Below are 115343 nucleotides of genomic sequence, written 5' to 3' on the forward strand. Positions count from 1 at the left end.
CAGGATCTCGCGATAGGACGCCTCCGCCTCGAGCTGGCAGAGCACCCCGATCGAGCCCAGGGTCACCCGGTGGATGAGCAGGTAGGACGGTGGCAGGTTGAGCCGCCGGCTCAGCTGGTACGCCGGGCCCCGGGGATTGGTCAGCCTCGTCGCCTCCGACCGCAGCCAGCTCCGGGTGAACCGGAACCGCTCGGCCCCCACCGGCTCGATCATCGGCAGCAGGAAGTCGAGCAGCGCCTGGGCGTCGAGATCGTCGGTCGCCTTGACGAAACCCTCGTCGCGCAACCCGTCGACGACCGCCTGCGCCTGGCCGTCGAGGGCGAGCCGGACCAGTCGGCCGATCGGCTCCGGGTGGCCCTCGGGGAGCCGGGCCACCGCGCCGAAGTCGATGACGCCGAGCCGGCCGTCGGGCAGGATCCGGAAGTTGCCGGGGTGCGGGTCGGCGTGCAGAAGACCGGCCCGGCCGGGAGCCGAGAAGTGCAGGACGGCCATGAGCCGGCCCGCCTCGTCCCGCTCGGCCGGCGAGCCACCGGTGATCACATCGGCCAGCGGGGTGCCGTCCACCCACTCGGTGACCAGGACCCGCGGGGCGGAGGCGACCACCCGGGGCACGAAGATCTCCGGATCGTCCCGGTACGCCTCCGCGAACGCCCGCTGTGTCTCCGCCTCCATCTCGTAGTCGAGCTCCTCGGTGATCCGCTCACGAAGCTCGGCCAGCAGCGGTTTCACATCGATGCCCGGCTGGATGATTTTGAACATGCCGGCCAGGCGGGAAAGCTGCTTGAGGTCGGCGATCAGGGCGTCGCCAGCACCCGGGTACTGCACCTTCACGGCCACCGGCAGCAGCTTCGGCTTCGCGTTGCGCCGGGCCGGCGGCAGTTTCCACACGGCCCGGTGCACCTGCCCGATGCTGGCGGCGGCGGCCGGGCCGTCATCGAACTCGGCGAACAGGTCCCGCCAGTCCGGGCCGAGCTGCTCGGCCAGCGCCTTGTGCACGTTGGCCACCGGCATCGGCGGCGCGGCCTCCTGGAGCTTGGTCAGGGCCTGGCGATAGGGCCCAGCCATCTCCTCGGGCAGCGCGGCCTCGAACACCGACAGGGCCTGACCGAATTTCATCGCCCCGCCCTTGAGCTGCCCCAGCACGCTGAAGATTTGCTCGGCGGTGCGCTGTTGAATGTCGGCCGAGATGACGTCGGAGGCTATGCCGACGGCACGTTTGCCTAGACCGAGGGCGGCACGCCCGGCGAAACCGAGCGGAAGTGCGGCGAGCTTCGCCGTCCGGGAAGCGGCGCGGCGCGGTATGTCCGTCACCAGATCATTGTGACCGACGTCCGGTCCTCACCCCGCCCGCCCGAAGGTGGTTTGGTGGTTATGCGGTGAAGGTCCGGTGAAGGTTGGCCTCCGCCGACCCCTCTGGCAACCACATCGGGGGTGCGGCGGCCAGGTTCGGCGCCGGAACCGGCCGGCCGTGGAGATCTCCACGGCGGCGCCGAGGGTCTCCGGAGCGGCCCCGTCCAGGAAGGCGAGAGCCTCGGCGGTCGCGTAGGCCGTGGCGGCGAGCAGCGTGGTCACCGTGCACGGCTCGATCCCGTCCGGGGCGGCCGGGGGAGCGATCCCGGTCCAGCCGTCGTCCCGATCCTGGCGATGAAGGTCTACGCAGTTCAGACAGGGCGCGCCGGCGGCCGGCACGAGCGGCCCGATCACCCCGGCGCCGTCGCGCACCGTCACGGACAGATGCGGCTGACGGCGTGCCTGGTGCCCGGCCGCGACGAGGGCGGGCGGTTCGTCGTGGGCCAACTGGATGACGAGCGAAGCGGGCGTACGCCGGATCGGGTGCACTCCGGTGCCCGGCACGATCCGCTCCAGCGCCGCGCTGACGGCCTCGTGGCGGGGGCTGCCGACGTCGGACGCGAGCAGCGGGGCGCCGGTGATCTCGGTCGGCCCGACCACCCCGGCCAGGTCCGGGAACACGTGCCCCACCCCGGCCTGGGCCAGCGCGACCGCGATGGTCGAGCCCAGCCGGCCGCGGCCGGTGAGCACCACGCGGGCCTCCCGGCGGCGGCGCAGGATCTGAGCGGGCGACGGGCCGGACCGGTCGGCGCCCGGCCCGCGGGAACGGGCGGCGCGACCCAGCGCGAGAGCCGCGGCCTCGGCGGTGAGCTGGTCCCGGACGACCGACGGCAGGGCGGCGGGCAGCAACGAGGCGGCGGGCAGCACCAGGCCCGCCTCGTGCAGCAGGTCCAGCAGGGTGCGGGCGTCGGCCGGTGGGATGTCCAGCTCGGCGGCCCGGACCAGGACGAGCCGCTCGGCCCGGTCGCCGTCCAGCAGATCGAGGAGCCGGGCGGCCCGGGAATCGGGTAGCCGCAGCAGCACCGCGTGCGCGGGATCGAGCCCGAGTTGCAGCTCGCCCGCGGTGCGCCAGAAGCGGGACAGACCCGGAACCAGGGTGGGCCGGGGCAGCGGTGTCCGGTTCATGCATGACAGGGTGTCACTGCGAAGCTGCGCAGTGGTGATGTTATCCACAGGCCCGAGTGCCACGACTGCGGTTGTCCACAGGTTCGGGGCTAGTTATCCACAGGCCGGTCGGGTCCCAGTTGACTCAACGTGTCTGAGCGGACACGGTTACGGGCGATCGGTCACCGCTCCACCGGGGAGGTGGCCGTGGTGGCTCCTCCCCGGTGGTGGCGGCTCACGCCTTGGCCTTGCCCAGGATCCGGTTCATCGTCGTCCCGCAGACCGGGCACTTGCCCTTGGCCATGTTCATGCCGGTCTTGGAGACCTCCACGTTGCCCTGGAAGTCACGCTTCTCCTTGCACTTGACGCAGTAGCCGTTGTAGGTGGTTTCGGCCACGGTTCCTCCTCGTCGTATCGTCGGCCGCCCGGCCCGGTGCCTCTGTTCGCGGCGGCGGGCGCGAACCTCTCTGCGGCGCTGGACCGCGATGCGGCCACGCGGATGTGGCCACCCCTGTCCGGGTGGTCGTGTGCTCCCCATCCGGGGCGCTCACTTACCCAGGTCAAGACGGTTCCATGTCAGCGCAGCGTCGGCGGTGTCGCCGACGACGTGAGTGTGCCGGTCCTAAGTACCCTTTATAGCCTGTTTTGCCCAGACACGCCGACAATTCTCGTCGTAGAGGCATAAACCGGACAGGTGGGCCGGTTGGGTGATTGAGTCGACGATGGTCTAGGTTGACGGATGTCACCACTGTTGCCGGTGGGGAAATTTTTTTCGGGTATATGCGGGCGAAGTGCGCATTTTCCGTGACAGTCATTGTCCGTACTCTTGCGGTGACCCGGGTGCGGCGGATTAGCGTCTCAACGTGAACCCGAATCTGGGCCGCGCGAGCCGGTAATGGCCCGCGCGCGCAAGCCTGTCGTGGAAGTGCGGCGCAGTCAGCGCCGGCGACGGACGGTGTCCGCGTATCGCGACGGTGAGCGAGTCGTGGTACTCATCCCGGACCGCTTCTCCCGTGCGGAGGAGACGGAGTGGGTGGAGCGCATGCTCGCCCGGCTCGCCGCCCGCGAGGAACGCCTGCGGTGCACCGACGCCGAGTTGCTGGCCCGCGCCCGCCGCCTCACCAGCCGCTACCTGGCCGATCACGCCGACCGGGTGGTGCCGGCCAGCGTGCGCTGGGTGACCAACCAGAACGGGCGCTGGGGTTCCTGCACCCCCGACGACGCGACCATCCGCATCTCCCACCGCATCCAGGAGATGCCCGACTGGGTCATCGACTACGTGCTGCTGCACGAACTCGCCCACCTGGTCGTGCCCAGCCACAACGCCCGCTTCTGGGACCTGGTGAACCGCTTCCCCAAGGCCGAACGCGCCCGAGGCTATCTGGAAGGCGTCTCTGCGGCCGGCACGCTCGTGATGGCCGAATAACCCCTTCATCGGTACGCCTACGCGTCCCCTGGACGGGAGGTCCCGGCTCGCTGCCCACTCCCGGCCGCGGCGCGCCTGCGGCGTGACGGGCCGGTCCCGCCCGGTGAGATCGCTGTGGTGGGTCACCCTCAGCGCCCGACTCGCGCTGAGCCTCGTCTCCCCCGAGACAGCCGAGTGGTTCCCGGCTGGCTCTGAGACCGCTCTGGCAGGGTTCGGTGTTGCGGGTGGGAGCGGGGCGCCGGTCGGTAGGGTGACGGCGTGACGCGGCGGGTGGTTGTGGCGATGCTGGTTCCGGTTCCGTGGAGCCCGCCGGGTGTCGACCGGGTCGCCTGGCGGACCGCCATGGCCGAGGACGTGGTCGACCTGCTCGCCCGGCTGGCCCAGGCGGAGGCCGCGATCGCCGCGGCTCCCGGGGACCGGGACCTGGCCGAGGAGATCGCCTGGCCGGGGATGCGCATCTACGAGATCCCGGCGCCGACCGTGCTGCCGGTGCTGCGGGCGGCCGCGGAGGACGGTTTCGATCAGGCCGCGGTGATCGCCGCCGACGCCCCGGATGTGCCCGGGATGACGCTGGGCAAGCTGCTCCGCCCGCTCGACGGCAAAGCGGTCGCGGTGGCCGCGGGTGGTCCGGGTGGCGGCCTCTTCGGGGTGGCCACCAGCCTGCCCGCGCCCGAATGGCTGGCCGACCACGACCTGGATCAGGGGTCCGCCTCGGCGTTGCGGAAGACCGCGCCCGCCCCCGGCGAGGTCACCTCCACCCCGCAGTGGCGCCGCCTGCGCGGCCCGGCCGACCTGGCCACCCTCGACCCGGCCCTGGAGGGCTGGGAGAACACCCGCGCCCTGCTCGGCGGCTGAGATCACCACAATCAGGGCCGGCGGCTGAGGATCACCACGGTCCTGGGCCGGCGGCTGAGGATCGCCCTGGGCCGGGGCGCCTGGTCGGCGCCCCGGGCAGGTCAGTCCTCGGTCGGGCCGTCTTCGAGGCCCTCGAGTTCGCTGATGTCCCAGTCGTTGCGGCTGCGCGCGAAGGCGGCCGGGTCGGCGAAGTCGTCGTTGGTGGGCAGCAGGTCGGGGTGGTCCCAGAGGGCGTCCCGGCCGGGGATGCCGCGGTGCTCGGTGACGGCGGCCCACAGGGCGCCGGCCTCGCGCAGACGGCGTGGGCGCAACTCCAGGCCGACCAGGGCCGCGAAGGTCTGCTCGGCCGGCCCACCGGCGGCCCGGCGGCGGCGGAACGCCTCGCCCAGCGCGGCCACCGACGGCAGACGGTCCCCCGCGGCGGCGTCGACCACGTGGCCCACCCAGCCCTCGACCAGGGCGAGCGCGGTTTCCAGCCGGGCCAGCCCGGCCTTCTGCTGCGGGGTGTCCTCCGGAGTGAAGATGCCCTCCAGGGCCATCGCCTGCATCGACTCGGGATCGCTCGGGTCGACGCGGCTCATGGCCTCCTCGATGGCCTCCCGGTTGACCGTGATGCCGCTCGCGTACGTCTCCACGGCGCTGAGCACGTGTGCCCGCAGCCACGGGACGTGCCCGAACAGCCGCTGGTGGGCGGCTTCGCGCAGCGCCACGTACAGCCGGACCTGGTCCTCCGGGAGCTCGAGGCCGGACCCGTACGCCTTGATGTTGGACGGGACCAGCGCGGCCGTGCCGGCCGGACCGAGCGGAAGGCCGATGTCACCGGCCGAGAGGACTTCGGCCGCGAGCTGGCCGAAGGCCTGGCCGAGCTGGCCGCCGAAGAGCGCGCCGCCGAGCGTGGCGACCATCGACTGCATCGGGCCGAGCTGGGCGCGGGCCTCCTCGGGCACGAGGTCGCCCATGGCGCCGACCATCCGGCCGGCGATCGGCTCGCACAGCTTCTTCCAGACGTCGAGAGTGTTGTAGATCCACTCGTTGCGGTTCCACGCCACGGACTTGTGGATGCCGCTGGGAAGCGCACACACCGGGTCGAGCCAGAGATCGGCGAGGCGGAGCGCCTCTTCGACCTGGTGGCGCTCCAGCATGTTCACCGCTGGGTCACCGGACGCCGAGAGCTGGCTGGCGGCGACCTGTCGAGCCAGGTCCCAGTTGACCGGGCCACTGCCGGGCGCGGCGAACATCTGCTGCAGCTGCGCCATGAACTGCTGCATCTGCTGCGGGTCGGAGGGGTCGGGCGGCTGAGCGCCCGGCAGGGAGAAGCCGAACGGGATATCAGGCACGACCCCCACGGTACGCGCGAATACCCCGTAGCGGACCGAGGGCGGTGTCAGCTCAGAGAGAACTCAGAGAAGGTGGGTACGCTTCCGCGCATGAGACGTCGCGGTGTCACCGTCATCCTCGGCGCCCTGATCACCGCACTCCTGGCTGCCGGTGTCATGGTCGCACCGATGCCCTACGTGGTGCTCAAGCCCGGCCCCACGGTCGACACCCTCGGTTCGGACAACGGCACCGAGGTCATTCAGGTCACGAAGGGCGAGACCTCGAAGTCGGCCGGGCAGTTGCGCCTGACCACCGTCAACGTGCAGTCACAGGTGGAGCTGGTCCAGGCGATCCGCAGCTGGCTGAGCGATTCCGACGCGGTGGTGCCGCGTGAGCTGATCTACCCGCCGGACCAGAGCGAGAAGCAGGTCCAGGAGCAGAACGCGCAGGAGTGGAAGCAGTCGCAGAGCAGCGCCGAGACGGTGGCTCTGCGTGAGCTCGGTTACCCGGTGCAGGTCTACGTGGCCAAGGTCACCCCGGGCGGAGCGGCCGAGGGCGTGTTGCGGGCGGACGACGTGATCACCGCGGTCGAGGGCACCCCGATCACCGGCCGTGCCCAGGTGGCCGAGGTGGTCCGGAGCAAGCCGGCCGGGTCGACCCTGACCGTCGCCTACACCCGGGGTGGGCAGCCCGCCACGGCGCAGATCACCTCGCGCGCCGACGAGAAGGACGGCACGCCGCGGATCGGCATCGAGATCGACACCAAGCAGCCCAACCCGTACGAGATCGAGATCGACCTCGACAAGATCGGTGGACCGAGCGCCGGCCTGATGTTCACCCTCGGCATCATCGACAAGATGCGCCCCGAGGATCTGACCGGCGGCAAGGTGATCGCGGGCACCGGCACCATCGACGACAACGGCAACGTCGGTCCGATCGGTGGCATCCCGCAGAAGCTGGTCGGCGCGAAGAAGGCCGGCGCCGAGCTCTTCCTGGTCCCCCGGGGGAACTGTGCGGAGGCTCTGAAGAACGCCGTGCCCGGCCTGCCGATGGCCGAGGTGGCCACGGTGGACGACGCGCTCACCGCGCTACAGGCCTTCACCTCCGGCAACGCCCCGAAGCCGTGCTCGGCATCGTGATGCGTGTGCCGGGAGTGACGAGACAGTTCTGCCGCGTATCGAAGCTGGATGGGACATCGTAAGGTGAAGAACCGGCCAGAGGAAGTGTGGAGCCAACGTGGTCATGCGTAACAGTCCTCTACCGAGGATGAGCCGGCGCGGTCGCGTCACCGTCGGCGTCCTGGTCGGGGTCTTCATCCTATTCACGCTGCTCGGTTGGGGTATCGACGCGTACACCGACTATCTGTGGTTCTCCGAGGTTCAGAAGACGAGTGTCTTCTCCGGGGTGCTGCTGACCCGCCTCGTCCTGTTCGTGGCGGTCGGTGTGGTGATGACCCTGATCGTCGCCGGAAACCTCTACCTGGCGTACCGTCTGCGGCCGCTGCTGCGCCCGCACTCCGCCGAACAGGCCACCCTCGAGCGCTACCGGATGATCCTCGCCCCGCGCCTGGGCACGTGGATCGCGGTGACCGGTCTGGTCATCGGCTTCTTCGCGGGCCTCTCCGCGCAGAGCCGGTGGAGCGACTGGATGCTGTTCCGCAACGGCGAGCCGTTCGGCGTCCCGGACCCGCAGTTCAACGTCGACATCTCGTTCTACGTGTTCGAGTACCCGTGGTTGCGCTACCTGCTCGGGCTCGGCTTCACGGCCGTGGTGCTGTCCGTGCTCGGCGCGCTGGCGGTGCACTACATCTTCGGCGGTGTGCGCCTCCAGGGCGTCGGCGACCGGATGACCGTGGCGGCCCGCGCCCACCTGACCACCCTGGTCGCGGTCTTCGTGCTGCTCAAGGCGGTGGCCTACGTGCTGGACCGGCGGGCCCTGCTGCTGGAGAAGCACGTGTCGCCGGATCTCTACGGCGCCGGCTACACCGATGTCAACGCGCTGCTGCCGGCCAAGGAGATCCTCGCCTACATCTCCGTGGTGGTGGCGATCGCGATCATCGTCTTCTCCAACGCGGTGATGCGGAACCTGGTCTGGCCCGGTGTCTCGCTCGCCCTGCTGGCCATCTCGGCCGTGGCGATCGGCGGCATCTATCCGCTGGCGGTGCAGAACTTCCAGGTCAAGCCCAGCCTCTCGGACAAGGAGTCGCCCTACATCTTACGGTCGATCGAAGCGACCAGGGCGGCGTTCGGGCTGGAGAACACCGACGTCACGCAGTACGCGGCCCGCAGTGCCCGGCCACCGGAGACGCTGGCCGCCGACACCAGCGCGCAGAACGTCCGGCTGGTCGACCCGCAGCTCGTCTCCCAGGCGTTCACCCAGTCCCAGCAGCCCCGTGGCTTCTACGACTTCGGCGAGAAGCTGGACGTCGACCGTTACACGATCGACGGCAAGAGCCAGGACTACGTGGTCGGCGCCCGCGAGATCAACGACGACAAGCTCACCGCCCAGCAGCGCAACTGGATCAACCGGCACACCGTCTACACCCACGGCTACGGCCTGGTGGCGGCGCCGGCCAACCGGGTCTGCGGCACCGGCCTGCCGTACTTCGTGTCCGGCTTCCTCGGCGGCGGTGGGCAGGTCCAGACCGACTGCGCCGAAGCGACCGACCTGATCAAGGCGGAGCAGCCGCGGATCTACTACGGCGAGCAGTCCACCGAGTACGTGATCGTCGGCCAGGAGGACAAGACGAAGAACGTCGAGTTCGACCGGCCGCAGGAGCAGAACGCGAGCAGCGGTGACCTGCTCTACACGTACGAGGGCAAGGGCGGCGTCGAGATCGGGTCGTTCTTCCGGCGGATGGTGTTCGCGATCAAGAACACCGAGAGCAACTTCCTGCTCTCCGACGCGGTCAACGCCGATTCCCGGCTGATGTACACCCGGGAGCCCCGTGAGCGGGTCGCCAAGGTCGCGCCGTTCCTCACCATCGACGGCGACCCGTACCCGGCCGTCGTCAACGGGCGGATCACCTGGATCCTCGACGGCTACACGACCGCGAAGACCTACCCGTACGCCCAGAAGGTCAACCTGGCCACCGAGACGCGTGACGAGCTGACCGGCACCGGTTCCTTCGCACTGGCCAAGGACGACGTCAACTACATGCGCAACTCGGTCAAGGCGACCGTCGACGCGTACGACGGCACCGTGACGCTCTACGAGTTCGACGAGCAGGACCCGGTCCTCAAGGCGTGGAACAAGGCGTTCGGCGGCGACCTGATCGTCCCGAAGAGCCAGATCCCGGCGGCGCTCGCCGAGCACTTCCGCTACCCGGCCGACCTGTTCAAGGTGCAGCGCAACCTGCTCACCAAGTTCCACGTCACCGACGCGCGGACGTTCTTCTCCGGCGACGACTTCTGGCAGGTTCCGGACGCTCCGGACTCGCCGTCGAGCGGCAAGCAGCCGCCGTTCTACCTGAACGTCAAGCTGCCCGAGCAGCAGGAGACCCGGTTCCAGCTCACCTCCGGGGTCACCCCGGCCAACCGGGAGAACATGGCGGCCCTGATCTCCGGCTCCTACATCGACGGGCAACCCCGGCTCGAGGTTCTCGAGCTGCCCGACAACACGGTCGTTCCCGGTCCGGTCCAGGTGCATCAGCGGATGGTCAACAACTCCTCCGTCTCCCAGCAGTTGACCCTTCTCACCCGTGGTGGCCAGGCCACGGTCCTCTACGGAAACCTGATCTCGCTGCCGCTGGCCGACGACATCCTGTACGTCGAGCCCGTCTACGTGCGGGACAGCCAGGGCAACACGGCGCCACTGCTCCAGAAGGTGCTGATCTCCTACGGTGACGCCGGCAACTACGTCGTCCTCGAGGACAACCTCACCGAAGGTCTCGAAGCGCTCGCGGCCCTCGGTAAGGTCGGCGCGCCCAGCACCGGCGGCACCCCGACGACCCCGACGACACCGCCGACCACGAACCAGCCGCCCGGCCAGATAAGCGCCGAGCTGGCCCAGGCGGCCGCGGACGTCGACAAGGCCATCGAGGACCTGCGCGCCGCGAAGCAGGCCGGCGACTTCGTCAAGGAGGGCGAGGCGCTCAAGGCCCTCGACGAGGCGTTGGCCCGCTTCCAGGCGGCCAACAAGCCCGGTGCCGCGCCCAGCGTGTCGCCGAGCCCGTCCACGGCTGCCAGCCCGTCGGGTACATCGGGCGGGTGACGATCGTCTCCGGGGGCCGTTTTGCGGCCCCCGGAGCCGATGCGCTAGGGTTAAGAAACCGACGCGGGGTGGAGCAGCTCGGTAGCTCGCTGGGCTCATAACCCAGAGGTCGCAGGTTCAAATCCTGTCCCCGCTACGAATAGAAGGGGCCCGGTTCGCGGAAACGCGGACCGGGCCCCTTCTTCGTATTGGCCTCCTGGGGCCCGAGCCCCAGACCCCACGGTGCGGTGATCGCGCTGGGTGGGCGGTCCCGCCGGGCGACCTGTCGCCCGGCTCGTAGCGTGGCCACGACATCGTCTCTGTGCGCTCCCGTTCGGCCTGTAGCCACTTCTCGCCGGCGAATCCCAGGCCCTCGCGCGCCGGACTCGGCGGGACGCCGGGTACGTCTCCGGGCTGGGGTTGACCCCGGGCCATCGCGCACCGGACTCGGCGGGATGAGCGGGCTCGTAGACATCGGCGATGCGCTGGCCGGCCCCACGCGGGGAGGCTCAGTGGATGGGCGGGGTCGTGGATGTCGGCGATGCTCCGGCTGTCCCACGCGCGGGGCTTGGTCTGTGATCCGGCCGGCTATCGGCGGTGACCCTGCTGGTCGATTGATCCTCCGCCCGCTGCTCCAGGTCCAGCCCGTCCGCACCGATCAGCGCACGCACAATGACCTCCGCGGCCTCGTAACGGCAGCCTGGACCCACAGACGGCGCACCGTGCTACTCCAGCCCGTTCGCACCGGTGACTCTGCTGGTCGGTTGGCCCACGCCCATCCGCCGCACGCTCACCTTCCGGTCTGGTGGGCGCTCACGGTGCGTCGCCCGTGGGCCCGGGCTGCCGTCACGGCGATCCTGGGCGTGACTACCGTCACGGCCGCCGACCTCACCCCGTTCCGCCCCGGCGCCGGCAGGGTCACGGCGGTCGCGGTGGCCGGACTGGTGCTCGACCTCGTACCCCTGTTTTCCCTGCGTGGACGGCATCGCGCCGCCTGCGAGGGGGGTGGTGTGCGGGCCCCGTGGAGGACGAGCTAAGCTTTACCTACCGACGCGGGGTGGAGCAGCTCGGTAGCTCGCTGGGCTCATAACCCAGAGGTCGCAGGTTCAAATCCTGTCCCCGCTACCAACGGAAAACGCGGTTCGTCAGTAGACGGGCCGCGTTTTCCGTTTCTCCGGGGCTTGATCCGTTCGCTGTCCATTCCGGCGTGGCCCCGAAAGGCCAGAACGAGTGAATGCGTATTCGTTTCGTAGGTGTCCACCTGTCGGAAAGTCGCCACAGCGTCGTTCACTCTTCTTGATCGACATCGGCCGGTAACGTCGCCGTAACCCGCCAGCATCGTCGAAATCGCAGCTCAGAACGTTCCTGTGAGAATGCCGTGAGAGTGATCGCATTCGCGGCGCCACGCCTGGTCGGAGCGCCTCCAATGGGCGTAACCGATAGATCGGGCACTATGTCCTGGTCAGTTGGTATCCGATTAGTGGGCAAGAGGTGGCGACCACTTCGGATAGTTCGTAGGCTCGGGGCGACTCATGGGGGACAGAGACTTGCGGACACGAATCCACCGGCGACCCGTCTTCGGCCCGAGAAATGCGGATCCAAACGACAGAAGGGGGCACATAGACGATATCCCGGCGCAACGACTACCACCTGGTGGGCGGTAAGGGGCGCCCATGGAGTTTCACGTACTGGGACCGCTGGAAGCGGTCCTCGACGGTCAGCGCCTCGACATCGGCGGTAACCGTCAGCAGATCGTTCTGGCCAGCCTCGTTCTCGAAGCCGGAACGGTCATCTCCATCGACCGCCTGATGAAAGCGGTCTACGGCGAGGGCCTTCCGTCCAGCGCCCGGGTCCAGGTGCAGATCTGCGTCTCCGCGCTGCGCCGGCTGCTCGGCTCGCACGGCCATCCCAAGGCCATCGCCACCCGGAATCAGGGGTACGTGCTCGTGCCCACCGGGATCGACATCGACCTGCACCGTTACGAACGGCTCGTTCAGGAGGCCCGGACCGCCGGCAACGCCGGTCGCCGGGAGGAGTCGACGGCCCGCTACCGGGAGGCGCTGGGCCTGTGGCGCGGCCCGGCGCTGGACGGGCTCGACAGCGAGCCGCTGCGGATGGTCGCCGACCGGTTCGCCGAGCGGCGGCTCACCGTCAACGAGGACTGCATCGAGTACGACCTGGAGCTGGGCCGGCACCGCGAGGTGATCCCGGAGCTGGTCGGCCTGGTCGGCGCCCATCCCCTACGGGAGCGACTGCGCGGCCAGCTCATGCTGGCGCTCTACCGTTCCGGGCGGCAGGCCGAGGCGCTGGACGCCTATCGCGCGGCCCGCCGCACGCTGATCGACGAACTGGGCCTGGAGCCGAGCGAGTGGTTGCAGCAGCTGGAACGCTCCATCCTCACCTCGGACGCCGACCTCAGCGCGCCCGAGGCGGTCACCGTCGCCGCGCCGATCGCCGTACCGGGGCCGGACGTGCCGTCCCTGGGCATCGTGGCCGGCGAGCCGGAACCGATCCGGGCGCTCGCCGATCCGGCGCCTCCGGCCCGCCCCGGCCAGCCGGTCCCGTGCATGCTGCCCACCGACATCGCCGACTTCACCGGCCGCAGCCGGCAGATCGACGCGATCCAGTTGCAGCTCGCGATGGCCGCGGCGGACACCGGCCAGCTGGCCGTGCCGATCATCGTGGTGGCCGGCAAACCGGGCATCGGCAAGACGGCGCTGGGCGTCCACGTCTCGCACCGGCTGGCGCCCCGCTACCCCGACGGGCAGCTCTTCGCCGACCTGCACGGCCGCAGCTCCGACCGGGTCAGCCCGATGCAGATCCTGGAGCGGTTCCTGCGGACGCTCGGGGTGGCCGGCACCTCGATCCCGGACGGGCTGGAGGAGCGCGCGGAGATGTACCGCGGGCTGCTGTCCGACCGTCGCATGCTGGTCGTGCTCGACAACGTCGGATCCGAGGCCCAGGTGCTGCCGCTGCTGCCGGGCAATCCGCGTACCGCCGTGCTGATCACCACACGCAGCCGGCTCGGCGCCCTGCCCGGAGCCGTGCACGTGGACATCGACGTGCTGGAACCGCCGCAGTGCCTGGACCTGCTCGCCCGGATCGCCGGCGACGACCGGGTCCGGGCCGAGCGGGAGGCGTCCGAGGAGCTCATCGACCTCTGCGGACGGCTGCCGCTCGCCCTGCGCATCGCCGGGGCGCGGCTGTCGGCGCGTCCGCACTGGACGGTCGAGGACCTGGTCGACCGGCTGGAGAACGAGTCGCGGCGGCTCGACGAGCTGAACCACGGCGCCATGGGCGTACGGGTCAGCATCTCGATCACCTACGACAACATCAGCGAGCCGGCCCGGCGGCTGTTCCGCCTGCTCGCCGTCGTGGACTGCCCGGACTTCTCGGCCTGGGTCTGCGCCGCCCTGCTGGACGAGGCGCTGCCGGATGCCCACGACCTGCTCGACGAGCTGGTGGACGCGCAGCTCGTGGAGACCGTCGGCACCGAGCACAGCCGGCACCGGCAGTACCGGATGCACGACCTCATCCGGGTCTTCGCCCGGGAGCGCCTGGCCGCCGAGGAGCCGCTGGCCGAGCGGACCGCCGCGCTGCGGCGCGCGTTCGGCGGGATGCTGTTCCTCGCCGAGGAGGCGCACCGCAAGTTCTACGGGCAGGGCAATCCGTTGCACAGCCGGGCGGCGAGCTGGCAGCTTCCGCCGCGGGCCACCGACCGGATCCTGAGCGACCCGCTCGACTGGTTCGAACGGGAACGGCAGTGCATCGTGGCGGCGATCCGCCAGGCGGCCAAGGTGGGCGCCGCCGACTACTCCTGGGGTCTGACGATCACCGCGGTCATGCTGTTCGAGTCGCGGGACTATCTCAACGACTGGCGGGAGACCAACGAGATCGCTCTGGCCGCCGCGCAGCAGGCCGGAGACCGGTTCGGCCAGGCGGCGATCCGGTACTCGATGGGTTCCCTGGGTGTCGTGGAGAACCGGCTCGCCGACGCGCGCCGGTGCCTGGACGACGCCGTGGCGCTGTTCGAGGCACTCGGTGAGGAACACGGCGCGGCGGTGGCGAACCGGCACCTCGCCTATCTGGAGCGGATGGACGGCGAACTCGGTGAGGCATACCGCCGGTACGAGCAGGCGCTCACGGTCCTGCGCCGGGTCGACGACGTGACCGCGACCGCGTACGTCCTGCAGAACATGGCGCAGGTCGAGCTGGATCGTGGGGAGCCGGCGAAGGCCACCGCCCTGCTCGTCGAGTCGCTCGACGTCAGCCGCCGGGCCGGCAGCCGGCGGATCGAGGCGCAGGCGCTGTCCCGGCTCGGTCAGGCCCATCTCCAAGCCGATGACGTGCTCGAGGCGGTGACGGTCTTCAACGACGCGCTGGCCGCGACGCGGGATCTCGGCGATGTGATCGGCGAGTCGTACGTGCTGCTCGGATTAGGCGCCGCGCATCTGGCCGGCGGCGACCACGCGGCGGCCCGGGTGGCCCTGTCCACCGGCCGGGAGCGGGCGGCCACCAGCGGCATGCCGATCCTCGAGGCGAGATTCGAATACCGGTTCGGCGAACTGGAACTCGCGAGCGGGAACCGGGAGACGGCGATCACCCATCTGGAACGGGCCCGGGACATGTTCCGCGAGATGCGCGCCCCGGTGCTGGAGGAGAGCGTGCTGACCGTGCTCGCGCGGGTGAACGGGCGATGCAGCATCGGTTGATCCGTCCGTACAGGAAAGGGGAAAGGAATCCGACCGGATGCCTTTCCCCTTTTCGCGGGCGAGGCTGATTTCAGGTCCAGGGGTGGCTGAGCGTCGTCGGGGTGCTCTGGGTGGTGTCCGGCGTCGCCGTGTCGTCGGCCTGCGCGGCGCCGGCGCCGAGAACGGCGAAGGCGATTCCAGCGACGGCGGCCAGGGCGAAGCGGGCGAAAGAGCGCATGGGAAGGTCATCCTTCGGTAGGGGTTTTCCGACCCGGTGCATTCCGTGTCGACACCGAAGACGTTATGGACCACCCCTATCGACGAGTTATCAAATGGTTTGTCGGCGGCTTCTATCGGCGGCCGGTCCGGCGATAACGAAGAGAATGCGTGACGATAACGCGATAACCGAGGATGGCGCCAAGGGGCGGTGACGCCACGGAAACGACGGCAGGGTGAGGCCTCATGAGTATCTCCGCGCAAGCAGTGGACGTCGTCTACGGGCGGCCGGCAGCCGGTGTTCAGGTACGCCTTCAGCGGAGGATCTCGGATCTCGGCCGGGAACTCGAAGACTGGCTGACCGTCGACGAGACGGAGACGGACAGCGACGGCTGCATCAAGGACTGGACCGCGGAACGGTTCGGGCGGGGGCCGTACCAGATCGTCTTCGACAGCGACGCCTATTTCGCCATGCTGGGGCTGAGCACCGCCTACAAGGAGGTCTCGGTCGTCGTGCGGCTGGCCGACGAGTCCGACAGCTGCCGGATCCAGGTGCGGCTCGCGCCTTATTCGTACTCGATGGATTTTGGATTCCGGGGCTGAGAAGTCCCGTTTGCGGAAATCAGGGAGAGTCATGTCGGAACAGTTTCGGCGGGCGGTGGAGAAATACGTGCGGCCGGCCGCGCCGGTGACGAACGCGGAGCGCGCCTGGCCAGGGCGGACCATCACCTCGGCCCCACGGTGGCTCTCCACCGATCTGCGCGACGGCAACCAGTCGCTGGCCAACCCGATGAGCCCACAGCGCAAGCTGCGGATGTTCCGGCTGCTGACCTCGATGGGCTACCGGGAGATCGAGGTCGGGTTCCCGGTCGCGAGCCGGGACGACCACGACTTCCTGCGGCTGCTCATCGAGAAGGACCTGATCCCGGACGACGTCCGGATCTCCGTGCTGGTGCAGGCCCGGGACGAGCTGATCCGGCGGACCGTGGAGAGCCTGGAGGGCGCGCCGCGGGCCACCATCCACATCTACAACGCCACCTCGCCGCAGTTCCGCCGGGTGGTCTTCGGCATGGACCGGGCCGAGTGCAAGGAACTGGCGGTGCAGAGCACCCGGCTCATGCTCAAATACGCCGACCGCACCCTGGCCGGCTGCGACCTCGGCTTCCAGTACTCGCCGGAGCTGTTCAACGACACCGAGCTGGACTTCTCGCTGGAGGTCTGCGAGGCCGTGATGGACGTGTGGCAGCCCGGGCCGGGCCGCCCCATCATCCTCAACTTCCCGACCACGGTGGAACGGTCCACCCCCAACGTGTTCGCCGACCAGATCGAGTACATGGACCGCGGGCTGAGCCGCCGCGAGCACGTCTGCCTGTCGGTGCACCCGCACAACGACCGGGGCACCGGCGTGGCGTCCGCCGAGATGGCACTGCTGGCCGGGGCCCAGCGCATCGAGGGATGCCTGCTCGGCAACGGCGAGCGGGCCGGCAACGTCGACCTCGTGACGCTCGCGCTCAACCTGTTCAGCCAGGGCATCGACCCGGGCGTCGACTTCTCCGACATCAACGAGGTCCGGCGGGTCGTCGAGGAGTGCACCCGGATCCCGGTGCACCCGCGGCATCCGTACGCCGGTGACCTCGTCTACACCGCCTTCTCGGGGTCGCACCAGGACGCCATCAAGAAGGGCTTCGACGAGCGCAAGCGCACCGGGGCGACCGGCTGGGAGATCCCCTATCTGCCGATCGACCCGGGCGACGTGGGGCGCACCTACGAGACCGTCGTACGGATCAACAGCCAGTCCGGCAAGGGCGGGGTGGCGTACGTGATCAGCTCCCACCTCGGCCTCAACATGCCCCGGGACCTCCAGCTGGAGTTCGCCGCGCTGGTGCAGGCCCGCGCCGACGCCGAGGGCGGCCCGATCGGCGCCGACCGGATCGTCGAGCTGTTCACCCGCGAGTACGTCACCCGGCCGCTGCTGCCGGTGCCGCTGCCGCCGCCCGGGGTGTCGGTGGTGGTCCACATCGACGGCGCTGCCTTCGAGGTCGGCGCGGTCCGGACGGACGCGGTGGAACGGGTCAAGGAGCGCCTCGCGGCCTGGCGCATCGATCTGCGGGCCGTGCACCGGACCGGGACCGGCCTGGCGAACACCGGCGGGACCGGCGTCTACGCCGAGTTGCGGACCGGCGACCGGCCACTGTGGGGCGTCGCCGTCGACGACGACGTGGAGACCGCGATCCTGGCGGCGGTCCGCTCCGCCGCGGCCCGGCTCGGCCGCACCGCCGAGCGCCCGCGCAGCACCGCCCCACTCGCCAGAGCGAGCTGATAACCCCAGGTCACGGGCGATAAGTAGGAGATAACGCATCGACAAGGAGCACCCGTAGCGTTCGGGTCACAGGTCGATACCGCTAACAAGGGAAGATCATGGAACTGGTGGAACGGGACGCCGCGACGGCGGTGCTGGACGGCATGCTCGCCGCCGCCGTCGCCGGAAAGGGACGGGTCGCGATGGTCACGGGTTCCGTGGCCACCGGTAAGACCGAACTGCTGAACACGTTCGCCGAGCGGGTCCTGGACCTGAACGGCCTGGCCATCACCGCGGTCGGCTCGCGTGCCGAACGGAACCTGCCGCTCGGCGTCTTCGGGCAGCTGCTGATGGACGCCCCGCTGGTCGCCGAGGAGAGCCGGCGCGCCATGGACCTGCTGCACGAGGGTGCGCAGAGCATCCCGGCCGGGCCGGACGGCGCCGCCCGTCTCGACCCGCAGATCGTGCACGGGCTCTGCACCGTCCTGCTCGATCTGGCCCAGCGCTATCCGCTGGTCGTCGTCGTCGACGACCTGGACCACGCCGACCCGGCGTCCGTGCTCTGCCTGGCCTACCTGGCCCGGCGGGTTCGGTTCGCGCCGATGCTGGTGGTGTTCAGCCACTCCGGGCACGGGCGCCCGGACGAGCCTGCTCTCGAACTGGAGGCGCTGAGCCGGCCCCCGCAGGGCGCCCACCTCACGCTCGCCACGCTGACCGCGGAGGGCGTACGGCGGATGGCCTCCGGCGTGCTGGCCGACGACGACGCCGAGCGCACCGCGGTCCGCTGGCACCAGCTCAGCGGCGGCAACCCGCTGCTGGTCGCCGGCCTGATCGAGGACCACCGGCAGATCCTGGCCGAGGGCGGCGCCCCGGACGACGAGCCGGTCGCGGGCGGCCACTACGCCCGGGCGGTCGTCTCCTGCCTGCACCGCGCCGACCCGCGCCTGGCCCGGGTGGCCCGCGGCGCCGCCATCCTGCCCGGGGCCGCCTTCCTGGACCAGCTGATCGGTGTCGAGACGGCACAGATCGGCCAGGCCGTACGGGCGCTGACCGCCGCCGGCATCCTGCACCAGGGCGAGTTCCGGCACCCGGTGGCCCGCGACGCGGTGCTCGCCGAGATCGACGGCGAGGAGCGGTGCGAGCTGCACCGCCGGGCCGCGGTCCTGGCCCACCACGGCGGCGCGCCCAGCCGGGTGGTCGCCGACCAGCTCCTCGGCGCCGGACGGGCCGAGGAACGGTGGGCCGTCCCGGTGCTCGAGGACGCCGCCCGCTGGGCGCTGCGCGAGGGCCGGGTGGACGCCGCGATGCGCTACCTGCGGCTGGCCTGGCAGGCCTGCGGCGACGAGCAGCACCGCGCGAAGATCATGACGACCATGCTGCGGGCCGCCTGGCGGATCAACCCGGGCACCTCGACCGGCTACCTGCCCGAGCTGACCGCGGCCCTGCGCCGGGGCCACCTGCGCGGCGGCGACGCCCTGGCGCTGACCAAGGCGCTGCTGTGGGACGGCCGGTTCACCGACGCGCGGTCGGTGTTCGAGCACCTCAACGAGGCCGGCGACGACCTGGACCAGGAGGGCCTCACCGAGCTGGCCATCGCGCGGCCGCTGCTGCGCTCGACGTACCCGTCGTTCTTCGCCCTGCTGCGCCAGCCCGCCGAGCGGCCCCCGGCGGTGTCGACGGTCGCCTCCAGCCATCGGCTCGAGGCGGCGTCCGCCCTGGCCACGGTCCTCACCCGGGGCCCGTCCGAGAAGATCGCCACCGCGGTCGGCCGGATCCTGCACAACTCCCGGCTGGACGAGATGAGCCTCGACACCGTGGAGAGCGCGCTGCTGGCGCTCACCTACGGCGGCTGGTCCGACCAGGCGGCGTCCTGGTGCGACCTGTTCGTCGAGGAGGCCGTCACCCGGCGCGCGCCCAGCAGGCTGGCCCGCCTGTCGGCGATCCGTGCCGAGGTGTCGCTGCGGATGGGTGACCTGCCGGCCGCGGTACGCCATGCGCGGCTCGCCCTGGAGGTGATGCCGCCGACCAGCTGGGGTGTCGCGATCGGTTCCGTGGCGGCGCCCATGATGATCGCGGCCACCGCGATGGGCCGCTACGACCTGGTCCGTGAGCAGCTCGACCAGCCGGTGCCGGAGGAGATGTTCCAGACCCGGTACGGCCTGCACTATCTCCAGGCGCGCGGCCGGTACAGCATGGCGATCGGGCAGCTGCACCTGGCGCTGCGCGACTTCGAGTACTGCGGCGAGCTGGCCGGCCGGTGGCAGCTGGACACGCCCGGGCTGGTCCCGTGGCGGGTGGACGCCGCCGAGGCGCTGCTGCGGCTGGGCCGGCCGGACCGGGCGCACAAGCTCGTCGAGGAGCAACTGCACCGCTGCGGCAAGGAGAACCCGCGGGTGCAGGGCATGGCGATGCGCCTGTACGCGGCGGCCGGCGAACTGCGCCACCGCCCGATGTTCCTGCGCCAGGCCGTGGAGTTGCAGACCGTCGACGAGTACGAGCAGGCCCGCGCGCTGATCGACCTCACCGACGCGTTCCAGGCGCTGGGCGAGCCGCGGCGGTCCGGCATGATCGCCCAGCGGGCCCGCGCCCTGGTCGAGAAGCTCGAGGCCGAGCCGCTGCTGGCGGCGCTGAACCCGGAGCCGGGCGGCACGGACGACGCCAGGACGCAGGCGGTCGCGCCACCCACCCCGGCCACGACGCTGAGCGAGGCCGAGCGGCGGGTGGCCGTCCTGGCCGCGGACGGGTACACGAACCGGGAGATCTCCAAGAAGCTGTACATCACGATCAGCACCGTGGAGCAGCACCTGACCCGGATCTACCGGAAGCTCAACGTCACCCGCCGTACCGATCTGCCGGCGCACCTGGTGCGGGACCACGTCGTGACCGGCTGACGCCCGCCCGCACCGATGGGAAACGCCCGGCCGAACGGCCGGGCGTTCCTTCGTTCCGTGCTCAGGCGGCGGTGGCCAGAGCCGGTTCCAGGATCGTGACGGCGGTGACCAGCAGGCCGTTGCCGATCACCCAGCGGCCGGTGAAACCGGTCAGGTCGGCGCCGTGCAGGCGCGGCCCGGTGACGTCGAGCCGGGCGGTGAAGGTGGCCGTCGCCGGGTAGAAGGTGACGCGGGCGTCCTCGAAGTCGAGCCACCGGGCGGTCAGCGGGTACCACGCCTTGTAGACCGACTCCTTGGCGCTGAACAGCAGGCGGTCCCAGTGCACGCCGGGATGGTCGCGCCGCAGCGCCGCGAGGTGGTCGCGCTCCTCCGCCTGGGAGACCGCCTCCAGCACGCCGGGCGGGGCCGGCTCGTGCACCTCGGCGTCGATGCCGACGGTGGTGACGCGCGCGGCCGGCGCGACGACGGCGGCACGGTACCCCGGACAGTGGGTGATGCTGCCGACCAGTCCGTCGGGCCAGCGGGGCTCGCCGCGCGGGCCGGGCAGGATCGCCGACGGGTGGTGCCCGATCCGCCGCATCGCCTGGCGGGCGCACCAGCGGCCGGTGGTGAACTCGGCACGCCGCTTGTGCACGGCGGCGCTGATCAGCGACTCCTCCTCGGGGAACAGCGTCGCCTGGGGCGGGTCCGCGAAGGTGTCGACCGCGGTGACGGCACCGGGCAGGATGGTCTCGATCATGACGTCCCCGATACCGGTTCGGCGCACGCCGGCGGACGGGGCCCAACCTTCTCGACAATGGACATGAATCCACATTAAGGGCCGGTCCGGCGGCCTGGAACCGGAGCCGGGGTACCCTGCCGCCGGCTAGGGGCAGCGGATATAAAACACCGATAGATCCGGATTCGACACTGGGCGTTCCAACACCTCACGTGGGGAGTGACCCTCTTGATCCGTCGAACCTCTCGTATCGTGGCCGCCGCCGTGCTGCTGGCCGCCGGCCTGGTCGGCGTCGTCCAGCAGCCCGCCGCGGCGGCCTCCTGGCAGGCCGTTCCGGTGCCGCTCGGGGAATACCGCAAGATCGCCTCGGCGCGGATCCAGGTCTTCGGCCCGGACTCCGCGCTGATGTACGCCGGGACCGAGCCGCAGATCTGTTTCGAGTGCACCGTCCGGAACCAGATCTTCCAGTGGAACGGCACGGCCTGGACCGAGCTCGTGGTGCCGCCCCACGCGGCGGGCGGCACGCCGTCCTACGCCGGCGGTTCGCCGTCCGACCAGTGGAGCTTCGCGGCCACCGGCAACGACTACACCTTCTCCGCCTACCACTGGAACGGCTCGGCCTGGACCGAACGTTCCGCGCCCGGGGTGAGGTTCCAGACCGACGCCGTTCACGTCGTCGCACACGACGACGTGTGGGTCGCCGGGCGGGACCGGACCGGCGGAGGCTTCCACGCGGCGGCCGGGCACTGGGACGGCACCGCCTGGACGTTCGCCCGGCTGCCGGAGGCCAGCAGGACCAACAGCCCGGAGGCCGTCCGTAGGATCAGCGACACCGAGGTCTGGGTGGTCGGCACCGCCTACCCGGCCGTGAACACGTTCCGGATGAACGCCGCCCGCTTCGACGGGCAGACCTGGACCACCGTGCCGATGCCGGACGGCGCCGGCCGCGCCAGCGTGGTGAACGGTGCGCCCGGCGACCTGTGGATCACCGGCACCAAGCTGACCAGCGGTACCGGTCCGCTGTGCGGCATCACGCTGCGCTCGACCGGGGGCGGCTTCACCCGTACCGACATCTGTGGTGACCCGGCGAGCACCGACGGCGGCGTCTGGCGCACCGGCGTGGTGAAGTACGGCGCCGACTGGTACGCGGCCCTGCAACCGCGCTGGAGCAACGACAAGATCCCCGGCGGCGCGCTGCGGAAGTGGACCGGCTCGGCCTGGCAGAGCATCGCCGGGCCGTTCCCGACCACCACGAACGTGGAGGCCCTGGAGCCGATCCCGGGCGGCGGGCTGTGGATGGTCGCCGAGGGCCGTGACGCGGCCGGCAAGCTGTCCCTCACCGGCCCGCAGGTGTTCCGGGTGACCGGGGCGCTCGGCTGAGCACACGACGAGGGGCTCACCCCACGGGTGAGCCCCTCGTCGTGTCTAGCGGTCGAGGAGAGCCAGGTGGATGGCCCGGTCCAGGACCGTGGCCCGGTCGGCCGGCGCCACCGACGCGAGGATCTCGTCGGCCTGGCGCATCGCCGAACGGACCCGCAGGGAATGGGCCGAGCGCAGCAGGCCGGCGATCCGGGTCACCGCATCGTCCGCGCCCACGGTGATCAGTCCTGCCCGGCGAACGCGTACTCGAGCACCGCCATCGCGCTGCACAGCTTCATCCGCGCCTGCGACCACGCCACCGAGCGGGGCCCGTCCAGGACGGCTCCGGAGACCTCCTCACCCCGATGTGCCGGCAGATCGTGCAGGAAGAGCGCTCCCGGCGTACCGGAAAGGAATGTCTCGTCGATGTGGAAAGGCCGGAAGGTCTCCCGCCACGACGCGTCGGGTTTGCTCGTGCCGGTGGTCTGCCAGCGCGTGGTGTAGACGAAGTCGATGTCGGCCGGCACGGCCGACGCGTCGTGCGACTCGGTGACGAAGCCGCCGTTGCCGGACGCCCGGGCGGTGGTCTCCTTCAGCACGTCCTCGGGCAGCCCGTAGCCGTCCGGGGTGAGCAGGTGCAGCCGGGCGTCGGCGAAGTTGCTGAGCCCCTGGGCCAGCGCGGTCGCCGTGTTGTTGCCCTCACCCACGTAGAGCACCCGCACCCCGTCCAGCGAGCCGCGGTGCAGCAGGATCGTGGCCAGATCGCAGACACCCTGGGTCGGGTGCTCCTCGGCGGCCATCGCGTTGACCACCGGCAGGCCGCTCTCCGCGGACAGCTCCCGCATGTCGGCCAGCGGCCCGGCGGTACGGGTGACGATGCCGTCCAGCATCAGCCCGAACATGCGGGCCGTGTCGGCGATGGACTCGCCGGTGTTGGTCTGGAGATCGCCGGGACCGTAGCCGACCGCCCGGCCACCCAGCCGTTCGACGCCCACGGTGAACGCGGTCCGGGTCCGGGTGGAGGTACGGGTGAAGACCACACCGACGAGCAGCCCCCGCAGCGGATCGCGGTGTGCGGTGGGATCACGGTAGAACTCGACGGAACGGCGGGCCAGCGCGGCCAGCCGGTCCGGGGTGAGGTCGGCCAGGGAGAGCAGCCCGCGCGGGTCGCGCCGGGGCGGCAACCCGGTGAAGGCTTCGGACAGGGACATGGGTTCCTCCGTGTGCTGGTCAGTGGGCTTCGGAGTAGGAGCCCGCGGGCTCGAGCAGGCCGGCCGGCGCCGAGGGCCGGTCGAGTCCGCGTTCGGCGAGCCAGCCGGGGTCGTACAGGGTGCCGGCGTAGCGGTCGCCGAGGTCGGGGCTGATCGCCACGACCACCGAACCGGGGCGCAGCATCCCGGCGCGGGCGGCCACCCCGCTGAGCACCGCGCCGGTCGAGCCGCCGCCGAGCAGCCAGTGGCGGTCACGCAACCGCCGGCAGGCCTGTACGGCGTCGTGCTCGGAGACCATCACCAGGTCGGTGACGTGTTGCAGGGAGGCGATCGCGGGCGTACGGCTGGTGCCCAGCCCCGGGATGTGCCGGCGGCCCGGCGGCGTCCCGAACGTGGTCGACCCGATGATGTCGACCGCGAACACCTTCGTCTCCGGCCGGTGCCGGGCGAAGTACTGCGCGCAGCCGGTCAGCGTCCCGGTCGTGCCGGCGCCCACGAACACCGCGTCGACCTGCGGGAACTCCTTGAGGATCTCGGCCGCCGTGGTGTGGTAGTGCGCCATCGTGTTGATCGGGTTGGCGTACTGGTTGGGCCAGACCAGCGCCGGGTCGGCCCGGATCCGGTCCTGGAGGTACTTCAGGCGCATCGACAGGTAGCCACCGTTGGTGTCCCGCTTGTCGATCACGACGACGTGGGCCCCGTACGCCCGCATCAGCTCGATCGTGGCCGGGGCGGTGTTCATGTCGGTGACGCAGGTGAAGCGGTATCCCCGGGCGTTGGACACGATGCTCAGCGCGATGCCGAGGTTGCCGGAGGACGACTCGATGATCCGGCTGCCCGGCCGGAGCAGGCCACGCTGTTCCAGGTCGTCGACCATGGCGAGGGCCGGCTTGAACTTGATCGAGCCGGCCGGGTTCATCGCCTCGATCTTCAGATAGAGGCGGCTGTCCGGAAGGAAGCCGGACAGCTCGAGGAATACGTCGGGAAACTGTATGTCCAGCGCGGATTCGACGATCATGGTAGCTCCACAAGGGTCGGATGATGCGGATCAGAGCAGGTCGAGAAGCTGCCCGCCGCCGGTCTCCCGCGCGACGCCGGCGACGGCGTGGATCAGGGCGACGTCCAGGACCGCCATGCCGAACGGGTTGCTGATCACGTAGCCCCGGTCCGGCCGTCGCGCGGCCTGCCGGCCGATCAGCACCTCGCCCAGGCTGGGCGGGTCGCCCACGGCGTCCTCCTGGAGCAGGCGGCCCATGATCCGGCGCGGGTTCTCCCGGATCAGTTCCAGGTCGTCGACGAAGATCGCCTCGGCGGACCGGAAGGCGTCCTCGGTGAGGTCGTCGAGCGACACGTGCGCGATGAACTGGCCGGCGGTCAACCACCGGGCCGGGATGTAGGGGTCGTTGCTGGTGGTCACGGTGACCAGCACCGGGGCGGCGCCGGCGGCCCGTTCGGCGCTGTCCACCACCACGATCTCCAGCTCGGGGCGGCGCTCCCGGAGGTCGTCCCGGAACGCGGCAGCGCGTACCGGATCGAGGTCGTGGACGTAGGCGCGGCGCACCGCCGGGAACGCCGCCGTGATCGCGTCCAGATGCACCCGGGCCAGCGTGCCGGTGCCGATGAGGCTCACCTCGCCGAACGACTCCGGTCCCAGCTCGCGCAGGCTGACCACGGTGTAGGCGGCGGTGCGGACGGCGCTGAGCAGCCCGGCCTCGGCGACCACGGCCGGACGGGCCGTCTCCGGGTCGAAGGCGAAGCTGAGCCCACCGGCCCGCTCCAGGCCACGGGCCGGGTTGCTGACCGACGCGTTGATCAGCTTCATGCCGTACGACATCGCGCCGCCGGACGGCACGGCGCCCAGCATGGCGATCGCCCGGCTGTACGCGCCGGCACTGTTGGACCAGCTCAGATAGCCCTCGGCCGGCAGTTCGGTACGGCCGAGCGTGTGATCGCGCAGCGTCTGGGCGACCACCTCCGTCGCGTCCATCTTGGACAGGCAGACGGCGACGTCGGCACGGTTCAGGAAACGAATGCTTTCGCCTGGCATGTTCTCCTCACTCCATCTACGGCTGGTCGCCGGGGCAGACCAGACCGGGGCGAGCATCCGGCGGGCTTCGATACTTTGCCTATCTCCACCGCACCCCTGAGGGGGCCGGTACGCCTCTCCGGCGACCCCTATCTCCGCCGTCTGCTGTGGATTCGCAGGCGCGGGTGAATGAACCTCGCATCAAGGAAACCAACGGGGGCTGTACCCCGGCCTTGTGCCGGGTGCGGAGGTGGAATCGTGAGTGACCTTGAGTTTCGAGTCCTGGGACCGGTGGAGGTGTGGCGCGACGGACGTCGTGTCATGCTGCCGGGTTCCAAGATCACGACTGTTCTGGCCGCGCTGCTGCTGGCGCGCGGAAAGGTCGTGCCGCACGGCGAACTGAGTGCCCTGCTGTGGGGCTGGGATCCGCCGGCGACGGTGGACGCGCAGATCTACACGTACGTCTCCCGGCTGCGCAAGCGCCTCGACTTCCAGGTGAAGATCGTGCGCGAGCACGCCGGATACACCCTCGACATCGGCGACGCCGCCGTCGACCTGTTCGACTTCGAGGAACTCGCCGCGCGTGGCGCCGAACGGCTGGCCGACGGCCACCGGGCCGCCGGCGTCGACGACCTGCGCGAGGCGCTGTCGCTGTGGCGTGGCCCCGCACTCACCAACGTGGCCGAGCCGCTGTCCGAGCGGCATCTGCCCTGGCTGGACGAGGCCTACGCACTCACCTGCGAGCGCAAGGCCGCCGCCGAGCTGGACCTGGGCGCCAGCCTGGAGATCATCCCCGAGCTGACCGAGCTGGTGGCCCGCTACCCGCTGCGCGAACGGTTCCGGGCCCAGCTGGTCCTGGCCCTGCACCGGGCCGGCCGCCGCTCCGAGGCCCTGGTCGCCTACGACCGGGCCCGCCGGACCCTGGCCGACCAGCTCGGCGTGAACCCGGGCGAGGCGCTCACCCACGCCTACCAGGAGGTGCTGCTCAGCGACGTGTTCGACGAGCCCTCCTCGCTGGTGACGGCCGAACAGGTCCTCGACATGTTGCTCGAGGCCCGGCTGGTCGAGGAGGTCGCCGTCGACCGCGGCGCCAGCCAGTTCCGAATGCCCGGCCTCATTCACCTGCTGAAACACGTATAGGGCGGCTATAGCCCGGCACGGGACGCTGCGCACGACCTCAGCCACCACACGGAAGGAACCGCTTCGATGGCCGGGCAGAGCTGGAAGCCGTTGGACATCACGGCACAGGACATCGGGGCCGCGGCGACGACCGAGGCCCTCATCAACCACCTCGACGCGCTCGGCGCCGAGCTCGACGACCTCCTCGTACGGGAGAAGGCCCTGGTCTTCCGGGGTTTCGGAGTGCGGCCCGAGGAACTCGACGGCGTCTTCGACCGGCTGCTGCCGCGCCGGCTCGCGTACGTCAACGGCAACTCGCCGCGCACCAAGGTGGGATCGAACCTCTACACCTCCACCGAGTACCCGTCCGAGTTCACCATCTCCATGCACAACGAGATGTCGTACGCCACCAGCTGGCCCAGCCGGCTGGCGTTCTACTGCCAGATCGCCGCGGAGACCGGCGGCGCGACTCCGCTGGTGGACGCCGCGCTCTGGCTCGAGTCACTCGACCCCGAGGTGCGCGAGGCGTTCGCCGACGGGGTCCGCTACACCCAGAACCTGCACGGCGGCCAGGGCCTCGGCAAGAGCTGGCAGGACACGTTCGAGACCGCGGACCGGGCGGCGGTCGACGACTACCTGTCGACGGCCGGCGCCGAGTGGACCTGGCGTAGGGACGGCAGCCTGCACGTCGAGCAGCCGCGCCCGTCCACCACCAGGCACCCGGTGACCGGGACCGAGGTCTGGTTCAACCAGTCCGACCAGTGGCACCCGGCCGCCCTGGGCGACGACACCGCCAAGGCGCTCGCCCAGATCCTTCCGCCCGAGGAACTGCCGCAGTACGTGACGTTCGCCGACGGCAGCACCATCCCCGACGAGTACGTCATCCAGGTCCGTGACCGCGGACTGGAGAACGCGGTCGACGTCGACTGGCGGGCCGGCGACGTCATGGTCTTCGACAACCTGCTCGTCGCGCACGGCCGGCGCTCCTTCACCGGCAGCCGTCGCGTGCTCGTCGCGATGACCGACTGACCCACTTCCACCTTTTTCGAAACAGGAGTTCAGATGTCCGAGCAGAACACCGCCAGCCACCGCGTCGTCCGCAACGACGAGGAGCAGTACTCGATCTGGTGGAACGACCGTGACCTGCCCGCCGGCTGGACCGCCGAGGGCTTCACCGGCAGCCAGGACGAGTGCCTGGCACACATCGAGACGGTGTGGACCGACATGCGCCCGGCCAGCCTGCGCCGGCGCATGGCCGAGCAGGCCGCCGCCTGACATCCGATCCGTTCTGAGGAGACAGCACTGCCATGCCCGCAATCCTGAGCACCCAGGCCACCACGGCGCTCACGCCTGACCTCATCGGCTCCCAGGCAGTGCTGACGCCGGACGCCGTAGCCGTCATCGACGGCGTCCGGCGGCTCACCTACCGGGAACTGGACATCCGCTCCGCCCAACTCGCCGACCTCCTCCGGGAGCGGGGCGCGCGCCCGGGCACACACGTCGGTGTGCTGCTCGGCCGCGGCCTCGACCTGATCGTCGGGCTGCTCGGGGTCTGGCGCACCGGAGCCGCCTACCTGCCGCTCGACCCGAACCACCCGCAGGACCGCATCGACCGGATCATCACAGCCTCCGGCTGCGCGCTCGTGCTCTGCGACGCCGAAGGGACCGGCACGGTCACCGCGGCCGGCGCCCAGCCGCTCGACCAGGCCGCGCTCGCCGCCGACCTGGCCACCCGGCCGGTCACCGTGCCGCCGGTGACGATCAGCGCCGACGACGTCGCCTACGTCGAGCACACCTCCGGCTCGACCGGCGTCCCCAAGGGCGTCGTGGTCACCCACGGCGGCCTCGCCAACCTCCTCGACTGGGCGGTACGCGAGGTCGGCTTCAACTCCGGCGACCGGATGCTCCAGCGCACCTCGCTCGTCTACGACGCGCACGCCTTCGAGATCTTCACCCCGCTGGTGTGCGGCGGCACGCTCGTGCTCGCCCCCGCCACCGACACCGCCCCGGCGACCCTGCTGCGGGTCATCGCCGAGCACGCGGTCACCGTCATGCAGGTCGTCCCGTCGATCCTGCACACCCTGGTCGAGGAGGACGGCTGGGCGGGATGCTCCGCGCTACGGCTCGTCGTCTCCGGCGGCGAACAGCTGCACGCCGAACCGGTCCAGCGCCTGCTCGGCCTCGCCGACGTCGAGATCTGGAACGTCTACGGCCCCACCGAGACCACCATCAACTCGCTCGCCACCCGCGTCGACCCGGCCCAGCTGTCCGGGCCGATCCCGATCGGGCGGCCCCTTCCGCGTACCCGGGTGCAGGTCGTCGACGAGCGCGGCCGGGTCGTCGGCGTCGGCGTCCCCGGCGAGCTGCTGATCGGCGGCGCCGGGCTGGCCCGCGGCTACCTCGGCCGCCCGGACCTGACCGCCGAGAAGTTCGTGCCCGACCCGCTGGCCAAGGACGGCGGCCGGGTCTACCGGACCGGCGACGGCGTCCGCTGGCGCGCCGACGGGCAACTGGAGTACCTGGGCCGGCTCGACGACCAGGTCAAAGTCAACGGGGTACGCCTGGAGCCGGCCGAGATCGAGGCTGCCCTCGCCACCCACCCGGATGTCGTGGCCGCGGCCGTCACCACCTACCGGCTCGCCGACGGCGCCGCCCGGCTCGCCGGGTACATCGTGCCGCGTACCGGCGCCGGACCGGACCTGGACGCACTCCTGCGGGCCTACCTGCTGGACCGGCTGCCGCAGTCGCACGTGCCCGGCCGCTTCCTGCACCTCGACGCGCTGCCGCAGGTGGCCAGCGGCAAGGTCGACCGCCGCGCCCTGCCGCACCCCGACGACGCCGGGACCGATCAGGCGCCCACCGGGGCCGCGCCGTCCACCGCCTCCGAGCTGATCGTCCAGCGCGCCTGGCAGGAACTGCTCGGCGACCGGGAGCTGACCGTCGAGGACGACTTCTTCAAGCTCGGCGGCACCTCGCTGCAACTGACCAAACTGCTCTCCGACCTGCGTACGCGGACCGGAGCCGACCTCAACCTGCGCGCCCTGCTCTACGCGCCGACCCTGCGGGCCCAGGCCCGGCTGCTCGACGGCGCCCGGGCCGGATCGGTGATCACCCGCGCCGACCGTACCGGTGGTCTGCCGCTCTCCAGCGGTCAGCGCCGCCTGTGGTTCATGGACCGGCTCAACCCGGCCAGCCCCGAATGGATGGCCGGCCTGCTGTTCCGGCTGCCCGAAGGCGCCGGCCGCGACCTCGCCGAGCGGGCCCTGAACATCCTGGTGGCCCGGCACGAGTCGCTGCGCACCGAATACCGCGAGGTGAACGGCGAGCCGCTCCAGTTCATCCGCCCCGAGCTCACCGTCGAGGTCGGCGAGCAGCACACCACCCCGGCCGGCCTGCCGCAGCGGATCGCCGCCCTGCTCGGCCGCGGCATCGCCCTGGACGGGGCCGAGCCGCTGCTGCGCGCCGTGGTGCTCGACGTCTCCGACGGCCGCCGCCTGCTGGCCGTCGCCATGCACCACATCACCACCGACGGCTGGTCGGCGGCCGTGCTGGAGCGCGAGTTCACGCAGGTCACCGCCGCGCTGGCGGCCGGGCGCACGCCGGAGCTGCCGGAGCTCGACATCCAGTACGCCGACTTCGCCGCCTGGCAGCGCGACCGGCTCACCGACGAGGTCGTCGAGGCCGAGCTCGGCCACTGGGCGACCGTCCTCGACGGGCTGGCGCCGCTCACCCTGGTCACCGACCACCCGCGCCCGAAGATCCGCGACGGGAAGGGCTCGATCGTTCCGGTCACCGTGCCGCCGGCCCTGGTCCGCTCGCTGGACGACCTGGCGGCCGCCACCGGCGCCACCCGGTTCACCACGATCCTCGCCGTCTACGCGCTGGTCCTGGCCCGGTACAGCGGCCAGTGGGACATCCCGGTCGGCACCGTCGTCGCCGGCCGCGGCCGCGCCGAACTGGACGGCGTGGTCGGGTTCTTCCTCAACAACCTGGTGCTGCGCTGCCGGCTCGACCCGGAGTCGACGGTGACCGAGGCGGTGACCCGGCTCGCGGCCGTCACCCGGGACGCCTTCGCCCACCAGGAGCTGCCGTTCGACCTTCTGGTGGACCGGATCGTGCCCGAGCCCGACCTGTCCCGCACCCCGCTCTACCAGGCCGCCTTCGACCTGCACGGCGCCGACTTCAACGAGACCGTCGACGACGACCTGGACACCATCCGGCAGATGTGGCGGGTCACCCACACCGATCTGACGCTGCTGCTGCGCCCCTCCGCGGACGGTGGACTGGTCGGCGGCCTGGAATACGCCACCAGCCTGTACGGCGCGGAGACGGCGGGACGCATCGCCCGTACCCTCGAGAACGTCCTGACCGAGGCGGCCGCCGCGCCCGGCGCCCCGCTGTCCGCGCTCAGCGCCCTGACCGGGACCGACGCCGCCGACCTGGACCGCTGGAGCCACGGCGAGCCGGCGATCGACGGCGCTGTCGTGCCGGTCCGGCTGGTCGAGCAGGCCACCCGTACGCCGCGGGCGATCGCGGTTCGCGGCGACGGCTTCACCCTCACGTTCGGCGAACTGCTCACCCGGGCGGGGGCGGTGGCCCGCTCGCTGAGGGACGCCGGCGTGAGTCGCGGCGACCGGGTCGGCGTGCTGATCGAGCGCGGACCGTGGCTGCACGCCGGGCTCCTCGGCGTGTGGCTGGCCGGCGCGGCCTACGTGCCGGTCGACCCGGACTTCCCGGTGACCCGGGCGCAGTCCATGCTGGACGGTGCGGCCGCGCTGGTCACCGACGCGTCCCGGGCCGGGGTGTTCGACGGCCCGGTGACCGTGGTCGACAGCCTGGTGCCGACGGTGTTCACCCCGGTCGAGGTCGACCCGGACGAACTCGCCTACGTCATCTACACCTCCGGCTCGACCGGCCGCCCCAAGGGCGTCGCGGTCACCCACCGGGGCCTCGCCAACCACGTGAACTGGGCGGTCCGCGACCTCGCGCCGGCCGGCGCCGGTGGTGGCGCGGTCTTCTCGTCCGTCGCGTTCGACCTGGTCGTCCCGAACGTGTGGGCGCCGCTGCTGGCCGGCCGGCCGGTCCACCTGCTGCCGCAGGACCTGGACCTGGCCGAGCTGGGTTCGCGGCTCACCGCGGCCGGACCGTACGCCTTCCTCAAGCTGACCCCCGGCCACCTCGAGGTGCTCTCCCACCAGCTCACCCCGGAGCAGGTCACCGACCTGGCCGGTGTGATCGTGGTGGCCGGCGAGGCGCTGCCCGGCGCCCTGGCCGGCCGTTATTCTCCGTCCGGCCGGCTGGTCAACGAGTACGGCCCCACCGAGGCGAGCGTCGGCACCTGCATCCACCCGGTGCCCGCCGACCCCGGTACGGGTGTGGTGCCGATCGGCGCCCCGCTGCCCGGCATGGTGATGCGGGTCCTCGACGAGCGGTTCCTCCAGGTGCCGGTCGGCGGGGTCGGCGAGCTGTTCGTCGGCGGCACCGGCGTGGCCCGGGGCTATGTGGACCGTCCCGACCTGACCGCGTCCCGGTTCGTGCCGGACCCGTACGGCCCGGCCGGTTCCCGCATGTACCGCTCGGGTGACGTGGCCCGCTGGCGCGGCGACGGCGCCGTCGAGTTCCTCGGCCGTTCCGACGACCAGGTCAAGATCCGTGGCTACCGGGTGGAGATCGGCGAGATCGAGGCGGTGCTGCGCGAGCACGCCGGCGTGGCCGACGCCCGCATCCTGGTCGACGACCAGGGCGAGAGCACGCGGCTGGTGGCCTGCTGGGTGCCGGTCGGACCGGCCCCGGTCGCCGACGACATCCTGCGCGAGCACTGCGCCGGGATCCTGCCCGACTACATGGTGCCCAGCGGGTTCCTCGCCATCGACGCCATCCCGCTCAACGCGAACGGCAAGGTGGACCGGGCGGCACTGCCCGACCCGGCCCCGTCGGACGCGAACCGGGACGAGGAGCCGCTCTCGCCGGTCGCCGAGTACGTCCAGCAGCTCTGGCGGGAGAAGTGCGGGATCGCCGCCGGCCCCCGGGAGAGCTTCTTCCACGCCGGCGGCAACTCGATCATCGCGATCCGCCTGATCGCCGCCATCCAGGACGAGTTCGGCGTCACGCTGCCCGTCCGCGCCGTCTTCGAGGGCCCCACGATCGTCCAGATGGCGGAGCTCATCGAGAACCTGATCCGTGACGAGATCGACCAGATGTCCGACTCGGAGGTCGTCGCGGACCTCACCATGACCGAGGAGCCCCAGGCATGACCGCCCAGCAGTCCACCAGGAACGTCGCCGACCTCCGCGCGGAGCTGCTGCGCAAGCGGCTCGCCGGGCAGTCCGGTGCGGCCCGCCGGGACACGATTCCCCGCGCCGACCGCGACGGCGTGCTGCCGCTCAGCCACGGCCAGCAGCAGATGTGGTTCCTCAGCCGGCTGGACCCGAACAGCATCGAGTACCTGGTCCCGCTGATGATGCGGCTGCGCGGCCCGCTCGACGTGGACGTGCTGCGCCGTTCCTGGGAGCAGGTCTGCGCCCGGCACGAGGTGCTGCGTACCCGGATCGAGTTGCGCGGTGTCGAGCCGGTCCAGGTCATCGACGCGCCCCGCCCGGTCGCCCTGCCCGAGATCGACCTGACCGGCCGGCCCGACACCGAGGTCGAGGCGTTCATCCGCCGTGACCTCCAGGCGCCGTTCGACCTGGCCACCGACTGGCCGGTACGCGGCGCGCTGCTCCGCCTCGGCCAGGACCACCACGTGCTGGCCGTCGTCTTCCACCACGTCGCCTGTGACGCCTGGTCGACCCGGATGTTCGGCTCCGAGCTGAGCGTGGCCTACAACGCACTGTCCCGCGGCGAGTCGCCGTCCCTGCCCGAGCTGCCGGTGCAGTACGCCGACTTCGCCCAGTGGCAGGGCCGGGAACTGGCCGGCGAACGTGGCGAGCGGGAGCTCTCCTACTGGCGGGAGCGGCTGGCCGGACTGGAGCCGATCTCGCTGCCGATCGACCGGCCCCGCCCGCCGGTCCGTAGCCACGACGGCGCCGACGTGGTGTTCGACGTCCCGGCCGAGCTCGCCGACCGGGTCCGGGCGCGGGCCCGCGAGTTCGACACCACCGCCTTCACCGTGCTGCTCAGCGCGTACCAGGCGATGCTGTCCCGGTTCAGCGGCACCGACGACGTCGCGGTGGGAACGGTCGTCTCCGGGCGTGCCCACGCCGACCTCCAGCGCGTCTTCGGCTACTGCATCAACACGCTCGTCATGCGGGCCGACTGCGACGGCTCCTTCGCCGAGTTGCTGCGCCGGGGCCGGGCCACCGTGCTGGACGGGTTCGACCACCACGCCGTGCCGTTCGCCCGGCTGGTCGACGAGCTCCAGCCGGACCGCGACCAGTCCCGTACGCCGATCTTCCAGACCGCGTTCACCCTGCACGAGTACCGCATGGACGTGCTCCAGTTCGCCGGCCTGACCGCCGAGCCGTTCGGCGACGACGACGGCATCGCGAAGTACGACCTCACCCTCCAGATGCAGGAGCGCCCGGACGGCACGATCCACGGCCGCCTCCAGTACGCGACCGCGCTGTTCGACCCGGCCACCGCGTCCCGGCTGGCCGGCGCCTTCCAGCGGGTCCTGGCCGCGGCCGTGACCGATCCGGAGATCCGGCTGTCGGGCATCGAGATCCTCAGCCCGGCCGAGCGGGCCGCCGTGGTGGTCCCGCCGGTCCCCGGGCCTTTGAAAGAAGAGCTGGCGCACGAGTTCTTCGAGGCCCGTGCGGCGGAGAACCCGGAGGCGCTGGCGGTGGTGGCGGGGGAGTCCCGTCTCACCTATGGCGAGGTCAACGCCCGGGCCAACCGCCTGGCGTGGCTGCTCCGTGACGCCGGTGTGGGCCCGGAGGACCTGGTCGGTGTGCACCTGGAGCGTGGCGCCGACCTGATCCCCACCCTGCTCGGTGTGCTCAAGTCGGGCGCGGGTTACCTGCCGCTGGACCCGGCCAACCCGATGGAGCGCCTCGGCTACGTGGTGCGGGACGCCGGCGCGAAGATCGTCGTGACGTCCCCCGAGCTGGCACCCGGGTTGTCCGAAGTGTTCGACGGCCGCCTGATCACGCTCCCTGAGGACGGCTGGACGAACAATCCGCCCAGAAACGCGACGCCGGAGAACGTGATCTACACGATCTACACGTCGGGTTCGACCGGCCGCCCGAAGGGCTGCATGCTCACGCACGCGAATGTCGTGCGCCTGATGGAGGTGTGCCGCACCGAGCTGGGCATCGAGGCCGGCGACGTGTGGTCGCTGGTGCACTCGTTCGCGTTCGACTTCTCGGTGTTCGAGATGTGGGGCGCGCTGATGTACGGCGGCACGGTCGTCGTGGTCCCGCGTTCGATCGCGCGCTCGCCGGAGGACTTCCTCCAGCTCCTGGTGGACGAGAAGGTCACCTTCCTCTCGCAGACCCCGACCGCGTTCCGGTCGCTGACCGCGGTGGCGGACGGCCGTTTCGACGAGCTGTCGCTCAAGTCGGTGGTCTTCGGTGGCGAGAAGCTGGAGATCGCCGAGATCCAGCCGTGGGCCGGCAAGGTCGCGCTGGTCAACATGTACGGCATCACCGAGACCACGGTCCATGTGACGGTTCACGAGTTGACCGCGAAGGATCTGGCGAACCCGTCGGTGAGCCCGGCCGGTGTCGCCCTGCCGGACCTTGCGGTCTACCTGCTCGACCAGGCCGGTCAGCCGGTCCCGGTCGGGGTTCCCGGCGAGATCTACGTCGCCGGTCCCGGCGTTGCCCGGGGCTACCTGGGCCGTGCGTCGCTGACGGCGCAGCGGTTCGTGCCGGACCCGTTCGGCGAGCCCGGCACCCGCATGTACCGCAGTGGCGACCTGGCCCGCTGGACGACCGAGGGCAAGCTCGAATTCCTCGGCCGGGCCGACGACCAGGTCAAGATCCGCGGCTTCCGCATCGAACTCGGCGAGGTCTCCGCCGCACTCTCGGCCTGTGCGGGTGTCCGCGAGGCGGTCACCGTCCTGGTCGGCGACCGGCTGGTCGGCTACCTGGTCACCGAGGGCGACCTGGACCGGGCCGCCGTCCGCGAGGAACTGGCCCGCACCCTGCCCGACTACATGGTCCCGGCCGCCCTGGTCGAGATCGAGACCATCCCGCTCACCGCGAACGGCAAGCTGGACAAGCGGGCCCTGCCCGCCCCGGACGGCGCCCAGCTGCGGAGCGCGGGCGAGTACGTGGCACCCCGCACCCCCGCCGAGGAGGCCGTCGCCGCGGTCTGGCGTGCCGTGCTCGGCGCCGACCGGGTCGGGGTCACCGACAGCTTCTTCGAGCTGGGCGGCGACTCGATGCGGGCGGTGGCGCTGGTCGGCGCCCTGCGCGAGGCCGGCTACCAGGTCAGCGTCCGGGACGTGTTCGAGCACCGGACGGTGGCCCGGCTCGTCGAGTTCGCCGGTGAGACCAGTGCCGACGCCGTCTACCGGCCGGTGCGGCCGTTCGAGCTGATCGACGAGGCGGACCGGGCGCTGCTGCCGGACGGGATCGTCGACGCCTACCCGCTCGGCCAGAACCAGCTCGGCATGGTCATCGAGATGCTGGCCGACGACGGGCAGAACAACTACCACAACGTGTCGGCGTACTGGATCCACGACGACCAGCCGTTCCTGCCGGGCGCGTTCGCCGAGGCCGGGCGGATCGTGCTGGCCCGGCACGACGTCCTGCGCACCTCGATCGAGCTGACCGCGTACTCCCGGCCGATGCAGCTGGTGCACGCCCACGCCGAGATGACCACCGACGTCTGGGACTGCTCCGGGATGACCGCCGAGCAGGTGCGGACCGAGGTGCGGGAGTTCGGTGCCCGCGAGCGCGCCAATCCGTTCGACATGAGCGTCCCGGGCCTGATGCGGTTCCACGCGCACACCACCACCGGTCTCGGCGGCTGGTGGCTCTCGCTGGTCGAGTGCCACCCGATCCTCGAGGGCTGGAGCTACCACTCGCTGCTCATGGAGTTCGTCACCACGTACCTCACGCTGCGGGCCGGGAACAACCCGGAGGAGGTGCAGGCGCCGCCGATCCGGTTCGCCGACGCGATCGCCGGTGAGCTGGCCGCACTGGAGTCGGAGGACGACCGCGCCTACTGGCGGGACCTGGTCCGTTCGCACGCCCCGCTGAGCCTGCCGGCCGGCTGGGGTGACCCGGAGGCGCCGGCGGCCGCCCCGTACAAGACCGGTTTCTCCTGGCGTGACCTGGAGTCCGGGCTGCGCGCGCTGGCCGCCGCGACCGACACGTCGATGAAGGCCGTCATGCTCGCCGCCCACCTCAAGGTGATGAGCCAGCTCACCGAGGAGGAGTCGTTCCACAGCGGCCTGGTCTGCGATGTCCGGCCCGAGGTGACCGGCGCCGACCGGGTGTACGGCATGTTCCTCAACACCCTTCCCTTTCCGTACGCCCGTGGCGCCCGCACCTGGGGTGACCTGGTCCGGGACGTGTTCGCGGCCGAGGTGGACCTGTGGGGCCACCGCCGCTTCCCGCTGCCGGCCGTGCTGCGCGAGTGGCAGGGCAGCGGCCGGATCATGGACGTCTACTTCAACTACCAGGACTTCCGCCAGCTCGACACCGAGGTGGTCGACGCGGCCTCGGGCATGGACGACAGCCCGACCGAGTTCCCGCTGACCGTCGCGTCCCGGGCCGGCTACCTGATCCTGACCGCCAACCGCCGCCACCTGACGACCGCCGCCGCCGACAACCTGGCCGCCATGTACCGGGCCGTGCTCCAGAGCATGGCCGCCGAGGGCACCCGCGGTGACGCGCTGGCCGTCTACCTGTCGCCGGCCGAGCGGGCCGCGCTGGTGGCCCCGCCGGCCGTCCGAGCCGGGACCGATGTGCTGGCGCACGAGCTGTTCGAGGCCCGGGTGGCCGGGCGGCCGGATGCCGTCGCGGTGGTCGCGGGGGACATCGCGCTCACGTACGCCGAGGTCAACGCCCGGGCCAACCGTCTCGCGTGGCTGCTGCGCGACGCCGGGGTGGGCGCTGAGGACCTGGTCGGCGTGCACCTGGAACGCGGCGTGGACCTGGTCCCGACGCTGCTCGGTGTCCTCAAGTCGGGGGCCGGCTACCTGCCGCTGGACCCGGCCAACCCGCTGGAGCGCCTCGGCTACGTGCTGGCGGACGCGGGCGCGGAGATCGTCGTCACCTCGGCCGAGCTGGCGCCCGGACTGGCCGACGTGTTCGACGGCAAGCTGATCTTGGTGGGCGATGAGAACGAGGGCCGGACCGACAACCCGCCGCGGGTGTCCACTCCGGACGGCGTCATCTACACCATCTACACCTCCGGCTCGACCGGCCGGCCCAAGGGCGTGGTGCTCAGCCACCGCAACGTGACCCGGTTGCTGGACACCGCGCAGGAGCACTACTCCTTCGGCAGCTCCGACGTGTGGTCGTTGGCCCACTCGTACGCCTTCGACGTCTCGGTCTTCGAGATGTGGGGCGCCCTGGCCTTCGGCGGCCGCATCGTCGTCGTGCCCCGCTCGGTGGCCCGCTCGCCCGAGGACTTCCTCGACCTTCTGGTCGACCAGCGGGTCACCGTCCTGTCGCAGACGCCGACCGCGTTCCGGTCGATCGTGACGGCGGCCGGCGAGGGCGACGAGCGGATCGACCGCCTCGACCTGCGCGCGGTCATCTTCGCGGGCGAGAAGCTGGAGGTCGCCGAGCTCAAGCCGTGGGTGGACCGGGTCGGCCTGGATCGGGTCGCGCTGGTCAACATGTACGGGATCACCGAGACCACCGTGCACACCACGTACCACCGGCTCGACGAGCTGGACATCGCCGACCCCGGCATGAACCGGGTCGGCGACCCGCTCTCCGACCTCGGCGTCTACCTGCTCGACGCGTCCGGCCACCCGGTGCCGTTCGGTGTCTCCGGCGAGATCTACGTGTCCGGTCCCGGTGTGGCCCGCGGCTACCTGGGCCGCCCGTCGCTCACCGCGCAGCGGTTCGTGCCGGACCCCTACGGCCCGGCCGGCAGCCGCATGTACCGCAGCGGCGACCTGGCCCGCCGCCGCGCCGACGGCACCCTGGAGTTCCTCGGCCGCGCCGACGACCAGGTCAAGATCCGTGGTTTCCGGATCGAGCTGGGCGAGATCTCCGCCGCACTGTCGGCCTGCGACGGCGTCCGCGAGGCCGTCACCGTGCTGGTCGACGGCCGCCTGGTCGGCTACCTGGTCGGTCACGCCCCCGACCCGCGGGCCATCCGCGAGACCCTCGCCCGCACCCTGCCCGAGTACATGGTCCCGGCCGCGTTCGTCGAGATCGACACGATCCCGCTGACCAACAACGGCAAGCTCGACCGCCGCGCGCTTCCCGCGCCCGGCGAGCAGACCTACGACAACGACCGGTACGTCGCCCCGCGCACGCCCGACGAGGAGCGGATGGCGGCGATCTGGGCGCACGCTCTCAAGCTGGAGCGGGTCGGCGCCGAGGACGACTTCTTCGAGTTGGGCGGCGACTCGATCCGGGCGGTCAGCCTGGTCGGCGCGCTCCAGGCGGCCGGCTTCGCGGTCGGCGTGCTGGACGTCTTCGAGCACACCACGGTGGCGGCGCTGTGCGCGTCGGCGACCGGCGACACCGTTCGACCCACCCCGGTACGCGCGGTGGCCCCGTTCGAGCTCATCAGCGACGACGACCGGGCCCGGCTGCCGGAGGGCCTGGACGACGCCTACCCGCTGCTGCGCACGCAGACCGGCATGCTCGTCGAGACGCTCGCCTCCGGGGCGCGGGCCAACTACCACGACTTCACGTCGTTCCTGGTCCGCGACGACGCGCCGTTCGACGCCGGCCTGTTCCGCGAGGCGGTCACCCTGGTCGCCCGGCGGCACGACATCCTGCGTACGTCGGTCGACCTGACCGGCTACAGCGTGCCGATGCAGCTCGTGCACCGCGACGTCACCATCCCGGTGGCCTGCCACGACCTGCGCGACATCGACCCGGCCGAGCTGCGGGGGACGCTGGAGGCATTCGCGGCCGCCGAGCGGGGCGACCCGTTCGACCTGTCGACGCCGCTGCCGCTGCTGCGGATCAACGTGCACGTGCAGACCGGCGACTCGTGGCGGCTGTCGTTCACCAAGAGCCACGCGCTGCTGGAGGGCTGGAGCTACCACCAGCTGCTCAAGGAGCTGGTGGAGGCGCTGCGCGGGCTGCGCGACGGGACCGAGGTCGGCTACGAGGCGCCGCCGGTGCGGTTCGCCGACACGGTCGCGGCCGAGCTGACCTCGCTCGCCTCGGACGCCGACCGCGAGTTCTGGAACGGGCTGGTCGGCGAGTACGAGCCGCTGACCCTGCCGGAGGACTGGCACGGCGACCTGACCGTACCGGCCGAGCGGATCGACGGCGGGTTCTCCTTCTCGGACCTGGAGCCCGGCCTGCGTGAGCTGGCCGCCACGGCCGGCGTCCCGTTCAAGGCGGTGCTGCTCGGCGCCCACCTCAAGGTGCTGAGCCAGCTCACCGGCGCGGAAAGGTTCTTCACCGGCCTGGTCGGGCACGTCCGGCCCGAGGTTCAGGGCTCCGAGCGGCTGATCGGCATGTACATCACCACGCTGCCGCACCCGTCCGCCCGCGACGCCGCCACCTGGGGCGACCTGGTGCGCCGGGTGTTCGACGACGAGGCGGCCGCCTGGCCGCACCGGTCCTACCCGATGCCGGCGATCGCCTCGGCCGGGCAGCGCCTGATCGACACGTTCTTCAGCTACCTGGACTTCCACCTGCTCGACGACGGTGACGTGGTCGACGAGGGCAACGGCATCAACCGGACCGCCATGGAGTTCGGGCTGGCGGTGACCGCGATCGGCGGCGTCCTCGGCCTGCGCAGCAACACCCACCTGCTGTCCCGGGAGAACATCGAACGGATCGCCGGCATGTACCGGGCCGTCCTGGAGGGCATGGCCACCGACGGTACGAGCGGGGACGCGCGGGCCACCTACCTGCCGCCGGCCGAGCGGGCCGCCGTGGTGGTGCCGCCCGTCGCCGGGCCGTTCGAAGAAGGACTGGCGCACGAGTTCTTCGAGGCCCGTGCGGCGGAGAACCCGGAGGCGCTGGCGGTGGTGGCGGGGGAGTCCCGTCTCACCTATGGCGAGGTCAACGCCCGGGCCAACCGCCTGGCGTGGCTGCTCCGTGACGCCGGTGTGGGCCCGGAGGACCTGGTCGGTGTGCACCTGGAGCGTGGCGCCGACCTGATCCCCACCCTGCTCGGTGTGCTCAAGTCGGGCGCGGGTTACCTGCCGCTGGACCCGGCCAACCCGATGGAGCGCCTCGGCTACGTGGTGCGGGACGCCGGCGCGAAGATCGTCGTGACGACTCCCGACCTTGCGCCCGGGTTGTCCGAAGTGTTCAACGGCAAGCTGATCGTGCTGCCTTCCACAGGTCGCGAAGACAACCCGCCGACGGTCGCCACGCCGGACAACGTGATCTACACGATCTACACGTCGGGTTCGACCGGCCGCCCGAAGGGCTGCGTCCTCACCCACGCCAACGTCGTGCGCCTGATGGAGGTGTGCCGCACCGAGCTGGGCGTCCAGAGCGACGACGTCTGGTCGCTGGTGCACTCGTACGCCTTCGACTTCTCGGTGTTCGAGATGTGGGGCGCGCTGATGTACGGCGGCACCGTCGTGGTCGTCCCGAGGTCGGTGGCGCGTTCGCCGGAGGACTTCTTCCAGCTCCTGGTCGACGAGAAGGTCACCGTCCTCTCCCAGACCCCGACCGCCTTCCGCTCGCTGACCCCGTTCGCGGGAGACGAGCGCCTGTCGCTCAAGTCGGTCGTGTTCGGTGGCGAGAAGCTGGAGATCGCCGAGATCCAGCCGTGGGCCGGCAAGGTCGCGCTGGTCAACATGTACGGCATCACCGAGACCACGGTCCATGTGACGGTCCACGAGTTGACCGCGAAGGATCTGGCGAACCCGTCGGTGAGCCCGGCCGGTGTCGCCCTGCCGGACCTTGCGGTCTACCTGCTCGACCAGGCCGGTCAGCCGGTCCCGGTCGGGGTTCCCGGCGAGATCTACGTCGCCGGTCCCGGCGTTGCCCGGGGCTACCTGGGCCGTGCGTCGCTGACGGCGCAGCGGTTCGTGCCGGACCCGTTCGGCGAGCCCGGCACCCGCATGTACCGCAGTGGCGACCTGGCCCGCTGGACGACCGAGGGCAAGCTCGAATTCCTCGGCCGGGCCGACGACCAGGTCAAGATCCGCGGCTTCCGCATCGAACTCGGCGAGATCAGCGCGGCCCTGTCCGCCTGCGACGGCGTCCGTGAGGCGGTCACCGTTCTGGCCGACGGTCGCCTGGTCGGCTACCTGGTTCCGTCCGCCGGCCGCCTGGACACCCGGGCGATCCGCGAGACGATCGCCCGCACGCTGCCCGACTACATGGTCCCGGCCGCCCTGGTCGAGATCGAGACCATCCCGCTCACCGCGAACGGCAAGCTGGACAAGCGGGCCCTGCCCGCCCCGGACGGCGGTCAGCTCCCGGCCGCCACCGGGGTCGCCCCGCGCACCCCGCTGGAGCAGCAGCTCGCGCTGGTCTGGGCGCAGGTGCTGGACCTGCCGCAGGCCGGTGTCGAGGACTCGTTCTTCGACCTGGGCGGCGACTCGATCCGGGCGGTCAGCCTGGTCGGCGCGGTCCGGGCGGCCGGTCACGACATCTCGGTCACCGACGTGTTCGAACGGCGTACCGTCGCCGCGCTCGCCGAGCTGATCGGCAGCCGGACGGCGCCGGCCGAGCCGCACCGGGCCACCGTGCCGTTCGCGCTGATCAGCGAGGCGGACCGGCGGCTCGTGCCGGACGGGGTGGCGGACGCCTACCCGATGCTCCAGGCGCAGGCCGGCATGCTGTTCGAGCTGGAGGCCGGCGAGGTGGCGCACTACCACAGCACCGGCGGCTACAAAGTGATCGACGACGCGCCGTTCGATGTGGACGCGCTGCGGGCCGCGGTCCGTACCGTCTGCGCCCGGCACGAGGCGCTGCGGACGTCGTTCGACCTGTCCACCTACTCGATCCCGCTCCAGCTGGTGCACGAGCGGGCCGAACCGCCGGTCGGCGTGGTCGACCTGCGCGGCCTGGACGACGCGGCGCGCGACGCCGCGCTGAACGACTACGTCACCGGCGAGCAGTCCTGGCCGATCGACCCGGCCGCCGTCCCGCAGCTGCGGATCGGCGCCCTGGTCGCGGACGACGGCTGGTGGCTGGCGCTGTCCCGGTCCCACATGATCACCGAGGGCTGGAGTCAGCACGAGATGCTGATGGAGCTCGTCGACTGCTACCGGGCGCTGCGCGACGGCGCCACCCCGGCGCGGCCGGCCACCCTCGGGGTCCGGTTCGCCGACACGGTCGCCGCCGAGTTGGCCGCGCTGGAGTCCCCGGCGCACCGGGAGTTCTGGCAGGGCGTCGTCGACGACCGGATGCCGTTCCGTCTGCCCGCCTGGGGCGACGCGACCGGGCCGGACGAGGCCTACCAGATCACGGTTCCGGCCATGGACCTGGAAGGGCCGCTGCGTGGGCTCGCCATGAGCTCCCGGACGTCGGTGAAGAGCGTGCTGCTCGCCGCCCACCTCAAGGTGCTCAGCCAGCTCACCAACGAGCCGGCCTTCCATGCCGGGCTGGTCTGCGACACCCGGCTGGAGGTGCTCGGCGCGGACCGGGTGCACGGCATGTTCCTCAACACGCTGCCTTTCCCGTACGACCGGTCGGCCACCACCTGGCGGCAGCTGGTCCGCGCGGTGTTCGACGCCGAGGTGGCCATGTGGCCGCACCGCCGCTACCCGATGGCCGGGGTCTCCCGGCTGGCCGGCGGCACCGGGCGGCTCGTCGACGTCATCTTCAACTACCAGGACTTCCACAACCTGGACGGCGAGCGGATCGACCTGGCCGCGGGCTTCGGCACCGGCACCAACGAGTTCGGGCTGACCGTCACCACCTCCAACGGCGGTCTCACCCTCAAGACCCGTACGTCCGTGCTCTCCCGCGAGCACGCCGACCGCCTCGCCTCGATGTACCGCCAGGTGCTGGAGGCGATGGCCGCCGACCCGGAGGGTGACGCCGGCCGGGTGTTCCTGCCCGCCGACGACACCGCCCGGATCGCCGCCTGGGAGCCGGCCGCCGAGGGCACGGTCACCGATCGCCCGGTGCCGCTTGCCTTCGCCGGGCAGGCCGCCCGTACCCCGGAGGCGGTCGCGGTCCGCGGTGACGGTTTCGAGCTGTCGTTCGCCGAGCTGCTGGGCCGGGCCGGCGCGGTCGCCGCGCGGCTCCGGGACGCGGGCGTGTCCCGCGGTGATCGGGTGGGTGTGCTGGTGGACCGGGGTCCGTGGCTGCACGCCGCGATGCTCGGTACCTGGTTCGCCGGCGCGGCCTATGTGCCGGTCGACCCGGCGTTCCCGGCGGCCCGGATCACGTCGATGCTGGACGGCGCGGCCGCCCTGGTCACCGACGCCGACACCGTGTTCGACGGTCCGGTGGTCCGGGTCGAGGGTCTGGAGCCGGTGGCGTTCGAGCCGGTCGATGTCGACCTTGACGAGCTGGCCTACGTCATCTACACCTCCGGTTCGACCGGTAGGCCGAAGGGCGTCGCGGTCTCCCACCGCGGCCTCGCGAACCACGTCGGCTGGGCGGTGCGCGATCTGGCCGTCGCGGGTTCGAGGACCGGCGGGGGTACGGGCGGAGCCGTCTTCTCCTCGGTGGCCTTCGACCTGGTGGTGCCGAACGTGTGGGCGCCGCTGCTGGCCGGTCAGCCGGTCGAGATGCTCCCGCAGGACCTGGACCTGTCCGAGCTGGGCGCACGCCTGCACTCGGCCGGCCCGTTCGCGTTCCTCAAGCTCACCCCCGGCCACCTGGAGGTGCTCTCCCACCAGCTCACTCCGGAGCGGGTCACCGGCCTGGCCGGCGTGATCGTGGTGGCCGGTGAGGCGCTGCCCGGCACCCTGGCGGGCCGCTACTCCCCGTCCGGCCGGATCGTGAACGAGTACGGCCCCACCGAGGCGAGCGTCGGCACCTGCGTATTCCCGGTGCCGGCCGATCCCGGTGCGGGCGTGGTGCCGATCGGCGCTCCGCTGCCCGGCATGGTGATGCGGGTCCTCGACGAGCGCCTCAACCAGGTGCCGGTCGGCGCCCTGGGCGAGCTGTGCGTCGGCGGAACCGGTGTGGCCCGTGGCTATGTGGACCGTCCCGCCCTGACCGCCCAGAAGTTCGTCCCGGACCCGTACGGTCCGGCCGGCTCCCGGCTCTACCGCTCGGGTGACGTGGTCCGCTGGCGTGGTGACGGGGTGGTCGAGTACCTGGGCCGTTCCGACGACCAGGTCAAGATCCGTGGCTACCGGGTGGAGATCGGCGAGATCGAGGCGGTGCTGAACGAGCACCCCGCGGTCACCGAGGCCCGCGTCCTCCTCGCCGGGGGACGGCTCATCGCGTACCTCGTCGGGTCTTCCGAAGGGGTTGCCGCGTTCTGCGAGCAGCGCCTCCCGGAGTACATGGTCCCGGCCGGGTTCGTCGAGCTGGACGTCATGCCGCTGAACGCCAACGGCAAGGTCGACCGCCGGGCGCTGCCCGAGCCGCCGGCCGCCGGGCCGGAGACCGTCGACGACACCCCGATGACCGCCATCGAGTCGACCGTCGCCGAGGCGTTCCAGCGGGCGCTGGGCGCCGCCCCGATCGGCCGCGGCGACCGGTTCTTCGAGCGGGGCGGCGACTCGATCCGGGCCGTCGCGGTGGTAGGCGCGCTCCGCGGCCACGGCTTCGACCTGACCGTGCGGGACGTCTTCGCCCAGCGCACGGTCGCCGACCTGGCCGCCGTCCTGGCCGGCCGGGGAGCGGGCGTCGCGGCGCCGGCGGTCACCGAGCGGTACGCGCTGATCAGCGCCGCCGACCGGGCCCTGCTCCCGGCCGGAACCGTCGACGCCTACCCGCTGGGCGAGGTCCAGCTCGGCATGGTGGCCGAGTACTTCGCCAGCGGCGAGCGCCGGACCTACCACAACGTGGCCGCCCGGCGGATCACCGACGGCCGGCCGTTCGACGAGGCCGCGTTCCGCCGCGCCGTCGAGGTGATCACCGCCCGGCACGAGAACCTGCGGACGTCGGTGCACCTGACCGGCTACTCGGTGCCGATGCAGATCGTGCACGGGACCGCCGAGGTGCCGGTGCGGGTGGTGGACGCCCGCGGCGCCGACGAGCGGCTGCTCACCGCCGAGGTGGCGGCCGAGCGGGCGAACCCGATGGACTTCCGGTCCGCGCCGCTGATGCGGCTGGCCGCGCTGGTGGAGAACGACACCACCTGGTGGCTGCTGATCACCTGCTCGCACGTGATCACGGACGGCTGGAGCAGCGCCACCTTCGAGATGGAGCTGGCGAACGCGTACCGGGAGATCCGCGACACCGGCGCGCCCGCCGCCTACGAGCCGCCTGCCGTCCGCTACGCGGACGTCATCGCCGGAGAGCTGGCGTCGCTGCGTGATCCGGAGGACGCCGCGTTCTGGCAACGGGTGGTCGAGGAGCACGCGCGGTTCGACGTTCCGGCCGCGTGGGCGGTCACTCCGGGCGACGAGCCGGAGGCGTACGGGGTGAGCGTCCCGATCGACGACCTGGCAACCGATCTGCGGGCCCGCGCGGCCGAGGCCGGTGTCCCGTTCAAGACCCTGCTGCTCGCCGCCCACCTGGAGGTGCTCAGCCGCGTCACCGGCGCGGCGGCCTTCCACACCGGCGTGGTGTTCCACGGGCGGCCCGAGGCGGTCGGCGCCGAGCGGGTGCTCGGCATGCACCTCAACACGCTGCCGTTCCCGCACCGGGCCGGCGCCCGGACCTGGCGTGAGCTGCTCACCCGGGTCCTGGAGCAGGAGACCGAGGTCTGGGGGCACCGGCAGTACCCGCTGTCCCGCATCCAGCGGGATGCGGCCGTCGACGGCCGGCTGATCGACGTGCTCTTCAACTACATCGACTTCCACCAGGTCGACGGCGAGATCGTCGACCAGGGCGTGGCGGTCAACCAGCGGGCCAACGACTTCGGTCTGTCGGTGCACGCGTTCGGCGACCGCCGGATCGGCATCGCCACCGACGGCGTGCTGCTCGCCCCGCGGTACGCGGACCAACTCGCGGCGCAGTACCGGTCGGTTCTGACCGGGATCGCCGCCGGACTCGACGAGGAGGCGACAGTGCTTCACGATGGCGACCCGCTCGCACACGACCCGCTCGCACACGAGCTGTTCGAGGCCCGGGTGGCCGCGGACCCCGATGCTGTCGCGGTCGTGGCGGGCGATGACGAGCTCACGTACGCCGAGGTCAACGCCCGGGCCAACCGTCTCGCGTGGCTGCTGCGCGACGCCGGGGTGGGCCCGGAGGACCTGGTCGGTGTACACCTCGACCGCGGCCTGGACCTGGTCCCGACCCTGCTGGGCGTGCTCAAGTCCGGCGCCGGTTACCTGCCGCTCGACCCGGCCAACCCGGTCGAGCGCCTCGGCTACGTGCTGGCGGACGCGGGCGCGGACATCGTGGTCACCTCGGCCGAGCTGGCGCCCGGACTGGCCGACGTGTTCGACGGGAAGCTGATCATGCCGCCCACTGAGGGCCGGATCGACAACCCGCCGCGGGTGTCCACCCCGGACGGTGTCATCTACACCATCTACACCTCCGGTTCGACCGGCCGGCCCAAGGGCGTGGTGCTCAGCCACCGCAACGTGACCCGGCTGCTCGACACGGCGCAGGAGCACTACTCGTTCGACGAGAGCGACGTGTGGTCGATGGCCCACTCGTACGCCTTCGACGTCTCGGTGTTCGAGATGTGGGGCGCCCTGGCGTTCGGCGGCCGCCTGGTGGTCGTGCCGCGGGACGTGTCCCGCTCGCCGGAGGACTTCCTGAACCTCCTGGTCGACCAGCAGGTCACCGTCCTGTCGCAGACGCCGACCGCGTTCCGGTCGGTGGTCACCGCGGCGGCCGACGGCGACCGGCGGATCAAGCTGCTCAGCCTGCGCGCGGTCATTTTCGCCGGCGAGAAGCTGGAGGTCGCCGAGCTCAAGCCGTGGGTGGACCGGGTCGGCCTGGGCCGGGTGGCGCTGGTCAACATGTACGGGATCACCGAGACCACCGTGCACACCACGTACCACCGGCTCACCAAGCGCGACCTCGCGCCCGGCGCGGGAAATCCGATCGGCCGGCCCCTCTCCGACCTGGAGATGCACCTGCTGGACCCGGACGGCAACCCGGTTCCGCCGGGTGCCACCGGCGAGATCTACGTGTCCGGGCCCGGCGTGGCCCGCGGCTACCTGGGCCGCCCGTCGCTGACCGCGCAGCGGTTCGTGCCGGACCCCTACGGCCCGGCCGGCAGCCGCATGTACCGCAGCGGCGACCTCGCCCAGCAGCGCCCGGACGGCACCTTCGAGTTCTTCGGACGGGCCGACGACCAGGTGAAGATCCGCGGCTTCCGGATCGAGCTCGGCGAGATCAGCGCGGCGATCAGCGGCTGCGACGGGGTCCGCGAGGCGGTCACCGTGCTCGGCGCGGACGGCCGGCTGGTCGGCTACGTGGTGCCGGCCGAGGGGCAGAACCCGGACCCGCGGGCGATCCGGGAGACCATCTCCCGCACCCTGCCCGAGTACATGGTCCCGGCCGCGCTGGTCCCGATCGCCGCCATCCCGCTGACCACCAACGGCAAGCTGGACAAGCGGGCCCTGCCCGCGCCGGAGGCGAGCCAGTGGCGCAGCGGCGGCGAGTACGTCGCCCCGCGCACCCCGCTGGAGGCCTCGGTCTCGCAGATGTGGCAGTCGGTGCTCGGCATCGACCGGGCCGGCGTCACCGACAGCTTCTTCGACATCGGCGGCGACTCGATCCGGGCCGTGGTGCTCATCGGCACGCTGCGCGACCACGGGTACGACGTCGAGGTCAAGGACCTGATGCGGCACCCGGTCCTGGGGGAGCTGTCCGCGCTGCTGGCCCAGCGTGCGGGGGCCGCCGCTCCGGCCGCCCCGGTGCGGCCGTTCAGCCTGATCAGCGAGGACGACCGGGCGCTGCTGCCGGACGGCCTGGACGACGCGTACCCGCTGCTCCAGGCGCAGACCGGCATGCAGGTCGAGATGCTGGTCGGCGGGGAGCACCCGCCGTACCACGTGGTCACCAGCGTCCGGATCCGCGACGGCCGCCCGTTCGACGCGGAGCGGTTCCGGGCCGCCGCGGCCCTGCTCGCGCCCCGCCACGACGTGCTGCGCAGCACCGTCAGCCTGGACGGCTACTCGACGCCGATGCAGCTCGTGTACACCGAGGTGCCGGTGATCGTCCCCGTCGCGGACCTGAGCGGACTCGACGAGGCCGAGACCGCCGCGGAGATCGAGCTGTTCGTTGCCGACGCCGGCCGGCACCCGCTCGACCCGGCCGGGCCGCCGCTGCTGAAACTCGCCGTGCACCGGTTTGCGGACGGCAGCTGGCAGCTCACCGCCATCAACTCGCACGTGGTGCTGGACGGCTGGAGCCGGCGGACGCTGTTCGTCGAGCTGTTCGAGGCGTACCACAACCTGATCGAGGGCCGTCCGGTCGAATGGGCGCCGCCGGCGCTGCGGTTCGCCGACACGGTCGCCGCCGAGCTGGCCGCGCTGGCCTCCGAGCCGGAGCAGGAGTTCTGGCGCTCGCAGGTGGAGAACTGCCCGCGGTTCTCGCTCCCGGCCGGCTGGGGTGTCGCGGACGGCGAGCCGGGCGGCACGATCGTCGTGGACATCCCGTTCGCGGACCTTACGGACGGTCTGCGCACGGTCGCCGCGCGGGCCGGCGCCCCGATGAAGAGCACACTGCTGGCCGCACACCTCAACGTGCTCGGCGGGCTCACCCCGGAGTCGTCGTTCCTGTCCGGGCTCACCCACCACGTACGGCCGGAGTCCTCGGACGCCGACCGGGTGCACGGCATGTTCCTCAACGTGCTGCCGCTGCGCCACGACCGGGGTGCGCGCACCTGGCGGGACCTGGTGGCGGCCACCTTCGCCCGGGAGCGTGAGGTGTGGGAGCACCGGCACTTCCCGATGCCGCAGATCGAGCGCAGCCACGGCGACGGCGGCCGGATGATCGAGGCCTACTTCAGCTACCACGACTTCACCGGGCTGGGCTCCAGCCTGGACGGTGAGGTGGCGGTCGGCGACAGCCTCGGCCACAGCAGCAACGAGTTCGGGCTGTCCATCTCGACCGGCCCGGGACTGCTGCACCTGCGCTGCAACCTCCAGCTCCTGTCCCGCGAGCACGCCTCCCGGCTCGCCTCGATGTACCGCTCGGTGCTGGAGGCGATGGCCGCCGACCCGGAGGGTGACGCCACCCGGGTGTTCCTGCCGGTCGGTGAGGCCGAGACGGTCGCCGGCTGGGAGTCGGCGGCCGAGGGCGCGGTGACCGCCCGTCCGGTGCCGCTCGCCTTCGCCGGGCAGGCCGCCCGTACCCCGGAGGCGGTCGCGGTCCGCGGTGACGGTTTCGAGCTGTCGTTCGCCGAGCTGCTGGGCCGGGCCGGCGCGGTCGCCGCGCGGCTCCGGGACGCGGGCGTGTCCCGCGGTGATCGGGTGGGTGTGCTGGTGGACCGGGGTCCGTGGCTGCACGCCGCGATGCTCGGTACCTGGTTCGCCGGCGCGGCCTACGTGCCGGTCGACCCGGGCTTCCCGGCGGCTCGCGTGGAGTCGATGCTGGACGGCGCTGCCGCCCTGGTGACCGATTCCGATCGGTCTGTCGACGGTCCGACGGTCCGGGTCGAGGGCCTGGAGCCGGTGGCGTTCGAGCCGGTCGATGTCGACCCCGACGAGCTGGCCTACGTCATCTACACCTCCGGTTCGACCGGTAGGCCGAAGGGCGTCGCGGTCTCCCACCGCGGCCTCGCGAACCACGTCGGCTGGGCGGTCCGGGACCTCGCGGTGGCCGGCTCCCTGATCGGCGGCGGCACCGGTGGCGCGGTCTTCTCCTCGGTCGCGTTCGACCTGGTGGTGCCGAACGTGTGGGCGCCGCTGCTGGCCGGTCAGCCGGTCGAGATGCTCCCGCAGGACCTGGACCTGTCCGAGCTGGGCGCACGCCTGCACTCGGCCGGCCCGTTCGCGTTCCTCAAGCTCACCCCCGGCCACCTGGAGGTGCTCTCCCACCAGCTCACTCCCGAGCGGGTCACCGGCCTGGCCGGCGTGATCGTGGTGGCCGGTGAGGCGCTGCCCGGAACCCTGGCCGGTCGCTACTCCCCGTCCGGCCGGATCGTGAACGAGTACGGCCCCACCGAGGCCAGCGTCGGCACCTGCATCCACCGGGTGCCCGCCGATCCCGGCTCCGGCGTGGTGCCGATCGGCGCCCCGCTGCCCGGCATGGTGATGCGGGTCCTCGACGAGCGCCTCAACCGGGTCCCGGTCGGGGCGGTGGGCGAGCTGTTCGTCGGCGGCGAGGGCGTGGCCCGGGGCTACCTGGACCGTCCCACGCTGACCGCGTCCCGGTTCGTGCCGGACCCGTTCGGTCCGGCCGGCTCCCGGCTCTACCGCTCGGGTGACGTGGTCCGCTGGCGTGGTGACGGGGTGGTCGAGTACCTGGGCCGTTCCGACGACCAGGTCAAGATCCGTGGCTACCGGGTGGAGATCGGCGAGATCGAGGCGGTGCTGAACGAGCACCCCGCGGTCACCGAGGCCCGGGTGCTGCTGGTCGACGACCGGCTGACCGCGTACGTGGTCGGCTCCGCCGCCGGTCTGCGGGCGTTGTGCGACGAGCGGCTGCCCGACTACATGGTCCCGGCCGCGTTCGTCGAGCTGGACGTCATGCCGCTGAACGCCAACGGCAAGCTGGACCGGCGCGCCCTGCCCGAGCACACGTTGTCGATGGACGACTTCGAGCCGCCGGTCACCGAGACCGAGCGCGGCCTCGCCGAGGTCTTCACCGAGCTGCTCGGCGTCGAGCGGGTCGGCCGTGGCGACGGCTTCCTCGCGCTCGGCGGCCACTCCATCCTGGTGATCAAGGCGGTCGCGACCGCCCAGCGCCGGGGGCTCCCGCTGTCGCTGTTCATGATGTACCAGCACCGGACCCTGGCCGCGCTGGGCGAGGCGGTCGACGAGCAGATCGCGACCGAGGCCGCCGCCAAGGCCGCGCCGCAGGTGGCCGCGCCCGGCCTGGTGTCCCGCCAGGAGTGGCGCGACGCCATGGAACGGCACCACGTGCCGGGCCTGAGCGTGGCCGTCATCGCCGGCGGCGAACTGGTCGAGGTGGAGACGTTCGGCCAGGCCTCGGCGGGTGTCCCGGTCACCGGGCGGACACCGTTCCAGGCCGGCTCGCTGAGCAAGCACCTCACCGCGCTGGCCGTGCTGCGGCTGGTCGACGAGGGCCGGCTCGACCTCGACGAGGACGTGAACCGTTACCTGACCGGCTGGCAGGTCCCCGCCGGAGACGGTCCGGTCACGCTGCGGCAGCTGCTGGCGCACCGCTCCGGCCTGTCGTCCACCCCGGGCGGCGGCTTCCTCCCGGGCGGCCCGGTGCCCTCGCTGACCGAAATGCTCGACGGGGTCACCCGGATCGAGGCGGCCGGCGCCGGATTCCGCAAGGCCAACGTCCACTACGTGGTGGTGCAGCAGATCCTGGGCGACGTCACCGGGGAGCCGTTCGACGGGCTCATGCGCCGTCTGGTGCTGGACCCGCTGAACATGGTGGACAGCGGCTTCGGCCAGGACCACCCGGCCCGGTCGGCCGGCCCGGTCGCCCACGGCCACGACCGTGACGGGGAGCCGATCGAGGGCGGCTGGCGGGTCCGCCCGGACGCCGCCGCGGCCGGCCTCTGGTCCACGCCGGCCGACCTGGCCCGGGTGGCGATCGAGCTGCGACGGTCCGCACTGGGCCGCCCGCGGGCCCTGCTCCGGCGGGACACCGCGGCCCTGATGCTCACCCCCTACGAGGACAGCCTGTACGGGCTCGGCACGGTCGTCGACTCCAGCGCCGGGACCGAGTTCGGTCACGGCGGCACGCCGACCGGCTACCACGGGCTGTCGGTGATCGCGCTCAGGTCCGGTGACGGGCTCTGCGTGATGACCAACGGCGACGCGGGTGAGCAGGTCGTCAAGACCGTCGCCGCCCGGCTGCGCTCCCGATAGTCCACCGTCCACGGCCGGCCGGCTCGCCCATCGAGCCGGCCGGCCATTCCCATTTCCGGAGCTTGCCAATGACCGCGACCTCGCACATCACACCGGGCGCCGAGGCGCCGGCCCCGGTGCCGCCACTGCGCCGTAACCGGGACTTCCGGATGCTCTGGGTGGGCGCCGGCGCCTCGCTGCTCGGGACCCGGGTGGCGGTCGCCGCGTACCCCCTGATGATCCTGTGGGGTGGCGGCACGCCGGCCGACGCCGCGCTGGTGGCGTTCGCGACCCTGCTGCCGCAACTGCTGTTCGTGCTGCCGGCCGGCGCGCTCGTCGACCGGTGGAACCGCCGCCGGGCCATGCTGATCTGTGATGCCGTGGGGTTCTCCGGCATGGCGAGCCTGGTGGTGGCGCTGCTGTTCGGTGAGGTGTGGCTGCCGCACGTCATGCTGGTCGCCTTCCTGGACGGCACCGCCGTGATCGTCTACCGGCTGGCCGAGCGCGCCTCGGTACGCCACGTCGTGCACCCCACGCACCTGGGCGCCGCACTGTCCCAGAACGAGGCCCGCGGCCAGTCCACCGGCCTCATCGGGCAGCCCGCCGGAACCGCCCTGTACTCCTTGTCCCGGTGGCTGCCGTTCGCCTTCGCCACCGTCACCCACCTGGTCGCCTTCATGACGCTGCTGACCGTGCGCCGCGACCTCCAGGACGAGCGGGTCAAGCCACGGCGGATGCTGACCGCCGAGATCGCCGAGGGGTTCGCCTGGGTGTGGCGGCACCGGTTCATGCGGTCGGCGATCCTGCTGGTCGGCGGCAGCAACCTGGCGTTCCAGGTGATCAACCTGACCCTCGTGCTGATCATCCGGGAGGGCGGGCATCCGCCGTACATGGTCGGTCTGCTCGGTCTGCTCGGCGGCCTGGGCGGGCTGCTCGGCGCGCTGGGCGCCGCCCGGGTGATGCGGCGGGTGCCGGTCCAGGCCATCCTGATCGGCGTCCTGGGGCTGTGGGCCGTCCTGATCGCCCTGGTCGCCGTCACCACCCTTCCGGCCGGACTGGGCGCGCTGATGGGCGGCATGGCGGCGCTGGGCGCGCTGCTCAACGTGGCCGCCGCGACCTACCAGATCCGGGTCACCCCGGACGTCATGCAGGGCCGGGTGACTAGTGTGTTCGCGCTGATCGGATCGGGTCTGAACTCGGTCGGCGCGCTGCTCGGCGGGGTCCTGCTGAGCGCCGCCGGTACGTCCCGGGCCGCTCTGATCACGGCCGCCGGCATGGCTGTGCTGGCCCTCCTGGCGCTCTGTGTGCCGTCGATCCGCCGCCCACCCGTCGAGTGAGACAAACACATGTCAGTTTTCTTTGACAGGTGCCAGGCCCTCCTGTAAGTTTTTTCTTACACATGAAGTGCCCTGCTGATAGGGGTCCCCCTAGAACCCGTTTGATCACCCCGGACGGGGCCGGTCCGCCCGAAAAATCCACTTAGGATCACTTCGAGGCAAGCCGGGCCGGGGGTCCAGATCACGTCAGCAGGCCGCGAGAAGGGGATGGCCACATGAGCTACGGCAACGACCTCACCAGCGTGTTGGCAGTGGTGGGAATCGTCCTGGTCCTGGTCCTGATCATCACTCAGGTCGCCGCCACCTGGCGGGCCCGCATCGTCGCCCAGCGGGACGACGACCACTACCGCGAGCTCAGTCAGCGGTACGCCGAGCTGGTCCTCGAGCACGACGAGCTGCGGCGGCGGGTGGCCGGCGAACTCACCGGCGTACGCGAGTCGGTGGTCTCGATGGAGCAGATGATGCGCGAGCTGAAGTGAAACCCCTCCCCCCTCTCAGCTGATCCAGGAAGGACAGTCATGTCACGGAAGGCGTCGTCGACGACGGCGAAGGGTCCCCTGTTGGAGCGGATGGTGGGCTGGTCCGCCCGCCATCCCAAGAAGGTCATCGTGGGCTGGATCCTCCTGGTCGCCGTGGCGGTGCTGCTCGGCGACGCGGCGGGATCGGGCGCCAAGACCACCGACGCCGGTGAGGCCGGTCGCGCTCAGAGCATGATCCGCGAGCAGAAGGTCACCTCGTCGTACACCGAGAACGTGCTCATCGAGGCGCCGGGCCGGGACAAGCCGTTCCTCGGCAGCGCCGAGCTGGAGAGCACCGCCAAGGACCTGAGCGACCGGATCAGGGCGCTGCCCGGTGCCACCACCGAGATCGTGACGCCGCTCGACAACGAGCGGACGCGCGCTGTGCTGGTCTCCGAGGACGGGAAGTCCGGCCTGGTCAGCTTCACCATCCCGGGCCCCGGGGCGGAGGCGGACAAGCACTTCGCGAAGATCCGGACCGAGGTCGAGGCGGTCCAGGCCGCGCACCCGGACGCCCGCGTCGCGATGGCCGGTGACATCTCATTGACCTCCGCGGTCGACAAGGCCGCCGACGAGGACCTGGCCCAGGCCGAGCTGCTCTCCCTGCCGGTCACCCTGATCATCCTGGTGGTCGTCTTCGGCGCGCTGATCGCCGCCGCCGTCCCGCTGTTCCTCGCCGCCACCGCGGTGCTCGCCGGTCTCGGCGTCCTCGGCCTGGTCGGCACGGTCATCCCGGCCAACAGCACGGTGTCGTCGGTGGTGCTGCTGATCGGCATGGCGGTCGGCGTCGACTACTCGCTGTTCTACCTCCGCCGTGAGCGGGAGGAACGGGCCGCCGGTAAGGACGCGGCCGAAGCACTCAAGATCAGCGCCCGGACCTCGGGGCACGCCGTGGTCGTCTCCGGCATCACCGTGGTGCTGTCGCTGGCCGGCCTCTTCCTGGCCCAGATCGACACGTTCAACGGCATGGCCATCGGCACGATCATCGTGGTGAGCCTGGCGGTGCTCGGTTCGGTCACCGTGCTGCCGGCGATGCTCAGCCTGCTCGGCCGGCGGGTCGACGCGCTCCGGCTGCCGTTCCTCGGCCGTTCCAGGACCACGGCGACCACCTCCCGCGGCTGGTCGGCGATCGCCGGCGGCGTGACCCGCCACCCGGTCGTCTTCGGCGGCATCGCCCTGATCGCGCTGGTGGCGCTCGCCCTCCCGGCCTTCGGCATGAAGCTCAGCGAGCCCGGGCAGCTCGACTCGCTGCCGCGCAGCATCCCGGCGGTCGACGCCGGTGTCCGGCTCCAGCAGGCGTTCCCCGGCGGCGCCGACCCGGCGCAGGTGGTGGTCCGGGGCGCCGGCGCCACCACCGGCGCGGCCGACCAGGCCGTCGAGGAGCTGCGCCGGCAGGCGGCCACGAGCGACCTGCTCGGCGACCAGATCTCGGCCAACCCGGTCGGGGACGTGCTGAGCATCAAGGTCCCGCTCGCCGGCGGCGGCACCGACGACACCTCGGTCGAGGCGCTGCGCACCCTGCGCGAGGACGTGCTGCCGCAGGCGTTCGCGAACACCTCCGGCCTGGAGTACGCGGTGGGCGGCCGCACCGCCGGCCTGCACGACTTCGCCACGGTGCTGGAGACGCGGACGATCTGGGTGATCGGCTTCGTCCTGGTCCTGTCGTTCATCGTGCTGGTCGTCGCGTTCCGGGCGCCGCTGGTCGCCGCGGTGTCGATGGTGCTCAACCTGCTCGCGATCGGCGCGGCGATCGGCATCGTGGTCCTCGGCTTCCAGAACGGCAACCTCGCCGGGCTGCTCGGCTTCTCCTCCTTCGGCGGAGTCGTCAACTGGCTGCCACTGTTCATGTTCGTGATCCTCTTCGGACTGAGCATGGACTACCACGTCTTCATCCTGAGCCGGGTCCGGGAGCGCTGGGCCCGCGGCGAGTCCGCCAAGGACGCGGTCGTCCACGGCGTCGGCAGCAGCGCCGGCGTGGTGACCAGCGCGGCGGTCGTCATGATCGCGGTCTTCGCGATCTTCGCGACGCTCTCCGGCATCGAGTACAAGATGCTCGGCGTCGGCATGGCGGTCGCCATCCTGATCGACGCGACGATCGTCCGGGGCGTGCTGCTCCCCGCATCGCTGTCGCTGCTCGGAGACCGGGCCTGGGCCCTGCGCGGCCGGCCCGCCCCGGTCGCCGAGCCCGAGCCGACCACAGAGAACACGATCGAGCCCGGCGAGGACGTCAAGGTCCTCAGCCAGGTGGGCGCCACCGAGGAAGGAACCCGATGAAGATGACCAAGGCAGGCGTGAGCACGCTGGCGATCGCGATGTGCGCGCTGCTGGCGGCCGGGTGCGACCCGAACGCGAGCGGATCCGACCAGAGCGCCGGGAACACGTACGACATCAGCGACAAGGTGAGCACCATCTCGCTGGACGCCCGCGGCGGCAACGTCACCCTCACCGCCTCGGACACCTCCTCGGTGAAGGTCACCGAGGACCTGAACTACTCGGACACCAAGCCGGAGACCTCGCACAGCGTCGACGGCGACACGCTCAAGCTGGTCGACGAGGGCTGCGGCGGCGACAACTGCCACGTCAACTACAAGATCGAGCTGCCCAAGGGCACGGTCGTGCAGATCAAGACCGCGGGTGGCGACATCACCGGCAACGGCCTCGGCGCGAACGCCACGGTCGACACGTCGGGCGGTGACGTCAAGCTGGAGTACTCCACGGCGGCGACCCTGGTCGACGCGACGAGCGCGGGCGGCAACGTCACGATCAAGGTGCCGGCCGGGCCGTACGAGGTGGACGCCAAGACCGACGGCGGCAACCGCGAGGTGTCGGTGCAGGAGGTCCCCGGCTCGGCGAACAAGATCAAGGCGAAGTCCGGCGGCGGCAACGTCACCGTGACCAGCTGACCGGGCGAAACACAATAAATATAGATAGGCGAGGCACAGTGTGGTCCCGGACGGTCGTCGCCGTCCGGGACCCGGCCGTTCCGGCCACGAGCAGAGAGTCTGCACGCCATGACTGTTGCCAAGCACGTAGCGGCGCGTGACTGCTTCCGGGTGATAGCGCCTCGGCCCGCCGCACGGTTGACCCTCTTCTGTTTCCCGCACGCGGGTGGCGCCGCCAGCTCGTTCCATCAGCTGGCCACGCTGCTCCCGCCCGACATCGAGCTGGTCGCGGTGCAGTACCCGGGCCGGCAGGACCGGTACGGCGAGCCGATGCCCCGTACCCTCGCCGAGCTGGTCGACGAGATCACCGGCGCCATGCTGGAGCGCCTCGACCGCCCGGCCGCCTTCTTCGGCCACAGCATGGGCGCCACGGTCGCCTTCGAGACGGCCCGCCGCCTGCGCTCCCGGCGGCCGAACGCGCTGCGGCGCCTGTTCGCCTCCGCCCGCCGGGCCCCGCACCACGACAACAGCAAGGCCCTGACCTTCCCGGACGACGCGTCGGTGCTGCGCTACGTCGACTCGCTCGGCGGCGCGGGCGCCCAGCTGCTCGCCGACGCCGAGCTGCGGGAGCTGGCCATGCCGATCCTGCGCGGTGACTTCCGGCTGATCGCGGATTACCGGTACGCCCCGGGCGCCCCGCTGACCTGCCCGATCACCGCCATCGCCGGGGACATCGACGCGTCCTTCACGGTCGACCACGCCACCGAGTGGGCCCGGCACACGGTCGCCGGATGCGAGGTCCGCGCCGTCCAGGGCGGCCACTTCTACACCGAGACCGCGCCGGGCGCGCTGGCGCGGCTGATCACCGAGAAGCTCGCCGCGGAGGTTTCGGCATGAGTGTCAACCCGTTCGACGACACCGAGGCCCGGTTCCTGGTGCTCACCAATGAGCACGACCAGCACTCGCTGTGGCCGGCCACGGTCACCGTGCCGGCGGGCTGGAGCGTCGCGCTCGCCGAGTCCGCGCGCGAGGAGTGCGTCCGCTATGTGGAGCGCAACTGGACCGATCTGCGCCCGCGGGAGGCCTCGCCAATGAGCGAGCTCGCGAGCGAATCATCGAGCTCAGCATCCCTCGCATGCCGACACCGGAGCGAAGCGGAGGTGGCGGCATGAGCGCGGCCAAGCTTCCCGACGGCATCGAGTCGGCGCTGCCGCTCACCCCGCTCCAGGAGGGCCTTCTGCTGCACGCGGTCCAGGAGCAGGACGACGGGGCCGGGGTCGACGTCTACGCCACCCAGCTGCGGCTCGACCTCGACGGCGACCTCGACCCGGCCCGCCTGCGGTCGGCCGCCGACCGGCTGATCGCCCGGCACGGCGCGCTGCGCGCGGCCTTCCACCATCGTGGGCTCAAACGGCCGGTGCAGCTCATCCACCGCGAGGTGCCGGCGGCCTGGAGCGAGCACGACCTGACCGGTACGCCCACCGCGTCCCGCGAGGACGAGGCCGCCCGGATCGCCGGAGCCGAGCGGGCGGCCGGGTTCTCCCCGCACCGGCCGCCGCTGCTGCGGTTCGCCCTGCTCCGCCTCGCCCCCGGCCGCCACCGGCTGGTCCTCACCGTGCACCACCTGCTGTGGGACGGCTGGTCGGTGCCGGTGGCGCTGGGCGAGCTGTTCACCCTCTACGCCGGGCGGGACGCGACGCTGCCGCCGGCGCCCCAGTTCCGCGACTTCCTGGCCTGGCTGCGCGCCCGGCCCATCGAGCCCGCCGAACAGGCGTGGACCGGGGCGCTCGCCGGCCTCGAGACGCCTACCCGGTACGCGCCGCAGGCCGCCGAGCTGCCCGCGATCATGCAGCACGAGGTCCGTGCCGTGCTGCCCGCGGAGATCGCCGACCGCCTGGCCGAGCAGGGCCGCCGTTACGGCTGGACCCTGAGCACCGTGATCCAGTTCGGCTGGGGCGTGCTGCTGTCCCGGGTGCTGGACTCGGGCGACGTGGTGTTCGGCACCACCGTCTCCGGCCGCCCACCGCTGCTGCCCGGCAGCGACCGGATCGTCGGCCTGCTGCTGAACACGGTGCCGGTCCGCCTGCGCCCGGAGGCGGGGGAGACCGCCGCGAGCTGCCTGGCCCGGCTCCAGACCACCCAGGCGGAGCTGATCGAGCACCACCACACCCCGCTCGCCGCCATCCAGCGGGCCGCCGGGCATCCGGCGCTGTTCGACACGACGACGGTGTTCCAGAACTTCCCGCTCGACCACGAGGCGGTCACCGCGCCGCTGACCGCGGCCGGCGTACGCGTCACCGGCTACCGGATCGAGGACAGCACCCACTACCCGCTGCGCCTGGCGGTCACCGCGGGCGACGGGCTGGAGATGCGGCTCGGCCACCGCCCGGACGTGGTCCCGGCGGACGAGGCGGCGGCCCTGCTGGACCGGCTCGCCCGGCTGCTGACCGCGGTCGCCGCGAACCCGGACGTCGCCGTCGACGACCTCGATCCGCTCAGTGCCGGGGAGCGCGCCGACGTCCTGTACCGGTGGAACGACACCGCGGCGGAGGTGCCCGGCGGCACGCTGATCTCCCGGTTCGAGGAGCAGGCGGACCGGACCCCGGATGCCGTCGCCCTGCGTTTCGAGGGCGCGGCTCTCACGTACCGTGAACTGGATGAGCGGGCGAATCGCCTGGCCCGGCGGCTGATCGCCGAGGGCGCCGCGACCGGTCGCCTGGTCGGTGTCGCCCTGCCCCGCTCGTTCGACCTGGTCGTGGCGCTGTACGCGGTGCTCAAGACGGGCGCCGCCTACCTGCCGATCGACCCCGACTACCCGCCCGCCCGGATCGCCCAGATGATCGAGGACGGCGACCCGGTCTGTGTCCTGACCGAGGACACCACGTTCGACCTGACCGGGGTTCCCGCCCACCGGCTCACCACGGCCGAGCGGCGCCCCGCCGGCCCGGACGACACCGCGTACGTCATCTTCACCTCCGGATCGACCGGCCGCCCGAAGGGTGTGGCCGTCCCGCACCGCGGCATCGTCAACCGTCTCGTGTGGATGCAGGAGCGGTACGGTCTGCGCCCCGGCGAGCCGGTCGCGCAGAAGACGCCGGCCGGTTTCGACGTGTCGGTGTGGGAGTTCTTCTGGCCCTGCCTGGTCGGCGCGACCCTGGTCATCGCCCGTCCGGAGGGGCACCGCGACCCGGCCTACCTGGCCGCGCTGATCCGCGACGAGCGGATCACCACGGTGCACTTCGTGCCGTCGATGCTCGGCGAGTTCCTCCGGGAGCCGGCCGCCGCCGGCTGCACCGGGCTGCGCCGGGTGATCTGTAGCGGCGAGGCCCTGCCGGTCGACCTGGAACGCCGGTTCGCCGAGCTGCTGCCCGGGGTGGAGCTGCACAACCTGTACGGCCCCACCGAGGCGTCGGTCGACGTGACCGCCTGGGAGTGCCGTCCCGAAGCGGGCGCGGTGACCGTGCCGATCGGCTCGCCGATCACCAACATCCAGGTGTACGCCCTGGACCGCCGCCTGCGCCCGGTCCCGCCCGGTGTGGTCGGCGAGCTGTACCTGGCCGGGGTGGGCCTGGCGCACGGCTATCTGGGCCGGGCCGGGCTCACCGCGGAACGGTTCGTGGCCTGCCCGTACGGCCTGCCGGGCGAGCGCATGTACCGCACCGGCGACCTGGTCCGCTGGCGTCCCGACGGCGCCCTGGAGTACCTGGGCCGCAGCGACCACCAGGTCAAACTGCACGGGCAGCGGATCGAGCCGGGCGAGATCGAGGCCGCGTTCGCCGCCTGCCCGGACGTCTCGCAGTCGCTGGTGCTGGTCCGCGAGGACCGTCCCGGCGTGCAGCGGCTGGTGGCCTACGTGATCGGAGAGCCGGGAACCGCCCCGGATCCGGCCGGCCTGCTGGAGTCGGTGGCCGGAACGCTGCCCGCGCACATGGTCCCGGCCTCGCTGGTGCTGCTGGACGCGTTCCCGGTAACCCCGAACGGCAAGGTCGACCGCGACGCGCTGCCCGCCCCGGAGACGCCCGTCCTCGGGCGTACCGGGGGTGACGAGCCGCGGTCGGCGGCCGAGGCGGCGTTCGCCGACGCCTTCGCCGCGGTGCTGGGCCAGGAGCGGGCCGGCGTCTCGGACAGCTTCTTCGACCTGGGCGGCGACAGCATCCTCGCGATGCGGGTGGTGTCGCTGGCCCGGCAGGCCGGCTGGATCGTCACGGCCAAGGACGTGTTCCGGCTGCGTACGGCGGCCGCGCTGGCCGCGGTCGCCCGGCCCGCCGACGCGGTCATCGTGGAGAGCGCGGACGCCGCGATCGGCCGCGCGCCCCTGCCGCCGCTCGGGTCGTCGCTGGTGGCCCGGGGCGGTGAGTTCCGTGGCTTCCACCAGGCCGTCGTGGTCGAGACACCGGCCGGGCTGGACGACGCCACGCTCGCCGCCGCGCTGCGCGACGTCGTGCGTCACCACCCGGTGCTGCGGGCGCGTCTGCTGCCCGGGAACGACGGCTTCGAGATCCCGCCGCCCGGCGACGACGCGGAGATCCTGCTGCCCGCGCCGGGGGAGGAGACGTCGGCACACGACGCGGCCGAGTTCGCCGCCCGCCGTCTCGACCCCGTTCAAGGTCAAAACCTTCTGGGCGTACGGGTGAGCGCCGGCCGCCTCGTGCTCTGCGCGCATCACCTGGTCGTCGACGCCGTCTCCTGGCAGGTGCTGCTGCCCGACCTGGCCGCCGCGGCCGCCGCCCGCACCGGGGGCGGGTCACCCACCCTGGACCCGGTGCCGGTCTCCTACCGCACCTGGGCCGTCGGCCAGGCGGCCGGCGACGTGCGGAGCACCACCTACGGTGTGGCCGGCGACGCCCGGCACGACGAGATCACCGTGCCCGCCGACGTGGTCGAGCGGCTCGAACGGGTGGCGGAGAAGTTCCACGCCCGGCTCGACGACCTGCTGATCACCGCGCTGTCCCGGGCCCTGCCCGGACCCGGCGGGCCGATCGACGTGGAGGGGCACGGCCGCGACACGGACGCCGACCTGTCCCGTACGGTCGGCTGGCTGACCAGCGTGCGCCCGGTCCTCGCGGAGGGTGCGGGCGCCGACCGGCGGGCCGCCCTGATGCGGGTGAAGGAGCAGGTGCGGTCCGGCGCCGCCACCGGTCCGGCGGCGGTGCTGTTCAACTACCTCGGCGCCGTCGGCGGGGCTGTCCCCGGCGCGTGGCCGCTGGTCACCACCGAGGCACTGCCCTCCGGCACCGACCCGGGCATGCCGCTGGGCTACCGCACCGAGGTGCACGTCCAGGCGCGCCCGGGGGAGCGGGGGACCACCCTGCGCGCCCGGTGGATCACTGCGGCCGGGTACCGGGTGCCCGCCGAGCGGTGGCGCGACGAGCTGACCGGCCTGGCCGCACTGGCCGACCCGGCGGTACCGGGCGGGCGTACCCCCTCCGACCTGCCGCTGGCCGGGTTGTCCCAGGCGGAGGTCACGGCGCTGGAGTCCCGCGTACCGGATCTCGCCGACGTCCTCGCGCTGAGCCCGCTCCAGGAGGGTTTCCTGTTCCACGCCGCGGAGGCGCGCGACGGCGGCACCGACGTCTACACCACGCAGGTGCGGCTCGACCTCACCGGGAACGTGGACCCGGCCCGGATCCGGGCGGCCGGTCAGGCGCTGATCGACCGGCACTCGGCCCTGCGTACCGGCTTCCACCAGCTCGACAGCGGCGCCGCGGTCCAGGTCGTCCGGCCCGCCGGGGTGCTGCCGTGGCGGGAGACCGACCTCGGCGTGCTGCCCGCCGAGGAGCGGGAGGCCGCGGCCGACCGGCTGGCCGCCGCCGAGCGCGGCGGCTTCGACCCGGACTCGCCGCCGCTGCTGCGGCTGGCCCTGATGCGGCTCGGCCCGGACGCGTGGCGGCTGGCGGTCACCGGCCATCACATCGCGCTCGACGGCTGGTCGATGCCGATCCTGGTGGACGAGTTGCGCCGGTTGTGGACCGACCCGGAGGCGTACGCGCACACCGTCGCGCCCGCCCATCGCGCGCACGCCGAGTGGCTGTCCACCCGGGACACCGGCGTGGCCGAACGGGCCTGGGCCGGGAACCTGCACGGACTGCCCGGCCCGTTGCTCGTCGCCCCGGAGACCCCGGGCGCGGCGGTCACCGCTCAGCGGCAGACCATGCGGGAACTGCCCGGCACGGTCGTCCGCCGGCTGCTCGACACGGTCCACCCGCTGGGCGTCACGCTCAACACCGCGGTCGAGTTCGCCTGGGGTCTGGTGCTGGCCCGGATCACCGGCCGGGAGGACGTGGTGTTCGGCACCACAGTCTCCGGCCGCCCGGCCGACCTGCCCGGCGCCGACCGGATGATCGGCCTGTTCGTGAACACCGTGCCGGTGCGGGTGCGGCTCGACTCCGGACGGACCGTCGGGCAGGCGCTGACGGCGTTCCAGGACGAGCAGACCGAACTGCTCGACCACCAGCACCTCGGGCTGGGCCGGATCCACCGGCTGACCAACTGCACCCAGCTCTTCGACACCACGACGATGCTGGTCAACTACCCCTTCGACGTGGAGTCACTGGCCGATGAGGACGGCGCCGGCATCCGGGTCACCGGGCTCGGTCTGGACGACGCCACGCACTATCCGCTGCGCCTGGTCGCGGTGCCCGGCCCGGACGACGGGCTCACCGTACGTCTCGGCTACCGGCCCGATCTGGTCACGCTCGCCGAGACCGAGGCGCACCTGGACCGGATGATGCTGGCGCTGGAGACCCTGGCCGACGGCCTGGATCGGCCGGTGCGCGAGATCGACCTGCTCAGCGCGGCGGAGCGGGATACGGTCGTGGCGCAGTGGGGAGGCTACTGATCACGTGACAGAATTTGCTGACACCTGTCATGACTTGTTGACACCTCTCCGCGCGTGTGAAAGGCTCTCCATGCGCCGGAAATGAGGTTCACGCGGATGGATGTCACAGGGGATGACCTGCTGAAAATGCTGACGGCGCTGAGCAATCAGCACCGTCTCAGGATCGTGGGGCTGCTCTCCGTCGAGCGTGACTATGTCAGCCGGTTGGCGGGGCGCCTGGGCATGAGCCGGCCGCTCCTGCACATGCACCTCGCCCGGCTGGAGGCCGCGGGTCTCATCGAGGGGAGCCTCGAGCTGTCCGCGGATGGCAAGGCGATGAAGTTCTTCGAGGTCACACCGTTCGCGCTGCATCTGACACCGGAGTCGGTGGCGGAGGCGGTGAAGACGCTGAGTGACGACCGGCGCGGCGATGGCGACGAGAAGTGAAGGCGATGGTGAGTGCGTTGGGTTCCACGAGCGACGACTGGGTGGGCGTGCTGGCTGCCGCCGGGATCTTCGCGGTGCTCATCGTGATCGTGTGGCAGGTCGCCGCCACCTGGCGGGCGCGCCTGGCCGCGGCCCGGGAGAAGCAGTACCAGGAGCTCGCCGAGAAATGCGCCCGGCTGCTGGAGGAAAATGCCGAGTTGCAGCGGCGGACCGTCGCCGAGCTCCTGCAGGTGCGGGAGGCCACCTCGGCGATGGAGAAGATGATGCGCGAGGTCGGGTGACACCAGAAATATAGGCCTCATCGACACAGTGGAGCCCTGCGATTCCCCCGTATCCAGGGCTCCACTGTCGTGAGATGAGAGACCTATGCAGCTACCTTTGTCAGCCGGGCAGATGGGCATCTGGCTCGGGCACGAACTCGACCCGACCGGGCACGCCTACAACATCGCCGAGTTAACCGAGGTGGACGGCGAGCTGGACCAGGACGCCTTCGAACAGGCCTGGTCCCGCGTCCTGGAGGAGGCGCCCACCTTCAAGGCGATCGCGGTCCGCCGCGACGACCAGGGCGAACTCCGCCTGATCATCAACGACGCGCGTGCCGGGATCAGCCGCGTCGACCTGCGCGCCGCACCGGACCCGGAGGCCGCCGCCCGGCGGTTCGTCCAGGCGGACATGGACCAGCGGATCGACCTGGAGGCCGGGGGCCTGTTCACCTTCGCGCTGCTGCGGGTCGCCGACCGGCGCTTCCTGTACTACGCCCGCGGGCACCACATCGCCTGCGACGGCTACGCGGCCTCGCTGCTGTTCCGCAAGATCGGCGTCTACTACACCGAGATCGTGACCGGGGAACCGGTCGACGGCGCGCCGCCGGTCGCCGGGCCGCTCGCCGAGACGCTGGCCGCCGACATCGAATACCGCGAGGGCCCCGACTTCCAGGAGGACCTGCGGTTCTGGCGTGAGCACGCGGGCTCGGCCAGCCCGGTCAAGCTCAGCGACCACTGGGCCACCCGCGGTCCGGCCGCACCCGACCCGGGCGCCGTGCACCTGCGCCGTTCCGGCCACGTCACCCCGGGGCAGACCGGCGCCATCGCCGAGGTGGCCCGCGAACTGCGGACCCGCTGGCCGGTCCTGCTGATCGCCGCCACCGCGGCATTCCTGCACCGGTGCACCGGGCGTACCGACGTGGTCCTCGGCGTGCCGGTCACCGGCCGGACCAGCAAGCTGCTGCGGGCCACCCCGAACCTGTCCTCCAACGTCGTGCCGCTGCGCGTCGAGGTGAACCCGGGCGACACCCTGCGCGAGCTCGTACCCCGGGTCTCCGGCGAGCTGCGGCAGGCGCTGCGCCACCAGCGGTGCCGCTTCGAGGACTGGCAGCCGGAGCGCACCGCCGGCACCGGCTGGGGCACGGTCGTCAACGTGATGGCGTTCGACTACCAGGTGACGCTCGCCGGGATTCCCACGGTCACCCACAACCTCTCCCTCGGGCCGGTCGACGACCTGTCGCTCGGCTTCTACGACCGGGGTGACGGCAGCGGCTGGCGGCTCGACGTGGACGGCAACCCGGACCGCTGGTCGCGTGACGACCTCGCCACGGTCCAGGGTCTCTACCAGCGGTTCCTGCTGGCCGTGACGGCCCTGCCGGACGCCGCCGTGGGCCTGTTCGAGCTGACCACCGCGGACGAGCGGCGCCGGATGCTGATCGAGTGGAACGGGTCGCCGGCCGCCGCTCCGCGGGGCGACCTGGCCACCGCCTTCGCCCGCCAGGCGGCGCTCACCCCGGAGGCGGTCGCCGTGGCCGACGGGACCCGGGAGATCACGTACGCGCGGCTGGACGCCGCCGCCGACGCGCTCGCCACCCGGCTGGTGAACCGGGGGATCCGGGCCGAGGAGCCGGTGGCCATCCTGGCCGAGCGCTCGGCGCTGGTCGTGCTGACCACGCTGGCCATCATCAAGGCCGGCGGGGCCTACCTCCCGCTGCGGCCCACCGATCCGCCCGCCCGGCAGGAGGCGATGCTGGCCGACGCCGGGGTCCGCCTGCTGCTCACCGACGCGCCCGCCGGGCTCCCGGTCGAGGTGCTCTCCGTGTCGGCCGCCGACCTGGACGCGCCGGCCCCGGCCGTCACCCCGTCGCTGCCCGGCGACCCGGACCGGCTGGCCTACATCATGTACACCTCGGGATCCACCGGGCGACCCAAGGGCGTCGCCATCACCCACGGCAACGTGCTGGCCTTCGCGTCGCACGGGCGGTGGCGCGACGGCGACCACGAGCGGGTCCTGATGCACTCCTCGCACGCCTTCGACGCGTCGACGTACGAGATCTGGGTCCCCCTGCTCATCGGCGGCCGGATCGTGGTGGCCCCGCCCGGGCAGCTCACCACCGACGAGGTGGCCCGCCTGGTCCAGGCGCACGGCGTGACCGCGGCCTTCCTCACCACCTCGCTGTTCAACCTGATCGCCGGCACCCGGGCGGCGGCGTTCGCCGGGCTGCGCACGGTGCTCACCGGTGGCGAGGCGGCGTCCGGTGAGGCGATGCGGGCGGTCCGGGCGGCCTGCCCCGGCACGAGCCTGGTCAACGCGTACGGGCCGACCGAGACCACCACGTTCGCCACGCTCATGCCGGTGGACGAGGTCGACGGGGTGCCGCCGATCGGAACGCCGTTGGACGCCACGCGGGTGTACGTGCTCGGCCCGGACCTGCGCCCGGTGCCGGCCGGTGTCTCCGGCGAGCTCTACCTGGCCGGATGGGCGAACGCCCGCGGCTACCTGAACCGGCCGGCAGTCACCGCCGAGCGGTTCGTGGCCTCGCCGTTCGGCCCGCCCGGCTCGCGGCTGTACCGCACCGGCGACATCGTCCGCTGGCGTGAGGACGGCGTGATCGAGTACGTGGGCCGCGGCGACCAGCAGGTGAAGATCCGTGGCTTCCGGATCGAGCTGGGCGAGGTGGAGGCGGCGCTCACCCGGCTGCCGGAGATCTCGCAGGCGTACGCCACCGCCCAGGAGACCGCCCCGGGCGTGAAGCGGCTGGTGGCCTACGTGGTGGGCGCCGAGGGACACACCCCGGAGCCGGCCGCGGTCCGCGAGGGCCTGCGCGACACCATGCCGGACTTCATGATCCCCGCCGTCGTCATGGTCCTGCCGGCGCTGCCGCTCAACGCCAACGGGAAGGTGGACCGCAAGGCCCTGCCCGACCCCGAGGTCACCGTGACCGTGGGCCGGGAGGCGTCCGGCGCCGCCGAGCGGGCGCTGGCCACCGCCTTCGCCGAGGCGCTGTCGGTCACCCGGGTCGGCGCCTCCGACTCGTTCTTCGACCTGGGCGGCGACAGCATCCGGGCGATCCAGGTGGTCACCCGGTCGCGCAGCGCCGGCTGGCAGATCAGCGTGGGCGACGTGCTGACCCTGCACACGGTCGAGCGGATCGCCGAGAAGGCGGTGCCGGCCGGCCCGGAGACCGCCGCCGAGCCCTCCGCCGAGGATCTCCTCGCGCTGGACGATGACGACCTGGCGGCTCTGGTCTCGGCCCTCGCCGAGGACTGACCCCTCCTCCAGAGACGAAACGGCCCTCCGGGTTGCTCCCGGAGGGCCGTCGTCGTGTCGCTACGACCGATCAGCAGTTGGTGTAGCCGTTGCCCGGCTTGGTCCACTTGCAGGTGTCGATCGTCTTGTCGGCGCTGGTGCGCACGTAGGCGACGTCGCCGCCGTTGTTCCACACGTGCTTGGTCTTGCCCCAGTAGCGGGTGGACGAGGTGTTCGAGCCCTTACCGGTGCGGACGTAGACGTTCTTGCCCGCGCCCAGGTAGTAGTTCGCGGTGAACCGGTAGAGGTTCCCGGCGGCGTCCCGCACGATCCAGCCCTTGAGGTTGACGGTGCTCTTGGTCTTGTTCGTGAGGCGGAAGTACTCGCCGTTGATGCTCTTGTTGGTCTTCTTGTCCACGCCGGGAGCGTTGTACTGGATCCGGGTGAACTGGATCGAACCCACCGCGGGGCCGGCCGGGGTCGTCGCCGGCGGCTTGGTCGGCGTCGTGGTGGGCGGCGTCGTCGGCGGCGTCGTGGGCGGCGTCGTGGGCGGGGTGGTCGGCGGGGTGGTGGGCGGGGTGGTGGGCGGCGTCGTCGGCGGGGTGGTCGGCGGCGTCGTCACCACACCGGTGTCGTACACCGGTGCCGGCAACGGGTTGCCCGGCGGCACCCCGTTGCTGCTGCCACTGCCGGCCGGCTGGTTCTCCGAGTAGTTGGCGACGACGTAGTTGTCCTGGTCCGCCCAGTCCTTGTCGTCACCCTCGAGGAATGCCCGGTAGTACGAGACGCCGGACGGCTGGTCCGCGACCGAGCCCTCGAAGATGGCGTACTTCTGGTTGTTGATCGTCACCTCGACGGTCGGGCCGGAGGCCACCGTCGTCCAGCCGCCGGACGAGGAGTAACGCTGGACCCTCACCGGCAGGCCCGGCTGGGCCGGATCGGCGTTGACGTGGTAATTCACCGTGCTTCCGCTCGCGGTGACCGTCAGGTCGGCCTTGACCCGGACAGGGCCCTTGCGGATCTGCGAGTAGCCGTCCTCGGTGCCGACCATGAAGACGTGGCCGGAGTCCATGTCGCGGTTGATGCTCCAGCGGCCGCTGGAGTTCGCCGTCGTGGTGACGTAACCGCCGTTGACGTAGTCGGTCGCCGGCCTTTCGGCGAGCTGCGCCTGGGTCCAGTTGTAGCCCCACACGTACGCCCACTCGTAGAGGCGGACGGTGTCGCCCGGGTCCGCCGTGCCGCTCAACGTGGTCGGGCCGAAGCCGGTCCGCAGCGGAACGATTTCGAAGGTCGGCGCGGCCGCGGCCGACGCCGGGTTGACGCCGAACACCGCCGCGGTGGCGGCCAGCGCACCGGCGGCGACGCTGCCGAGAATCGTTTTCGGTCGTCTTTGCATGTCGTTAGAGATCCTCCGTGGTGAGGGCAGCACCCAGAGCGCCCGCTCCGGCATTGAACGTTGACGCTATCGATAATCGATGCGCATGGTTATCGTTCATCCCGCCTGGGCACCCTACCCGCTGGTGCTACCCGCATGTGGTCCCACAAGGCACGCAGTGATCAAAAGCGCAGGTAAACGGCCCGATGAACCGCTGTCGGTAAAGTGACGGAGGTACCGGCCACGGTGATATTGGGCGATTTCAGTCAGCCGCCCGATTTCGCCGATAACTGCCCGGTGCGCGAAACCCGCAGTTCTATGAATCGGATGACATGACTGACTTGACTGCTGATTGTGCACGGTGCGCTGCGCTCTGTTGTGTCGCCCCGGCCTTCGCCCGCTCCTCGGATTTCGCCATCGACAAGCCGGCCGGGCAGCCCTGCCGCAACCTGGGCGACGACTTCCGCTGCACCATTCACGAGCGCCTGGAACAGCGCGGCTTCCACGGCTGCGTGGTGTTCGACTGCTTCGGCGCGGGTCAGCGCATAACCCAGGAGACGTTCGGCGGGCGGGACTGGCGGTCCACCCCGGGAATCGCCGGGGACATGTTCGCGGTGCTGCCGGTGATGCGTCAGTTGCACGAATTGATGTGGTACCTCACCGAGGCGCTGGAACTGGCCGAGACGCGGAAGCTGCACCCCGAACTGCGAGCCGTTCTCGACGAGACCGATGCGATGGCGGGCCGGTCGCCGGCCGAATTGCGAGAAATGGACGTGGACGCGTACCGGGGAAAGGTTGTTCCGCTTCTGCGCAGAGCGAGTGAAATGGCCCGGGCGAGCCGTCGGGGGCCGGACCACAGCGGCGCCCGCCTGATCGGTCGCCGCATGCGCGGCGCCGATCTGCGTGGCGCCAGTTTCCGCGGCGCGCTTCTCATCGGCGCCGATCTACGCGACGCCGACCTGCGCCGGGCCGATTTCACCGGGGCCGACATGCGGGGTACGGATCTGCGCGGCGCGAATCTGAACGGGGCTCTCTTCCTGACCTCGTCACAGTTGCGAGCCGCAGTGACGGACGACGATCGACTCTAGGATGGGTGGATGCAGCAGGTGTCCGGCGTGGTGTGGGTTCTGACCGTCCTCGGCATCGTCGGTCTCCTGCTGTTCGACTTCTTCTTTCACGTCCGCAAGGCGCACGTGCCCCGGCTGCGTGAGGCCGCACTGTGGACCTCCGTCTACGTCTCCGTCGCCATTCTGTTCGGGGTCGGGGTGTGGGTGTTCGGCGGCTCCACGATGGGCGCCGAGTACTTCGCGGGATACGTCACCGAGGAGGCGCTCTCGGTCGACAACCTGTTCGTCTTCCTGCTGCTGCTGGGCAGTTTCAAGGTGCCCCGGGCGGACCAGCAGAAGGTGCTGCTCTTCGGGATCGTGGTCTCGCTGCTGGCCCGGACCGGGTTCATCCTGCTCGGCGCCGCGCTGATCAACTCGTTCGCCTGGATCTTCTACCTGTTCGGCCTGATCCTGCTGGTCACCGCCGGAAACCTGCTGAGGGAGAAGCACGACGGCGAGGGCGAGCCGCCGAACAACATCGTGATCCGGCTGGCCCGCCGGTTCCTGCACACCTCGGAGACGTACGACGGGGACAAGCTCTTCACCTACCAGGACGGCAAGCGGGTGCTCACCCCGATGCTGCTGGTCATGGTGGCGATCGGCGGCACCGACATTCTCTTCGCGCTGGACTCGATCCCGGCCATCTTCGGCCTCACCCAGAACGTCTACCTGGTCTTCACCGCCACCGCCTTCTCCCTGCTCGGGCTGCGGCAGCTGTACTTCCTGATCGACGGGCTGCTGGACCGGCTGGTCTACCTGTCCTACGGGCTGGCCGCGATCCTCGCGCTGATCGGCGTGAAACTGGTGCTGCACGCCCTGCACGAGAACAACGTGTCGTTCATCAACGGCGGCGAGCCGGTCGACGTGGTCGAGATCCCGACCGCCGTGTCGCTCGGCATCATCGTCGGCGTCCTGCTGATCACCGTGATCGCCTCGTTGCTCAGCCCCAAGGGCCGGGCCCGCACCTCGGTGGCCGCCGCCCGCCGGCACGCCACCGAGTTCCTCGACGTCGAGACCGATCCGGCCTACTGCGACGAGATCTACCACCGGCTGCTGGCCGAGGAGGAAAATCTCAAGCGGCTGCCGGAGCGGCACCAGGCCCGGGTCCGGGAACAGGCCGAACTCATGGACCTGCTCCAGCGGGCGCACCGGCAGCACGACGAGCGGGTCGCCGCGGGGCACTGCTTCGCCCCGTCAGCGACCTGAGCGGTAGTCCCCGTCGAGGTAGGCGGAGAGGTTCGTCTGCCCGCCGTCGGGAGCCTCCGAGACCAGGTTGGCCACCCGGGCCGCCAGGCTGGCCGCGCGCGACGCCAGATCCGGCTCGGCGCTGCGGGAGTCCCGCTCGGCCCGCATCGCCTCCTCCGCGCGGAGCGCGTCGGCCTCCCGGCCGGGGCGATCGGCGTACGCGCGGGGCGCGGAGACCGGGGCGTCGTCCAGGTGGACCGGCTCCGGCTCCGGCTCGGGAAGCTCCGGGGCGGGCACCGGCACCGAGCCGAGCACCGTCACGGTCTGCCCCTCGCCGCCCTGGAAGTTGCTGAACTCGGGGCCGATCGCCAGGCGGGACAGCATCCGCACCTGCGGCGCCGGGACGCCGATCAGGTTGGCGTTCTCCACCCGGAAGTGGGCGATGGTCTTCCGCAGCAGGTTGGCGAGCCGGTCCGCGTCGCCGACCGTCGCCAGGTCGCCGCCCGCGAAGATCAGCGCCGGATGGGTGCCGGCCGGGCCGACGCAGACGAGCTGGATCTGGGTGACCGTGGCGTTGCGGCCGCTCTCCCGGTTGCCGGGCTGCACACGCAGGTGCTGCGGCCAGAGCCAGAACAGCTCGCCACTACTCTGCGTTCCGTCGGCCAGGTGCACGTACCGCACCCGGCGATCCGTGACGATGACGTCGGTCTCCTCCGGAAGCGTCCACCGGGGCAGCGACGAGGCCTCGTCGAACGCGTACTCGGCGACGGCGCAGCGGCCGCGCCACAGCACCCGCTCACCGCTGTCGAGCGGTCCGAGGTCCGTGCCGGTGGCGGACAGGAAGTGCTGGTGGTACATGCTCGCCTTCCCCCGGTGGTCGCCGCGATCAGGATCTCGCGGCAACATCGATTACAACCGGCTACCGCCGGTGTTGCCAGTGGCCGGGCGTGAATCACACCCGATCTCGAGAATTCGACACAACACGGTGATCATTGGTGCACCTTCGGCCTCGCGGTAGTCACTTTCGGTTACCGAAAAGACCTTCCGGTGGCAGAGGAGAGGCTACCGCCGCGGAGTCCGGAACGGGTGCCGCTCCGGCCGCGAACCGGTCCAGATCCGTCTCCACCCGGCCCGGGAACCAGTCCCCCGCGGCGCGCCGGGACAGCTCGGCGACCGGCGGCGGGGTACGCCCGGCGACCACCACGAGATTGCCGAAGCGCCGCCCGCGCAGCACCCCGGCGTCGGCCACCAGGCAGGCCTCCGGCAGCGCGGCCCGGATCGTGGCCACCTGGCCGCGGGCGAACCGCAGCCGCGGGCCGTCGGCCACGTTGGCGACCAGCCGGCCGGCCGGGTCCAGGATCCGCGCCAGTTCGCCGGCGAACTCGGCCGAGGCGAGATGGGCGGGTGTGCGGGCGCCCGCGAAGACGTCCAGGACGATCAGGTCGTAGCCGGAGTCGCGCATCCCCTCCACGGCGGCCCGGGCGTCCGCGATCCGGACCCGGATGTTGGCCGAGGACGGCAGGGGCAGCGCCGAGCGGACCAGCTCGACCAGCGGCCCGTCGATCTCCACGACCCGCTGCGCCGAACCGGGCCGGGTGGCGGCCACGTAGCGCGGCAACGTCAGCGCGCCGCCGCCCAGGTGCAGCACCCGCAGCGGGCGGCCCGCCGGGGCCGCCAGATCGATCGCGGCCGCCATCCGCCGGATGTACTCGAACTGCAGGTGGGTGGGGTCGGCCAGGTCGACGTGCGACTGCGGGGCGCCGTCCAGCAGCAGGGTCCACGCGGTGTCCCGGTCCGGGTCGGGGACCAGTTCGGCGACCCCGGAGGCGACCGTCTCCACTCGCCGTCGCGACGCCCTGCGCTGTGCCATCGGGCAAGTATCCCGGTAGCAGGTGGGTAGCGCGGCGCGGGGAACCCACAGGTCCCATCGGAAACAACCGACCACTGACCTGTGAGCATCTCCGAGCAGACGTTGAGCCGTCGCGGCGTGGTGGGTGGGATGGCCGCGGCCGGCGCCGCGGCCGCCCTGCCCACCGGCACGGCTGCCGTCGCCGCCGTCGCCGCGGCGGCCCCGGCCGCGTTCCTGCCCGCCGACCCGCTGCTGCACCTGCTGCGCCGGGCCACCTTCGGGCCTAGCCCGTCCTCGATCGCCGAGATCCGGCGGCTGGGCGCCAAGGCGTGGCTGGACCGGCAGCTCGCCCCGTCCTCGATCGCCGACCCGGTGGCCGACGGCGTGCTCGCCCGTCTGCCGCTGGCGCGGCTGGGCATCGACGAGATCCGTGCCCGGGTCGCCGCCGGCTCCCTCAAGCAGTACAGCTGGGAGCCGATGTGGCAGCTCGGCTACGCGGCCCTGACCCGGGCCCTCTGGAGCGAGCGGCAGCTGCTCGAGGTGATGACCGACTTCTGGAGCAACCACCTCAACGTGACCTGCCCGTCCGGTGACGTCTGGGACAGCCGGACCGACTACGACACGATGATCCGGAAGCACGCCCTCGGGAGGTTCTCCGACCTGCTCAAGGCGTCGGCCCGGCACCCGGCGATGCTCACCTACCTGGACAACCGCTACTCCACCCGTGCCGCGCCCAACGAGAACTACGGGCGGGAGCTGCTGGAACTGCACACCGTGGGGCCGGCGTACACCGAGACCGACGTGAAGAACGCCGCCCGGATGCTCACCGGCCTGACCGTGGACCGGGTCACCGGCCGGTACCGGTACGACGCCGCCGAGCACGGGACCGGGGCCGTCCGGGTGCTCGGCTTCCAGCACGCCAACACCACCGCGGCCGGGGGCGAGGCGGCCGCGCTGGCCCTGCTCGACCACCTGGCGCTGCACCCGTCGACCGCCCGCCGGATCGTCACCAAGCTGTGCGTCCGTTTCGTCGCCGACGAGCCGCCCGCCTCGCTGATCACCACGTTGGTCAAGGTCTACCTCGACAACCGGTCGGCGATCGTCCCGGTGCTGCGGGCGCTGTTCGGGTCCGCCGAGTTCGCGGCGTCGATCGGGGCCAAGACCCGGACACCGTACGAGGATCTGGCGGCGACCGTGCGCATCCTCGGCTACGGCCCGGCCGCCGGCGGCACCAAGTTCCTGGAGAGCCTCTACGGGATGGCGCGCGACGCCGGTCAGGCGCCACTGGCCTGGGGGTTGCCGAACGGTTACCCGGACGTGGCCGCCGCCTGGGCCTCGCCGTCCGGGCTGCTGGTGCGGTGGAACTTCCACCTGTCGATCGCGGCCGGCTGGTGGCCGGAGACGCTGGTCCGGCCCGCGTCACTGCTCACCGGGACGGTGGGCGCGCTGCCGGCGACCTACGGCGCGCTGATCGAGAAGACCGCGGTCCGCCTGTGTGGAATCGCACCCACCGCGAAGCAGATCGCGGCGCTGGCCGAATTCTACGGAAAGACGCCGGCGTCGCCGCTCAAGGCGAACGACCCGGCGGCCGGCTGGATGTACCCGTACCTGATGGGGATGCTGCTCAACTCCCCGTCCTTCGCGTTGAGGTGAGCCTGTGACGACTTCCGTGTGTGGATGCGAGGACAACCGGCAGGCCGTGCTCTCCCGGCGGCGGCTGCTGGCGGCCGGCGCCGCGGTGGCCGCCGGAGTGGCCGGGGCCACCGTCGACACCGGCCTGGCGTTCGCGGCCGACCCGGCGTACGCCGGTGACGTGCTGGTCCTGATCTCGCTGCGGGGCGGTTTCGACGGGCTGTCCGCCGTGGTGCCGGCCGGCGACCCCGCCTACTACGCCGCCCGGCCGACCATCGGGGTGCCGAAGGCGCGGCTGATCGGTGGCGACGCGTTCTTCGGGCTGAACCCGGGGCTGGCGCCGTTGCTGCCGTACTGGACCGGCAAGCAGCTCGCCGCGGTGCACGCGGTCGGCCAGCCGGCGCCGAACCGGTCCCATTTCTCCGCCATGGAGGAGCTGGAGCGGGCGGCCCCCGGCACCTCGCTGCGGACCGGCTGGCTGAACCGGATGCTCGGCACGGTCGGCTCCGGCGACCCGTTCCAGGCGGTCGCGATGGGAACCGCCATGCCGGCCCGGGTGCTGGGCGGGCCGGCGCCGTACGTCGGGGTGACCGCGATCGACCGGATGGTGCTCACCGGGGAACAGGCCGACCGGCCGATCGCCGCCACCATGGCCAGGCTGTTCGAGGGCGCGCCCACCGAGCTCCGGGGCGCCGCCGGGCAGTTGACCGGCGGCCTGCAACAGGTCGCGAAACTGCGGGCCAAGGCGTACACGCCGGCCAACGGCGCGGTCTACCCGGCCAGCGACCTCGGCAACGCGCTGCGCGACGTGGCCCGGCTGGTCAAGACCAACAGCGGGCTGCGGACCGCGACGGTCGACTCCGGCGACTGGGACATGCACGAGAACCTCGGCGTCGCGGCGCCCGGCAAACGGATGTACGACCAGCTCGAGGCGTTCGCCACCGCGCTCGCCGCGTTCGCCGCCGACCTGGGCCCGGAGCACCTGCGCCGGGTCACCGTGATCACGATCAGCGAGTTCGGGCGCCGCGTGGCGCAGAACGGCTCGGGCGGCCTGGACCACGGCTACGGCAACGCCATGTTCGTGCTCGGCGGCAACGTCAAGGGCGGCAAGGTGTACGGCCGGTGGCCCGGGTTGACCGAGGCCCAGCTGCGTGACGGCGACCTGGCGGTGACCACCGACTACCGCGCGGTGATCGGCGAGATCCTGCGCTCCCGGTGCGGGGTGGCCGACCTGGGCGGCGTGTTCCCCGGCGTCGCCGCCGCGGGCCTGGGGATCGTCACCGCAAGGTGACGAACCCGACGATGTTCGGCAAAACCTCTATAAGCCCCATCAGGTGCGTTCCACACTGATCGCATGTTGAGCAACCTGCTTGCCGAGATCATCGGCGCGCAGCGGCGGCCGCCCGCCGCGGACCGGTCTCCGGCCGGGCCGCCGCTGCGGATCCGCCGCCACGCCGCGGCCGAGGGCGCGCCGTTCTGGCGGTGGGACTGCTCGGGCTGCGGCGAGTACGGCGGTGGCCGGCACCACGACGACGCCGTCATCCGGGCGCTGCGGCACTGCCGGGAACACCCGGAGCACCGCTCCTCTCTTGTCCCACCGGCCTGCTGCCGGCGGGAGCGCACCTACCTGCCGCTGCACCCGATGCTCTACGCGCTCGACGACGACCCGCCGCCGGAGCCGCTGGCGACCTGAGCGGTCCCGGCCGCCGGATGCCTCCCCGGCAGCGGCCGCTTCCGGGCGCCGAGGATCCCGGCCACCCTGCGGAACAGCGGATCGGCGACCACGCCGGCCAGATCCCGGCCCAGCGGGATGCGCCAGTTCGGGTACTCGTCGAAGGTGCCCGGCAGATTCGGCTGGCGGCGCTCCATCAGGACGTCGTGCAGCGAGGCGACGACGAAACGGCAGGGCGTACGGGCGAGGAACTCGTGCATGACCGCCACCACCTCCTCGGCCGGCGGCTCGGCCCCGTTCAACAGGCCCTCGGCGCGCAGCCGGTCCAGCAGCTGCCCCCGGTCCTCGCGCCAGGCCGCACGCTCCCGCTCGACCGGACCGGTCAGCTGGCCCAGCGCGGCGCGTACCTCGACCTGCTCGCCGGCCAGGAAGCCGGACGCGGTCGGCAGATCGTGGGTGGAGACACTGGCCAGCGCGTTACGCGGATATCCGGCCGAAGGACGGTAGCCGCCCACCTCGTCCCGGGTGAACCAGAGCACCGCCGAGCCCAGCATGTTGGTCCGCTCCAGCCCCTCGGTGACCACCGGCATGACCGTCCCGAGGTCCTCGCCGATCACCACGGCCCCGGCCCGGTACGCCTCCAGCGCCAGGATCCCCAGCATCGCCTCCGGGTCGTAGTGCACGTACGTCCCCTTGGCCGCCCCGAGTCCGGACGGCACCCACCACAGCCGCCAGAGCCCCGCCACGTGGTCGACCCGCAGCCCGCCCGCGTGCCGGAAGATCCGCCGCAGCATGTCCCGGTAGGCCGCGTACCCGGTCTCGACCAGCCGGTCCGGCCGCCACGCCACCCCGCCCCACTCCTGGCCGAGCTGGTTGAACGCGTCCGGCGGCGCCCCGGTCCGGGCCTCCATGGCCAGCACGTCCTGGAGCAGCCACCCGTCGGCGCCGCCCGGCTCGACCGCCACCGCGAGGTCGTGCACGATGCCGACCGGCATGCCGTGGTCCCGGGCCGCCTCCCCGGCCGTGTCGAACTGCTCCTCCAGCAGAGCCTGCAACCAGACGTGGAAGGCGATCCGGTCACCGCGGTACGCCAGCACCGCCGGCGCGTCGGGGCGGCGCAGCTCCTCCGGCCACTCCCGCCAGTCCGGCCCGTGCTCCTCGGCCAGCGCGCAGAACCGGGCGAAATCGGTGAGCCCCGGATCCCGGTCCAGGTCGACCGGCCCGGCCAGCGGCCAGAGCAGGTCCAGCGCCGCGAACTTGGCGGCCAGCACGGCGTCGTAGTCGATCAGACCGTCCGCCGGTGGCGCGGGCCGCAGCGCGTCCACCCGGGCCCGCAGCGCCGGATCGGCCCGCTGGTACTCGGCGGTGTCGGCCACCCGCAGATAGAGCGGGTTGGCGAAGCGCCGGCTCGACGGCGAGTACGGCGACGCCGGCACCGGCCGGGTCGGCGTGACCGCGTGCAGCGGGTTCAGCACCACCAGCCCGGCGCCGGCCGACCCGGCCACGAAGTCGCGCAGGTCACCGAGGTCGCCCATGCCCCACGAGCCGGCCGAGTGGAGCGTGTAGAGCTGCACCATCCAGCCCCAGGTGTCCGGCGGCTCGGGCAGCCGGGTGGGCACCACCACGAGGGTGACCTCCTGGCCGCCGCAGCGCAGCCGGTGCCAGCCCAGCGGCAGGTCACCGGGCAGCCGCCGGTCCACCGTCCGGACGCCACCGTCCTCCAGCCGGATCTCGGCCGGCCCGGGCAGCGCCCGCCCGGCGCCCTCGCGCAGCACGATCGTGCCGGGCAGCCGGTCAGCGGTGTCCCGGCGCCGGGCCGCGGCCAGCGACGAACGGACCGCCGCCGGTGTGCCCGCGTCGACGCCCAGCATGCCGAGCACGCCGATCAGCGACTCGGCGGCCACCTCGGTGCGTTTGCGCCGCCAGTTCTCGTACCACGTGGCCACCCCGTGTGCCTCGGCCAGCGCCACCAGATTCGCGTCCATCGTCCGTCCCCTTCGGTCGCAACCACCACTCCGTACACGATCCCTCACTCGTTGCGTACATCGGTCAGCATGGGGCACATGGCTGACATGACCTCAGTGATCAGGAAGTGGTTCACCGCGACATTGGCCGGCGTGACGATGGCGTTGCTGGTCCCGGCGGCGGCCTGGGCGTCGACCGGCACCGGCGAGATGGTGATCGAGGCGGCCCGCCGCGGCCGGCGCGGTGGCCTGGGCTTCCTCGGAGCGCTCTGCTGCCTGTCCGTGGTGGGGATCATCCTCATCGTGGTCCTGCTGATCTCCCGTAACCGCAGGCGCCGCTGAGTCAGACCCTCTGGAACAGCGCCGGCACCAGGTTCGGATCCCAGCCGGGCAGGGATGTGTGCGGCTCGCGCACCCGGTAGACGACGTTCCGCTGGGAGACCAGATCCCCGGTCCGGTAGGCGGTGAACGCCCGCCACACCGGCGCGGATTTCGACGCGATCGGGGTGGTGACCCGGGCCGTGACGGTGACCGCGTCGACCACCATGCCGGAGGAGCGGTATCCGTCGCCGGACGCCGGGTTCAGCACGAAGGTGTACGGCCGGCTGTCCTTCTCCAGGGTGAGCCGGAACACCTCGCGGCCGTCCAGTGACCAGGTCAGCGTGGCCGGGGTCCAGTCGACGGCGTACGTGTGGAAGTCGTCGCCGTCCACCCGGTCCGAGCCGAGCACCTCGACCTGGCCGGCCGGCGCCCGCCCGTCGGCGCCGAGCACCCCGAGGGGCCGCCGTGCGCCGTCCTCCCGGTTCACCAGGATCCGCGCCTCGGCCCGCCCGGACGCCTGCCCGAAGGTCTTCCGGGTGCGCAGCGCCGAGCCGAGCAGGAGGTTCCCGTCACCGTCCAGCCAGGGGGAGGATCGGTGGCCGCCGCCGGTGTCCCAGCGGCCGCCGTCGGGGGCGTCGCCGCGTTCGCCGGAGAAATCGTCGCGGAGCACCACGCGGTTCACCGTGTCGGCCATGGCTGCGGCAGGCGTCCCCGTCACCGCCGCCCCGGAGACGATCACCACGGCCGCGGCCAGCGCGCGCCGCAGGCTCCCGCTCAACATCGAACAACCCCCGCTCAGATCAGCAGAGTGCACTCTGCGGACCTGGGAGCGCTAACAGCAAGGGTTTCGCCGAGAAATTTACGATCTAGTCGTAGTCCGGCCCACGGGTCTCGTGCATCGCCAGTTCCTCCGCGCTCGCGCCGCCACCGGCGGCGCCCGCGTCGTAGGCGATGCTCTCCGCCTCGTCGTCCCAGCCGGAGCCACTGTCCGGCGCGACCAGGCGGCCCACCCGGCGCGGATCGTCGTCGTCCAGCTGGCCGTCGTCGTAGAGCGAGATCGGTGACCGCGGATCCGACGTCGGGCCCTGGCCCCACACGTCCCGGTCCAGGTCACGCCGCTCCGGATCGTCGAGCGTCTCGTGCAGCGGGTCACGGCGCGGCGGGTTGGCCGGCTCGGCCCCGAAGTCCGGCTCCTCCTGGCGCAGCCGACGGTCCAGCGACTCGCCCCGGCGCTGTTCCTCGGCGGTGTCGCCGAACCGGTTCGACCCACCCGGTCCGGTGCCGGCGAGCGCGGCCGGGTCCTGGCCGTCGCTCCACCGCGGGCTGTTCACCTCGTCGTACGCGGTCGAATCGTCATCGGCGGTGTCCGGCAGTCCGGAGGCCTCCGGATCGATGACCTCGGTCGGGTAGTCGTTGTCTCGCATGCACGATGACTACCCACGCCCACGGCGGCTCATGCCCCTTCGAGGCAAGCCCAGACGACCTTCCCGTCGGCCAGCGCCAGATGACCCCAGCGGGCCGAGACCGAGTCGATCAGCAGCAGGCCACGACCACCGTACGAGGTGACCGGCACCGGCCCGGTGAAGCGCGGCGGCACGGGGGAGCCGTCGCGCACCGCCACGCTCATCGTCGTGCCGTGCAGCGCCAGCAGGACCCGCATCGGCGTACCGGCGTGTGCCACCACGTTGTTGACCATCTCGGTCGCCACGATGCAGGCGTTGCCGGCCAGGCCGGGCCGCTCCCAGCGCCCGCACGCCTCGGTGATCATCTCGCGGGCGGACCGGGCCGCGCCCGCCACCGGATCCAGGTCCAGGCCGGCCCGGTGATCGACGGTCGGCGGGCCCAGGGCCGCGAAGGCGCCGGCCGGATCGGGCCAGACCGGCCATCCGGTGGCACGCCAGGCCGGTGCGTCGGCCGGATCGCAGAGCATCAGGTGGCTGCCCGGCCAGTCCCGGGTCTCCTCGCGGATCTCGCGCAGCACACCCACCGCGGCGGCTCGGGACACCCGCAGGTCCGCCACATCGACCACGAGTGCCTCGGGCTGGGTGGCGAGCACGGCGAGTAACGCCGCGCGGATCGGAGCGGCGGTGTCGTCGTCGAGCACTCCGGTGATCCGGACCAGCGGGTAGCCAAGATCACTGTCCACCCGGTGACGAATCTCGCTCGACATGATCGCTCCATTGTGCATAGCACGTCCCGTCCTCGCATTTCGGCGCGTGAGGATGCGGTGCCGCGGTTAGCCGCAAAGGGCGCTACGACGGGCATGTCCTAGGTGGTACCCCGGCCTGGGACGTGTATGCCGGAAAGAGCGGATCAGCTCCGGCGGGCCAGCGCGGTCAGCACGCTCTCGTGCAGCAGCCCGTTCGTACCGATCACCGAACTCTTGTCGGCGGTCGGCCGCCCGTCCAGGTCGGTGATCCGGCCGCCCGCCTCGGTCACGATCGGGATGAGCGCCGCCATGTCCCAGAGCGACAGCTCCGGCTCGGCCATCGCGTCCAGCGCGCCCTCGGCCAGCAGCATGTAGCCGTAGAAGTCACCGTAGGCGCGGCTGCGCCACACCCCGAGCAGGATGTCCATCAGCTGGTCCAGGCGGCCGATGTCGGCCCAGCCGTTCAGGCTCGCATAGCAGAAACTGGCGTCGGTCATCCGGCGCACCGAGGAGACGCTGATCCGGGTCGCCGAGTGCTGGTTCTTCCCGGCGAAGGCGCCCAGGCCGCGACCGGCCCACCAGCGCCGGCCCAGAGCCGGCGCGGACACCAGGCCGACGACCGGGGTGTCACCCTCCATCAGCGCGATCAGGGTGGCCCAGATCGGTACGCCGCGGACGAAGTTCTTCGTCCCGTCGATCGGGTCGATCACCCAGTACCGGCTGCCCGGTCCGGCGGCCGCGGCCGACCGGCCGAACTCCTCGCCCAGCACCCCGTCCCGTGGGCGCGCCCGGGCCAGCGTGGAGCGGATCGCCTTCTCCACGGCGGTGTCCGCGTCGGACACCGGGGTGAGATCCGGTTTCGACTCCACCCTCAGGTCGAGCGCGCGGAACCGGGCCATCGAGATGGTGTCGGCCGAGTCGGCGAGGACGTGGGCAAGCGCAAGATCGTCGGCATATCCGGCCATGCCGAAAAGCTAGCCCATCCGACGCCGGCCAGCGTGCCGGGTTTCCCGCTTTCCAAGATCAGATCTCCTCCACGGGCTGGTCGCGCACGTCACCCTCGCCGGCGCGCGAGGCCAGCAGGCGACGGTACGACGCCAGGCGGCGCCCGTCGGCCTTCCCCTCGGCCACCCAGGCGTCCAGCCGGCAGTCCACCTCGGCGGCCGTGTGCCCGCAGTTCGGCTGATCATCGAGCGTGCCCTCGACCAGGTCCGGGAACCCGTGCAGCAGGCTCTCCGCGCTCACGTGCGCCAGCCCGAAACTGCGGATCCCGGGAGTGTCGACGATCCAGCCCGGGTCCCGGCGGGAACGGCCGACCGCGGGCAGGCGCAGCGCCACCGCGCTGGTCGAGGTGTGCCGCCCCTTGCCGATCGCGCTGACCGCGCCGACCGCCCGCAACGCGTCCGGCACCAGGCGGTTGACCAGCGTCGACTTGCCCACGCCGGAGTGGCCGACCAGCACCGAGATGCGACCGGCCAGCCGGGCGCGCAGCTCGTCCAGGTCGCTGCCGGGCCGGACCAGCACGTGCGGCAGGTCCAGTTCGGCGTAGTAGCCGAGCACGCCCTCCGGCCCGGCCAGGTCGGCCTTGGTGAGGCAGAGCAGCGGTTCCACGTCCGCGTCGTACGCCGCCACCAGGCAACGGTCGATGAACCCGGTCCGCGGCGGCGGGTCGGACAGCGCGCTGACGATCACCAACTGGTCCGCGTTGGCCACCACGACCCGCTCCAGCCGGCCCTCGGGGGTGGTGTCGTCGTCGTCCGCCGTCCGGCGGAGCACCGAGGAGCGCTCGCTGATCCGGACGATCCGGGCCAGCGCGCCGGGCGCCCCCGAGACGTCCCCGACCAGGGCCACCCGGTCGCCCACCACCACCGACTTGCGGCCCAGCTCGCGGGCCCGCATCGCGGTGATCACCTCGGTGCCGCCGCCCTCCTCACGGACGCAGCCGTACCGCCCCCGGTCGACGGTGATGACCAGGGCGTCGACCGCGTCGTCGTGCTTCGGGCGCGTCCGGGTACGCGGACGGGACGACTTACCCGGCCGGATCCGGACGTCGTCCTCGTCGTACTCCCGTTTACGCGCTGGCAGATCTAGCTCCTCGCCACGAGTCCCGCCCAGAGTTCCGGGAACTCGGGCAACGTCTTCGACGTACAACCTACGTCGGTCAGGTGGACGCCCGGCACGGCGAGCCCGATCACGGCCGCGGCGTGCGCCATCCGATGGTCCGCGTACGTCTCGAAGGTGGCCCCGCGCGGCGCCCCCGGGGCGATGCGCAGCCCGTCGCGGAACTCGGTCACCTCGGCGCCCACCCTACTCAGCTCGGTGGCGAGCGCGGTGATCCGGTCGGTCTCGTGGCCCCGGATGTGCTCCACCCCGCGCAGCTCGGACGGCCCCTCGGCGAGCGCGGCCAGCGCCGCCACCACCGGGGTCAGCTCGCCCACCTCGGAGAGGTCGGCGGTGATGCCGCGCAGCGTGCCGGTGCCCCGCACGGTCAGCCCCTCGGCGGACCGGGTGACCTCGGCGCCCAGCGCCCGGAAGATCCCGATGGCCTGGTCGACCGGCTGCCAGCTGTCGGCCGGCCAGCCGGCCAGCGTGACGGCGCCGCCGGTGACCGCGGCCGCCGCGAAGAACGGCGCCGCCCCGGACAGGTCGGGCTCGATGACCCACGTGCGACCGTGCAGCGGGCCGGGCTCGACCCTCCACACGTCGGCCACGCTGTCGTCGATCACCGCGCCGGCGGCCCGCAGCATGTGCGCCGTCATCCGCAGGTGCGGCGCGGACGGCACCGGCGGGCCCTCGTGCCGCAGGGTCAGCCCCTTGGCGAACCGGGCCGCGGAGAGCAGCAGGCCGGAGACGAACTGGCTGGACGCCGAGGCGTCGATCACCGCCTCGCCGCCCTCCACCACGCCGGTGCCGTGCACGGTCAGCGGCAGGCCGTCGATCGGTGAGGCGCCCACCGTCACGCCGAGCGAGCGCAGCGCCGCGACGATCGGGCGCAGCGGCCGCTTGCGCATGTGCGGGTCGCCGTCGAACTCGACCACGCCCTCGGCCAGCGCGGCGGCCGGCGGCAGGAACCGGGTGATGGTGCCGGCCAACCCCACGTCCACCCGGGCCGGGCCGCGCAGGGGGCCGGGGGTCACGGTCCACCGGTCGTCGGCCGAGGTGTCCACCTCGACACCGAGCGCACGCAGGCCGGACGCCATCAGCACGGTGTCACGGGCCCGCAGTGGCGCCTCGATCACCGAGGGGCCGTCGGCCAGCGCGGCGAGGATCAGGGCACGGGCGGTCATCGACTTGGAGCCGGGCAGCCGCACGGTCGTGGTGACCGGGCCGGTGGCGGTCGGGGCGAGCCAGGGACGGGGTTCTGCAGTCACGCCGCCATTCTGCCGCCGCCGTACGACGGTTCCGGGCCGCCTTCCCGCCTCCCGGGACATGCGTCACCCGGCTGGGCGTGGGGGCCGTTTCAGCGACGCCGAACCGGCCCCCACAGCCGGCCGGATCTCTGCGGCCGGCCCTCAGGGCTGTTTCGTGGGCCCTGGGACAGCCCTGAGGGCCGGCCGGACGTGTGGCGGGGCGGACGAGTGTTCGAAACCGGCGTACCGTGCTGCCCATGTGCGGGCGATACGCGACCACCCGGAGCAACGCGGACCTCACCAGGCTGTTCGAGGCCGTGGATGTGGCCGAGCCGTTGCGCGCGAGCTGGAACGTCGCACCCACCGATCCGGTCCCGCTGATCCGGATGTCGAAGGAGCACGAGGGCCGGGTACTGGACACCGCCCGCTGGGGTCTCGTGCCGCACTGGGCGAAGGACCTGAAGGTCGGCGCCCGCATGATCAACGCGCGCGCCGAGACGGTCGCCGAGCTGCGATCGTTCGCCCCGTCGTTCGCCAAGCGGCGCTGCCTGGTCCCGGCCGACGGCTGGTTCGAGTGGGTCCGCGACGGCAAGGAGAAGCAGGCGTTCTACATGACGCCGGCGGACGGGTCGCCGCTCGCCTTCGCCGGTCTCTGGTCGGCCTGGGGCCCGGAGTCGGTGCTCACGTGCAGCGTGGTCACCACCGCGGCGGTCGGCGGCCTGACCCGGGTGCACGACCGGATGCCGCTCGTCCTGCCGCCCGAGCGGTGGGCGGACTGGCTGGCCGGCGGTGGCGAGCCGGAGCGGTTGCTGCGCCCGCTCTCCGTACGGGAACTGGATGCCATCGAGATCCGTCCGGTGGGACCGACGGTCGGCAATGTGCGCAACAACGGACCGGAGTTGATCGAAGCCGATCCGCAGGTAACGCTTTTTTGAACAAGTGAAGATCAACGAAGGTCTTTGTCGGTTTATGTGGCCATTCTCGTTGGCCAACTTTGTTTCAAGATAGATCAACCCCTTGTTCTGATCTTGTACCCTGCGGTACAAACCAGCGCCGGAGTGGTGCCGGACCGTAAGGTGCGGCCCGGCCGCCACAAGCAGTTCCGGTCCCACGGGGGAGGTGGGCTGATGACACGAGCACGCATGCCGCGTCCGCACGAGGTAGCCATCGCGCGACGCGACCCGCGGCTGCTCGAGGCGATCGCGCAACGACGTACCGACGAGGCCTGGCGCACACGGGGCGCCTGCCGCAGCGTGGATCCCGAGACGTTCTTTCCGGCACCCAACGAGCCGTCCGGTGGCGCCGTCGCCCTGTGCGGCACGTGCGAGGTGCAGGGCCCATGCCTGGCCTGGGCGCTCCAGGTCGGCGACTGCCACGGCGTCTGGGGCGGCACCACGCCACGGGAGCGCCGGGCCATGCTGGTGGCCTGGCGGGAGCGGATCCAGGCCGACGGTGAGGAGATCGACGACTCGCCGGACGCCGAGGATCGCCGTCTTCTCAACCTGATTCCGGTCAGTCGCTGATACAACGGGACTCGTGTCCCGTTCGGATCTTGAAATCGAAACGCCGCGCGGCCCCGCGGTCGTGGCCGTCAGCGACCCCTCCGGTCCGGCGCTGTCCCTCCTCGTCCTCGGTCACGGGGCCGGTGGCGGGGTCGACGCGCCGGACCTGGTGGCGGTGTGCGACGCCGCGGTGGCCGCCGGGGTCCGGGTCGCCCTGGTCACGCAGCCGTACCGGGTGGCGGGCCGTCGTGCGCCCGCGCCGGCCGGGCACCTCGACGAGGCCTGGACCGAGGTGGTGCGCGCGATCGACGTACCGGGGATGCCGTTGATCGTGGGCGGGCGCTCCAGCGGAGCGCGCGTCGCGTGCCGGACCGCGACCACCCTCCGCGCCGCGGGGGTGCTCGCCCTGGCCTTCCCGCTGCATCCGCCGGGCAAGCCGGAGAAGAGCCGGGCGGGGGAGTTGCCCACCGATCTGCCGGCACTGGTGATCAACGGTGACCGGGACCCGTTCGGGGTGCCGGAGCCGGCCGGCACGGTCGAGGTGGCCGTTCGGCCGGGCGCCGTGCACGATCTACGCAAAGGCCTCTCCGACTCGGTGGTGATCGCGATCGAATGGCTCCGTCGCCATTCCTGGGCGCGCTGAGATCGGGAATGTGAGGCACCCTTGCCGGCGTTGCAGCGGATGAGACTTTGTCGGCGGGAAGGGGTTCTGTGGTGCGTGCCGGTACCGAATGCGTCGAGCGTGACGGCCGGGGGGCGAACCGGGTGCGGAGCCTTCTGAGCTCCCCCGAGTGGCCCGCGGCCGAGGCTCCGCCGGTGTCGCCGTCGGTGAGCGTGAGCACACCCGCGGTTTTCGAGAGCGGCACAGGGGCTCTACCCGTATCCTCGGCGGGGCGGTCGAGGGGAGAGTCCAGGGTGGTCCAGAGGGAGCGGATCGAGGAGCGCCGAGAGCGCTTCGAGCGTGAGGCGTTGCCGTTCGTCGACCAGTTGTACGCGGCCGGCCTGCGGATGACGCGGAATCCGGCCGACGCCGAGGACCTGGTGCAGGAGACGTTCCTGAAGGCGTTCTCCGCCTTCCACCAGTTCGAACAGGGCACGAACCTCAAGGCCTGGCTCTACCGGATCCTGACGAACACGTACATCAACTCGTACCGGCGCAAGCAGCGGCAGCCGGTGCAGGCGCCGACCGAGGAGATCACCGACTGGCAGCTCGCGTCGAGCGAGTCGCACACGTCGCAGGGGCTGCGGTCGGCCGAGACCGAGGCGCTGGACCGGCTGCCGGACAGCGACATCAAGGAAGCGCTGCAATCCCTGCCGGAGGACTTCCGGCTCGCCGTCTACCTCGCCGATGTCGAGGGTTTCTCGTACAAGGAGATCGCCGACATCATGGGCACGCCGATCGGCACGGTCATGTCCCGGCTGCACCGCGGCCGGCGCAACCTGCGCAAGCTGCTCGAACGGTACGCGGTGGACCGGGGCATCACCCGGGCCGCGACCTCCGAGCCGCAGGGGGCGTGACGACATGGAGCCCGAGGAGAATGAGAACGACTGCGGGATCGTCCTGAGCGAGGTCTACCTCTACCTGGACCTGGAGTGCTCGGAGGAGCGCCGCCGGCTGATCCAGAAGCACCTCGACGAGTGCGCCGGCTGCCTGCGTGAGTTCGGCATCGAGCACGACGTGAAGGCGCTGGTCAGCCGGTGCTGCGGCGACGAGCGGGCGCCGGCCGAGCTGCGCGACCGGCTGCGTCACAAGCTGGGGCAGCTCGAGGTGCAGACGGAGACCAAAGAGTTCCTGCCCTGAAATGACGAAAGGCCCGGCGATCGCCGGGCCTTCTCGCTTTTCAGCTGTTGGGGCGCTTGCCGTGGTTGGCGCTGCTCTTCTTACGGGCCTTCTTCTTGCGAGCCTTCTTGGCCATGTCGCGTCTCCTGTTCGTGGTGCTGGAACTCGTTGCCGATCGTAATGGGCCGGTCCGGCCGGACCGGACTCACCCGCGTCGGATCCGTGGTTTGATGACCTTCACCGAACCGTGCCGACGGACGAGGAGGCCGAGCCATGGCGGACGAGATCCGTGCCGAGATGGGGGCCAACGTGTGGAAGGTCGTGACCGCACCCGGCGCCACCGTGACCCAGGGGGACACGCTGGTCATCCTGGAGTCGATGAAACTGGAGGTCCCGGTGCAGGCCGAGACCACCGGGACGGTCGCCCGGCTGGCCGTGCACGAGGGTGACACGGTCCAGGAGGGCGACCTCATCGCCGTCATCGACTAGGGCGCGTCCTAGTCGCGCCGCCAGCGCAGCAGGGAGCGTCCCCGGCCCCGCTGACGGGGGACGGCCGGGACACGGATGGTGGCCGCGGCCAGTTCCCGGGTCGGCCGGTCCAGGGCGGGCGCGGCCAGAGCGAGTTCGGCGACCGCGCGGGCGTTCGGCCGGGAGGCGGTCTCGGTGAGCCGCGCCGCCACCACGGCGGCCACGTCGGCCCGGGCCTCCGGATCCACCCAGGCGTAGGCGACCAGGGCGAACAGCGCGGCCTGGGTCACCCGGTCCACCTCGCCGTCGAGCAGGCCGAGCAGCAGCCGGCGGCGGCTCGACTCCGGCCAGGGCTCCTCGGCCCCGTGGTGCAGCAGCCCGAGGCAGGCCCACACCTCCAGCCCGTTCTGCTGGTCGGCGCGGGCGGTCTCCGGGTGGGCGAGCAGGGCCAGAAGTTCCCACGGCTCGACCAGGACCAGACCCAGCGCCCGGTCGTAGGCGCCCGGCGGGTGCGGCCAGGTGGGGCCGGAGATCCGGTGCAGGCGGTGCAGCGCGTCGGCGGACGGCTCGGCGTTGACCGGTGCCCGGCCGGCGGGCAGCGGCGCCCCGGCCGGGAGCCCGCCCAGCCACGGCGTCTCCCGGCAGCACTCCTCCAGGTCGGTGTGCTCGTGGGCGTCGTCCGGGTGGCCGCGGATGAAGTCGGCCAGGTCGACCAGGTGGGCGACGTCGCCGTCGGCCCGGTAGCGAAGCCGGTGGGCGGTGTGCACCACGCAGTCGAAGTCCGGGTCGCGTTCCAGGGCGAGTTCGGTCCAGCGGAGCGCCTCGTCGAGCCTGCCCAGGTCGGCCAGGGTGGCGGCGACGTCGGCGTACACCGAGAGGTCGTCGGGGTCGTAGGCGACGGCGCGGCGCAGTGCGGCGAGCGCCTCCGGCATCCGGCCGGCGCTGCGGTACGCGTACCCCAGCCAGATCTCGGCGAGCTTGGACGGCTGTGCCCGGGCGCCCCGCCCGGCCCAGTCGACGGCCAGCCGCACCTCACCGAGCCGGCGGGCCAGCGCCGAGCCGGCACCGAGCAGCATGCCGTGCTCGCCGTGGGCGGCGATCGCGTGCCGGACCACCTCGAGGTACGGCCGCAGCGTGGTGACCGAGCCGGCCGGGGCCGGGTCACCGACCGCGGTGCAGAGCCGCATCACGGTACGCGCGAGCACCCCCGGATCGATCCGCGCGCCGAGGGCCGGGTCGCCGACCCAGGGCACTCCGGCCCAGTCCAGCCCCGGGCTGTGCCCGCTGGCGGCGGCGAGCAGTGGCAGCCCTTCCTCGGGGTGCCCGGTGGCGGCGAGCAGGTGGGCCCGGGCGGCGAGCCGGCCGACCGGCGCGTGCGCCTCCACCGGGAACAGGTCCAGCCCGCCGTCGGCTCGTGCCGCCAACCGGCTGAGCAACTCGTGGGTGTCGGGCAGGGTGGGGGCGTGGGCCAGGGCGGCGGCGATGTGCCCGGCCGCGGACGCGGTTTCGCCGCGCTCGAGGGCGTCACGAGCACGCGCGAGGTCACGGTGGGCCGAGGGGGAATCCACGAGTGAAGACCCTAGGGGAAGTGCCGCTCGTTGTCAGTCCTCACGTTTGCTCGTTCATGCACGAAACCTTGACCTAGTAAGCTGTTTCTTGCAAGACTGCGCACAGAATGCGCAAGGCGCGCGTGAAAGGGGAGGATCGTGACACAGCGAGGCCAGGGGATGGCAGCGGACATCGCGGAGCAACCCGCCGGTTTCGCGCGGCTGCTGGAGGACGGGCCCGCCGGCGCCATCGCCGAGGTGGCCGCCGAGGTGGCCCGCCGGGCGCCGCGCAGCGTCCTGTTCGTCGGCCGCGGCACCTCCGATCACGCCGCGCTCTACGGTGCCTACCTCGCCGAGATTCGGCTCGGCCTGCCGGTGGCCAGCGCCTCCCCCAGCGCCATCACGCTCTACGGCGCCCGCCCCGACCTGACCGGCGCGCTGGTGATCGGCGTCAGCCAGAGCGGCGGCTCGCCCGACCTCGCCGGAGTGCTCAACGTGGCCCGGGAGACCGGCGCGCTCACCCTGGCGGTCACCAACAACCCGGAGTCGCCGCTGGCGCGGGCGGCCGAGCTGTCGGTCGACGTGGCGGCCGGGCACGAACGGGCGGTGGCCGCCACCAAGACGTACACCGCCGAGCTGCTCGCCCTGCTCCTGCTGGTCGAGGGGATCCGGGCCGGGGACGGCCGGCTGCCCGCCGAGGAGCGGTCCGCCCTGGCCGAGCTGCCGGCGCTGGCCGAGCGGGTGCTCGCCGACCGGTCCGCCGAGGAGCTGGCCCAGCGCTACCGGTTCGCCTCCAGCCTGGTGACCACCGGGCGGGGGTACGCGTACCCCACCGCCCGGGAGACCGCCCTCAAGCTGATGGAGACGTCGTACCTGCCGGCGCTCTCGTTCTCCGGCGCCGACCTGCTGCACGGCCCGCTCGCCATGACCGACCCGGACGTGCCGGTGCTCGCGGTGGTCGGTGACGGCCCGGGCGGCCGCTCGATGCGGGACGTGGTGACCCGGCTCGGGGAGCGCCGCGCCGACGTGGTGACCATCGGCGCCGCCGACGTGCCCGGCGCCTCGGCCCGGCTCGCCGTGCCGGCCGTCGACGAGCGCTACTCGCCGCTGCTCGACATCCTGCCGTTGCAGCGGCTCGCGCTCGCGCTGGCCCTGGCACGTGGCGAAGATCCCGATGCTCCTCGCGGTTTGAAGAAGGTCACCACCACGCTTTAGAAATAGGCTGGGCCGGTGTCCACCCTCCGTGACCTTGTCGAAGAGCACACCGGCCTGAGCCCCGCCGACATCGATCACCTGCACCGGATCGCCGGTGACTGGCAGCTGCTGTCCGACCTCTCCTTCGCGGACCTGCTGCTCTGGGTGCCGATCAAGGGGGAGCCGCGGCAGCCGCGGGAGTTCCTCTGCATCGCGCAGGTGCGGCCCACCACGGCGCCCACGGCGTACCAGGACGACCAGGTCGGCAAGATCGTCGGCGGGCCGGAGGTGGCGCACCTCGACGTCGCCATCACGCAGGAGCGGATCTGGCGGGAGGGCGACCCGGTCTGGTACGGCGACACCCCCGCCCGGCACGAGGCCATCCCGGTCCGGCTGCGCGACGCCACCGACCTGGAGGAGGCGCTCAGCGAGGTGATCGCGGTGATCGGCCGGGACACCAACCTGAGCACCGCGCGCACCCCGAGCCAGCTCGAACTGAACTACCTGACCACGGCCGACGACCTGGCGCAGATGGTGGCGGACGGGACGTTCCCGCCGCCCCGTCTGCCCGGCGAGATCACCTCGGCGCCCCGGGTCGGGGACGGGCTGATCCGGCTGAACGCCTCCGGCAAGGTGACCTACGCCAGCCCGAACGCGCAGTCGGCGTACCGGCGGCTCGGCTTCAACGCGCACCTGGTCGGGGAGGAGCTGGCCAAGCTCGCCAGCCGGCTCTCCGGTGACCCGCTGGAGGGCAACGACGCGGCCGAGCGGATCCTGGCGTCGCTGCGTGGCGAGTTCCCGGCCCGGATGGAGGTGGAGGCGCGCGGCGCCACCGTCCTCACCCGGGCGCTGCCGCTGCTGCCGGCCGGTGTGCCGATCGGAGCCCTCGTACTGGTCCGGGACGTGACCGAGGTGCGCCGCCGGGAGCGGGCGCTGATGACCAAGGACGCCACCATCCGGGAGATCCACCACCGGGTGAAGAACAACCTCCAGACCGTGGCCGCGCTGTTGCGCCTCCAGGCCCGCCGGGTGGACGCGCCGGAGGCCCGGATGGCGCTGGAGGAGTCGGTCCGCCGGGTCGCCTCGATCGCCCTGGTCCACGAGACGCTGTCGATGTCCAGCGACGAGGCGGTCGAGTTCGACGGCATCGTGGACCGGGTCGCCCAGGCGGCGACCGAGGTGGCCACCACCGGCTCCCCGGTCCGGATCCGGCGGGACGGCACCTTCGGCGTGCTTCCCGCCGAGATCGCCACCTCCCTGGTCATGGTCCTCAACGAGCTGCTGATCAACGCGGTCGAGCACGGCTTCCCGGAGCCCGAGGAGGACGAGGAGGAGGCCGGCGTCCCGGCCCACAGCGACGGCGAGGTGGTCGTCTCCGCGCACCGGTTCCGCAAGCAGCTGCACGTGACCGTGGCGGACAACGGGCGCGGCCTGCCGGACGGCTTCAAGTTCGAGGGCAGCAACCGTCTCGGGCTTCAGATCGTCCGGGCGCTGGCCACCGGGGAGCTGCGTGGCAGCATCGAGCTGCGCAACCGGGCCGTCGGCGGCACCGAGGCCGTGCTGGTGGTGCCGCTCGAAAAGCGCTGAGTCAGGGTCCGGCGGTGGCCGGACCGGGCTCTGGTGCCCGTCCCGCCGGCAGTGCCTGACGCACGCCACCGGCCCGTCGACCCGGCTCGATGAGCTTGCCGGTTCCAGACGCTGCCGCGAGGTCCAAAGCGGATCGCGGTGGGGTTCGTCTCATTCCGGCTTGGACGGCGCGGCATTGTGATCATTCAGATTGACATCTGTCGTTGGTGTTCGTACGGTCTCGCTACGTACTCGTTCGAGCGGGGGCTTACCGGGTCACCTCGAACCTGTGCTGTCGGGCTCCCGCTCAATCGAAACCTTTGAGCACGGTTCACGGGAGTCCATTCGGTGTCATCCACACATGTCCGGATATCGGCCAGCACATCGCTGGCTGTTTTGTCAACATTTATCATTTCCTTTCTGGCGCCGGAAGCCGCGCAAGCCGCAGCCTGTCCGGCCGCCGTCGTCGCCGATACCGCCCCGGTCGCGCAGACGGAACTGGCCGCGCAGAAGCTGGCTCAGCTCTGTGGTAAGCCGGTCGAGGTGAACGAGGCGGCGAGCGAGACCACCAAAGCGGTCGCGCTTCCGTCCGGCGAGTTCACCTTCGAGTCCTACCTGGAGCCCCAACGGGTCAAACGGGACTCGCGGTGGATCGACCTCGACACCCGGCTGCAACAGGGCGCCGATGGCAAGTTCCGGCCCGCGGCTGCCGCCGACGTGACGTTCTCCGCTGGTGGCACCGGGCCGTTCGTGGTCTACCGCCAAGGTGATGCGGACTTCACGCTCTCCTGGCCGGCTCCGCTCCCGGCCGGTGTCGTATCCGGTGACTCGGTCACCTACCCGGAGGTCTACCCGGGCACCGATCTGGTGGTCCGATCGGTCGCCGGCGGCTTCTCGCACGTGCTCGTCGTGAAGACTCCCGCCGCCGCCGCGAACCCGGCGGTGCGCGAGGCGTCGTACCAGGTCGGTGGCAGCGCCACATTGTCCGAGGTGGATGGCGAGCTGCGATTGTCGGGCCCGAAGGGTGTGGTGGCGCAGGCGCCGCGTGCCTCGGCGTGGGACTCGAACCGGACCGATCACCGGGTGGCGACCACGCTGCGCAGCGGGGTGCAGGCGGCGGCCCCGCCGGTGTCCGCGGACCCGTCGACCGTCCGGGCACCTGGCGGGCAGGCTCGCCAGGTCGAGGTCGACGTGTCGGTGGCCGACGGGCAGATGCAGGTCAAGGCCGACGAGGCGTTGTTCGCGTCCGGTGCGACCTATCCGATCTACATCGACCCGACGTTCCAGCCGGTGTACCAGAAGTGGATTCCGGTGAGCAAGCTGAAGCCGGACACCAAGTGGGTGTCCGGTGACAGCTACCCGCGTGAGGTGATGCGGGTCGGTTCGAACTGGGACAACACGTCGGACGTCTGGCGTGCCCACATGCAGTTCGACATCCGTACGCTGCACGGCAAGCGGATCACATCGAAGCCGAGTGTCGAGGGCGTGCTGACACACACCGGATGGTGTGCCGGTGAGCCGCTGAGCCTGTGGCACACCAACGCGATCGACGGCAACACGCCGACCTGGGACGGGATGTCGGGTAAGTGGCTGCACGGCGCCGCGTTGCAGACCAAGACGGTCAAGTCGAACGCCAATTGTGATCAGGGGACGACCGGTTTCCGGTTCGACGCCACCGCGGTGCAGACCCGTGTGCTGGAGCATGTCAACAAGCCCTACAACACGATCACCTTCGGTCTGCGGGTGCCCAGCGAGAGCGGCGGCCACTGGGTCAAGATCAAGCGGGGCACGATCAAGCTGATCGTGGCCTATGCGTTCAAGCCGACCTCGCCGGAGGCGATCCGATCCAACCCGGGCGGTAGCTGCAACAAGACCTCGCCCGGTCCGTGGATCAACAACAGCAAGCCGACCCTGTACGGCAGGGCCACCGACGGGGACGGCAAGGTGCGGGTGGTCTTCGACCTGACCGGCCCGACCACTCCAGCCGACTACAAGTCGCCCTGGGTGAACTCCAAGAGCGAGGCCAGTTTCCCGATCACCACTGCCCTGGCCGACGGTAGTTACAAGTGGCGGGTTCAGGGCACCGACGACGTCGTCGCCGACAACACGGCGTGGACCGCCTACTGCTACTTCCGGCAGGATCACACGCCACCGACGCTTCCGGTGATTGCGCGCACCTCGACCGGTGCGCCCGAGCTCGGCAAGCCGATCACCCTGAGCTTCACCTCGACCGACGCGCTCTCCGGCATCGCCGGCTTCGACTTCGGCATCGGTGTCGACGCCAAGCAGTCCTCCCTGGCCAGCACCGGCACGGTCAGCCACACGTTCACCCCGGACAGCGGCCGCACCCAGATCTATGTCTGGGCCCGGGACAACGCCGGCAACGCCTCGACCCGGGCGATCTACAACATCTTCACCGGCCGGGTGACGCCGATCGTCCCGATGGCCCTCTGGCGTCTCACCCACGACCTGCGTGACGACTCCGGCACGACCGACGTGGACGGCACTCTCGCCGAGGACGCCGACCAGAAGGATCTGCAGTGGCTGGGCACGGACGCGCTCACCTACACCGCTGACCGAGCCGGCCGCGGCGGGGCGGCGCTGAGCCTCGCGGGCAACGGATGCGCCTACTCGGTCCCGGTGGTTCGCAGTGATGGCGCCTTCACCGCCGGCGCCTGGGTCAAGATGACGAACAAGACCGCGCACCGGACGATCATGGTGATGACCGGTACGAACCAGCCGTCGTTCGTGCTCAGCTACAACGTTTCGCTGGACCGCTGGGCGACCGGCCTCACCACTGGTGACGTGGCCGGAGCCGGGATGGTGGTCGCCTCCGGAAACACCTCACCCGCGGTCAACACCTGGACGCATGTGGCCGCGACCGTCGATCCGGTCGGCAAGGTTCTCAGCCTCTACGTGAACGGCACGCTGGAGAAGACCGCCGCGATCACCACGACGTGGAGTGCCACCGGTCGTACCCTGATCGGCTGCGGTGGCACCAACACCACGGTGAACGGCACATCGATGGTCGGCGCCATCGATCAGGTCGGCGTCTGGAGCGGCCTGCTCAGCAAGGATCAGATCGCGGCGTCGGCCGCCGAGCTGCCCGCCGGGATCGTGGCCAAGTGGGCGATGCGGAGCAACGGCGACGACGCCAGCGAGCATGGCTACGACCTCACCGTCCCCGCACCGCCCGTTACGGAGCCGACTCCGGAGCCGACTCCGGAGCCGACCGAGGAGCCGACCGGGGAGCCGACGCCGGACCCGACCGACACGGGTACCCCCGGCGACCCGGACCCGGAACCGACGGGCGACCCCGAGGTGCCGGACGAGAGCGCCGAGCCGACCGAGGAGCCCACGACCGAGCCCACGACGCCACCGGTCCCGTCGGAGCCGGCTCCGGAGTGGGTCGGCGACCAGTACTCGCGGCCGAACGGAGCCTGGAACGTGACCGGCGATCGGTGCGCGACCAGCTCGCGCTCGGTGGTCCGCAGCGACGAGTCGTTCACCCTCGCGGTGTGGGCGAAAGTCGACGACACCAGCAAGCTGAACCAGACGATCATCGGTGCGGACGGTAACCGGGTCAGCGGCTGGTTCCTCGGTGCGCGTGCGAATGCCCAGGGTGTGCCGTTCTGGGCGCTGATGATGAAGGCGACCGACGACGAGACCTCCGCCTCGGAGTGGGCGGGTTCGACCACGGACGCGTTCGCGGCGACCGTCGGCAAGTGGACCCATCTGGTCGGTGTGTACAACGCCACGACGAAGACGATCAGCCTGTTCGTCAACGGCACGAAGGTGTCGTCGGTGACCCGTACCGGTGGCAACTGGGTCGCGGGTGGCCCGCTGACCGTCGGTTGTGGCAGGTACGCCGCTGTTCCGGCGGACTACTTCCGGGGTGGGATCACCGATGTCCGGGTGTGGCGGGGCGCGCTGACCGATGTCGAGGCGACGGCGCTGCGCGGTAGCAACCCACCGGTGACCCTGCGGGGCATGTGGCCGCTTGAGGGCCCGGAATCGTCCGGCGAGCCGACCGAGCTGGAGGACCGTTCGGGCAACGGGCGGCACCTGACGGTCGCGGGTGCTTACACCTGGGAACGGGACCGGGCCAATAGCCGTGAGGGCGCGCTGGGCCTGTCGCTCGACGAGGGGTCGTGTGCCCAGACCGCCGGTTCGGTCGTGCCGACGGACGGGTCGTTCAGTGTCACCGCGTGGGTGGTCCTGGACGAGGCCACCGGTACGCGGACCGTGGTGGCCCAGTCGGGCGCCAACCGTCAGGGTTTCCGGCTCGAGTACTCCGGCACCGCAAACCGGTGGCGGTTCGTGATGCCGCAGGGCGACACCACGGGTGCGGCCGACATCGCGATCGCCTCCACCGCGGCCCCGGAACTCGGGGTCTGGACCCACCTGGCCGCGGTCTACGACCTGCCGGCCAAGAAGTTCCGGTTCTACGTCAACGGCGACGAGCAGGGTGACGGTGCCACCGCGCCGACGGCGCCGTGGAACGCGGCGGGTCCGCTGACGGTCGGCTGCGCCGCCACCACCGGTGGTCAGCGGTCCAACTACCTGGGCGGGATCGTCGACGACGTTCGGGTTTGGACGTCGACGGTCGACCCCGAGCTCTTCGGCACTTTCGCCCACGCATGACATCCGGGTCGTGGGGGGGGGGCGCGGGGGGCGGGCCCCCCCCCCCCCCCCCCCCACCCCCCCCACCCACAACCCGCCGCAAGCGTCCAGCGCGCCCCCTCCCCCCCCGCCCCCCCCCCCCCCGCGGGGGGGGGGGGGCGCCCCCCCCCCCCCCCCCCCCCCCCACGACCCGGCAAACACCCCTCTACCTTTAACCGGAGATTCTCGTAAATGTCAGAAGATAGATCGGCGTTTTCGCCGAAACGTCGCGGGTTAGCCCTCGGCGTGACGGCGTTGATGGTGACGTCCTTCCTTACCTATCACTGGGTGGCGCAGGAGCTCAGTGGCGAGCGGGACGTCCCCGCGGCCGCCGCGAAAGACTTCGGAACGGTCCGGGTTCAGACCGCGCCGCCGCCCGCCGACAGTGGAACCTGGACCGGTCCCGCCGACAGCCGGTGGCCGACGGCCGGTACCGTCGAGATCGCGCTGGCCTCCGCGAACGGCCGGTCGGCCTCGGCCAAGGCCGGTTCGATCCCGGTGACCGTCGAGCCGGTGCCGGGTAAGCCGGCGCCGGACCGTGTCCGCGTCTCGGTCATGCCCGAGGACCAGTCCCGCAAGCTGGGCGTGAGCGGCCCGGTGATCGCGGTCGAGGGCGACAAGCCCGGTGACATCAAGACCACCATCGACTACAGCAGCTTCTCCGGCCTGTACGGCGGCAGCTGGGCCAGCCGGGTGCGTCTCGTCGGGTTGCCGTCGTGTGCGGCCACGACGCCGCAGAACCAGGAGTGCCAGTCCACGACGCCGGTCGCCGCGACGAAGCCGGCGGGAAACCCGAGCATCTCGACGACGATGTCGCTGTCCGGCAGCAGCGCGACGGTCATGACGGCCTCGGCCGACGACGAGTCGGGTGAGGGCGACTACAAGGCCAGCGACCTGCAGGCTTCGGGCTCGTGGACGGCCGGGGACAGCTCCGGCGGGTTCAACTACTCCAATCCGATCAAGGTGCCGTCGGCGCCGGGGCCCTCGCCGGATGTCGCGCTCAGCTACTCCTCGCAGGGCGTCGACGCCCGGATGGCCGGCCGCAACAACCAAGCTTCCTGGGCCGGTGACGGCTGGGAGTACTCGCCCGGCATGATCGAGCGTTCCTACGCGGGGTGCGCCGACGATCTGGGCAAGGTTGACGAAAAGGACCCGAACAACAAGGAGAAGAAGACCGGCGACCAGTGTTGGAAGGGCAAGTCCCCGAACATCACTGTCTCTCTCGAGGGGGCCAACGCCACCCTGGTCAAGGATGACAAGTCGGGTGCCTGGCGGCCTGCGCAGGAGTCGGATTGGAAGGTCGAGTACGAGGGCGCCCCGGCGACCAAGAGTGACGCGACCACCGAGCACTGGGTGATCACCACGGCCGACGGCACGCGCCACTACTTCGCCAGTGAGGTCGCGACGGCCAACTCCCGGTGGACGCTGCCGGTGTTCGGCAACCACGACGGCGAGAACTGCCACGCCGACGCGTTCAAGGACTCGTCCTGTCAGCAGGCCTGGCGTTGGCTGCTGGACAAGCAGATCGATGTCACCGGCAACATGACCCGGTACTACTACAAGAAGGAGACGGGTCACTACGGCGCTGTCGCCGACAAGAACAACCGGGTCTCGTTCGACCGCGGCGGCAACCTCGAACGCATCGAGTACGGCCTGAACACCGCGTTCCCGGACGTCGCGGCAACCGCCAAGGTCGTCTTCAGCACCGAGGACCGCTGCTTCGCCGCCGAGTGCTACAAGGATGGCAAGCCGGTCGCGGCGAACTGGCCGGACATTCCGTGGGACAAGGAGTGTCATGCGGAGCCGTGCACGGACAAGCTGGCGCCGGTGTTCTTCTCGATCAAGCGGCTCACGAAAATCACTACCCAGTTGCGTAGCGGCGCCTCGACGTTCAACCCGGTCGAGTCGTGGACCCTGGATCAGGAGTTCAAGTCGCCGAAGGGTGCGAAGTCGGCGTCGCTGTGGTTGAAGTCGATCACGCACGCCGGCCATGTCGGTGGGTCGATCACCGACCCGCCGGTCGTCTTCAGCGGTGTCGAGTTGCCGAACCGGGTGAAGGTGGCGCCGGGTGTGCCGATCTACTCGCGGCACCGGATCAACAACATCCGGACCGAGTCGGGCGCGGACATCTTCGTCAACTACTCCGAGCCGGACTGCGACACCTATGACCTGCCGACCGCGTCGAACAACAGCCGCCTGTGCTACCCGGTCTACTGGGCACCGGACGGCTACAGCGAGCCGACGCTGGACTGGTACCGGAAGTACGTCGTCACCGAGGTCACCCAGAACGACCGCACCGCCGACCAGCCGCCGATCCTGACCCGGTACAGCTACTCGACCGATGGTGGCGGCACCGGCGTCCTGTGGGGATGGGACGACGGCGAGTTCACCAAGAAGAAGCACCGCACCTACAGCCAGTGGCGTGGGTACGCACAGGTCACCGTCCAGATCGGGCAGGCCGACACCGGCAAGGTGCTGACCACCCGCAAGCGGTTCTACCGGGGCCTGGACGATCAGCCGCTGCCGGACGACAAGAGCCGCAGCGTGCAGGTCACCGACTCGGCCGGCAACTCCTACGCCGACCACCCGGCGCTGGCCGGTTCGCCGTTCGAGGAGGCGACGCTCGACGGCGACAGCGTGGTCGAATCGAGTACTACCGCGTACTGGGTGCGGAAGACGGCCGAGCGGGAGCGCACCGGAGGCAGCGACAAGGCGTACCGCGTCGCGCCTTCGGTGGTGAAGTCCCGGAAGCTGATCGCCGCCGGTGTGTGGCAGCAGACCGAGACACAAACCGAGTACAACGACGAGGGTCAGGTCGAGTGGACCAGCGAGCTCGGCGACATCGCCCGGCCCGGTGACGAGACCTGCACCCGGGTGACGCACGTCAACAGCTCGGATCCGTGGCTGCGCGGACTGGTGTCCCGCGAGGAGACCGTCTCGAAGGCGTGCACGGAGCCGGTCTCCCGGCCGGCCGACATCATCTCGGACGTCAAGACCTACTACGACAAGTCCGAGACGCACGGCACCGCGCCCAGCAAGGGCCAGGTGACGCGGGTCGACACGCTGAACGAGTGGAAGAACGGCACACCGGTCTACACCACGACGGTGCGCAAGGGCTATGACGAGTTGGGCCGGGCCGAGAGCGAGACCGACGCCCTCGGCAAGGTGACCAGGACCTACTACACGCCGGCGGGCCCTGGACCGGTCACCCAGACCAAGACGGTCAACCCGCTGGGGCACGCGGTGGTGACCGACCAGAACCCGGCGTGGGCCGTGCCCACGTCGATTCTGGACGCCAACCTGAAACGTACCGACCTGCTGCACGACGCGATGGGCCGGTTGACCAAGGTGTGGCTGCCGGGCCGGGCCAAGGCGTCCGCGACGCCGAACATGGAGTTCAGCTACCTGCTGCGCAACAACGGCCCGCTGGCGGTGACCACCAAGCGCCTCGGTCCGAACGGCAACTACCTGACCGAGGTGGGTCTGTTCGATTCGCTCTACCGGTCCGTTCAGAAGCAGCAGGACTCGCTGAAGACCAAGGACGGCGCTGCCGCCCGGCTGGTCACCGGCACCGGCTACAACGACCGTGGACAGGTCGAGTACAAGTCCGAGGAGAACTACGCCGTCGGTGCGCCGAGCAGCGAGCTCCTGGAGATCACGCCCGGCGAGGACCGTTCCCGGCTCGTCTCCGGCTACGACCGGCTGGGCCGAGTGGTCGAGGAAAGCCTCTGGTCGGCGAACGTCAAGAAGTGGAGCACCACCACGGCGTACGGCGGTGACCCCGCCGGCTGGCAGGTGGCGGTCACACCGCCGCAGGGCGGCACGGCGACCGCGACGATCGAGAACGCCACCGGCGAGACGATCGAGAAGCGCGAGTTCCACGGACCGCGCCCGGAGGGGGCCTTCGACGCGACGAAGTACACGTACACGTCGCGCGGTGATCTGGAGACGGTCGTCAAGGGCGGCCTGACCTGGAAGTACGAGTACGACCTCCGGGGCCGTGAGGTCAAGACGACCGACCCGGACAAGGGTGTCACGAACGTCGAGTACAACAACGCCGACGACGTGATCAAGTCGGTCGACGACGAGGACCAGGTCGTCACGACGGAGTACGACGATCTGGGCCGGCAGAAGGAGCGGTACTTCAACGGGGTCCTGGCGGCCGAATGGAAGTACGACTCCGTGGCCAAGGGGCACCTGACCAAGGCCTCGTCCATCGTGAACGGGCACGCGTTCACCCGGCAGATCTACCTGTACAACGACGCCTACCAGATCGCCGACGAGGAGTCGGTCATCCCGGCGATGCCGGGGCTGACCGCGCTGGCCGGCAAGTACATCACCACGCACACGTACACGACCAACGGCATGCTGTACCGGTCGAGCCTGCCCAAGGTCGGCTCGATGGAGAAGGAGACCCTCACCCGCACGTACGACGACCTGGGTAACGTCGTCAAGCTGGCGGGCACCTCCTCGCCGTCGGGCACGGTCCGCACCTACGTGGACCGGAGCACCTACTCGCCCTACGGCGAGCTGCTCAACCGGTGGCTCGGCACCCCCGTCGGGGAGAAGCCGCAGGCGTACCAGAACTACGTCTACGACGACGTCACCCGCCGTCTGCAGGAGTTCTACTTCGACCGTGACGGCACTGTGCCCAACGTCGCCGCGCTCAAGTACGACTACGACGACGCCGGCAACGTGCTCTCGATGGACAACCGGCCGCTCGATGCCGACGGCAACGTGCGGTCCGGCCAGGAGGACGTGCAGTGCTTCCGGTACGACCACCTGCGCCGCCTCACCGACGCCTGGTCACAGACCGCCGAAACCTGCGGCACGGCCGACCCCGGCACCGTCGGAGGCAAGGCCCCGTACTGGCAGTCCTGGAAATTCGACCAGTACGGCTCGCGGACGTCGGCGACCGATCACCTGAGCGGCAAGACCTCCGACTACGGCTACGAGGCGGGTTCCGCCGCGGTACGCACCGTCACCACCGGCGACCAGGTCGACCACTACGACTGGAACGAGCGCGGTGACCTGGAGTACCGCAAGGTCGGTGACCGCAGCGAGAAGTTCGAGTGGAGCCCGCACGGCAAGCTGACCAAGATCAGCGCGCCGGAGGGCGACACCACCATGGTGTACGACGTCGACGGCAACCGGATCGCCCGCATCGACCCGGGCGGCGCGGCCAGCGTCTTCGTCTACGGCCACGAGTACAACTCGGCTGGCGCCGCCGGTACCAACACCACCCGCTATTACGAGCACGCCGGTGACACCGTCGCGTCGCGGACCGACACCACCACCCGCAAGGGCGACATCATCTGGCTGGGCGCTGATCCGCAGGGATCGGCCACCTGGGCGGTCAACTCGGTCACCCGTGTGGAGACGGTCAAGTACAACGACCCGTACGGCAACCCCCGCAGCGGAACCACCGCGCCGCAGTGGCCCGCCGGGCAGCGCGGATTCGTCGGCGGCGTCGGTGATCCCACCGGTCTGACGCTGCTCGGGGCGCGGTTCTACGACCCGAGGCTGGGCGCGTTCATCTCCGTCGACCCGGAGATCGACGAGTACGACCCGCAGCGCATGCACCCGTATGCGTACGCCAACAACAACCCCACCACCTTCTCCGACCCCGACGGCCTGTTCTGGGGTTCCATCAAGAACGGCATCCAGAAGGCCGCCAGTTCGGTGGCGAGCGCCGCCACCACCGCCGCCAAGGCCGTGGTCGACAACGCCGGGACCATCGCGGACGTCGCCGGAGCGGTGGCCGTGGTCGCCGCGGTCCTGCCGCCCCCGGCGCAGGTCGTCGCCGCGGCGGCCGGTGCGGTCGCGGCGGTGGCCGGTGCCATCGACACCGCGAAGTCCTGTGTCGGTGGCGACGTAGCGGGCTGCGCGATGGGAATCGCCGGCATGGTGCCGGGTGTCCGCCAGGCGAAGACCGCCGCCCGGGGGGCCAGCGCGGTCAAGAGCGCTGTCAAACAGGCGGAACCGCCCAAGGGATGCAACAGTTTCGTTCCCGGGACACGCGTGCTGATGTCGGACGGCAGCTACAAGCCGATCGAGGACATCGCGATCGACGACGTGGTGTGGGCCGCCGACCCGGAAACCGGGGAGTCGGGCGCGCGTCCGGTGACCGCCCAGATCATCGGTTCCGGTGACAAGCGACTGGTCGAGATCAGCATCGACGCCGACGCCGACGGGGAGTCGGACGGCAAGGTCACGGCTACCGACGGCCACCCGTTCTGGGTGGACGACGAGCGGAAGTGGCTGAGCGCCGAGCGGCTCCAGCCGGGGCAGAGCCTGCTCCGGCCGGACGGTTCGCGTGTCACGGTGCTGGACGTCGCCGCGTACGACGCCGTCGCCACGGTCTACAACCTGACCGTCGACGACATTCACACGTACTTCGTCGAGGTCGGCGACGAGCAGCTCCTGGTGCACAACCAGGGTGGCGCCGATCCGGAAGCGTGCCCGGTCATCGCCGCGGCCCAGAAACTGGCCGACGACACCCAGGCGCAGGAAGGCCTCACCCGTAAGACGAGGCCGTCGATGGCGGAGTCGATTCAGATCACGCTCGACGACCTCACGATCGAGGTCATCTCGAAGACCAGCGTGAAGGGTGCCATGCCCAAGCTTCACCCCCAGGTGCAGCGGGTACTGGACTTCATTCCCAAGCGCAACAAGCAGCGGAGCAACGGCCACGGGCAATGCGGGTTGCCGCAATGCCTGTCCGACGCTCTCGACCGGGGCCTGGATCCGCGAGGCGCGAAGGTGGCTGCTTACAGCGTTCACAACAACAAGGATCATCCGTCACACAAGCAGCCAGCGGGTCCGTGCCGCAGTTGTAGGGTACTTTCCCGCTATTTCGATCTTAATTGGTTGACGAAGTGGCTGTGAGATGACTGTGAACAGGGGCGACGCTCACCCGTACCGGTTTCCCCAAGATGTTGAGGAGATCATGCGCCGGGCCGGTTGGTATCCCGGCCGGTCGGTCGATGTCGATCGGTGGCGTCCGGGGCCGGGGTCGGAGATCTCGATGCACCCGGCGGCCGAGCGGTTCCTGTCCGAATTCGGAGGGCTCACGGTCGAGGTGGCTGGTCCAGACCCAGGGCCCGGAGGGCGTGAGGCGTTCGAGTTCGATCCGACAGACGCTTTGGGGGACGAGGGACGGTTCGCCGACTGGGGGACGGACATCGGCCGATCGCTGTTCCCGGTGGGCTCCATCAAGCAGGAGATGTTTCATCTGGCGATTGACGAGGAGTCGGTCGTTTACCTGGTGAGCAGCTGGCTCGCAACCTACGGGCCGGCACCGCGCGCCGTGGGACGACTGGTCCTGGGCCATCGGCCTCGGACGATCAGGTCGGAGGGCTGACAGCAAGGTTCACGATGTGCCGGCGCGGTTCCCTTGGGGAGCCGCGCCGGTGCCCGATCACCGCGTCGAGAACGGGCTCGGCAGCTTAGGTGTGAGTTGTTACAAGGTGTTGGCGTTGTGCTACCTGACACACTCCCGAAATCTGGACCGTGCTGGCCGAGAATCGCTGGGCGTGAGAGGCTAGCCGACATGACCGCTGCAGTTGACCGCCGCTTCGTGGCCCGCCGCCACGTCGACTACGGCCGTGTCCGCAGCGCCATGTGTCCGGCTTCCTGACGACGCCCGATTTCCATTTCCGGGCGCTCGACCGCCGGGCCCAACTCCTGACACAGATGTCACGAGCCTCCCACGGGCCGTGAGCGGCACAGCGCGCCCACGAAACCCGGAGGAACGCCGAGATGGCGCCCAGCAACACTCCCGCTGCAAGGCCGACCGCCCGCCCCCGCAAGGCGCGCGGCGAGGGTCAGTGGGCGCTCGGACACCGCGAGCCGCTCAACCCCAACGAGCGCAGCAAGAAGGACGACAATCCGCTCAACGTGCGGGCCCGGATCGAGAACATCTACGCCCACGGCGGGTTCTCCTCGATCGACCCGGCCGACCTGCGCGGCCGGTTCCGCTGGTGGGGTCTCTACACCCAGCGGCGCGCCGGGATCGACGGCGGCCGCACCGCGGTGCTGGAGCCGGAGGAGCTCGAGGACGAGTACTTCATGCTTCGCGTGCGGATCGACGGCGGCGCGCTGAATCTCGAGCAGCTGCGCGTCATCGGTGGCATCGCCACCGAGTTCGCCCGGGACTCCGCCGACATCACCGACCGGCAGAACATCCAGATGCACTGGATCCGGGTCGAGGACATGCCGGAGATCTGGCGCCGGCTCGAGGCGGTCGGCCTTCAGACCACCGAGGCCTGCGGTGACTGCCCCCGCGTCGTGCTGGGCAGCCCGGTCGCCGGTGTCTCGGCCGACGAGGTGATCGACGCCACCCCGGCGATCGACGAGATCGTCGAGCGGTACGTCGGCGACCCGCGCTACTCGAATCTGCCGCGCAAGTTCAAGTCGGTCATCTCCTGGCTGCCCGACGGTCCCTACCAGGCGAACGACATCGCCTTCGTCGGTGTGCACCACCCCGACCACGGCCCCGGCTTCGACCTCTGGGTCGGCGGCGGCCTGTCCACCAACCCGCGCCTGGCCGAGCGGCTCGGCGTCTGGGTGCCGCTGGCCGAGGTCCCGGACGTCTGGGAGGGCGTCGTCGGGATCTTCCGGGACTACGGCTACCGCCGCCTGCGGCACCGCGCCCGGCTCAAGTTCCTGCTCGCCGACTGGGGCGTGGCGAAGTTCCGCGAGGTCCTGGAGAAGGAGTACATGGGCCGTGCGCTGATCGACGGCCCGGCTCCGGAGCTGCCGGAGAAGCCGCTCGATCACATCGGCGTGCACAAGCAGATCGACGGGCGGAACTACATCGGCGCGGCCCCGGTGGTCGGCCGGTCGTCCGGCACCCAGCTGACCAGGCTCGCGGACCTCGTCGAGAAGCACGGGTCGGAGCGGGTGCGGCTCACGGCGTACCAGAAGCTCCTGGTCCTGGACATCGCCGACGACCAGGTGGAGCCGATCATCGAAGGTCTCCGCGGCATCGGGCTGGAGGCCCGTCCGTCGGCCTTCCGCCGCGGCACCATGGCCTGCACCGGCATCGAGTACTGCAAGCTCGCCATCGTCGAGACCAAGGCACGCGGTGAGGAGCTGGTGGCCCGGCTCGAGGACCGGCTCAAGGGCTTCGACGCCGAGCTGTCGATCCACATCAACGGCTGCCCCAACGCGTGCGCCCGCACCCAGGTCGCCGACATCGGCCTCAAGGGCCAGCTCGTCCTGAACTCGCACGGCGAGCAGGTCGAGGGCTTCCAGATCCACCTGGGCGGCGCGCTGGGCATGGCCAAGGGCGAGACCGCCGGGTTCGGCCGCAAGGTTCGTGGTCTCAAGGCCACCGCCGAGGAGCTTCCGGAGTACGTGGAACGCGTCGCCCGGCACTACCTGGACGGCCGTGACCAGGGCGAGACCTTCGCCAACTGGGTGATGCGGGCCGACGAGGAGCTCCTGAAGTGAGCGATGCCAGATCTGCCCCGCTGTACTGCCCCTACTGCGGTGAGGAGGACCTCCGCCCCAACGAGTCCTCGCACGGCGCCTGGGAGTGCCACTCCTGCGCCCGTGTGTTCTCGGTCAAGTTCATCGGCCTCTTGTCCAAGGGAGTGAGTTCGTCATGAGTCTCCTCAACGCCTCCGGTCTTGGTCTGGTCAACCTCGGCGCGCCCGCGGTCAGCGCGGACTCCGAGCGCCGGAAACCCGAGGAACTGAAGGCCCTCGCGCTGGAGGCCGCCGAGATGCTCGAGGGCCGGCCCGCCGAGGAGATCGCCAAGTGGGCGACCGACACCTTCGGCGCGAGGTTCTGCGTCACCAGCTCGATGGCGGACGCCGTGGTGGCGCACCTCTTCTCCCGGGTGTCGCCCGGCGTGGACGTGGTCTTCCTGGACACCGGCCTGCACTTCCCGGAGACGCTGAAGGTCCGGGACACGGTCGTCCGGACGATGAACGTCAACGTCCGCTCGATCCGCCCGCGCCTCACCGTCGGCCAGCAGGACGGCGAGTACGGTCCCCGGCTGTTCGCCCGCAGCCCCGACGAGTGCTGCTTCCTGCGCAAGGTGGAGCCGCTGGAGCGGGCCCTCGCCGAGTACGACTCCTGGGCCACCGGCCTGCGCCGGGACGAGTCGCCGACCCGGGCCAACACGCCGGTCGTCGCGTTCGACGCCAAGAAGGGCAAGGTGAAGGTCAACCCGATCGCCGCCTGGACCCAGGCCGACGTGGACGCCTACATCAGCCGGTGGAACGTGCCGGTCAACGAGCTGTTCAAGAAGGGCTACGGCTCGATCGGCTGCTGGCCGTGCACCCGGCGGACCAAGGCCGGCGAGGACCCGCGCGCGGGCCGCTGGGCGATGTTCGAGAAGACCGAATGCGGACTGCACGTCTGACCTCCCCGTACCGGCCGGCCGTGGTCCTGGTGGCCCACGGCAGCCGGGACCCCCGGGCCGCGGTGTCGACCGAGGCGCTGGCCCGGGCGGTGCGGCGGGCCCGCCCCGACTGGACCGTCCGGGCTTCGTACCTGGACCACGACGGGCCCCGCCCGCTGGACGTGCTGGCCGCTCTGCCCGGCCGGCGCGTGGCCCTGGTGCCGCTGCTGCTCACCGCCGCCTACCACGGCCGGGTGGACCTGCCCGCGGTGATCCGGGAGGCGGAGCCGCTCCCGCTCACGGTGACCGCCACCGACGTGCTCGGCCCGGCGTCCCCGCTCCTGCTGGCCGCTCTGGAGCGGCGACTCCCGGGAAATGATCTGGACGCCGTCGTGCTGGCCGCTGCGGGCACGAGAGACGACGCCGCACGCGAGACGGTGGCCGAGGCGGCCGCCGCCCTGGGGCGGCGTCTGGGGCTGCCGTCCGCGGTTTCCTACGCCTCCGGGCCCGGCGCGCGCTCCGGCGAGGCGGTGGCCCGGCTGCGGGCGGCCGGCGCCCGGCGGGTCGGGGTGGCCGCCTACTTCCTGGCGCCCGGGCTTCTCTACGACACCGCCGTACGGGGGGCCGTCGAGGCCGGTGCGGTCACCGCCGCCGAGCCGCTGGGCGACGCCCCGGAGCTGGTCCGGCTGATCGGCGCACGGGCCGAGGCGGTCCTGAACGAGCCGCTGCCCGTCGCGGCCTGAGGGTCGCGGCCGAGGCGAGTCGGCCGGCTCTCAGCGCTGTTTCGGGCGACCTGAGACATTCCTGAGAGCCGGCCGGAGTGATCATTACTCTGCGCGACTGCCACTCTGCGTTCGGCGACGGCCTTGATGTGATTGGCGTCCCGATCCCGATCGTCCATTGCGGAGTGTGTGTGACTCGCAACGCAATGCGTCATGGACGGAATTTCGAGATCATTTCGGCGGGGCCGGGGAAACGTACCGTGATCAAATTAGCGCGCATTGGAGTTGTTGGCTGTGAAGAACCTGAAACAGCAAGACGCCCCGGTGCCGTACGGCCCGGGGCGCAAATGCTGTGTGGGGGATTGATTCAGGCGGTGGGGGCGCTGATCCGAAGACCACCACGACGCTTGACGGCGCGCCGCTCGTCCTCGCTCATCCCGCCCCATACGCCGGCGTCCTGACCGGACTCGAGTGCCCACGAGAGGCATTCCTCGGTCACCGGGCACCGGCGGCACACGGCCTTGGCCTGCTCGACCTGCAGGAGCGCCGGACCACTCGTCCCGATCGGGAAGAACAGCTCAGGGTCCTCGTCGCGGCAGATCGCATCGTGACGCCAGTCCATGGCGGCAAACTCCTTGTTTCGGATGGGGTAATGAAAACAGTGCTGTTTACCTATATGCGAGCGCAGTGATGGCGACGGCTTGTGCCCGTACGCTCACCGATGCGTCAGCAAGCTTTGGTGTTTGGTGCTGTTTGCGCTTCCGGATTAAGGAACGCGCACAACCGGCAACCGGTTACTTCTTATCGCTTGTGAATGCTTTCACGAACTCACGCGATGTCAAGGGTAGCGCTGGAAGTTTCTCCCGGCGGGTGAGCTGGCTCACGCGCCCATATGTCCGGTTCCGCCGCTGTCGCCAGAGCCGGTTGACGAACGCTCCCATCAATGTAGTACGGTCCCGGCCATCTCGCAGACCTTTTGCCCGCGCCTCTGTAACGGATCGTGAGCACGTGGCGAGACACGTACCCCGTCGTCAGCAGATCACACGCAGAGCCGAGGGGACGGACACGAAGTGCACCTTCTGTCGTTCCCCCAGGTAGTCACCGTCCAGCTGGAAAGGCTGTGGCCGGGACGCCACCACGGTGAACTCCGCGATGTCATGCAGACGCAACACCTGTTTACCGCGTGGATCCCCGCTGCGCCACGCGAGTTGTGTCACGGTCCGCGCCCCGGCCGCGATCGTGAGGCGGCGCAGGGCCGTCACGTCCAGACCCAAATCGAACGAGGCGTCCGGATTCAGATGGACCGGACGGTCACCGACGTACGTCCACGGGGCGGTGTTCTGCACGATCACCGTGGCCAGCCCGGTGTCCGGCGTCTCATCCGGGCGCTCCAGGGTCAGCGGCGGATCCCGACGGTCCAGGCCGGTGAAGAACTGGCCGAACGTCGCGCGCATGTAGAGGGCCGGCGTCGACGTACGGCCCCGCAGCCGGGACTGCTCCACCCGGCGGATGGTCGCCGCGTCCCAACCCAGCCCGGCCGTGAAGCAGAAATAGCGGTCGTCGGCGCGGCCCAATCCGATCACCCGGTGCCGGCCGTCCCGCAGCCCGTCCAGGATCACGCTCGTCCCGTCCGCCCAGTCACGGGGCATGCCCAGCGCCCGGGCGAAGACGTTCGTGGAACCACCCGGGACCACGGCCAGCGCCGGCAGCCGGTCCGCCGGGGTCGCGGAGAGACCGTCGAGCGCGGCCGGGGCGGACAGCAGACCGTTCACCGCCTCGTTCACGGTGCCGTCCCCGCCGAGCGTCACCACCAGGTCGATCCCGCTCTCGGCGGCGTCCCGGGCCAGCCTCGTTGCATGACCGCGCCGCTCCGTGTAGGACACCGTGAGGTCCACCGCGCTGCGCAACGCCCGGACCAGCACGTCGCGGGCCCGTTCGCTGGTCGTCGTCGCCCGGGGGTTGACCACCAGCAACGCTCGCATGCGCGGCACCTTACCCGGCGGAACCCCCGGAAGCTGTCGGTATGGTGCAGCGGTGACCGGTGAGAAGCCCGTGAGTGCCGACGCAGCCGCCCTCGACTGGGGGGTCCGCCTGCTCTACCTGCAGTGCGCCGGGCTCGTGGCGCTCACCGCGTACCTGATCGTCCTTGATCTGACCAGCGACGACTTCGACGTCGCGATCGCCGTCTCGCTCACCGTGATGTCCGCGCTGGCCGCACTCGCCGTCTTCGCGGTGGCCCGCGCCCTCGGCCGGCGCTCCGCCCGGGCCCGCGGCCCGGCGATCGTGGTGCAGCTGTTCCTTCTCGCCACCGGCGGCTTCCTGCTCCAGATCGGCCCGCGGTGGGCCGGCGCCGGGCTGCTCGCCCTGGCCGCGCTGACCGCATCGCTGATCCTTCTTCCACCCAGTAGCCGAGCGTTGGGCGTCGATTAGCCGGTCTTCCTGTGCCGATCAGGGCCTAACCTGGACGGGTGACCGGCTCAACGGTGCGCCCACCCGCCTACCAGCAGCTCGCCGACGAGCTACGCGCGGAGATCACGTCCGGCCGCCTCCAACCCGGCGAGCGGCTACCACCCGAACCCGAGTTGTGCGTCAAGATCGGCGTCAGCCGGAGCACGGTGCGTGAGGCCCTCCGCCTTCTCGCCAGTCAGCACCTCATCGTCACGACGCGAGGTGTCACCGGCGGCAGCTTCGTCGCGCACCCCGACGCCGGCCAGCTCGCCGACGGCCTCTCCACCGGCTTCGCGCTGCTCGCCCACTCCGCCGACGTCGGCCTCGCCGACCTGCTCGAGCTGCGCCATGCCCTGGAGGTCCCGGCCGCCGGCCTGGCCGCCGTCCGCCGCGCCGACAACCACCTCACCGAGCTGCGGGGCGCCCTCTTCGACCCGGCGATCGACGACTTCGACACCATGATGGCGGCGCACCCCGCCTTCCACCGGGCGATGGCCAAGGCCACCGGCAACCCGCTCTTCGAGCTGGTCAGCCTCCCGCTGTACGAGGCCACCTACGGCGAGGAGGTGACCGCCGGCCTCCCCGCGGACTACTGGCACCGCATCGACGCCGATCACCGCGCGATCCTCGACTGCGTGGTCGCCCGCGATGCCGACGGCGCGACCCGGACGGCGGCCACCCACCTCGAATTCATCGCCGAAACCGTCCGCTGACCAGGCCTTCCTCGGCCGGGCGGTTCCTTGCGGTGAGAGGGCGCGCTTCCGGCCTGACGTCCCTTTCAAACCCCTTTCCGGTACGGGCTGCGCCGCCCCCCGCCGAATCCTGGTAGTCCCGTCGGTTCACGCGAGCGACTGCCACCCCAGCCTGTGCCGCGCCCGCCGGGCTCAGATCGGTGGTCACGCGGGCCCAGCGGATTGCCGCCCACCGCCAGGTGCGGCCGGTCACGGCAGCCGTCTTCGCCGCCGACGGCGGCCACTCCGAGCCGAAGGCCGCGCACCCCGGTCCGGCACGCGGATCATCGGCGGGCCGGCCAGGCACTCGGGTCGCCCGCTCCCGCGTGTCTCCCCGCCTTCGCCGCGAGATTCGGCCGGTCACCGCCGGCCGTTCAAGCTAGCTCCAACCATGGATGTAGATCTTGAGTAATCGTCGCCGGACGGTGCGATCTTGAGCGATCGTGGCCATCCGGGCGCATCCGATGACCCAAGGTCTTCCAGCAGAAATAGATCATGCGCGATGGTCTACCGCCGGACGGCAACCAGGAATCAAGATCGCCCCAACAGCTCCAATCGACCAAGATCGCCGGCGAGTCGGGATGACGCCGCAGCCATCCGGATGCGCGACGTGACATCGCGGCCACCCACAACCGGGAAACAGGCTCTATAGCGTCACGCGGTGTCTTTCGTGTGCCGCCATTCGCTCGGTCGTGTGCGTTGCGTGAGCGGCGCTGCCGGCGGAGGGCGGGTCTGCGGGACCACCGATCTGAGCCCGGCGATCGCTGCACGGGCTTGACCCGGCAGACGGTCGCGGGGTGCCACGGGACGGCCGGGATTCGGCGGGGGCGGCGCACCCCGTACCGAAGAAGGGGTTTTAGAACTCGGTGCGGCGGGTCAGGAGGCGGATGGTGGCCTGGCGGCCGTTGGCCTCGGCGGCGGCGCTCGTGGTCAGGGCCGTGAGGACCTTCCACGCGAAGGACGACTCGGAGGGCAGGCGGGCGCCGCGGACGGTGGCGACGGTGACCTCGACCGTGAGGGCGTCGTCGGTGACCGTGAAGCGGCACTCGAGCTCGGCGCCGCGGGTGGCGATGGCCAGCAGCATGGCGCACGCCTCGTCGACGGCGATGCGCAGGTCCTCGATCTCGTCGAGGGCGAAGTGCAGACGGGCCGCCAGGCCGGCGGTGGCCGTCCGGAGGACGCTGAGATAGCCGCCGTCGGCGGGCACCGTCAGTAGTACGACGTCATCTCCGACGACCGGCTCCGTGTCGATCAGCTGAGTCACCCGAGGCCTCCTCCCGATGGAGAGACTCTAGCGGCCGCGGGACGCTGCGGGAGCACCCGGTGACCGCCAGTTCCGATGTGTGGGTGATATGGCCTGGAAAACGGGGGAGTGAGACGCCGATGGCCGGCTCGCACGGGGCGGGCCGGCCGTCGGCACAGGCGCGGATCAGGCCTGCTTGGTCTCCCAGAAGATCTTGGAGATCTCCTCGATCTTGCCGAGCAGCTGCTCGGCGATCGCCGGGTCCACCGAGCCCTTGGCGCCGGCGGCGCCCGCGAGCTTGGTGGCCTCGTTGAAGAGCTGGTGCAGGTTCGGGTACTTCTCGAAGTGCGGGGCCTTGAAGTAGTCCGTCCACAGGACCCAGAGGTGGTGCTTGACCAACTCGGCCCGCTGCTCCTTGATGAGGATGGCCCGGGTGCGGAACTCGGGGTCGGTGTTCCCCTGGTACTTCTCGGCGATCGCCTTGATCGACTCGGCCTCGATCCGGGCCTGGGCCGGGTCGTAGACGCCGCACGGCAGGTCGCAGTGCGCGCTGGCCACGGTGCGCGGGGTGAGGAAACGCGGAAGTCGCATCAGGACTCCTCCATAGAGTTTGCGATGATCCGAGGTTGACCCTACCCCTTACAGCCCGGACGTAACGCGACGGAGGCTTGATGCGTTGAGATGGCAATTACCACTGTTCGCGGTGCTTGTGAACGGGCCCTCGATGGCTCCGACTCTGCGGTCCGGAGATGCCCTGATCGTGCGCCGGGGGGCAGATCATGTAAGGGCCGGGGACATCGTCGTCGGCGAGTTCCGTTCCCGGCCGGGTCTGCTGGTCGTGAAACGGGCCGTGGAAAAGCGCGACGGCGGGTGGTGGCTGGTCGGTGACAATCAGTTCGTGGAGGACGATTCCCGTGCTCACGGCGTCGCCGATGTCATCGGGCGTGTGATATTTCGCTACTACCCGAGACCCTTCCGGTTAAGTTAGTGTCCTCTAATCCCCAGCGCACACCCGTGCTGCGGACGGTTTACCGGGTGATCCCCGCATGCACCGCCGCCTGGCGCATACTCGCGACCAGGACCCGCTGGTGCCACGTATCAATGTCGATGCAGTGTGGAGTTTCACCGTGTCTTTCTTCAGTTTCGAACTCGATCCCGCCCTCGCCGCCGATCCCGTCTTCGACCTGCACCGCCGGGGCAAGATGACGATGAGCGCGACCATTCCGCTGGCCAGCCGTGACGACCTTTCGCTGGCCTACACGCCGGGTGTCGCCCGGGTGTGCGAGGCGATCGCCGAGGACGAGTCGCTCTACTCCGACTACACCTGGACGTCGAACACGGTCGCCGTGGTCACCGACGGATCCGCCGTCCTGGGTCTCGGCAACATCGGTCCCAAGGCCGCCATGCCGGTCATGGAGGGCAAGTCGGTCCTGTTCAAGCAGTTCGGCGGCGTCGACTCCATCCCGATCGTGCTGGACACGCAGGACGTCGAGGGCATCATCGCCACGGTCAAGGCGATGGCGCCGTCGTTCGGCGGGATCAACCTCGAGGACATCAGCGCGCCGCGCTGCTTCGAGATCGAGCGCCGCCTCGACGCCGAGCTGGACATCCCGGTCTTCCACGACGACCAGCACGGCACCGCGGTCGTCACGCTGGCCGCCCTGCGTAACGCCGCGAAGCTGCTCGGCCGCTCCTTCGGTGACCTGCGCGTCGTCGTGAGCGGGGCCGGCGCGGCCGGTGTCGCGATCACGAACACCCTGATGGCGGCCGGTGTCCAGGGCGCCAACATGATCGTCGTCGACTCGCGCGGCATCATCCACGCCGAGCGCGGCGACCTGAACGGGATGAAGGCGGAGCTGGCCGCCGTCACGAACGTCTCCGGGCGTACCGGGGGGATCGCGGAGGCGCTGATCGGCGCCGACGTGCTCGTCGGCGTCTCCGGCGGCAACATCCCGGAGGAGGCGCTGACCGGCATGGCGCCGGGCGCGATCATCTTCGCGCTGGCCAACCCGACGCCGGAGGTTCCGCCGGCGATCGCGCACAGGTTCGCGGCGATCGTCGCGACCGGCCGCAGCGACTTCCCGAACCAGATCAACAACGTGCTGGCCTTCCCCGGCATCTTCCGGGGCGCGCTGGACGTCCGGGCCACCACGATCACCGACCGGATGAAGGTGGCGGCGGCCGACGCGATCGCCGCCATC

75 protein-coding genes and 2 tRNA genes (2 of these 77 cut by a window edge) are annotated in these 115343 nt (G+C 71.4%); 51 read left to right on the forward strand and 26 right to left on the reverse strand.

Annotated features, from left to right (window positions below):
* The 3 genes from KZ829_RS05900 to KZ829_RS05910 form a co-directional block, all read right to left on the reverse strand.
* Window positions 1-1311, reverse strand: the 5' portion of a protein-coding gene (locus KZ829_RS05900) for an ABC1 kinase family protein (RefSeq protein ID WP_220142794.1). Its footprint begins 36 nt before the window's first position; the window shows 1311 of its 1347 coding nt (coding positions 1-1311); its start codon is at window positions 1309-1311; its stop codon lies off the left edge, out of view.
* 27 nt (window positions 1312-1338) lie between these two features.
* Window positions 1339-2475: a hypothetical protein gene (locus KZ829_RS05905; RefSeq protein WP_220142795.1), complete on the reverse strand. Its 1137-nt coding sequence runs from the start codon at window positions 2473-2475 to the stop codon at window positions 1339-1341.
* 214 nt (window positions 2476-2689) lie between these two features.
* The gene (locus KZ829_RS05910; protein ID WP_183217047.1) at window positions 2690-2851 is read right to left on the reverse strand and encodes a DUF5679 domain-containing protein; all 162 of its coding nucleotides are present in this window, start codon (window positions 2849-2851) and stop codon (window positions 2690-2692) included.
* Between the two features lie 498 nt (window positions 2852-3349).
* On the opposite strand from KZ829_RS05910, the gene KZ829_RS05915 reads away from it, so the two are divergent.
* Window positions 3350-3880 (forward strand): M48 metallopeptidase family protein, encoded by a 531-nt coding sequence (locus KZ829_RS05915; RefSeq protein ID WP_188119731.1) that lies wholly within the window; start codon window positions 3350-3352, stop codon window positions 3878-3880.
* Window positions 3881-4138: 258 nt separating this feature from the next.
* Window positions 4139-4735 carry a hypothetical protein gene (locus tag KZ829_RS05920; protein ID WP_220142796.1) on the forward strand — a complete coding sequence of 199 codons (597 nt, stop codon included), beginning with the start codon at window positions 4139-4141 and terminating at the stop codon, window positions 4733-4735.
* A gap of 101 nt (window positions 4736-4836) precedes the next feature.
* On the opposite strand, the gene KZ829_RS05925 is transcribed toward KZ829_RS05920, so the two are convergent.
* Entirely contained in the window at window positions 4837-6003 is a 1167-nt protein-coding gene (locus tag KZ829_RS05925) for a zinc-dependent metalloprotease (RefSeq protein ID WP_246635196.1), read from the reverse strand.
* 159 nt (window positions 6004-6162) lie between these two features.
* Here KZ829_RS05925 and KZ829_RS05930 point away from each other — a divergent pair, with 159 nt between their 5' ends.
* From KZ829_RS05930 to KZ829_RS05955, 6 genes are all read left to right on the forward strand, one after another.
* Window positions 6163-7191: a YlbL family protein gene (locus KZ829_RS05930; protein WP_220142798.1), complete on the forward strand. Its 1029-nt coding sequence runs from the start codon at window positions 6163-6165 to the stop codon at window positions 7189-7191.
* A gap of 127 nt (window positions 7192-7318) precedes the next feature.
* Complete coding sequence (locus tag KZ829_RS05935) at window positions 7319-10264, forward strand: UPF0182 family membrane protein (RefSeq protein WP_246635078.1); 2946 nt, start codon at window positions 7319-7321, stop codon at window positions 10262-10264.
* Window positions 10265-10326: 62 nt separating this feature from the next.
* Window positions 10327-10400, forward strand: a tRNA-Met gene (locus KZ829_RS05940).
* A 706-nt stretch (window positions 10401-11106) separates the two neighbouring features.
* Window positions 11107-11280, forward strand: a complete 174-nt coding sequence (locus KZ829_RS05945) for a hypothetical protein (RefSeq protein WP_220142800.1) — start codon at window positions 11107-11109, stop codon at window positions 11278-11280.
* Window positions 11281-11294: 14 nt separating this feature from the next.
* Window positions 11295-11371, forward strand: a tRNA-Met gene (locus KZ829_RS05950).
* Window positions 11372-11916: 545 nt separating this feature from the next.
* The gene (locus tag KZ829_RS05955) at window positions 11917-14955 is read left to right on the forward strand and encodes an AfsR/SARP family transcriptional regulator (protein WP_220142801.1); all 3039 of its coding nucleotides are present in this window, start codon (window positions 11917-11919) and stop codon (window positions 14953-14955) included.
* Window positions 14956-15025: 70 nt separating this feature from the next.
* On the opposite strand, the gene KZ829_RS05960 is transcribed toward KZ829_RS05955, so the two are convergent.
* Entirely contained in the window at window positions 15026-15172 is a 147-nt protein-coding gene (locus tag KZ829_RS05960) for a hypothetical protein (RefSeq protein ID WP_220142802.1), read from the reverse strand.
* Window positions 15173-15396: 224 nt separating this feature from the next.
* On the opposite strand from KZ829_RS05960, the gene KZ829_RS05965 reads away from it, so the two are divergent.
* The 3 genes from KZ829_RS05965 (at window position 15397) to KZ829_RS05975 (ending at window position 20340) form a co-directional block, all read left to right on the forward strand.
* The gene (locus tag KZ829_RS05965; protein ID WP_220142803.1) at window positions 15397-15753 is read left to right on the forward strand and encodes a hydroxyisourate hydrolase; all 357 of its coding nucleotides are present in this window, start codon (window positions 15397-15399) and stop codon (window positions 15751-15753) included.
* A 31-nt stretch (window positions 15754-15784) separates the two neighbouring features.
* Window positions 15785-17470, forward strand: coding sequence for a 2-isopropylmalate synthase (locus KZ829_RS05970; protein WP_220142804.1), 1686 nt, complete (start codon window positions 15785-15787; stop codon window positions 17468-17470).
* A gap of 98 nt (window positions 17471-17568) precedes the next feature.
* Window positions 17569-20340 (forward strand): helix-turn-helix transcriptional regulator, encoded by a 2772-nt coding sequence (locus KZ829_RS05975; RefSeq protein ID WP_220142805.1) that lies wholly within the window; start codon window positions 17569-17571, stop codon window positions 20338-20340.
* A 61-nt stretch (window positions 20341-20401) separates the two neighbouring features.
* Here the strand turns inward: KZ829_RS05975 and KZ829_RS05980 are convergent, their stop codons facing one another.
* The gene (locus KZ829_RS05980; RefSeq protein ID WP_220142806.1) at window positions 20402-21079 is read right to left on the reverse strand and encodes a 4'-phosphopantetheinyl transferase family protein; all 678 of its coding nucleotides are present in this window, start codon (window positions 21077-21079) and stop codon (window positions 20402-20404) included.
* Window positions 21080-21286: 207 nt separating this feature from the next.
* On the opposite strand from KZ829_RS05980, the gene KZ829_RS05985 reads away from it, so the two are divergent.
* On the forward strand, window positions 21287-22438 hold the full coding sequence (locus tag KZ829_RS05985) for a hypothetical protein (RefSeq protein ID WP_220142807.1): 1152 nt from the start codon (window positions 21287-21289) through the stop codon (window positions 22436-22438).
* Between the two features lie 45 nt (window positions 22439-22483).
* On the opposite strand, the gene KZ829_RS05990 is transcribed toward KZ829_RS05985, so the two are convergent.
* Genes KZ829_RS05990 through KZ829_RS06005 form a run of 4 tightly spaced genes read right to left on the reverse strand, consistent with a single transcriptional unit; the run spans window position 22484 to window position 25675 of the window.
* Window positions 22484-22654 carry a hypothetical protein gene (locus KZ829_RS05990; RefSeq protein ID WP_220142808.1) on the reverse strand — a complete coding sequence of 57 codons (171 nt, stop codon included), beginning with the start codon at window positions 22652-22654 and terminating at the stop codon, window positions 22484-22486.
* 5 nt (window positions 22655-22659) lie between these two features.
* Window positions 22660-23628: an ornithine carbamoyltransferase gene (locus KZ829_RS05995; protein ID WP_220142809.1), complete on the reverse strand. Its 969-nt coding sequence runs from the start codon at window positions 23626-23628 to the stop codon at window positions 22660-22662.
* Window positions 23629-23647: 19 nt separating this feature from the next.
* On the reverse strand, window positions 23648-24646 hold the full coding sequence (gene sbnA, locus KZ829_RS06000) for a 2,3-diaminopropionate biosynthesis protein SbnA (protein WP_183217020.1): 999 nt from the start codon (window positions 24644-24646) through the stop codon (window positions 23648-23650).
* A 30-nt stretch (window positions 24647-24676) separates the two neighbouring features.
* Complete coding sequence (locus KZ829_RS06005) at window positions 24677-25675, reverse strand: hypothetical protein (RefSeq protein ID WP_220142810.1); 999 nt, start codon at window positions 25673-25675, stop codon at window positions 24677-24679.
* A gap of 237 nt (window positions 25676-25912) precedes the next feature.
* Between KZ829_RS06005 and KZ829_RS06010 the strand changes: the two genes are divergently transcribed.
* The 15 genes from KZ829_RS06010 (at window position 25913) to KZ829_RS06080 (ending at window position 68343) form a co-directional block, all read left to right on the forward strand.
* Entirely contained in the window at window positions 25913-26794 is an 882-nt protein-coding gene (locus KZ829_RS06010; protein ID WP_220142811.1) for an AfsR/SARP family transcriptional regulator, read from the forward strand.
* 66 nt (window positions 26795-26860) lie between these two features.
* Window positions 26861-27802: a TauD/TfdA family dioxygenase gene (locus tag KZ829_RS06015; protein WP_220142812.1), complete on the forward strand. Its 942-nt coding sequence runs from the start codon at window positions 26861-26863 to the stop codon at window positions 27800-27802.
* 33 nt (window positions 27803-27835) lie between these two features.
* Window positions 27836-28048: an MbtH family protein gene (locus tag KZ829_RS06020; protein ID WP_220142813.1), complete on the forward strand. Its 213-nt coding sequence runs from the start codon at window positions 27836-27838 to the stop codon at window positions 28046-28048.
* 32 nt (window positions 28049-28080) lie between these two features.
* On the forward strand, window positions 28081-33027 hold the full coding sequence (locus tag KZ829_RS06025; RefSeq protein ID WP_220142814.1) for a non-ribosomal peptide synthetase: 4947 nt from the start codon (window positions 28081-28083) through the stop codon (window positions 33025-33027).
* Entirely contained in the window at window positions 33024-52829 is a 19806-nt protein-coding gene (locus KZ829_RS06030; protein ID WP_220142815.1) for a non-ribosomal peptide synthetase, read from the forward strand. Before KZ829_RS06025 ends, KZ829_RS06030 begins: the two co-directional genes overlap by 4 nt.
* A gap of 68 nt (window positions 52830-52897) precedes the next feature.
* Complete coding sequence (locus KZ829_RS06035) at window positions 52898-54145, forward strand: MFS transporter (protein WP_220142816.1); 1248 nt, start codon at window positions 52898-52900, stop codon at window positions 54143-54145.
* 215 nt (window positions 54146-54360) lie between these two features.
* Window positions 54361-54624 (forward strand): hypothetical protein, encoded by a 264-nt coding sequence (locus KZ829_RS06040; RefSeq protein WP_188119711.1) that lies wholly within the window; start codon window positions 54361-54363, stop codon window positions 54622-54624.
* A gap of 39 nt (window positions 54625-54663) precedes the next feature.
* Window positions 54664-56937 carry an MMPL family transporter gene (locus KZ829_RS06045; protein WP_220142817.1) on the forward strand — a complete coding sequence of 758 codons (2274 nt, stop codon included), beginning with the start codon at window positions 54664-54666 and terminating at the stop codon, window positions 56935-56937.
* 2 nt (window positions 56938-56939) lie between these two features.
* On the forward strand, window positions 56940-57566 hold the full coding sequence (locus tag KZ829_RS06050; protein ID WP_246635079.1) for a DUF4097 family beta strand repeat-containing protein: 627 nt from the start codon (window positions 56940-56942) through the stop codon (window positions 57564-57566).
* A 108-nt stretch (window positions 57567-57674) separates the two neighbouring features.
* A complete protein-coding gene (locus KZ829_RS06055; RefSeq protein WP_220142819.1) occupies window positions 57675-58442 on the forward strand; it encodes a thioesterase II family protein in 768 nt (255 codons plus the stop codon).
* Window positions 58439-58717, forward strand: a complete 279-nt coding sequence (locus KZ829_RS06060; RefSeq protein WP_220142820.1) for an MbtH family protein — start codon at window positions 58439-58441, stop codon at window positions 58715-58717. Before KZ829_RS06055 ends, KZ829_RS06060 begins: the two co-directional genes overlap by 4 nt.
* A complete protein-coding gene (locus KZ829_RS06065) occupies window positions 58714-64383 on the forward strand; it encodes a non-ribosomal peptide synthetase (RefSeq protein WP_220142821.1) in 5670 nt (1889 codons plus the stop codon). Before KZ829_RS06060 ends, KZ829_RS06065 begins: the two co-directional genes overlap by 4 nt.
* Before the next feature lie 96 nt (window positions 64384-64479).
* Window positions 64480-64809, forward strand: coding sequence for an ArsR/SmtB family transcription factor (locus KZ829_RS06070; RefSeq protein ID WP_183216992.1), 330 nt, complete (start codon window positions 64480-64482; stop codon window positions 64807-64809).
* An 8-nt stretch (window positions 64810-64817) separates the two neighbouring features.
* Window positions 64818-65090 carry a hypothetical protein gene (locus tag KZ829_RS06075; protein ID WP_229794459.1) on the forward strand — a complete coding sequence of 91 codons (273 nt, stop codon included), beginning with the start codon at window positions 64818-64820 and terminating at the stop codon, window positions 65088-65090.
* An 85-nt stretch (window positions 65091-65175) separates the two neighbouring features.
* The gene (locus KZ829_RS06080) at window positions 65176-68343 is read left to right on the forward strand and encodes a non-ribosomal peptide synthetase (protein WP_220142822.1); all 3168 of its coding nucleotides are present in this window, start codon (window positions 65176-65178) and stop codon (window positions 68341-68343) included.
* Between the two features lie 70 nt (window positions 68344-68413).
* On the opposite strand, the gene KZ829_RS06085 is transcribed toward KZ829_RS06080, so the two are convergent.
* Complete coding sequence (locus tag KZ829_RS06085) at window positions 68414-69718, reverse strand: lamin tail domain-containing protein (RefSeq protein ID WP_246635081.1); 1305 nt, start codon at window positions 69716-69718, stop codon at window positions 68414-68416.
* Between the two features lie 311 nt (window positions 69719-70029).
* On the opposite strand from KZ829_RS06085, the gene KZ829_RS06090 reads away from it, so the two are divergent.
* Both KZ829_RS06090 and KZ829_RS06095 read left to right on the forward strand, forming a co-directional pair.
* A complete protein-coding gene (locus tag KZ829_RS06090; protein ID WP_220142823.1) occupies window positions 70030-70785 on the forward strand; it encodes a pentapeptide repeat-containing protein in 756 nt (251 codons plus the stop codon).
* Window positions 70786-70794: 9 nt separating this feature from the next.
* Window positions 70795-72009: a TerC family protein gene (locus KZ829_RS06095; protein ID WP_220142824.1), complete on the forward strand. Its 1215-nt coding sequence runs from the start codon at window positions 70795-70797 to the stop codon at window positions 72007-72009.
* On the opposite strand, the gene KZ829_RS06100 is transcribed toward KZ829_RS06095, so the two are convergent.
* Both KZ829_RS06100 and KZ829_RS06105 read right to left on the reverse strand, forming a co-directional pair.
* A complete protein-coding gene (locus tag KZ829_RS06100; protein ID WP_220142825.1) occupies window positions 71998-72846 on the reverse strand; it encodes a translation initiation factor 2 in 849 nt (282 codons plus the stop codon). The genes KZ829_RS06095 and KZ829_RS06100 overlap by 12 nt on opposite strands.
* A gap of 160 nt (window positions 72847-73006) precedes the next feature.
* On the reverse strand, window positions 73007-73858 hold the full coding sequence (locus KZ829_RS06105) for a spermidine synthase (protein ID WP_220142826.1): 852 nt from the start codon (window positions 73856-73858) through the stop codon (window positions 73007-73009).
* An 81-nt stretch (window positions 73859-73939) separates the two neighbouring features.
* Here KZ829_RS06105 and KZ829_RS06110 point away from each other — a divergent pair, with 81 nt between their 5' ends.
* The 3 genes from KZ829_RS06110 to KZ829_RS06120 all read left to right on the forward strand — a co-directional run bounded on the left by KZ829_RS06110 (window position 73940) and on the right by KZ829_RS06120 (window position 77162).
* Window positions 73940-75490 (forward strand): DUF1800 domain-containing protein, encoded by a 1551-nt coding sequence (locus KZ829_RS06110; protein WP_308285357.1) that lies wholly within the window; start codon window positions 73940-73942, stop codon window positions 75488-75490.
* 4 nt (window positions 75491-75494) lie between these two features.
* On the forward strand, window positions 75495-76760 hold the full coding sequence (locus KZ829_RS06115; RefSeq protein WP_308285358.1) for a DUF1501 domain-containing protein: 1266 nt from the start codon (window positions 75495-75497) through the stop codon (window positions 76758-76760).
* A gap of 63 nt (window positions 76761-76823) precedes the next feature.
* The gene (locus KZ829_RS06120) at window positions 76824-77162 is read left to right on the forward strand and encodes a hypothetical protein (protein WP_220142827.1); all 339 of its coding nucleotides are present in this window, start codon (window positions 76824-76826) and stop codon (window positions 77160-77162) included.
* Here the strand turns inward: KZ829_RS06120 and malQ are convergent.
* Window positions 77117-79126, reverse strand: coding sequence for a 4-alpha-glucanotransferase (malQ, locus tag KZ829_RS06125; protein WP_220142828.1), 2010 nt, complete (start codon window positions 79124-79126; stop codon window positions 77117-77119). The genes KZ829_RS06120 and malQ overlap by 46 nt on opposite strands.
* A gap of 78 nt (window positions 79127-79204) precedes the next feature.
* Between malQ and KZ829_RS06130 the strand changes: the two genes are divergently transcribed.
* On the forward strand, window positions 79205-79447 hold the full coding sequence (locus tag KZ829_RS06130) for a hypothetical protein (RefSeq protein WP_372453839.1): 243 nt from the start codon (window positions 79205-79207) through the stop codon (window positions 79445-79447).
* Window position 79448: 1 nt separating this feature from the next.
* Here the strand turns inward: KZ829_RS06130 and KZ829_RS06135 are convergent, their stop codons facing one another.
* The 6 genes from KZ829_RS06135 to aroA all read right to left on the reverse strand — a co-directional run bounded on the left by KZ829_RS06135 (window position 79449) and on the right by aroA (window position 85006).
* The gene (locus KZ829_RS06135) at window positions 79449-80207 is read right to left on the reverse strand and encodes a carbohydrate-binding protein (protein ID WP_220142829.1); all 759 of its coding nucleotides are present in this window, start codon (window positions 80205-80207) and stop codon (window positions 79449-79451) included.
* Window positions 80208-80292: 85 nt separating this feature from the next.
* Complete coding sequence (locus KZ829_RS06140; protein WP_220142830.1) at window positions 80293-80850, reverse strand: DUF5709 domain-containing protein; 558 nt, start codon at window positions 80848-80850, stop codon at window positions 80293-80295.
* 29 nt (window positions 80851-80879) lie between these two features.
* Window positions 80880-81596 carry an ATP-binding protein gene (locus KZ829_RS06145; RefSeq protein WP_246635082.1) on the reverse strand — a complete coding sequence of 239 codons (717 nt, stop codon included), beginning with the start codon at window positions 81594-81596 and terminating at the stop codon, window positions 80880-80882.
* Between the two features lie 143 nt (window positions 81597-81739).
* Entirely contained in the window at window positions 81740-82540 is an 801-nt protein-coding gene (hisN, locus tag KZ829_RS06150; RefSeq protein WP_220142832.1) for a histidinol-phosphatase, read from the reverse strand.
* 58 nt (window positions 82541-82598) lie between these two features.
* Window positions 82599-83660 carry a ribosome small subunit-dependent GTPase A gene (gene rsgA / locus KZ829_RS06155; RefSeq protein WP_220142905.1) on the reverse strand — a complete coding sequence of 354 codons (1062 nt, stop codon included), beginning with the start codon at window positions 83658-83660 and terminating at the stop codon, window positions 82599-82601.
* 2 nt (window positions 83661-83662) lie between these two features.
* Window positions 83663-85006 carry a 3-phosphoshikimate 1-carboxyvinyltransferase gene (gene aroA / locus KZ829_RS06160; protein WP_220142833.1) on the reverse strand — a complete coding sequence of 448 codons (1344 nt, stop codon included), beginning with the start codon at window positions 85004-85006 and terminating at the stop codon, window positions 83663-83665.
* Window positions 85007-85182: 176 nt separating this feature from the next.
* Between aroA and KZ829_RS06165 the strand changes: the two genes are divergently transcribed.
* From KZ829_RS06165 to rsrA, 5 genes are all read left to right on the forward strand, one after another.
* Entirely contained in the window at window positions 85183-85860 is a 678-nt protein-coding gene (locus KZ829_RS06165) for an SOS response-associated peptidase (protein ID WP_220142834.1), read from the forward strand.
* A gap of 192 nt (window positions 85861-86052) precedes the next feature.
* Complete coding sequence (locus KZ829_RS06170; RefSeq protein ID WP_183216962.1) at window positions 86053-86448, forward strand: WhiB family transcriptional regulator; 396 nt, start codon at window positions 86053-86055, stop codon at window positions 86446-86448.
* Between the two features lie 13 nt (window positions 86449-86461).
* Window positions 86462-87070: an alpha/beta hydrolase family protein gene (locus KZ829_RS06175; protein WP_220142835.1), complete on the forward strand. Its 609-nt coding sequence runs from the start codon at window positions 86462-86464 to the stop codon at window positions 87068-87070.
* 71 nt (window positions 87071-87141) lie between these two features.
* On the forward strand, window positions 87142-87945 hold the full coding sequence (locus tag KZ829_RS06180; RefSeq protein WP_220142836.1) for a sigma-70 family RNA polymerase sigma factor: 804 nt from the start codon (window positions 87142-87144) through the stop codon (window positions 87943-87945).
* A gap of 4 nt (window positions 87946-87949) precedes the next feature.
* Window positions 87950-88228 (forward strand): mycothiol system anti-sigma-R factor, encoded by a 279-nt coding sequence (rsrA, locus tag KZ829_RS06185; protein ID WP_183216956.1) that lies wholly within the window; start codon window positions 87950-87952, stop codon window positions 88226-88228.
* A gap of 40 nt (window positions 88229-88268) precedes the next feature.
* Here rsrA and KZ829_RS44810 read toward each other — a convergent pair whose 3' ends face one another.
* Window positions 88269-88343 (reverse strand): 50S ribosomal protein bL37, encoded by a 75-nt coding sequence (locus KZ829_RS44810; RefSeq protein ID WP_369752275.1) that lies wholly within the window; start codon window positions 88341-88343, stop codon window positions 88269-88271.
* 137 nt (window positions 88344-88480) lie between these two features.
* On the opposite strand from KZ829_RS44810, the gene KZ829_RS06190 reads away from it, so the two are divergent.
* Complete coding sequence (locus KZ829_RS06190; RefSeq protein WP_183216955.1) at window positions 88481-88696, forward strand: biotin/lipoyl-binding carrier protein; 216 nt, start codon at window positions 88481-88483, stop codon at window positions 88694-88696.
* A gap of 8 nt (window positions 88697-88704) precedes the next feature.
* Here the strand turns inward: KZ829_RS06190 and KZ829_RS06195 are convergent, their stop codons facing one another.
* Window positions 88705-90243 (reverse strand): tetratricopeptide repeat protein, encoded by a 1539-nt coding sequence (locus tag KZ829_RS06195; RefSeq protein ID WP_220142837.1) that lies wholly within the window; start codon window positions 90241-90243, stop codon window positions 88705-88707.
* Between the two features lie 159 nt (window positions 90244-90402).
* On the opposite strand from KZ829_RS06195, the gene KZ829_RS06200 reads away from it, so the two are divergent.
* The 8 genes from KZ829_RS06200 (at window position 90403) to KZ829_RS06235 (ending at window position 108741) form a co-directional block, all read left to right on the forward strand.
* Entirely contained in the window at window positions 90403-91437 is a 1035-nt protein-coding gene (locus KZ829_RS06200; protein ID WP_220142906.1) for an SIS domain-containing protein, read from the forward strand.
* Between the two features lie 15 nt (window positions 91438-91452).
* Entirely contained in the window at window positions 91453-93003 is a 1551-nt protein-coding gene (locus KZ829_RS06205; protein WP_220142838.1) for a sensor histidine kinase, read from the forward strand.
* A 375-nt stretch (window positions 93004-93378) separates the two neighbouring features.
* The gene (locus KZ829_RS06210) at window positions 93379-97626 is read left to right on the forward strand and encodes a LamG-like jellyroll fold domain-containing protein (protein ID WP_220142839.1); all 4248 of its coding nucleotides are present in this window, start codon (window positions 93379-93381) and stop codon (window positions 97624-97626) included.
* A gap of 279 nt (window positions 97627-97905) precedes the next feature.
* On the forward strand, window positions 97906-104532 hold the full coding sequence (locus KZ829_RS06215; protein ID WP_220142840.1) for a polymorphic toxin-type HINT domain-containing protein: 6627 nt from the start codon (window positions 97906-97908) through the stop codon (window positions 104530-104532).
* Between the two features lies 1 nt (window position 104533).
* A complete protein-coding gene (locus KZ829_RS06220; protein WP_220142841.1) occupies window positions 104534-105007 on the forward strand; it encodes an SUKH-3 domain-containing protein in 474 nt (157 codons plus the stop codon).
* A 398-nt stretch (window positions 105008-105405) separates the two neighbouring features.
* Window positions 105406-107100 carry a nitrite/sulfite reductase gene (locus KZ829_RS06225; protein WP_220142842.1) on the forward strand — a complete coding sequence of 565 codons (1695 nt, stop codon included), beginning with the start codon at window positions 105406-105408 and terminating at the stop codon, window positions 107098-107100.
* A 154-nt stretch (window positions 107101-107254) separates the two neighbouring features.
* Window positions 107255-108019, forward strand: a complete 765-nt coding sequence (locus KZ829_RS06230) for a phosphoadenylyl-sulfate reductase (RefSeq protein WP_220142843.1) — start codon at window positions 107255-107257, stop codon at window positions 108017-108019.
* A complete protein-coding gene (locus KZ829_RS06235; protein WP_220142844.1) occupies window positions 108001-108741 on the forward strand; it encodes a sirohydrochlorin chelatase in 741 nt (246 codons plus the stop codon). Before KZ829_RS06230 ends, KZ829_RS06235 begins: the two co-directional genes overlap by 19 nt.
* A 346-nt stretch (window positions 108742-109087) precedes the next feature.
* Here KZ829_RS06235 and KZ829_RS06240 read toward each other — a convergent pair whose 3' ends face one another.
* Window positions 109088-109342, reverse strand: a complete 255-nt coding sequence (locus KZ829_RS06240; RefSeq protein WP_183216939.1) for a WhiB family transcriptional regulator — start codon at window positions 109340-109342, stop codon at window positions 109088-109090.
* Window positions 109343-109751: 409 nt separating this feature from the next.
* A complete protein-coding gene (locus KZ829_RS06245; protein WP_220142845.1) occupies window positions 109752-110702 on the reverse strand; it encodes a diacylglycerol/lipid kinase family protein in 951 nt (316 codons plus the stop codon).
* A gap of 70 nt (window positions 110703-110772) precedes the next feature.
* Here KZ829_RS06245 and KZ829_RS06250 point away from each other — a divergent pair, with 70 nt between their 5' ends.
* Together KZ829_RS06250 and KZ829_RS44410 are read left to right on the forward strand one after the other, a co-directional pair.
* A complete protein-coding gene (locus KZ829_RS06250; protein WP_220142846.1) occupies window positions 110773-111150 on the forward strand; it encodes a hypothetical protein in 378 nt (125 codons plus the stop codon).
* 38 nt (window positions 111151-111188) lie between these two features.
* Entirely contained in the window at window positions 111189-111881 is a 693-nt protein-coding gene (locus tag KZ829_RS44410) for a FadR/GntR family transcriptional regulator (protein WP_220142847.1), read from the forward strand.
* An 874-nt stretch (window positions 111882-112755) separates the two neighbouring features.
* On the opposite strand, the gene KZ829_RS06260 is transcribed toward KZ829_RS44410, so the two are convergent.
* Complete coding sequence (locus tag KZ829_RS06260) at window positions 112756-113163, reverse strand: ATP-binding protein (RefSeq protein WP_220142848.1); 408 nt, start codon at window positions 113161-113163, stop codon at window positions 112756-112758.
* Window positions 113164-113328: 165 nt separating this feature from the next.
* Complete coding sequence (sodN, locus tag KZ829_RS06265; RefSeq protein WP_183216932.1) at window positions 113329-113733, reverse strand: superoxide dismutase, Ni; 405 nt, start codon at window positions 113731-113733, stop codon at window positions 113329-113331.
* Window positions 113734-113818: 85 nt separating this feature from the next.
* On the opposite strand from sodN, the gene KZ829_RS06270 reads away from it, so the two are divergent.
* Both KZ829_RS06270 and KZ829_RS06275 read left to right on the forward strand, forming a co-directional pair.
* Complete coding sequence (locus tag KZ829_RS06270) at window positions 113819-114130, forward strand: S24/S26 family peptidase (protein WP_220142849.1); 312 nt, start codon at window positions 113819-113821, stop codon at window positions 114128-114130.
* 214 nt (window positions 114131-114344) lie between these two features.
* A protein-coding gene (locus KZ829_RS06275; RefSeq protein WP_220142907.1) for an NAD(P)-dependent malic enzyme crosses the window boundary here: on the forward strand, window positions 114345-115343 show its 5' portion. It continues 159 nt past the right edge of the window; the window shows 999 of its 1158 coding nt (coding positions 1-999); its start codon is at window positions 114345-114347; its stop codon lies beyond the right edge, outside the window.

The organism is Actinoplanes hulinensis (assembly GCF_019429605.1).
GTDB classification, from domain to species: Bacteria; Actinomycetota; Actinomycetes; order Mycobacteriales; family Micromonosporaceae; genus Actinoplanes; species Actinoplanes campanulatus.

Bases quoted from the DNA above. Each gene is read 5' to 3' on its own strand.
- KZ829_RS06170 (WP_183216962.1), top strand. From the start codon at position 86,053: ATGACACGAGCACGCATGCCGCGTCCGCACGAGGTAGCCATCGCGCGA.
- KZ829_RS05960 (WP_220142802.1), bottom strand. From the start codon at position 15,172: ATGCGCTCTTTCGCCCGCTTCGCCCTGGCCGCCGTCGCTGGAATCGCC.
- KZ829_RS06235 (WP_220142844.1), top strand. From the start codon at position 108,001: ATGCGGACTGCACGTCTGACCTCCCCGTACCGGCCGGCCGTGGTCCTG.
- KZ829_RS06080 (WP_220142822.1), top strand. From the start codon at position 65,176: ATGCAGCTACCTTTGTCAGCCGGGCAGATGGGCATCTGGCTCGGGCAC.
- KZ829_RS05905 (WP_220142795.1), bottom strand. From the start codon at position 2,475: ATGAACCGGACACCGCTGCCCCGGCCCACCCTGGTTCCGGGTCTGTCC.
- KZ829_RS06045 (WP_220142817.1), top strand. From the start codon at position 54,664: ATGTCACGGAAGGCGTCGTCGACGACGGCGAAGGGTCCCCTGTTGGAG.
- KZ829_RS06165 (WP_220142834.1), top strand. From the start codon at position 85,183: ATGTGCGGGCGATACGCGACCACCCGGAGCAACGCGGACCTCACCAGG.
- KZ829_RS05955 (WP_220142801.1), top strand. From the start codon at position 11,917: ATGGAGTTTCACGTACTGGGACCGCTGGAAGCGGTCCTCGACGGTCAG.
- KZ829_RS06085 (WP_246635081.1), bottom strand. From the start codon at position 69,718: ATGCAAAGACGACCGAAAACGATTCTCGGCAGCGTCGCCGCCGGTGCG.
- KZ829_RS06240 (WP_183216939.1), bottom strand. From the start codon at position 109,342: ATGGACTGGCGTCACGATGCGATCTGCCGCGACGAGGACCCTGAGCTG.
- KZ829_RS06120 (WP_220142827.1), top strand. From the start codon at position 76,824: ATGTTGAGCAACCTGCTTGCCGAGATCATCGGCGCGCAGCGGCGGCCG.
- KZ829_RS05930 (WP_220142798.1), top strand. From the start codon at position 6,163: ATGAGACGTCGCGGTGTCACCGTCATCCTCGGCGCCCTGATCACCGCA.
- KZ829_RS06020 (WP_220142813.1), top strand. From the start codon at position 27,836: ATGTCCGAGCAGAACACCGCCAGCCACCGCGTCGTCCGCAACGACGAG.
- KZ829_RS05925 (WP_246635196.1), bottom strand. From the start codon at position 6,003: ATGCAGCAGTTCATGGCGCAGCTGCAGCAGATGTTCGCCGCGCCCGGC.
- KZ829_RS06095 (WP_220142824.1), top strand. From the start codon at position 70,795: ATGCAGCAGGTGTCCGGCGTGGTGTGGGTTCTGACCGTCCTCGGCATC.
- KZ829_RS06015 (WP_220142812.1), top strand. From the start codon at position 26,861: ATGGCCGGGCAGAGCTGGAAGCCGTTGGACATCACGGCACAGGACATC.
- KZ829_RS05995 (WP_220142809.1), bottom strand. From the start codon at position 23,628: ATGTCCCTGTCCGAAGCCTTCACCGGGTTGCCGCCCCGGCGCGACCCG.
- KZ829_RS06220 (WP_220142841.1), top strand. From the start codon at position 104,534: ATGACTGTGAACAGGGGCGACGCTCACCCGTACCGGTTTCCCCAAGAT.
- KZ829_RS06190 (WP_183216955.1), top strand. From the start codon at position 88,481: ATGGCGGACGAGATCCGTGCCGAGATGGGGGCCAACGTGTGGAAGGTC.
- KZ829_RS06030 (WP_220142815.1), top strand. From the start codon at position 33,024: ATGACCGCCCAGCAGTCCACCAGGAACGTCGCCGACCTCCGCGCGGAG.
- KZ829_RS05975 (WP_220142805.1), top strand. From the start codon at position 17,569: ATGGAACTGGTGGAACGGGACGCCGCGACGGCGGTGCTGGACGGCATG.
- KZ829_RS06065 (WP_220142821.1), top strand. From the start codon at position 58,714: ATGAGCGCGGCCAAGCTTCCCGACGGCATCGAGTCGGCGCTGCCGCTC.
- sbnA (WP_183217020.1), bottom strand. From the start codon at position 24,646: ATGATCGTCGAATCCGCGCTGGACATACAGTTTCCCGACGTATTCCTC.
- KZ829_RS06090 (WP_220142823.1), top strand. From the start codon at position 70,030: ATGACTGACTTGACTGCTGATTGTGCACGGTGCGCTGCGCTCTGTTGT.
- KZ829_RS05980 (WP_220142806.1), bottom strand. From the start codon at position 21,079: ATGATCGAGACCATCCTGCCCGGTGCCGTCACCGCGGTCGACACCTTC.
- KZ829_RS06060 (WP_220142820.1), top strand. From the start codon at position 58,439: ATGAGTGTCAACCCGTTCGACGACACCGAGGCCCGGTTCCTGGTGCTC.
- KZ829_RS06040 (WP_188119711.1), top strand. From the start codon at position 54,361: ATGAGCTACGGCAACGACCTCACCAGCGTGTTGGCAGTGGTGGGAATC.
- KZ829_RS05970 (WP_220142804.1), top strand. From the start codon at position 15,785: ATGTCGGAACAGTTTCGGCGGGCGGTGGAGAAATACGTGCGGCCGGCC.
- KZ829_RS06005 (WP_220142810.1), bottom strand. From the start codon at position 25,675: ATGCCAGGCGAAAGCATTCGTTTCCTGAACCGTGCCGACGTCGCCGTC.
- KZ829_RS06225 (WP_220142842.1), top strand. From the start codon at position 105,406: ATGGCGCCCAGCAACACTCCCGCTGCAAGGCCGACCGCCCGCCCCCGC.
- rsrA (WP_183216956.1), top strand. From the start codon at position 87,950: ATGGAGCCCGAGGAGAATGAGAACGACTGCGGGATCGTCCTGAGCGAG.
- KZ829_RS06055 (WP_220142819.1), top strand. From the start codon at position 57,675: ATGACTGTTGCCAAGCACGTAGCGGCGCGTGACTGCTTCCGGGTGATA.
- KZ829_RS06105 (WP_220142826.1), bottom strand. From the start codon at position 73,858: ATGGCACAGCGCAGGGCGTCGCGACGGCGAGTGGAGACGGTCGCCTCC.
- KZ829_RS06070 (WP_183216992.1), top strand. From the start codon at position 64,480: ATGGATGTCACAGGGGATGACCTGCTGAAAATGCTGACGGCGCTGAGC.
- KZ829_RS06230 (WP_220142843.1), top strand. From the start codon at position 107,255: ATGAGTCTCCTCAACGCCTCCGGTCTTGGTCTGGTCAACCTCGGCGCG.
- KZ829_RS06135 (WP_220142829.1), bottom strand. From the start codon at position 80,207: ATGTTGAGCGGGAGCCTGCGGCGCGCGCTGGCCGCGGCCGTGGTGATC.
- KZ829_RS06035 (WP_220142816.1), top strand. From the start codon at position 52,898: ATGACCGCGACCTCGCACATCACACCGGGCGCCGAGGCGCCGGCCCCG.
- KZ829_RS06245 (WP_220142845.1), bottom strand. From the start codon at position 110,702: ATGCGAGCGTTGCTGGTGGTCAACCCCCGGGCGACGACGACCAGCGAA.
- KZ829_RS06050 (WP_246635079.1), top strand. From the start codon at position 56,940: ATGACCAAGGCAGGCGTGAGCACGCTGGCGATCGCGATGTGCGCGCTG.
- KZ829_RS06200 (WP_220142906.1), top strand. From the start codon at position 90,403: ATGGCAGCGGACATCGCGGAGCAACCCGCCGGTTTCGCGCGGCTGCTG.
- hisN (WP_220142832.1), bottom strand. From the start codon at position 82,540: ATGGCCGGATATGCCGACGATCTTGCGCTTGCCCACGTCCTCGCCGAC.
- KZ829_RS06140 (WP_220142830.1), bottom strand. From the start codon at position 80,850: ATGCGAGACAACGACTACCCGACCGAGGTCATCGATCCGGAGGCCTCC.
- malQ (WP_220142828.1), bottom strand. From the start codon at position 79,126: ATGGACGCGAATCTGGTGGCGCTGGCCGAGGCACACGGGGTGGCCACG.
- KZ829_RS05915 (WP_188119731.1), top strand. From the start codon at position 3,350: ATGGCCCGCGCGCGCAAGCCTGTCGTGGAAGTGCGGCGCAGTCAGCGC.
- KZ829_RS06100 (WP_220142825.1), bottom strand. From the start codon at position 72,846: ATGTACCACCAGCACTTCCTGTCCGCCACCGGCACGGACCTCGGACCG.
- aroA (WP_220142833.1), bottom strand. From the start codon at position 85,006: ATGTCCCGGGAGGCGGGAAGGCGGCCCGGAACCGTCGTACGGCGGCGG.
- KZ829_RS05935 (WP_246635078.1), top strand. From the start codon at position 7,319: ATGAGCCGGCGCGGTCGCGTCACCGTCGGCGTCCTGGTCGGGGTCTTC.
- KZ829_RS05965 (WP_220142803.1), top strand. From the start codon at position 15,397: ATGAGTATCTCCGCGCAAGCAGTGGACGTCGTCTACGGGCGGCCGGCA.
- sodN (WP_183216932.1), bottom strand. From the start codon at position 113,733: ATGCGACTTCCGCGTTTCCTCACCCCGCGCACCGTGGCCAGCGCGCAC.
- KZ829_RS06145 (WP_246635082.1), bottom strand. From the start codon at position 81,596: ATGTCGAGCGAGATTCGTCACCGGGTGGACAGTGATCTTGGCTACCCG.
- KZ829_RS06130 (WP_372453839.1), top strand. From the start codon at position 79,205: ATGGCTGACATGACCTCAGTGATCAGGAAGTGGTTCACCGCGACATTG.
- KZ829_RS06025 (WP_220142814.1), top strand. From the start codon at position 28,081: ATGCCCGCAATCCTGAGCACCCAGGCCACCACGGCGCTCACGCCTGAC.